Source organism: Mesorhizobium sp. M0500 (assembly GCF_040321165.1).
Classification (GTDB): domain Bacteria; phylum Pseudomonadota; class Alphaproteobacteria; order Rhizobiales; family Rhizobiaceae; genus Mesorhizobium.
In genome coordinates, this window is record NZ_JAMYRB010000002.1 from 1 (window position 1) to 111,256 (window position 111,256).

Annotated in this window: 108 protein-coding genes, 1 tRNA gene, 2 pseudogenes and 1 riboswitch (1 of these 112 cut by a window edge); of the genes and pseudogenes, 60 read left to right on the forward strand and 51 right to left on the reverse strand. The window is 62.2% G+C overall.

What is annotated here, in order from left to right; genetic code table 11:
* Positions 1–234 precede the first annotated feature (234 nt).
* Positions 235–1,125 (forward strand): DMT family transporter, encoded by an 891-nt coding sequence (locus NKI70_RS03715; protein ID WP_352570546.1) that lies wholly within the window; start codon positions 235–237, stop codon positions 1,123–1,125.
* Here NKI70_RS03715 and NKI70_RS03720 read toward each other — a convergent pair.
* Positions 1,092–1,946, reverse strand: coding sequence for a YihY/virulence factor BrkB family protein (locus NKI70_RS03720; RefSeq protein ID WP_031212039.1), 855 nt, complete (start codon positions 1,944–1,946; stop codon positions 1,092–1,094). The two genes, NKI70_RS03715 and NKI70_RS03720, sit on opposite strands and share 34 nt — an antisense overlap.
* Positions 1,947–2,003: 57 nt before the next feature.
* Here NKI70_RS03720 and NKI70_RS03725 point away from each other — a divergent pair, with 57 nt between their 5' ends.
* The 7 genes from NKI70_RS03725 (at position 2,004) to NKI70_RS03755 (ending at position 7,562) form a co-directional block, all read left to right on the forward strand.
* Complete coding sequence (locus NKI70_RS03725) at positions 2,004–2,870, forward strand: SDR family oxidoreductase (protein WP_352570547.1); 867 nt, start codon at positions 2,004–2,006, stop codon at positions 2,868–2,870.
* Positions 2,871–2,894: 24 nt separating this feature from the next.
* Entirely contained in the window at positions 2,895–3,086 is a 192-nt protein-coding gene (locus NKI70_RS03730; protein WP_023677950.1) for a twin transmembrane helix small protein, read from the forward strand.
* Between the two features lie 29 nt (positions 3,087–3,115).
* Positions 3,116–3,697 (forward strand): cob(I)yrinic acid a,c-diamide adenosyltransferase, encoded by a 582-nt coding sequence (locus tag NKI70_RS03735; protein ID WP_023677949.1) that lies wholly within the window; start codon positions 3,116–3,118, stop codon positions 3,695–3,697.
* 25 nt (positions 3,698–3,722) lie between these two features.
* Entirely contained in the window at positions 3,723–4,526 is an 804-nt protein-coding gene (locus NKI70_RS03740; protein ID WP_352570548.1) for a rhomboid family intramembrane serine protease, read from the forward strand.
* Between the two features lie 208 nt (positions 4,527–4,734).
* Complete coding sequence (locus tag NKI70_RS03745) at positions 4,735–5,484, forward strand: electron transfer flavoprotein subunit beta/FixA family protein (RefSeq protein WP_023677947.1); 750 nt, start codon at positions 4,735–4,737, stop codon at positions 5,482–5,484.
* Between the two features lie 155 nt (positions 5,485–5,639).
* Positions 5,640–6,569 (forward strand): electron transfer flavoprotein subunit alpha/FixB family protein, encoded by a 930-nt coding sequence (locus NKI70_RS03750; protein WP_023677946.1) that lies wholly within the window; start codon positions 5,640–5,642, stop codon positions 6,567–6,569.
* 114 nt (positions 6,570–6,683) lie between these two features.
* A complete protein-coding gene (locus NKI70_RS03755) occupies positions 6,684–7,562 on the forward strand; it encodes a 3-hydroxybutyryl-CoA dehydrogenase (RefSeq protein WP_352570549.1) in 879 nt (292 codons plus the stop codon).
* 8 nt (positions 7,563–7,570) lie between these two features.
* Here NKI70_RS03755 and NKI70_RS03760 read toward each other — a convergent pair whose 3' ends face one another.
* Both NKI70_RS03760 and NKI70_RS03765 read right to left on the reverse strand, forming a co-directional pair.
* A complete protein-coding gene (locus NKI70_RS03760; protein WP_352696763.1) occupies positions 7,571–8,209 on the reverse strand; it encodes an NrsF family protein in 639 nt (212 codons plus the stop codon).
* Position 8,210: 1 nt separating this feature from the next.
* Positions 8,211–8,753, reverse strand: coding sequence for a sigma-70 family RNA polymerase sigma factor (locus NKI70_RS03765; protein ID WP_352489432.1), 543 nt, complete (start codon positions 8,751–8,753; stop codon positions 8,211–8,213).
* 202 nt (positions 8,754–8,955) lie between these two features.
* On the opposite strand from NKI70_RS03765, the gene NKI70_RS03770 reads away from it, so the two are divergent.
* The 3 genes from NKI70_RS03770 (at position 8,956) to NKI70_RS03780 (ending at position 12,795) form a co-directional block, all read left to right on the forward strand.
* The gene (locus tag NKI70_RS03770; protein WP_352697061.1) at positions 8,956–9,963 is read left to right on the forward strand and encodes an iron ABC transporter substrate-binding protein; all 1,008 of its coding nucleotides are present in this window, start codon (positions 8,956–8,958) and stop codon (positions 9,961–9,963) included.
* A 169-nt stretch (positions 9,964–10,132) separates the two neighbouring features.
* The gene (locus tag NKI70_RS03775) at positions 10,133–11,716 is read left to right on the forward strand and encodes an ABC transporter permease (RefSeq protein WP_352577202.1); all 1,584 of its coding nucleotides are present in this window, start codon (positions 10,133–10,135) and stop codon (positions 11,714–11,716) included.
* A complete protein-coding gene (locus tag NKI70_RS03780) occupies positions 11,713–12,795 on the forward strand; it encodes an ABC transporter ATP-binding protein (RefSeq protein ID WP_352696764.1) in 1,083 nt (360 codons plus the stop codon). The genes NKI70_RS03775 and NKI70_RS03780 overlap by 4 nt, the downstream gene beginning before the upstream one ends.
* Before the next feature lie 22 nt (positions 12,796–12,817).
* Here the strand turns inward: NKI70_RS03780 and ugpC are convergent, their stop codons facing one another.
* The 4 genes from ugpC to ugpB form a co-directional block, all read right to left on the reverse strand.
* Positions 12,818–13,885, reverse strand: a complete 1,068-nt coding sequence (gene ugpC, locus NKI70_RS03785) for a sn-glycerol-3-phosphate ABC transporter ATP-binding protein UgpC (protein ID WP_352452447.1) — start codon at positions 13,883–13,885, stop codon at positions 12,818–12,820.
* A gap of 7 nt (positions 13,886–13,892) precedes the next feature.
* Positions 13,893–14,741, reverse strand: coding sequence for a sn-glycerol-3-phosphate ABC transporter permease UgpE (gene ugpE / locus NKI70_RS03790; protein ID WP_023677937.1), 849 nt, complete (start codon positions 14,739–14,741; stop codon positions 13,893–13,895).
* A gap of 8 nt (positions 14,742–14,749) precedes the next feature.
* Positions 14,750–15,634 carry a sn-glycerol-3-phosphate ABC transporter permease UgpA gene (ugpA, locus tag NKI70_RS03795; protein WP_023677936.1) on the reverse strand — a complete coding sequence of 295 codons (885 nt, stop codon included), beginning with the start codon at positions 15,632–15,634 and terminating at the stop codon, positions 14,750–14,752.
* Between the two features lie 81 nt (positions 15,635–15,715).
* Positions 15,716–17,026 (reverse strand): sn-glycerol-3-phosphate ABC transporter substrate-binding protein UgpB, encoded by a 1,311-nt coding sequence (gene ugpB / locus NKI70_RS03800; RefSeq protein ID WP_352471403.1) that lies wholly within the window; start codon positions 17,024–17,026, stop codon positions 15,716–15,718.
* Positions 17,027–17,321: 295 nt separating this feature from the next.
* On the opposite strand from ugpB, the gene NKI70_RS03805 reads away from it, so the two are divergent.
* Positions 17,322–19,754, forward strand: a complete 2,433-nt coding sequence (locus tag NKI70_RS03805) for a bifunctional diguanylate cyclase/phosphodiesterase (protein ID WP_023677934.1) — start codon at positions 17,322–17,324, stop codon at positions 19,752–19,754.
* Between the two features lie 2 nt (positions 19,755–19,756).
* On the opposite strand, the gene tlpA is transcribed toward NKI70_RS03805, so the two are convergent.
* Positions 19,757–20,440, reverse strand: a complete 684-nt coding sequence (gene tlpA / locus NKI70_RS03810; RefSeq protein WP_023677933.1) for a thiol:disulfide interchange protein TlpA — start codon at positions 20,438–20,440, stop codon at positions 19,757–19,759.
* A gap of 35 nt (positions 20,441–20,475) precedes the next feature.
* On the opposite strand from tlpA, the gene argH reads away from it, so the two are divergent.
* The 3 genes from argH to lysA all read left to right on the forward strand — a co-directional run bounded on the left by argH (position 20,476) and on the right by lysA (position 23,438).
* Entirely contained in the window at positions 20,476–21,876 is a 1,401-nt protein-coding gene (gene argH, locus NKI70_RS03815; RefSeq protein WP_352724320.1) for an argininosuccinate lyase, read from the forward strand.
* Positions 21,877–21,947: 71 nt separating this feature from the next.
* Complete coding sequence (locus NKI70_RS03820) at positions 21,948–22,154, forward strand: hypothetical protein (RefSeq protein WP_023677931.1); 207 nt, start codon at positions 21,948–21,950, stop codon at positions 22,152–22,154.
* Between the two features lie 15 nt (positions 22,155–22,169).
* The gene (gene lysA / locus NKI70_RS03825) at positions 22,170–23,438 is read left to right on the forward strand and encodes a diaminopimelate decarboxylase (RefSeq protein WP_352724322.1); all 1,269 of its coding nucleotides are present in this window, start codon (positions 22,170–22,172) and stop codon (positions 23,436–23,438) included.
* 10 nt (positions 23,439–23,448) lie between these two features.
* On the opposite strand, the gene NKI70_RS03830 is transcribed toward lysA, so the two are convergent.
* Entirely contained in the window at positions 23,449–23,751 is a 303-nt protein-coding gene (locus tag NKI70_RS03830; RefSeq protein WP_352570559.1) for an ArsR/SmtB family transcription factor, read from the reverse strand.
* A 63-nt stretch (positions 23,752–23,814) separates the two neighbouring features.
* On the opposite strand from NKI70_RS03830, the gene NKI70_RS03835 reads away from it, so the two are divergent.
* Positions 23,815–24,756 (forward strand): threonine/serine dehydratase, encoded by a 942-nt coding sequence (locus NKI70_RS03835; protein WP_352570560.1) that lies wholly within the window; start codon positions 23,815–23,817, stop codon positions 24,754–24,756.
* A gap of 212 nt (positions 24,757–24,968) precedes the next feature.
* Positions 24,969–27,584, forward strand: a complete 2,616-nt coding sequence (locus tag NKI70_RS03840; protein ID WP_352724323.1) for a TIGR02302 family protein — start codon at positions 24,969–24,971, stop codon at positions 27,582–27,584.
* Positions 27,585–27,657: 73 nt separating this feature from the next.
* On the opposite strand, the gene NKI70_RS03845 is transcribed toward NKI70_RS03840, so the two are convergent.
* Positions 27,658–28,515 carry a LysR substrate-binding domain-containing protein gene (locus NKI70_RS03845; RefSeq protein WP_352621639.1) on the reverse strand — a complete coding sequence of 286 codons (858 nt, stop codon included), beginning with the start codon at positions 28,513–28,515 and terminating at the stop codon, positions 27,658–27,660.
* 224 nt (positions 28,516–28,739) lie between these two features.
* Here NKI70_RS03845 and NKI70_RS03850 point away from each other — a divergent pair, with 224 nt between their 5' ends.
* The gene (locus NKI70_RS03850; RefSeq protein WP_352456692.1) at positions 28,740–29,690 is read left to right on the forward strand and encodes a DMT family transporter; all 951 of its coding nucleotides are present in this window, start codon (positions 28,740–28,742) and stop codon (positions 29,688–29,690) included.
* A gap of 18 nt (positions 29,691–29,708) precedes the next feature.
* Here the strand turns inward: NKI70_RS03850 and NKI70_RS03855 are convergent, their stop codons facing one another.
* The 3 genes from NKI70_RS03855 to NKI70_RS03865 all read right to left on the reverse strand — a co-directional run bounded on the left by NKI70_RS03855 (position 29,709) and on the right by NKI70_RS03865 (position 31,279).
* Positions 29,709–30,080 carry a response regulator gene (locus tag NKI70_RS03855; RefSeq protein WP_352724324.1) on the reverse strand — a complete coding sequence of 124 codons (372 nt, stop codon included), beginning with the start codon at positions 30,078–30,080 and terminating at the stop codon, positions 29,709–29,711.
* Positions 30,081–30,259: 179 nt separating this feature from the next.
* On the reverse strand, positions 30,260–30,802 hold the full coding sequence (hpt, locus tag NKI70_RS03860; RefSeq protein ID WP_254816654.1) for a hypoxanthine phosphoribosyltransferase: 543 nt from the start codon (positions 30,800–30,802) through the stop codon (positions 30,260–30,262).
* Positions 30,803–30,988: 186 nt separating this feature from the next.
* Complete coding sequence (locus tag NKI70_RS03865) at positions 30,989–31,279, reverse strand: hypothetical protein (protein WP_352646671.1); 291 nt, start codon at positions 31,277–31,279, stop codon at positions 30,989–30,991.
* 236 nt (positions 31,280–31,515) lie between these two features.
* Here NKI70_RS03865 and ftsE point away from each other — a divergent pair, with 236 nt between their 5' ends.
* The 3 genes from ftsE (at position 31,516) to NKI70_RS03880 (ending at position 34,004) form a co-directional block, all read left to right on the forward strand.
* Positions 31,516–32,175 (forward strand): cell division ATP-binding protein FtsE, encoded by a 660-nt coding sequence (gene ftsE, locus NKI70_RS03870; protein ID WP_023677923.1) that lies wholly within the window; start codon positions 31,516–31,518, stop codon positions 32,173–32,175.
* Positions 32,168–33,151 (forward strand): cell division protein FtsX, encoded by a 984-nt coding sequence (locus NKI70_RS03875; protein ID WP_352646673.1) that lies wholly within the window; start codon positions 32,168–32,170, stop codon positions 33,149–33,151. The genes ftsE and NKI70_RS03875 overlap by 8 nt, the downstream gene beginning before the upstream one ends.
* Positions 33,152–33,413: 262 nt before the next feature.
* Complete coding sequence (locus NKI70_RS03880) at positions 33,414–34,004, forward strand: YdcF family protein (protein WP_502898919.1); 591 nt, start codon at positions 33,414–33,416, stop codon at positions 34,002–34,004.
* A gap of 15 nt (positions 34,005–34,019) precedes the next feature.
* Here the strand turns inward: NKI70_RS03880 and NKI70_RS03885 are convergent, their stop codons facing one another.
* A complete protein-coding gene (locus NKI70_RS03885; RefSeq protein WP_352570568.1) occupies positions 34,020–34,640 on the reverse strand; it encodes a pyridoxamine 5'-phosphate oxidase family protein in 621 nt (206 codons plus the stop codon).
* A gap of 131 nt (positions 34,641–34,771) precedes the next feature.
* Between NKI70_RS03885 and NKI70_RS03890 the strand changes: the two are divergent.
* Positions 34,772–35,681: pseudogene (locus NKI70_RS03890) on the forward strand (LysR family transcriptional regulator).
* 108 nt (positions 35,682–35,789) lie between these two features.
* Complete coding sequence (locus NKI70_RS03895) at positions 35,790–36,590, forward strand: lysophospholipid acyltransferase family protein (RefSeq protein ID WP_352456697.1); 801 nt, start codon at positions 35,790–35,792, stop codon at positions 36,588–36,590.
* Between the two features lie 27 nt (positions 36,591–36,617).
* On the opposite strand, the pseudogene NKI70_RS03900 reads toward NKI70_RS03895, so the two are convergent.
* Together NKI70_RS03900 and NKI70_RS03905 are read right to left on the reverse strand one after the other, a co-directional pair.
* Positions 36,618–37,237: pseudogene (locus tag NKI70_RS03900) on the reverse strand (LysE family transporter).
* Positions 37,238–37,300: 63 nt separating this feature from the next.
* The gene (locus NKI70_RS03905; RefSeq protein ID WP_352634041.1) at positions 37,301–38,248 is read right to left on the reverse strand and encodes an aldo/keto reductase; all 948 of its coding nucleotides are present in this window, start codon (positions 38,246–38,248) and stop codon (positions 37,301–37,303) included.
* A 344-nt stretch (positions 38,249–38,592) separates the two neighbouring features.
* Between NKI70_RS03905 and NKI70_RS03910 the strand changes: the two genes are divergently transcribed.
* Complete coding sequence (locus NKI70_RS03910) at positions 38,593–39,573, forward strand: quinone oxidoreductase family protein (protein WP_352696782.1); 981 nt, start codon at positions 38,593–38,595, stop codon at positions 39,571–39,573.
* Positions 39,574–39,592: 19 nt separating this feature from the next.
* Here the strand turns inward: NKI70_RS03910 and NKI70_RS03915 are convergent, their stop codons facing one another.
* Positions 39,593–40,126 (reverse strand): gamma-glutamylcyclotransferase, encoded by a 534-nt coding sequence (locus NKI70_RS03915; protein WP_023677914.1) that lies wholly within the window; start codon positions 40,124–40,126, stop codon positions 39,593–39,595.
* A gap of 113 nt (positions 40,127–40,239) precedes the next feature.
* Here NKI70_RS03915 and NKI70_RS03920 point away from each other — a divergent pair, with 113 nt between their 5' ends.
* Entirely contained in the window at positions 40,240–41,241 is a 1,002-nt protein-coding gene (locus NKI70_RS03920; RefSeq protein WP_023677913.1) for a DUF2125 domain-containing protein, read from the forward strand.
* A 134-nt stretch (positions 41,242–41,375) separates the two neighbouring features.
* Here the strand turns inward: NKI70_RS03920 and NKI70_RS03925 are convergent, their stop codons facing one another.
* Together NKI70_RS03925 and hisC are read right to left on the reverse strand one after the other, a co-directional pair.
* Positions 41,376–42,311, reverse strand: coding sequence for a prephenate/arogenate dehydrogenase family protein (locus tag NKI70_RS03925; protein ID WP_352696784.1), 936 nt, complete (start codon positions 42,309–42,311; stop codon positions 41,376–41,378).
* Positions 42,312–42,317: 6 nt separating this feature from the next.
* Positions 42,318–43,427 (reverse strand): histidinol-phosphate transaminase, encoded by a 1,110-nt coding sequence (gene hisC, locus NKI70_RS03930; protein ID WP_352696786.1) that lies wholly within the window; start codon positions 43,425–43,427, stop codon positions 42,318–42,320.
* Between the two features lie 138 nt (positions 43,428–43,565).
* A riboswitch (SAM riboswitch) is annotated at positions 43,566–43,643 on the forward strand.
* Between the two features lie 92 nt (positions 43,644–43,735).
* Between hisC and metX the strand changes: the two genes are divergently transcribed.
* Positions 43,736–44,905: a homoserine O-acetyltransferase MetX gene (gene metX / locus NKI70_RS03935; RefSeq protein WP_023677910.1), complete on the forward strand. Its 1,170-nt coding sequence runs from the start codon at positions 43,736–43,738 to the stop codon at positions 44,903–44,905.
* 115 nt (positions 44,906–45,020) lie between these two features.
* The gene (metW, locus tag NKI70_RS03940; protein ID WP_023677909.1) at positions 45,021–45,635 is read left to right on the forward strand and encodes a methionine biosynthesis protein MetW; all 615 of its coding nucleotides are present in this window, start codon (positions 45,021–45,023) and stop codon (positions 45,633–45,635) included.
* Positions 45,636–45,660: 25 nt separating this feature from the next.
* On the opposite strand, the gene NKI70_RS03945 is transcribed toward metW, so the two are convergent.
* Positions 45,661–45,981 (reverse strand): DUF1330 domain-containing protein, encoded by a 321-nt coding sequence (locus NKI70_RS03945; RefSeq protein WP_023677908.1) that lies wholly within the window; start codon positions 45,979–45,981, stop codon positions 45,661–45,663.
* A gap of 234 nt (positions 45,982–46,215) precedes the next feature.
* Here NKI70_RS03945 and NKI70_RS03950 point away from each other — a divergent pair, with 234 nt between their 5' ends.
* Together NKI70_RS03950 and NKI70_RS03955 are read left to right on the forward strand one after the other, a co-directional pair.
* Entirely contained in the window at positions 46,216–46,962 is a 747-nt protein-coding gene (locus tag NKI70_RS03950) for an SDR family NAD(P)-dependent oxidoreductase (protein WP_023677907.1), read from the forward strand.
* A 42-nt stretch (positions 46,963–47,004) separates the two neighbouring features.
* Entirely contained in the window at positions 47,005–48,030 is a 1,026-nt protein-coding gene (locus NKI70_RS03955) for an RNA polymerase subunit sigma-70 (protein WP_023677906.1), read from the forward strand.
* An 18-nt stretch (positions 48,031–48,048) separates the two neighbouring features.
* On the opposite strand, the gene NKI70_RS03960 is transcribed toward NKI70_RS03955, so the two are convergent.
* The 3 genes from NKI70_RS03960 to NKI70_RS03970 form a co-directional block, all read right to left on the reverse strand.
* Entirely contained in the window at positions 48,049–48,855 is an 807-nt protein-coding gene (locus tag NKI70_RS03960) for a DUF1194 domain-containing protein (RefSeq protein ID WP_023677905.1), read from the reverse strand.
* Between the two features lie 76 nt (positions 48,856–48,931).
* Entirely contained in the window at positions 48,932–50,764 is a 1,833-nt protein-coding gene (locus tag NKI70_RS03965; protein ID WP_352593900.1) for an ABC transporter ATP-binding protein/permease, read from the reverse strand.
* A gap of 128 nt (positions 50,765–50,892) precedes the next feature.
* Positions 50,893–51,663, reverse strand: a complete 771-nt coding sequence (locus NKI70_RS03970; RefSeq protein WP_352724325.1) for a class I SAM-dependent methyltransferase — start codon at positions 51,661–51,663, stop codon at positions 50,893–50,895.
* A gap of 98 nt (positions 51,664–51,761) precedes the next feature.
* Here NKI70_RS03970 and gloB point away from each other — a divergent pair, with 98 nt between their 5' ends.
* The gene (gene gloB, locus NKI70_RS03975; RefSeq protein WP_352570579.1) at positions 51,762–52,529 is read left to right on the forward strand and encodes a hydroxyacylglutathione hydrolase; all 768 of its coding nucleotides are present in this window, start codon (positions 51,762–51,764) and stop codon (positions 52,527–52,529) included.
* A 20-nt stretch (positions 52,530–52,549) separates the two neighbouring features.
* A complete protein-coding gene (locus NKI70_RS03980) occupies positions 52,550–52,978 on the forward strand; it encodes a cupin domain-containing protein (RefSeq protein ID WP_352696788.1) in 429 nt (142 codons plus the stop codon).
* Between the two features lie 4 nt (positions 52,979–52,982).
* Here NKI70_RS03980 and NKI70_RS03985 read toward each other — a convergent pair whose 3' ends face one another.
* Genes NKI70_RS03985 through NKI70_RS03995 form a run of 3 tightly spaced genes read right to left on the reverse strand, consistent with a single transcriptional unit; the run spans position 52,983 to position 55,371 of the window.
* Positions 52,983–53,654, reverse strand: coding sequence for a lysoplasmalogenase family protein (locus NKI70_RS03985; RefSeq protein ID WP_352696790.1), 672 nt, complete (start codon positions 53,652–53,654; stop codon positions 52,983–52,985).
* A complete protein-coding gene (yddG, locus tag NKI70_RS03990; RefSeq protein ID WP_352577248.1) occupies positions 53,651–54,538 on the reverse strand; it encodes an aromatic amino acid exporter YddG in 888 nt (295 codons plus the stop codon). Before yddG ends, NKI70_RS03985 begins: the two co-directional genes overlap by 4 nt.
* Positions 54,539–54,579: 41 nt before the next feature.
* The gene (locus NKI70_RS03995) at positions 54,580–55,371 is read right to left on the reverse strand and encodes a DUF3108 domain-containing protein (RefSeq protein ID WP_023677897.1); all 792 of its coding nucleotides are present in this window, start codon (positions 55,369–55,371) and stop codon (positions 54,580–54,582) included.
* 612 nt (positions 55,372–55,983) lie between these two features.
* Between NKI70_RS03995 and rpmB the strand changes: the two genes are divergently transcribed.
* The 3 genes from rpmB (at position 55,984) to NKI70_RS04010 (ending at position 57,779) form a co-directional block, all read left to right on the forward strand.
* A complete protein-coding gene (gene rpmB / locus NKI70_RS04000; RefSeq protein WP_006328411.1) occupies positions 55,984–56,280 on the forward strand; it encodes a 50S ribosomal protein L28 in 297 nt (98 codons plus the stop codon).
* Positions 56,281–56,361: 81 nt separating this feature from the next.
* On the forward strand, positions 56,362–57,042 hold the full coding sequence (locus NKI70_RS04005) for a queuosine precursor transporter (protein ID WP_352574911.1): 681 nt from the start codon (positions 56,362–56,364) through the stop codon (positions 57,040–57,042).
* A gap of 62 nt (positions 57,043–57,104) precedes the next feature.
* Complete coding sequence (locus NKI70_RS04010) at positions 57,105–57,779, forward strand: polyamine aminopropyltransferase (RefSeq protein ID WP_352574909.1); 675 nt, start codon at positions 57,105–57,107, stop codon at positions 57,777–57,779.
* A 56-nt stretch (positions 57,780–57,835) separates the two neighbouring features.
* On the opposite strand, the gene NKI70_RS04015 is transcribed toward NKI70_RS04010, so the two are convergent.
* The 6 genes from NKI70_RS04015 to NKI70_RS04040 form a co-directional block, all read right to left on the reverse strand.
* Positions 57,836–58,321: an SRPBCC family protein gene (locus NKI70_RS04015; RefSeq protein WP_352570584.1), complete on the reverse strand. Its 486-nt coding sequence runs from the start codon at positions 58,319–58,321 to the stop codon at positions 57,836–57,838.
* Entirely contained in the window at positions 58,318–58,686 is a 369-nt protein-coding gene (locus NKI70_RS04020) for an ArsR/SmtB family transcription factor (protein WP_352570585.1), read from the reverse strand. The genes NKI70_RS04015 and NKI70_RS04020 overlap by 4 nt, the downstream gene beginning before the upstream one ends.
* A 188-nt stretch (positions 58,687–58,874) precedes the next feature.
* Positions 58,875–59,900 (reverse strand): esterase-like activity of phytase family protein, encoded by a 1,026-nt coding sequence (locus tag NKI70_RS04025; RefSeq protein ID WP_352570587.1) that lies wholly within the window; start codon positions 59,898–59,900, stop codon positions 58,875–58,877.
* A complete protein-coding gene (cobT, locus tag NKI70_RS04030) occupies positions 59,897–61,795 on the reverse strand; it encodes a cobaltochelatase subunit CobT (protein ID WP_023677891.1) in 1,899 nt (632 codons plus the stop codon). Before cobT ends, NKI70_RS04025 begins: the two co-directional genes overlap by 4 nt.
* Positions 61,796–61,806: 11 nt before the next feature.
* On the reverse strand, positions 61,807–62,793 hold the full coding sequence (cobS, locus tag NKI70_RS04035; protein WP_352451201.1) for a cobaltochelatase subunit CobS: 987 nt from the start codon (positions 62,791–62,793) through the stop codon (positions 61,807–61,809).
* A 123-nt stretch (positions 62,794–62,916) separates the two neighbouring features.
* Positions 62,917–63,546 (reverse strand): J domain-containing protein, encoded by a 630-nt coding sequence (locus NKI70_RS04040; protein ID WP_036238769.1) that lies wholly within the window; start codon positions 63,544–63,546, stop codon positions 62,917–62,919.
* Between the two features lie 133 nt (positions 63,547–63,679).
* Here NKI70_RS04040 and NKI70_RS04045 point away from each other — a divergent pair, with 133 nt between their 5' ends.
* Positions 63,680–63,982 (forward strand): BolA family protein, encoded by a 303-nt coding sequence (locus NKI70_RS04045; protein WP_023677889.1) that lies wholly within the window; start codon positions 63,680–63,682, stop codon positions 63,980–63,982.
* Between the two features lie 3 nt (positions 63,983–63,985).
* Here NKI70_RS04045 and NKI70_RS04050 read toward each other — a convergent pair whose 3' ends face one another.
* The 4 genes from NKI70_RS04050 to NKI70_RS04065 are packed head-to-tail and all read right to left on the reverse strand — an operon-like array spanning position 63,986 to position 67,467.
* Positions 63,986–64,792, reverse strand: a complete 807-nt coding sequence (locus NKI70_RS04050) for an alpha/beta hydrolase (protein ID WP_023677888.1) — start codon at positions 64,790–64,792, stop codon at positions 63,986–63,988.
* A gap of 40 nt (positions 64,793–64,832) precedes the next feature.
* A complete protein-coding gene (locus tag NKI70_RS04055) occupies positions 64,833–65,729 on the reverse strand; it encodes an HlyC/CorC family transporter (protein WP_023677887.1) in 897 nt (298 codons plus the stop codon).
* On the reverse strand, positions 65,726–66,868 hold the full coding sequence (gene aroB, locus NKI70_RS04060; RefSeq protein ID WP_023677886.1) for a 3-dehydroquinate synthase: 1,143 nt from the start codon (positions 66,866–66,868) through the stop codon (positions 65,726–65,728). Before aroB ends, NKI70_RS04055 begins: the two co-directional genes overlap by 4 nt.
* Positions 66,865–67,467: a shikimate kinase gene (locus NKI70_RS04065; protein ID WP_352457618.1), complete on the reverse strand. Its 603-nt coding sequence runs from the start codon at positions 67,465–67,467 to the stop codon at positions 66,865–66,867. Before NKI70_RS04065 ends, aroB begins: the two co-directional genes overlap by 4 nt.
* Positions 67,468–67,625: 158 nt before the next feature.
* On the opposite strand from NKI70_RS04065, the gene NKI70_RS04070 reads away from it, so the two are divergent.
* From NKI70_RS04070 to NKI70_RS04090, 5 genes are all read left to right on the forward strand, one after another.
* Positions 67,626–67,775 (forward strand): hypothetical protein, encoded by a 150-nt coding sequence (locus NKI70_RS04070; protein ID WP_023677884.1) that lies wholly within the window; start codon positions 67,626–67,628, stop codon positions 67,773–67,775.
* Complete coding sequence (locus NKI70_RS04075) at positions 67,772–68,689, forward strand: site-specific tyrosine recombinase XerD (RefSeq protein ID WP_023677883.1); 918 nt, start codon at positions 67,772–67,774, stop codon at positions 68,687–68,689. Before NKI70_RS04070 ends, NKI70_RS04075 begins: the two co-directional genes overlap by 4 nt.
* Before the next feature lie 99 nt (positions 68,690–68,788).
* The gene (locus NKI70_RS04080; protein ID WP_023677882.1) at positions 68,789–69,739 is read left to right on the forward strand and encodes an acetyl-CoA carboxylase carboxyltransferase subunit alpha; all 951 of its coding nucleotides are present in this window, start codon (positions 68,789–68,791) and stop codon (positions 69,737–69,739) included.
* Between the two features lie 212 nt (positions 69,740–69,951).
* The gene (locus NKI70_RS04085; RefSeq protein ID WP_352574939.1) at positions 69,952–71,277 is read left to right on the forward strand and encodes a L,D-transpeptidase family protein; all 1,326 of its coding nucleotides are present in this window, start codon (positions 69,952–69,954) and stop codon (positions 71,275–71,277) included.
* A gap of 5 nt (positions 71,278–71,282) precedes the next feature.
* Positions 71,283–71,570, forward strand: coding sequence for a sulfurtransferase TusA family protein (locus NKI70_RS04090; protein WP_352574904.1), 288 nt, complete (start codon positions 71,283–71,285; stop codon positions 71,568–71,570).
* Between the two features lie 182 nt (positions 71,571–71,752).
* Here the strand turns inward: NKI70_RS04090 and NKI70_RS04095 are convergent, their stop codons facing one another.
* Both NKI70_RS04095 and NKI70_RS04100 read right to left on the reverse strand, forming a co-directional pair.
* Entirely contained in the window at positions 71,753–72,880 is a 1,128-nt protein-coding gene (locus NKI70_RS04095) for a CobW family GTP-binding protein (RefSeq protein WP_352589741.1), read from the reverse strand.
* A 4-nt stretch (positions 72,881–72,884) separates the two neighbouring features.
* Positions 72,885–74,063, reverse strand: a complete 1,179-nt coding sequence (locus NKI70_RS04100; protein WP_352457638.1) for a D-alanyl-D-alanine carboxypeptidase family protein — start codon at positions 74,061–74,063, stop codon at positions 72,885–72,887.
* A gap of 270 nt (positions 74,064–74,333) precedes the next feature.
* Between NKI70_RS04100 and NKI70_RS04105 the strand changes: the two genes are divergently transcribed.
* Positions 74,334–75,497, forward strand: coding sequence for a M20 aminoacylase family protein (locus NKI70_RS04105; protein ID WP_352451192.1), 1,164 nt, complete (start codon positions 74,334–74,336; stop codon positions 75,495–75,497).
* 72 nt (positions 75,498–75,569) lie between these two features.
* Here NKI70_RS04105 and NKI70_RS04110 read toward each other — a convergent pair whose 3' ends face one another.
* From NKI70_RS04110 to NKI70_RS04125, 4 genes are all read right to left on the reverse strand, one after another.
* On the reverse strand, positions 75,570–75,713 hold the full coding sequence (locus NKI70_RS04110) for a glycine zipper domain-containing protein (protein ID WP_198023575.1): 144 nt from the start codon (positions 75,711–75,713) through the stop codon (positions 75,570–75,572).
* A 41-nt stretch (positions 75,714–75,754) separates the two neighbouring features.
* Positions 75,755–76,045, reverse strand: coding sequence for a hypothetical protein (locus tag NKI70_RS04115; protein ID WP_352451191.1), 291 nt, complete (start codon positions 76,043–76,045; stop codon positions 75,755–75,757).
* 135 nt (positions 76,046–76,180) lie between these two features.
* A complete protein-coding gene (locus NKI70_RS04120) occupies positions 76,181–76,711 on the reverse strand; it encodes a hypothetical protein (RefSeq protein WP_352570595.1) in 531 nt (176 codons plus the stop codon).
* A 121-nt stretch (positions 76,712–76,832) separates the two neighbouring features.
* On the reverse strand, positions 76,833–77,159 hold the full coding sequence (locus NKI70_RS04125; protein ID WP_023677873.1) for a DUF1330 domain-containing protein: 327 nt from the start codon (positions 77,157–77,159) through the stop codon (positions 76,833–76,835).
* A gap of 174 nt (positions 77,160–77,333) precedes the next feature.
* Between NKI70_RS04125 and NKI70_RS04130 the strand changes: the two genes are divergently transcribed.
* From NKI70_RS04130 to NKI70_RS04140, 3 genes are all read left to right on the forward strand, one after another.
* Positions 77,334–78,026, forward strand: coding sequence for a winged helix-turn-helix transcriptional regulator (locus NKI70_RS04130; RefSeq protein ID WP_352696794.1), 693 nt, complete (start codon positions 77,334–77,336; stop codon positions 78,024–78,026).
* 47 nt (positions 78,027–78,073) lie between these two features.
* Positions 78,074–78,150: transfer RNA gene (locus tag NKI70_RS04135), tRNA-Arg, on the forward strand.
* Positions 78,151–79,218: 1,068 nt separating this feature from the next.
* Positions 79,219–80,610 (forward strand): UDP-N-acetylmuramoyl-tripeptide--D-alanyl-D-alanine ligase, encoded by a 1,392-nt coding sequence (locus tag NKI70_RS04140; RefSeq protein ID WP_352724326.1) that lies wholly within the window; start codon positions 79,219–79,221, stop codon positions 80,608–80,610.
* A 338-nt stretch (positions 80,611–80,948) separates the two neighbouring features.
* Here NKI70_RS04140 and NKI70_RS04145 read toward each other — a convergent pair whose 3' ends face one another.
* From NKI70_RS04145 to NKI70_RS04165, 5 genes are all read right to left on the reverse strand, one after another.
* Complete coding sequence (locus tag NKI70_RS04145; RefSeq protein ID WP_352574895.1) at positions 80,949–82,154, reverse strand: TadE/TadG family type IV pilus assembly protein; 1,206 nt, start codon at positions 82,152–82,154, stop codon at positions 80,949–80,951.
* 175 nt (positions 82,155–82,329) lie between these two features.
* A complete protein-coding gene (locus tag NKI70_RS04150) occupies positions 82,330–82,755 on the reverse strand; it encodes a hypothetical protein (protein WP_352451186.1) in 426 nt (141 codons plus the stop codon).
* 720 nt (positions 82,756–83,475) lie between these two features.
* Entirely contained in the window at positions 83,476–85,782 is a 2,307-nt protein-coding gene (locus NKI70_RS04155) for a CapA family protein (protein ID WP_352574892.1), read from the reverse strand.
* A 311-nt stretch (positions 85,783–86,093) separates the two neighbouring features.
* Positions 86,094–86,558 carry a hypothetical protein gene (locus tag NKI70_RS04160; RefSeq protein WP_352457629.1) on the reverse strand — a complete coding sequence of 155 codons (465 nt, stop codon included), beginning with the start codon at positions 86,556–86,558 and terminating at the stop codon, positions 86,094–86,096.
* Positions 86,559–86,604: 46 nt separating this feature from the next.
* Positions 86,605–88,755, reverse strand: a complete 2,151-nt coding sequence (locus tag NKI70_RS04165; protein WP_352724327.1) for an ATP-grasp domain-containing protein — start codon at positions 88,753–88,755, stop codon at positions 86,605–86,607.
* Positions 88,756–89,421: 666 nt separating this feature from the next.
* Between NKI70_RS04165 and NKI70_RS04170 the strand changes: the two genes are divergently transcribed.
* The 3 genes from NKI70_RS04170 (at position 89,422) to NKI70_RS04180 (ending at position 94,010) form a co-directional block, all read left to right on the forward strand.
* Positions 89,422–90,984 carry a hypothetical protein gene (locus tag NKI70_RS04170; protein WP_352589759.1) on the forward strand — a complete coding sequence of 521 codons (1,563 nt, stop codon included), beginning with the start codon at positions 89,422–89,424 and terminating at the stop codon, positions 90,982–90,984.
* 186 nt (positions 90,985–91,170) lie between these two features.
* The gene (locus NKI70_RS04175; RefSeq protein ID WP_352724328.1) at positions 91,171–92,688 is read left to right on the forward strand and encodes an ATP-binding cassette domain-containing protein; all 1,518 of its coding nucleotides are present in this window, start codon (positions 91,171–91,173) and stop codon (positions 92,686–92,688) included.
* Positions 92,685–94,010 carry an HlyD family type I secretion periplasmic adaptor subunit gene (locus tag NKI70_RS04180; RefSeq protein ID WP_352724329.1) on the forward strand — a complete coding sequence of 442 codons (1,326 nt, stop codon included), beginning with the start codon at positions 92,685–92,687 and terminating at the stop codon, positions 94,008–94,010. Before NKI70_RS04175 ends, NKI70_RS04180 begins: the two co-directional genes overlap by 4 nt.
* A 67-nt stretch (positions 94,011–94,077) precedes the next feature.
* Here the strand turns inward: NKI70_RS04180 and NKI70_RS04185 are convergent, their stop codons facing one another.
* Positions 94,078–94,218 (reverse strand): hypothetical protein, encoded by a 141-nt coding sequence (locus NKI70_RS04185; RefSeq protein ID WP_352457634.1) that lies wholly within the window; start codon positions 94,216–94,218, stop codon positions 94,078–94,080.
* Positions 94,219–94,401: 183 nt separating this feature from the next.
* Here NKI70_RS04185 and NKI70_RS04190 point away from each other — a divergent pair, with 183 nt between their 5' ends.
* The 7 genes from NKI70_RS04190 to NKI70_RS04215 all read left to right on the forward strand — a co-directional run bounded on the left by NKI70_RS04190 (position 94,402) and on the right by NKI70_RS04215 (position 103,502).
* Positions 94,402–95,499, forward strand: a complete 1,098-nt coding sequence (locus NKI70_RS04190) for a cupin-like domain-containing protein (RefSeq protein WP_352724330.1) — start codon at positions 94,402–94,404, stop codon at positions 95,497–95,499.
* Positions 95,500–95,615: 116 nt separating this feature from the next.
* Positions 95,616–95,888, forward strand: a complete 273-nt coding sequence (locus NKI70_RS33945; RefSeq protein ID WP_502898915.1) for a beta-barrel domain-containing protein — start codon at positions 95,616–95,618, stop codon at positions 95,886–95,888.
* A gap of 962 nt (positions 95,889–96,850) precedes the next feature.
* On the forward strand, positions 96,851–98,134 hold the full coding sequence (gene dctP, locus NKI70_RS04195; RefSeq protein ID WP_352724409.1) for a TRAP transporter substrate-binding protein DctP: 1,284 nt from the start codon (positions 96,851–96,853) through the stop codon (positions 98,132–98,134).
* Between the two features lie 58 nt (positions 98,135–98,192).
* Positions 98,193–99,293 (forward strand): TRAP transporter small permease subunit, encoded by a 1,101-nt coding sequence (locus tag NKI70_RS04200; protein ID WP_352458293.1) that lies wholly within the window; start codon positions 98,193–98,195, stop codon positions 99,291–99,293.
* 3 nt (positions 99,294–99,296) lie between these two features.
* Positions 99,297–100,667, forward strand: a complete 1,371-nt coding sequence (locus NKI70_RS04205) for a TRAP transporter large permease (RefSeq protein ID WP_352574876.1) — start codon at positions 99,297–99,299, stop codon at positions 100,665–100,667.
* Positions 100,668–101,029: 362 nt separating this feature from the next.
* Positions 101,030–102,025: a hypothetical protein gene (locus NKI70_RS04210; protein ID WP_352724410.1), complete on the forward strand. Its 996-nt coding sequence runs from the start codon at positions 101,030–101,032 to the stop codon at positions 102,023–102,025.
* A gap of 1 nt (position 102,026) precedes the next feature.
* Complete coding sequence (locus tag NKI70_RS04215) at positions 102,027–103,502, forward strand: FAD-dependent oxidoreductase (protein ID WP_352724331.1); 1,476 nt, start codon at positions 102,027–102,029, stop codon at positions 103,500–103,502.
* A gap of 24 nt (positions 103,503–103,526) precedes the next feature.
* On the opposite strand, the gene NKI70_RS04220 is transcribed toward NKI70_RS04215, so the two are convergent.
* Positions 103,527–103,997, reverse strand: coding sequence for a YbhB/YbcL family Raf kinase inhibitor-like protein (locus NKI70_RS04220; protein ID WP_023677865.1), 471 nt, complete (start codon positions 103,995–103,997; stop codon positions 103,527–103,529).
* Between the two features lie 49 nt (positions 103,998–104,046).
* Positions 104,047–104,484: a DUF2267 domain-containing protein gene (locus NKI70_RS04225; protein ID WP_352574866.1), complete on the reverse strand. Its 438-nt coding sequence runs from the start codon at positions 104,482–104,484 to the stop codon at positions 104,047–104,049.
* Between the two features lie 264 nt (positions 104,485–104,748).
* On the opposite strand from NKI70_RS04225, the gene NKI70_RS04230 reads away from it, so the two are divergent.
* Positions 104,749–105,228, forward strand: a complete 480-nt coding sequence (locus tag NKI70_RS04230) for an Hsp20/alpha crystallin family protein (protein WP_352574864.1) — start codon at positions 104,749–104,751, stop codon at positions 105,226–105,228.
* A gap of 88 nt (positions 105,229–105,316) precedes the next feature.
* Here the strand turns inward: NKI70_RS04230 and NKI70_RS04235 are convergent, their stop codons facing one another.
* On the reverse strand, positions 105,317–105,727 hold the full coding sequence (locus NKI70_RS04235; RefSeq protein ID WP_352724333.1) for a CBS domain-containing protein: 411 nt from the start codon (positions 105,725–105,727) through the stop codon (positions 105,317–105,319).
* Positions 105,728–106,042: 315 nt separating this feature from the next.
* On the opposite strand from NKI70_RS04235, the gene NKI70_RS04240 reads away from it, so the two are divergent.
* The 5 genes from NKI70_RS04240 to NKI70_RS04260 form a co-directional block, all read left to right on the forward strand.
* Positions 106,043–106,777: a phosphoribosyltransferase gene (locus NKI70_RS04240; RefSeq protein ID WP_023677861.1), complete on the forward strand. Its 735-nt coding sequence runs from the start codon at positions 106,043–106,045 to the stop codon at positions 106,775–106,777.
* 11 nt (positions 106,778–106,788) lie between these two features.
* A complete protein-coding gene (locus tag NKI70_RS04245; protein WP_352574858.1) occupies positions 106,789–107,466 on the forward strand; it encodes a dienelactone hydrolase family protein in 678 nt (225 codons plus the stop codon).
* Positions 107,467–107,588: 122 nt separating this feature from the next.
* The gene (locus tag NKI70_RS04250; RefSeq protein WP_023678569.1) at positions 107,589–108,089 is read left to right on the forward strand and encodes a DUF6496 domain-containing protein; all 501 of its coding nucleotides are present in this window, start codon (positions 107,589–107,591) and stop codon (positions 108,087–108,089) included.
* A gap of 373 nt (positions 108,090–108,462) precedes the next feature.
* Entirely contained in the window at positions 108,463–109,350 is an 888-nt protein-coding gene (locus NKI70_RS04255) for an arginase family protein (RefSeq protein ID WP_352724335.1), read from the forward strand.
* Positions 109,351–109,540: 190 nt separating this feature from the next.
* Positions 109,541–111,256, forward strand: partial view of an NAD-dependent epimerase/dehydratase family protein gene (locus NKI70_RS04260; RefSeq protein ID WP_352574856.1) — the 5' portion only. The gene runs 816 nt beyond the window's last position; the window shows 1,716 of its 2,532 coding nt (coding positions 1–1,716); it begins with the start codon at positions 109,541–109,543; the stop codon falls past the right edge of the window.

Here is a 111,256-nt window from a genome sequence, read left to right on the forward strand (position 1 = left end):
CATCACGCGTCCCCAAAACATCGCTTCAGCAGGCCAAAGACCACTGAAAACTCCGGGAAAACAGCCGTTTATGGACGCGCACTAGACTAGACCGGTGAGCTCGCGGCCATCAACGGCGCTCCTTCAATTCAAATGACTCTATGGATCAACCGTTTGGTTTTGCTTGCCGGCCCGAACGGCATTAAGCAGTCGCCGCAGTCGATCCCTCACCCGAATTCATCGCGGCCTCCGGAAATGCACAGCCTCAAGCGGTTCATCCCCGCCTCTTTCGTCGTCCTGTGGGCGACCGGCTTCATCGGCGCGCGCTATGCCATGCCGTGGGCGGAGCCCTTTACGTTCCTGGCCGCGCGCTTTGTCCTGGCCGCAATCCTGCTTGTCGCTTTGATGGCCGCACTTGGTTCGAGCCGCGCCACCCGCGATGAGGCGCTGCACGCGACCGGTGCCGGCATCCTGATGCATGGCATCTATCTCGGCGGCGTGTTCTGGGCAATCCACCGGGGCATGCCCGCCGGACTTTCAGCCCTGATCGTCGGCCTGCAGCCGCTGATCACGGCAGTGCTCGCCGGCCGGCTTCTCGGCGAGGCCATCCTGCCGCGCCACTGGGCCGGTCTCGGCCTCGGGTTGATCGGCGTGGTGATCGTGCTCTGGCCGAAGCTCGGCGCGCTCGGCGGCGGCGTGACGGCCGAGACACTGGGCGCCTCGCTGGTCTCGGTACTCGGCATGAGCGCCGGCACCATCTGGCAGAAGCGCTTTGCTTCCGGCGGCGATCTGGTGGCTGCCACGTTCTGGCAATATGTCGGCGGCGCATCGGTGATGGCTCTGGCCTCGCTCGCCTTCGAGACCCGAACGGTCCTCGTCAACGGCGAACTGATCTTCGCCATGGCCTGGCTCGTGCTGGTGCTGTCGATCGGCGCCATCTTCCTGTTGATGGTGATGATCCGCGACGGCGAAATGTCGAAGGTCGCCTCGCTGTTTTACCTCGTCCCGGCTGTCACCGCGGTCATCGCCTGGGCATTGTTCGGTGAGCACTTGAGCCCGCTCCAGATCGCCGGCATGGCGATCGCGACGCTCGGCGTCGGGCTGGCGACGGCTCAGCCGCCGACGCGGGCACGCGCCTCTAAATAGCGGCTGATCGCGGCGTTGAGCTCGCCACCGAGGATGAAGATCGCTGAGACGATATAGAGGAACACGACGGCGATCATGATCGAGGCGAGGCCGGCATAGGTCGTCACATAGGACGAGAAATGATCGAGATAGGCGGCGAAGATGGTCGACCCGATGAGCCAGCCGACCAGCGTGAAGATGATGCCAGGCACGATCGAAACGAGGCGGCGCTTGCCGGCCGGCAACCAGAAATGCACGGCGAACAGGCCGCCGATGATGACTACAGAGGCGATGACGTAACGCCACAGCGTGATCGTGCCCATATAGGGTTTTATCCATTCGAAATGCGACTCGGCCAGCCGTGCCAGCAATGGCGCGAAGACCAGCAGCACGCTGATGGCCAAAAACCCGGCCGTCGCGATCAGCACGAAGATGATGCTCTGCACCCGCCGATAGATGATGCCGCGCGTTTCCGAGACACGATAGGCCCGGTTGAGCGAGGTGCGCAGCGCCTCGATGCCGTTCGAGGCGAAATATCCGGCAAGCACGATACCGTAGGTCAACAGGTCACTGCGCCGGACGGTAAGCACGTTGAGCACCTCGCGCGCGATCGGTTTGGCGATCTGCTCGGGCCATGTGTCGAACACAAGGTGCACGGCGGTGTCGGCGAAAGCCTGCGCGCCGAAAAAACTCGCCAGCGTCGTGGCGAAGATCAGGAAAGGAAAAAGCGCCATCAGCGCGGTGATCGCCAGATGGCTGGCCATTGCCCAGCCGTCGTCGGTGTTGAAATGGCCGAGCGCGTCGTAGAGGACGCGTTTGAGGGCTACGATCTTCCGCAACAAGAACCGCGTTCCCTTCGATTGTCCCGACGCCGCGAATATGGGAAGGGTTTGCGGTAAATGACAACCCTAGGTCAAACCACCATTCCTCCCGGTGAAGAGTTGCGCACCATCATTGTCACAGGTGCCTCTTCCGGTATAGGCGCCTATTGCGCCCATGCTCTTAAGAAGGAAGGCTGGCGGGTGTTCGCGACGGCCCGAAAGCCTGAAGATATCGCTGCGCTCGAGGCCGACGGCATCGAGGCCTTTTATCTGGACTACACCGAGCCCGGATCGATCGAGGCGCTGGTGGCGTCGGTGCTGGAACGGACCGGCGGCCGGCTCGATGCGCTCTTCAACAATGGCGCCTACGGACAGCCCGGCGCCGTCGAGGACCTGCCGGTCGAGGCTTTACGGCAGCAGTTCGAGGCCAATGTCTTTGGCTGGCATGACCTCACTCGCCGTGTCGTACCGGTGATGCGCCGCCAAGGCCATGGTCGTCTCGTTCATTGCTCGTCGATCCTCGGCCTGGCGCCGGTGCCTTTTCGCGGCGCCTACTCGGCATCGAAGCACGCTATCGAAGGGCTGATGCTGTCCCTCTACCAAGAACTCCTCGGCAGCGGAATCCATGTTTCGCTGATCGAGCCCGGGCCGGTGAAATCGAAGATCGCCAGCAACAGCCTTGCGTGGTTCCTGGCGAATATCGATCACGAGAAGTCCGTTCATCGCCTCGCCTATGCGGCGCAACTCAAACGGCTGCGGGCCGGCGGCAGCACATCGCGGCTGAAGCCCGGGCCGGAGGTGGTTTATGCCGCCTTGCACCATGCGCTTCTGTCGCGGCGCCCACGCCCGCATTATGTGGTAACAGTGCCGGCCAGGATCGGCGCGATCCTTAAACGCATCCTGCCGTCATCGGTACTCTACCGTCTGCTCGCCAAACGCGCCTGAACGCAATCCAACCTGGAACACACCATGGCAACCGTCTTCAACATCCTCGCCGTTCTCGTCATGGTCGCCGTGGTGATCGTGCTGATCCGCGGCCTCATCAACATGATGCGCGGCGGCTCCAGCATGACCTCCAACAAGCTGATGCAGACGCGCGTGCTGTTGCAGTTCGTGGCCTTGGTGCTGATCATGCTGGCGGTGTATTTCACTCGTAAGTGACGCAGCAGCCACCAGCCGGGAGGTAACCCGTGGTCAAGCTCAACAAGATCTACACCCGCACTGGCGACGATGGCACCACAGGCCTCGGCTCTGGCGAGCGGCGGCTGAAATCCGACCTTCGCATCGACGCCTACGGCACGGTCGACGAGGCCAATGCCTGCATCGGCATGGCCCGCATTCATACCGCGGCAGTAAATCCGGCGATCGATGCGATGCTCGGCCGCATCCAGAACGACCTTTTCGACCTCGGCGCCGATCTGGCAGTTCCCGATAATGGCAAGCCGCTCGACTACGAGCCGTTGCGCATCATCGCCTCGCAGACCGACCGCATCGAACAGGATATCGATCTCCTCAACAAGGACCTTGAGCCGCTCAAATCCTTCGTGCTCAACGGCGGTACGCCGGCAGCGGCTGCCCTTCACCTCGCCCGCACGGTGGCCCGCCGCGCCGAGCGCATCATGGTGGCGCTGTCGCAAGACCCGGACGAGCACGTCAACCGCGAGGCGATAAGATACATCAACCGTGTCTCGGACTTTCTGTTCGTCGCCGCACGCGCGGTCAATGACAACGGAAATGCCGACGTGCTATGGGTTCCCGGCAAGAACCGCTGAATCCGCCGGAAGCGGGAGAGGCCCGATGTTCATCCCGCTTTACGACACCAACCGGCTGCGGCACATCAAGCTGCAATATGTGACGATCAGCCTGATCGCGCTCAACGTGCTGATCTACTTTGTCACCACACTGGGCGGCGAGGATTTCGCCAACGCCGCGGTGCTGGGCCTCGGTTTCATCCCGTCGGTTGTGCATGACAGCGTCGAGCTCGCTCCGCAATTTGTCGTCATTCCGGAGAGCCTGAGCTATCTGACCTATTCCTTCCTGCACGCGGATATCTTCCACCTCGGCGGCAACATGCTGTTCCTGTGGGTGTTCGGCGACAATGTCGAGGATGCACTCGGCCATGTCCGCTACCTCGTCTTCTACCTGCTTTGCGCCATCGCCGGCGCTTTCTTCCAGGGTCTGGTTGCCTGGGATTCGCCGGTGCCGCTGATTGGCGCGTCGGGCGCCATCGCCGGTGTGGTCGCCGCCTATCTGATCCTTTATCCGCGGGTGAAGGTATGGGTGCTGGTCTTCGCGCGCATCCCGTTGCGCATCCCGGCCTTCATCCCGCTGATCCTGTGGATCCTGTTCCAGATCTTCATGTTCGCCCAGGGGGGCGAGGATCAGGTTTCCTGGGCCTGCCATATCGGCGGCATCATCGCTGGAGCCGTGCTGGTGCTTGTCTTGCGCAGCCGCGGCGTACCGCTACTCGCCGGCGCAGACGAGGAGCCGGCCGTGGTCGCCGGTCCGGTGCCCGTAGCCGTGGAGCCGGCGCCAAGCGACCCACAACCTGCGCAGCCGGCGCCGCGCTGGGGCCGGGGGACCGTTTCCGGTCCGGACTGAACCGATTTGAGTGCTTCGCCGAGGATCCGAGTGCGCCCCGGATATTGACGCGCGGGGTCGCCGCAACTACGGAAGCGCCACCCTACTGGCGTGGCGAAGACCAGAATTCCGTCCGGAATGTCGGCTTTCGACAACTCTGAAGAGGTGCACGCTGCTATAGCGCGCCCGACGAGCGTGAAGAGACTATCGTGAAAGAGGTGACAGGCAAATGAAGATCCTTGTGCCCGTGAAGCGGGTTGTGGATGCGAACGTCAAGGTCCGGGTTAAGGCGGACGGTTCGGCGGTGGAACTCGCCAACGTCAAGATGGCGATGAACCCGTTCGACGAGATCGCGGTCGAAGAGGCGATCCGGCTGAAGGAAGCTGGCAAGGCCGAAGAGATCATCGTCGTGTCGATCGGGCCGCAGCAGGCACAGGAGACCTTGCGCACGGCGCTCGCCATGGGCGCCGACCGCGCCATCCTGGTCAAGACCGACGAGCAGACTGAGCCGCTGGGCGTCGCCAAGGTGCTGAAGGGCGTCGTCGAGGCAGAACAGCCCGGCCTTGTCATTCTCGGCAAGCAGGCGATCGACGACGATTCCAACCAGACCGGCCAGATGCTGGCCGCACTTCTCGGCTGGGCGCAGGGCACCTTCGCCTCCAAGATCGTGCTCGACGGTGACAAGGCCACGGTGACGCGCGAGGTCGATGGCGGCCTGCAGACGCTGGAACTGAAGATGCCGGCGATCGTCACGGCCGATTTGCGGCTGAACCAGCCACGCTACGCGTCTCTGCCCAACATCATGAAGGCCAAGAAGAAGCCGCTCGACGAGAAGAGCCCTGCCGATTACGGCGCCGACGTCAAGCCGCGGCTTAAAGTGATCAAGACCGAGGAGCCGGGCGGCCGCAAGGCGGGCGTCAAGGTCAAGAGCGTCGCCGAACTGGTAGACAAGCTGAAGAACGAAGCCGGCGTGCTCTAAGGAAATCCGATGAGGCCGGCCTGCAAACGGCCGGTTTCTCCGCTTCCGGTGCTCACGTACTGAAGTACGCTCCGCTCCGGTTCTCGAAACCAACCGTTTTCGACTCGGCCTGACCGGATTTCAGGAGCCTCGAAGACGAAAGTCAGGAAAACATCATGGCTATTCTTCTGATTGCCGAACACGACAACGCTGCGCTTTCCGACCAGACCGCCAAGGCGCTTTCGGCGGCGCTGCAGATCGGTTCGGACGTGCATGTGCTGGTTGCCGGCAAAGGTGCCAAGCCGGCAGCGGATGCCGCCGCCAAGCTCAAGGGCGTCACCAAGGTGCTGCTCGCCGACGCCGACGAACTGACCGAGCGTCTCGCCGAACCGCTGGCGGCACTCGTCGTTTCGCTTGCTGAGCCATACGAGACGATCATCGCGCCGGCGACCTCGTCGGGCAAGAACGTCGCGCCCCGCGTGGCAGCGCTGCTCGATGTCGCCCAGATATCTGAAATCATCGAAGTCGTGTCGCCCGACACCTTCAAGCGGCCGATCTATGCCGGCAACGCCATCCAGACGGTGCAGTCCAGTGACGCCAAGAAGGTCATCACGGTGCGTACCGCTTCCTTCCAGGCAGCACCCGAGGGCGGTTCCGCGCCGGTCGAGACGGTCCAGGCGGCGGCCAATCCCGGCCTGTCGAGCTTTGTCGAGAACAAGCTCTCCGAGACCGACCGTCCGGAGCTGACCTCGGCCAAGATCATCATCTCGGGCGGCCGTGCGCTGGGCTCCTCCGAGAAGTTCCAGGAGGTCATCCTGCCGGTCGCCGACAAGCTCGGTGCGGCGGTTGGCGCATCTCGCGCCGCCGTCGATGCCGGCTATGCGCCGAACGACTGGCAGGTCGGCCAGACCGGCAAGGTGGTAGCGCCCGACCTTTATATTGCCGTCGGCATCTCCGGTGCCATCCAGCACCTTGCCGGCATGAAGGATTCGAAGGTGATCGTTGCCATCAACAAGGACGAGGAAGCGCCGATCTTCCAGGTCGCCGACTACGGTCTCGTCGGCGATCTCTTCGTCATTCTGCCGGAACTGCAAAAGGCGCTTTGACGCCTTCTGCCAAAGCGTATTAAATTCTGAGGGGTGGGGTAGACGAAGTCGCCCCGCCCTTTTAGTTTGCACTGCACAAAAAACGGGCCGCAAAGGCCTCGACGGGATCGGGTAATGAGCAAGATCGAGACGATCGGCATCATCGGCGCGGGCCAGATGGGTGGCGGCATCGCCCATGTGTCGGCGCTGGCGGGCTATAAGGTGCTGGTTTACGATATTTCGCCCGACCGCATCGAAAAGGGCATCGCTACGATCAGCGGCAACATGGCCCGTCAGGTCGGCTCCGGCAAACTCGAGGAAAAGCTGCGCAATGAGGCGATGGCGCGCATTTCGGCGGCACCGGTCATGGCCGACCTTGCGGGCGCCGATCTGGTGATCGAAGCAGCGACCGAGGACGAGACGGTCAAGCGCAAGATCTATGCCCAGCTCTGCCCGCAGCTCAACCCCGAGGCCATCCTGGCGACGAACACATCATCGATCTCGATCACACGGCTGGCTTCGCAGACCGACCGGCCGGAACGCTTCATCGGCATACATTTCATGAATCCGGTTCCGGTGATGAAACTGGTCGAACTGGTGCGCGGCATCGCCACCGAGGACCAGACCTTCGAGGCGGCAAAAACCTACGTGAAGCAGCTCGACAAGACGATCACCGTCTCGGAGGATTTCCCGGCCTTCATCGTCAACCGCATCCTGCTGCCGATGATCAACGAGGCGATCTACACGCTCTATGAAGGTGTCGGCTCGGTCGACGCCATCGATACCGCCATGAAGCTCGGCGCCAACCATCCGATGGGGCCGCTGCAGCTTGCCGATTTCATCGGGCTCGATACCTGCCTGTCGATCATGCAGGTGCTGCATGACGGGCTGTCGGATTCGAAATACCGCCCCTGCCCGCTGCTGGTCAAATATGTCGAGGCCGGCTGGCTCGGCCGCAAGACCGGGCGCGGCTTCTACGACTATCGCGGCGAGCATCCCGTTCCGACACGCTGATCGCCTCGCTACCAGCGCACATAAAGTCGTCCGCCGAGCGCCCCGAGCACGGCAAGGATGGCGACCGCGATCGTATACCAGGTGCCGACGAAAAGCGGCGAATCGTCGAAGCAATGCGCCGCATAGAAGGTCGCCGCCAGCCCGCCGGCAAGCAGGCCCGCGGCCGCACCGGCAAGCACCGGCCTTGTCGGCGCGCCATGGCGCAGCACCGCGAGAAAGACGGCAAGCGGGCCGATCCCGATCAACGGAATGAAGGTCATGCAGATGACCATGTTCGTGCCGACCAGGCGCGTGCCCCAGTCGGACGCAGGCACGGCGAAGAGTTCGAGAATCACAGCCACAATCACCAGCAGCGGCGCGGCGACCATCCAGCTCACCGCCCGGCCGGTCGATGCACCGGGCGTCGACAGCCCACGCACCAGGACAAAGGCGCTGGCGGCAAGAGCAATCGTGAAGACGAATTTGGACAGGAACCGCATCGTGTGCATGGCGATCGCAATGTCGGGGCGCGGGCCAATCGTCAGCCAGAAAACCGCGGCCGCGATCACGATGGCCACGCCGGAGGCAAGCCACCAGGCGGTGCCTAGCGGCAGCGCCTTGCTGCGGGCATCGGCGTCGAGCGCCCTGATGAAATCTTCGGTCCTCATGTTATTCCCGCCCCGCCCTGAACCGTTTGGCAATGGCGGCAAGCCCGCGGTGCAGTGACACCCGCACAGCCGTCTCGCTGATGCCGAATTTGGCCGCGGTCTCACCGATTGACCGGCCTTCGACCGATACGGCCGAGACGACGGAACGCTGTGCCGGCGACAGGCTGTCGAGCGCCCGGTTGACGTCGCGCTCGCTCACCGTCTCCGATTCCGGCTCGGCAAAGGTCTCGGCGATTTCGTCGATCTCGATCTCGATCCGCCGACCGCGCCGCCGGAACGCATCGATCAGCTTGAAGCGGGCTATTGCATAGACCCAAGGCAGCACCGGCGCATCATGGCGCCAGGTGTGTCGTTTCACATGAATGGCCAGCAAGGTTTCCTGCACGACATCCTCGGGATCCACCCCGCCCTGCACGATCTTGCGCCGGGCAAAGCCACGAACGAGCGCGGCGATCCGGTGCAGAAAGTCGGCATAGGCCCTTTCGTCTCCGGCGATCGCGGCCCGCAGCAGCCGTGAAAGCTCGGCTTCGTCCTTGCCGCTCACAAGAGTTCACTCCCCAATATTCGCGTCTCGGCGCTGATTTGTTACGGGGCCGGCGAAATAATGTCCAAGGCAAATTAGCTGAGCATCACGAAAGTTTGCTCCTTTTGAGCGATTGAGTGGGCCAGCAATGTTGACTGCACCAGTCAGGTATTGGTAGGTGCAGCGTGCCAAGCCAAAGACCATCGAAATCGAGGACGACGCCATGAAATATGCTCTTTCCGCCCTTGCCGGTGCGACAGCACTTGCAATCAGCCTGATCGCCGGCCCGGCAATAGCAGAGGACGAGGGCATCGTCGTCTACAACGCCCAGCACGAAAACCTGACCAAGGCCTGGGCGGAGGGATTCACCAAAGAAACCGGCATCAAGGTTACCGTCCGCAATGGCGGCGACAGCGATTTCTCCAATCAGATCGTTGCAGAAGGCACCGCTTCGCCCGCCGATGTATTCCTGACGGAGAATTCGCCGGCCATGGCATTAGTCGAGGCGGCCGGCCTGTTCGCACCGGTCGACACCGAGACGCTGGCCCAGGTTCCGCAGGAGTACCAGCCGGCGAGCGGCAAATGGGTCGGCGTCGCCGCGCGCAGCACCGTCTTTGCCTACAACAAGACCAAGCTGAGCGCCGACCAGCTGCCCAAATCGCTGCTCGATCTCGCCGATCCGAGCTGGAAGGGCCGCTGGGCCGCTTCGCCCTCCGGCGCCGATTTCCAGGCGATCGTCAGCGCGCTTCTGCAGCTCAAGGGTGAGGCGGCGACGGCCGAATGGCTGAAGGCGATGAAGGAGAATTTTACCGCCTATAAGGGCAACAGCACGGTGATGAAGGCGGTCAATGCCGGCGAGGTCGAAGGCGGCGTGATCTATCACTATTACTACTACGGCGATCAGGCCAAGACCGGCGAGAACAGCAAGAACGTCGAGTTGCACTATTTCAAGCATCAGGATCCCGGTGCTTTCCTCTCGATTTCCGGCGGCGGCGTGCTGGCCTCGAGCAAGCACCCGAAGGAAGCGCAGGCTTTCCTGAAATGGGTCACCGGCAATGGCGGCCAGGACGTGCTGAAAACAGGCGATTCGTTCGAATACGCAGTCGGCAAGGGCGCCGAGTCCAATCCGAAGCTGGTGCCGCTGGCCGATCTGCAGGCGCCGAAAGTCGACCCGACGACGCTGAACTCGAAAAAGGTGACCGACCTGATGACGGCGGCCGGCTTGCTTTAGCCGGCGTTCGTCCTAAAAGGGCAACCGACTGCGCTCCTGTGGGAATTCGCTTTCCACAGGAGCGCTCTGTTTTCAAGATGGCATTTGCCTATGACCACAAGCTACCCGCGAGATTATCCGCCGCCGATCGTTTCCGCCTCCGGGCGGAGCTGGCGCAACGTCTGATCTGATGCAATCCGCGATCGATCTCGCACGCCCAGGCTTGCCGGCCGACGCCACGGCCGTGCGGGCACGTCGTTGGTCGGTCTCATGGATTGCGTTGGCTGCCGTCTTTGTCTCGCTTTTCGCGCTGCTGCCGCTTGCCTTCATCGTCTGGGTGGCGGTGCAGACCGGCTGGGAAACGGTGGCGGCGCTGGTGTTCAGGCCGCGCGTCGGCGAACTTCTGGTCAACACCAGCCTGCTGGTGGTGTTGGCGGTGCCGATCTCGATCGTGCTGTCGGTCATGCTGGCCTGGCTGACCGAGCGCAGCGATCTGCCGGGTGCCCGCCTATGGGCCTGGCTGTCGGTGGCGCCGCTCGCCATTCCGGCCTTCGTCCACAGTTACGCCTGGGTCACCATGGTGCCCAGACTGCACGGCCTGTGGGCCGGCGTGCTTGTGTCGGTCATCGCCTATTTCCCCTTCCTTTATCTGCCGGTGGCGGCGGCATTGCGCCGGCTCGATCCCGCTCTCGAGGATGCAGCGGCAGCCCTTGGTCTCGGCCCGTGGCGTGTGTTCAGGCGTGTCGTGCTGCCGCAGCTCCGGCTCGCCATTTGCGGCGGCTCCCTGCTGGTCGGCCTGCATCTCCTGGCCGAATACGGGCTCTATGTCTTCATCCGCTTCGACACCTTCACCACCGCGATCGTCGACCAGTTCCAGTCGACCTTCAACGGTCCCGCCGCCAACATGCTGGCCGGCGTGCTGGTGACCTGCTGCCTTGTGCTGCTCGGGCTGGAGGTGCTGGTGCGCGGCGAGGAGCGCTATGCCCGCGTCGGTTCGGGTGCTGCGCGCCAGCAGCAGCGCACGGGCCTTGGGCGCGCCACCATTCCTTGCCTGCTGCTGCCTGCCATTACCACGCTGCTGGCGCTCGGCGTGCCGTTCGCCACTATCGGCCGCTGGCTCATGGCCGGCGGCGCCGATGTCTGGCGGCTCGACGAGATCGGCCTGGCGCTTGGCCAAACGCTGTTCCTAGCAATTGCCGGCGCGCTGCTCGCCACCGTCGCGGCAATGCCGATGGCGTGGATTTCGATCCGCGCGCCGGGGCGGCTGCAACGCGTCCTGGAGGGCTGCAACTATATCGTCGGCGCGTTGCCCGGCGTTGTCATCGCCCTGGCGCTGGTCACCATCGCCGTGCGTATCGCCATGCCGCTCTACCAGACCCTGTTCACCATCCTGGTCGCCTATGCGCTGATGTTCCTGCCGCGCGCCCTGATTAGCCTCAGGGCGTCGATCGCACAGGCGCCGGTCGAGCTCGAACGCGCCGCCTCCAGCCTCGGCCGGTCGCCGCTCAAGGCGCTGTGGTCGACGACCATCCGCCTGTCGGCGCCGGGCGCCGCAGCCGGCATGGCGTTGGTCGCGCTGGGTATCATGAACGAATTGACCGCAACCCAGATGCTGGCGCCCAACGGCACCCGCACGCTGGCCATGGCGTTCTGGTCCTATAGCGGCGAGATCGACTATGCGTCGGCGGCGCCTTATGCCCTGATCATGGTGGCGATGTCGCTGCCTTTGACCTGGTTGCTCTACGTCCAGTCGAAGCGGATGGCCGGGCGATGAGCTTTCTCGAGCTGAGCGGCATCCACAAGCACTACGGGCCGGTCGCAGCACTTGCCGGCGTCGACCTCAGCGTGGCCAGCGGCAGCCGTACGGCTGTCGTCGGGCCGTCCGGTTGCGGCAAGACCAGCTTGCTGCGGCTGATCGCCGGCTTCGAGGCGCCGGACCAGGGCCGCATCGTGCTTGATGGCGAGGTGCTGGCCGATGGCGACACGGCCGTGCCGGCGCATCGCCGCGGCATCGGGCTGGTGGCGCAGGACGGCGCTCTATTCCCGCATCTGAGCATCGCCGCCAATATCGGCTTCGGCATGGGGCGTCACGAGGAAAAGCGCAGTGAGCGCATCGCCGAGCTCGCCTATGTCGTCGGGCTGGACAAAGGTATCCTGAAGCGCCGTCCGCACGAACTCTCCGGTGGCCAGCAGCAGCGCGTCGCGCTCGCCCGCGCCATGGCCATGAAGCCGCGGCTGATGCTGCTCGACGAGCCGTTCTCGGCGCTCGACACCGGCCTGCGCGCCTCGATGCGCAAGGCCGTGGCCGAGCTCCTTGAAACCGCCGGCATCACCACCATCCTGGTCACCCACGACCAGGCCGAGGCGCTGTCATTCGCCAGCCAGGTCGCGGTGATGCGCGACGGCAAATTCTCGCAGGTCGGCACGCCGCGCGAGCTCTATTTCAAGCCGAAGGACAGGATGGTCGCCGAGTTCCTTGGCGACGCCATCGTCCTGCCGGCAAGGATCGCCGATGGCTTCGCAATCTCGCCGCTCGGCCGCATCGCTGTCGACAGCTCGGAGCGGCGCGACGTCGCTCGCATCATGCTGCGGCCGGAGCAGGTGTTGCTGAAACGCACATCGCGTGAAGGCATGTCCGGCACGCCGGACATGCTGTTCGGCGAGGTGACGGAATCGGAGTTCGCCGGCTCGATGTGCACCATCGCGGTGCGTCTGTTGAACAGCCCCGATCCGCCCGACGCCGCCGCCATCGGCAATACGCCGTTGATCCTGCGCAAGCCGGGCATGGACGCGCCGGCGATCGGCGAGATCGTCCGGCTGACCGTGTCGGGCAAGGCGCATGTGTTTGCCTGAACGGTTTTGCGCAAGGCCGACTTCAATCGACCCGTTTGCCCGCCTGATCGAACCAATGCAGCTTTTCGGACCTAGCCACGACGCGCAATTGGTCGCCTGGCTTGGCGCTAGCGCGGCCTGAGACGCGCACCACGATGCGGCTGCCGGCTGCCACGCAATGGAGAAAGCTTTCGGCACCGACCGGTTCGACCGCTTCCACTGTTGCCGGCAGCGCGAGCGCGCCGGCCGGCGCCTCTGCCGCGAAGGTGATGTCGGCGTCCTCCGGACGAAAGCCTAGTGTCACTGCCTTGCCCTGTCGAGGCGCCAAGCCAATCACAGTGCCGTCCGCCAATACCGAGCTTGGGGAGGCCCCTGTGAGCGCCAGCAGATTCATCGGCGGTGCGCCTATGAACGAAGCGACGAAGGTCGAGGCCGGTTTCTCGTACACATCAAGCGGCGCGCCGGTCTGCTCGACCAGGCCGGCGTTCATGACGACGAGGATGTCGGCCAGCGTCATCGCCTCAAGCTGGTCGTGCGTGACATAAACCGAGGTGACGCCAAGCGAGCGCTGCAGATTCTTGATCTCGATGCGCATCTGCCCGCGCAATTTCGCATCGAGGTTGGACAGCGGTTCGTCGAACAGGAAGACCTTCGGGTTGCGTACGATGGCGCGACCCATGGCGACGCGCTGGCGCTGACCGCCGGAAAGCTCGCGCGGGCGCCGGTCGAGCAGCGCCGAAAGCTCCAGCACCTTGGCAGTCGAGCGTACCCTGCTGTCGATCTCGTCATTCGGCGTGCCGCGGTTGCGCAGGCCATAGGCCATGTTGTCATAGACCTTCATATGTGGGTAGAGCGCGTAGTTCTGGAACACCATGGCGATGTCGCGCTCGGTCGGGCCAATGGCGTTGACCACCTTGCCGTCGATGGCGACAGTACCGGCAGAAATCGTCTCCAGCCCGGCGATCATCCTCAGCAGCGTAGACTTGCCGCAGCCGGAGGGGCCGACCAGCACGCAAAGCTCCTTGTCGGGAATGGCGATGGAAACGCCCTTCACGGCCTCGACACCGCTGGGATAGATTTTCCTGACATCCTTCAGATCCACGGTCGCCATCGGCTTCTCACTTTTCGGATTCGACCAGACCGCGCACGAACCAGCGTTGCATCAGCACGACCACCAGGATCGGCGGCACGATGGCCAGCATTGCCGTGACCATCACCAGGTGCCATTGGGTGTCGGCATCGGCGAAGGAAACCATCTTTCTCAGCGCGATGACGATGGTGTTCATGTCGTTGCTGTTGGTGACGAGCAGCGGCCAAAGATACTGCGTCCAGCCATAGATGAAGAGGATCACGAACAGCGCGGCGATGTTTGTCCGCGACAGCGGCACCAGAATATCGAAAAAGAAGCGCCATGGCCCGGCACCGTCGACACGCGCCGCCTCGACCAATTCGCCCGGTATGGTCATGAAGAACTGGCGAAACAGCAGCGTTGCGGTGGCCGAGGCGATCAGCGGGACGATCAGGCCGGCATAGGTGTCGATCATGCCGAGATCGACCATCACCTTGTAGGTCGGCAGGATGCGCACCTCGACTGGAAGCATCAAGGTGATGAAGATCAGCCAGAAGAAGGTCATGCGCAGCGGAAAGCGAAAGAACACAATCGCGTAGGCCGACAGGATCGAGATGAAGATCTTTCCCACCGCAACGCCGAGCGCCATGATCGTGGTGTTGAGGAGCAGCCTGCCGACGCTGACCCCGCCGATACGACCGATGCCGCCGAACAGCGCCTCGCTGTAATTGTTCCATAGCTGGTCGCCGGGCAAGAGCGGCAGGGGCGGCCTGAGGATCGTTTGCAGCGTGTGCGTCGAGGCAACGAAGGTGTAGTAGATCGGAAAAGCCACGATCAATATGCCGAGGATGAGCACGGCATGGGCGATGAAGGTGCGGAGCGGGGACTGGCCGATCATCGCTGCCCTCAGCCGTAATGGACTTTGCGTTCCACATAGCGGAACTGGATCGCTGTGAGCGCAATGACGATGGCCATCAGGATGACCGACTGCGCCGCCGAATCGCCCAGGATCAGATTGACGAAGCCGTCATTGTAGACCTTGTAGACCAGCGTCTCGGTCGTCTTGCCCGGCCCGCCGCCGGTGACGGCATGAACGATGCCGAACGTGTCGAACAGGGCATAGACGGTGTTGACGACCAGCAGGAAAAAGGTTGTCGGCGCAAGCAGCGGGAAGACGATGGTCCAGAAGCGCTTGGTTTCGCCGGCGCCGTCCATGGCCGCCGCTTCGATCAGCGTTTTCGGCACCGCCTGCAGGCCGGCGACGAAGAACAGGAAGTTGTAGCTGATCTGCTTCCAGGCAGCAGCCGACACCAGCAGGATCATGGCGTGGGTGCCGTTGAGCAGCGGGTCCCATACGATGCCGAGGCTTCTCAGCAAATAGGCCAACGAGCCGATCGAGGGATTGAACAGGAAAAGCCAAAGCATGCCGGCAATCGCCGGCGCCACGGCGTAAGGCCATATCAACAGTGTGCGGTAGAGGCCTTTGCCGCGCACGGCCTTCTCGGCCATGACCGCGAGCAGCAGGGCCACAACCATGGCAACGATCGCGGTCGCAAGAGAGAACACTACGGTGACCTTGATCGAGTTGAGGTAGGCCGGATCGGCCAGCACCTTCCGGAAATTGGCAAACCAGACGAACCTGCTCTTCAGCCCGAACGGGTCTTGCCTGAGCATCGACTGGTAAAGCGCCTGACCGGCCGGCCAGTAGAAGAAAACCAGGGTGATGGCGAGTTGTGGCGCCACCAGCAGGTAGGGCAGGATCTTGTTGGGAAAGACGACGCGTGGAGACAGGCTGATTTCCCTCGCTATCCAGGTATCGCCCACGCCGGCTCGCGTGGGCGATATTCCAACCGACTAACCGAGATAATCCCGTCAGTTCTCCAGCGCTTCCTTGATCGCCGCGTTGCCGCGCGCAACCGCATTGTCGAGTGCCTGCTGGGCGGTTTGCTGGCCGGCCAGCATCTTCTCCAGCTCCTCGTTCTGGATATCGCGCACCTGCGGCAGATTCGGCAGGCGCACGCCCTTCGAATTGTCGGTCGGCGACTTGCCGATCATCTGCAGGATGGGTGTCTCGCGGCCGGGGTTCTTGTCATAGAAGCCTGATTTCTTCGTCGCCTCATACGCGGCGAGCGTCACAGGCAGGTATCCCGACTTCTGGTGCAGATATTCCTGCACATCGGTCTTGGACAGATAGGCAAAGAAGGCGGCGACACCCTTGTATTCCTCGTCCGACTTGTTGCCGAACACCCACAGGCTGGCACCGCCCGGCGTCGTGTTCTGCGGGGCACCCTTGGCGTCACTGTCGTAAGGAAGCTGGCCGATGCCATAGTTCATGCCGGACTTGACGATATCGCCGAGGCCGCCCGACGATTCGGTGAAGATGCCGCATTCGCCGGCGAGGAATATCTGCTTGGCTTCGGAGGTGCGCCCGCCATATTTGAATGTGCCGTCCTTGGCCAGGTCAGCGAGCGCCTGGAAGTGGTTGACGAAAATCGGCGCATTGATCTTGAGTTCGACATCACCGCCGGCCAGGCCATTCTGCTGGGTGGCCCAAGGCACGTCATTCCACGCCGCGAAATTCTCCAGGTGGATCCAGGTCAGCCAGGTCGAGGTATAGCCGCAAGGGGCGGCGCCGCTCGTCTTGATCTTCTTGGCAGCTTCCCACACCTCGTTCCACGTCTTGGGCGGATTGTTCACGTCGAGGCCTGCCTTCTGGAAGATGTCCTTGTTGTAGTAGAGGATCGGCGAGGAAGAGTTGTAGGGGAACGATAGCATGGTGCCGTCCGGCTTCGAATAATAGCCGACGATGCCGGGCAGATACTGGCTCTTGTCGAAAGTCATCCCGGCGCCGGTCATCACATCGGCCACCGGCTTTATCGCACCCTCGGCCGCCATCATCACGCCGGTGCCGACGTCGAACACCTGGAGGATATCGGGCGCTTGCCCGGCACGAAAGGCAGCGATGCCGGCATTCAGCGTCTCCGGATAGGTGCCCTTGAACACCGGAACGAGCTCATAGTCGCTCTGGCTGGCGTTGAAATCCTTGGAGATCTTGGCGACGACCTCGGCGTTGGCGCCGGTCATGGCGTGCCACCAGCTGATCTGCGTGACGGCGAAGGCGGAGGTGGTGGAAAGCAGGGTCACGGTGGCGGCGATACCGGCCGCAAAGCCGAAGAACTTCATGTTTCATCTCCCGTTTGTCATTGGCGAAAGGGGCACTTCCGCAAAGCCAATATGTGGCGCTGATGACAATCGGACAACGGTTTTATTGCGGATCAATGAACATCATTCCTTCCTAAAGTGCACTCGCTACCGAACCGGGCGCAAGAAATCACATCACCGTCTTTTCGGCGCAGCGGCGTCGGTTTTCCCCCGAAAAGACCCGCCTCATGGCCCGCGGGTTAACCATTCGTTAAAATCTCCAAGAACTAATCAGTCACACCTCCCCTGTTAGTTTTGGCAGACCGAGTGAACCAGGATGCTGACGGTCTATAATTGTATTGTAAGTCAGCACGATCCGAGACTGGTTGCGCTTGCCGCACTCGTCTGTGGAATTTCTTGCTTCTCAGCGGTTAATCTCCTTAAGCATGTCGGCCGATCGACCGAGCGAAACCGGCTTGTCTGGCTGATGATCGCCGCAGCCTCGACCGGGTTCGGCATATGGGCGACGCATTTCATCGCCATGACCGCGTTTACGCCGGGAATACCGAACGCATACAATCCGGGATTATCCGCCTTTTCGCTTGCCGCCGCCGTTATCATGACCGCGCTTGGGATGTGGGTCGCCACCTTGCGCCGCGGCATCGACCATTTCCTCGCCGGTGGCGCCATTCTGGGCGGCGCCATCGCGACGATGCACTACATCGGCATGGCAGCTTTCGAGGTCGAAGGCCGGGTCGTATGGAACCTGCTCCTTGTCGCGATATCGCTTCTGGCCGGCGTGACCCTCGCGGCACTGGCGCTCCTTGTCGTCTTGCGCCGTCCGTCAGCGCTCGCGACTTTCGGCGGCGCCGCGCTTTTAACGCTGGCGATTTGCAGCTTGCATTTCATCGCGATGGCCGCGGTGTCGATCATTCCGGATTCCTCGATTGAAATATCCGAACATTCCATCGAGCCCATTTCCCAGGCCTTTGCCGCAGCGGTCGCCAGCCTGATAATCCTTGTGCTATCGGGTGCCGCGCTATGGATCGACCTGCGCTTTCGCCGCCAGAAGCTCGAGGCCGATCGCATGCACGATCTCGCCAATGCGGCGGTGGAAGGTCTGATCGTTTGCGATGGCACCCGCATTGTCAGCGCCAATGACAGTATGGCGAAGCTGACCGGAACAGCGACAGCCACCCTGAACACGATGCAATTCGGCGAGCTTTTCGACGGACAGAGCGCAGCCGATATGTCCGGCTTCGGCGAACAGGCGCAGGAAGCGAAGTTAAGGGGCAGCGACGGGGCGAGAATTCCTGTCGAGCTGATCGCCAGGAAAATCACCTACTGCGGCAGGCCTCATACGGTGCTTGCCGTTCGCGACATCCGTGAGCGCAAGAAGGCAGAACAAGAGATCCTCCGCCTCGCGCATTTCGATCCGCTTACCGGGCTTGCCAATCGGCGGAGCTTTTCTTCCCGGCTGGAAGCAGAATTCGCCTCGATGGATCGTGGCGGCAAGGATGGACATCTGGCGCTCCTGCTGCTTGACCTTGACCGGTTCAAGCAAGTCAACGACCTCTATGGCCACGGGGCCGGCGATGCTATGCTGCAGAAGCTGGCGCACTGCATTTCCGGCATCCCGCGCCACGGACAGATGCTCGCGCGTCTCGGCGGCGATGAATTTGCCATCATAGCTCCGAACCTCCCCGACCCCCTGGCCGCAGGCCGGATAGCCGAGGACTTGCTGGCGGCGATCCGGGAGGAAAACAGGGTTTCGGTCGGCTCCGGCCTCGTCTCGGCCAGCATCGGCATCGCCTTCTTTCCGCTGGATGCCGAAGACCAGGCCGGCCTGATCAGCCATGCCGACACGGCACTCCATCGCGCCAAAACCGAAGGCAGGGACACTTATCGGTTTTTCGAGATAGCCATGGGCACCGCGGCTCGCGACAAGCGCGTGATGGAGCATGAATTGCGCCAGGCGATCGCCCGCAAGGAGTTCCACCTCGTCTATCAGCCGCAGAAGGAGATCCGCGGCGGCAGGATGATCGGCTTCGAAGCCCTGGTCCGTTGGCAGCACCCTGAGCGGGGTGACATTTCTCCGGCCGTTTTCATCCCCGTGGCCGAGGACAGTGGCGCTATCGCGCAGATCGGCGACTGGGTGCTGACGACGGCTTGTAACGATGCTGTTCGCTGGACAAACCCGCTGATGGTCGCCGTCAACGTCTCCGCCGTGCAACTTCACAATCCGAACTTCAGCCGCAAGGTGCACGACGCATTGACGAGATCCGGCCTGGCCCCCGGCAGGCTCGAACTGGAGATCACCGAAACGGCCCTGGTGAAGGACATGCCGCGCGCGCTGGCAACCTTGAGGCAGGTCAAGGCGCTTGGCGTGCATGTGGCGATGGACGATTTTGGCACCGGCTATTCTTCGCTGTCCAACCTCAGCGCCTTTCCCTTCGACAAGATCAAGATCGACGGGTCGTTCATCAAATCGGTCGACAAGAACGCCCAGTTCGCGGCGATCGTTCGCGCCGTGCTGGGGCTTGGACGCGGTCTCGGCCTACCGGTTCTGGCAGAAGGCATCGAGACGCCGGGTGAATTGCAGTTCCTGGACGCCGAGGCTTGCGAGATCGGGCAAGGCTACTACCTCGGCAAACCGGCTCCGATCGAGACATTCGGGGAACTGACGGGCGTGGCCGCTCCGGCAATCCGCACCGCCAGCCGACGCGGCGCAAGCATTGCCGTGCTCAAGCCGCGCCTGCGCACGGTCTGAGCCTATCCCGGCTGAAGCGCCGCCTCGACCAGACGCTTGGCATCCGGCCCCGACCATTCGGCCGGGCCATTCATATGGGCGATCAGGCAGCCTTGCCCATCGATCAGCATGGTGACCGGCAGACCGAGCGCCAGGCCGCGCGTCTTGACGTCGTTGAACAGCGCCATCGTGGCATCGCGATAGTAGCCGAGCGACTTGACGCCGGTGTCCTCCAGGAACTTCTTCGGTTTGGCATCGTCGCCGGCATCGACGTTGACGGCAACAACCTGAAACGCATCGCTGCCCATCTCCTTCTGCAGCGCATCGAGCGCCGGCATTTCGGCGCGGCAAGGTGCGCACCATGTCGCCCACAGATTGAGCAGCACCGTCTTGCCGGCATGATCGGCGATCGTCGTCGGCTTGCCGTCGGGGCCGTTGAAGGCAAGGCTTTTCAGCGATTGCGGCGGATCCGCCGGCAAAAGCGCGGCAACCTGGCCGGTGGCAGCGGCGGCGATCTTCTTGGCACGGTCGGTCTTGGCGGCGCAGGCGACGTCGTCCTTGCCGCCGCCGGCGGCCACTTGCGCGGGCGCCTTGTTGCCAGAACTGCTTTCCCTGACATATACCGCGACCGCGCCGGCCAGCACGCCCGCAACCAAAGCGGCGAGGATGAGACGCAAAGCCGGGAAAAATCTATTGCCGTCTGCCATTTTTGAAAAACTGCTCCGGAGCACGGGTTATAGCGATGAACGACAAGAAGGCCAGCAACCAGATGTGGGGCGGACGTTTTGCCTCGGGTCCGGCCGCAATCATGGAAGCGATCAACGCGTCGATCTCGTTCGACCGCAAACTCTATGCGCAGGATATTCGCGGCTCGATCGCCCATAGCCAGATGCTGGCGCAAACGGGCATTATTTCGGCGGCCGATCAAGAAAAAATCGCTCACGGGCTGAACACGATCCTCGCAGAGATCGAGGCCGGCACATTCGAGTTCTCGACCAGGCTGGAAGACATCCACATGAATGTCGAGGCCCGTCTGGCCGATTTGATCGGCCCCGCCGCCGGCCGCCTGCATACCGCCCGCTCGCGCAACGACCAGGTGGCGGTCGACCTCAGGCTGTGGGTCAAGGACGAATGCTTTCGTGTCGCCGAGGCGCTGAAGGGCCTGATCACGGCGTTCCTGGATCGGGCCGAGGAGCATGCGGCAACGGTGATGCCGGGCTTCACCCACATGCAGGCGGCGCAGCCGGTGACCTTCGGCCACCACTGCATGGCTTATGTCGAGATGTTTGCACGCGACCTGTCGCGTGTCCGCGACGCCATCGAGCGGATGGATGAAAGCCCGCTCGGCGCCGCCGCCCTTGCCGGCACCAGCTTTTCCATCGACCGGCACCAGACGGCGAAGGCGCTTGGCTTCCGCGAGCCGACGCGCAATTCGCTCGACAGTGTTTCGGACCGCGATTTCGCGCTCGAGTTCCTGGGCTTGGCGGCGATCTGTGCGACGCATCTGTCGCGGCTGGCCGAAGAGATCATCATCTGGTCGACGCCGCAATTCGGCTTCGTCAGGCTATCGGATAGTTTCTCGACGGGTTCGTCGATCATGCCGCAGAAGAAGAACCCGGACGCTGCCGAACTGGTGCGCGGCAAGACCGGCCGCGTCACCGGCCATCTCGTCGGCCTGCTGACGGTAATGAAGGGCATGCCGCTGACCTATGGCAAGGACATGCAGGAAGACAAGGAATCCGTCTTCGACGCGGCCGAGACGCTCGACCTGATGCTGGCGGCAATGACCGGCATGGTGCGCGACATGACGGTGAACACTGCCGCGATGAAAAAGGCGGCTGGCGCCGGCTATTCGACTGCGACCGACCTCGCCGACTGGCTGGTGCGCACGCTCGGGCTGCCGTTCCGCGAGGCGCACCATATCACTGGCCGGGCGGTGGCGCTGGCCGAGGACAGGAAGATCGGGCTCGACAGGCTTTCGCTGGAGGATCTGCAGTCCATTCACCCCGGTATCAGCGCCGACGTGTTTTCGGTTCTTGCCGTGCAGAATTCTGTAAAGAGCCGCACGAGCTTCGGCGGCACCGCGCCGTCCGAGGTGCGCAAGCAGATCCGCTACTGGAAAAAGCGGCTCGCCAAGGCGTAAGACGCGGGGTGCAATGGCCGCAAAACTCGGCTAGAAGCGGCTGCGGGCAACAGTTTCGGACGGATGGCACGATGACCGGAAGCAGGATTTTGGTGACGCTGACGCTGCTGGCGGCAATGGCCACCGTTGCGGCCTGCGGCAGGAAGGCTGCGCTCGACACGCCGTACGCGGCAGCCGTGCAGGCCCGCAAGGACGCCGAGAAGGCCAAGCAACCTTTGCCGCCGGAGCCGGAAAAACCTGTCGAGGACAAGAAATTCATCCTCGACCCGCTGCTCTGATTTCGGACCAATCTCGTGAACCATTTCGACTACCGCGACGGCGCGCTGCATGCCGAGGACGTGGCGATATCAGACATCGCCGCCAGCGTCGGCACGCCGTTCTACTGTTATTCGACGGCGACGCTGACCAGGCATTTTCGCGTCTTCACCGAGGCCTTTGCCCGGCTCGATGCTCTCGTCTGCTATGCCATGAAGGCGAATTCCAACCAGGCCGTGCTGAGGGTGCTGGCAAGGCTCGGCGCCGGCGCCGACGTGGTCTCGGAGGGCGAATTGCGCCGCGCTTTGGCGGCCGGCATCCCGGCAAGCAAGATCCTGTTTTCGGGCGTCGGCAAGACCGCGCGCGAAATGGATTTCGCACTCTCGGCCGGCATTCTCTGCTTCAACGTCGAATCCGAACCGGAGCTGGAGCTGCTGTCGGCCCGCGCCACCGCGCTGGGCAAGGTCGCGCCGATCTCGCTGCGCATCAATCCGGATGTCGACGCCAGGACGCACAAGAAGATTTCGACTGGGAAGGCCGAGAACAAGTTCGGCATTCCGTGGCAGCATGCGCGGAAGGTCTATGCGCGCGCGGCTGAGCTGCCGGGCATCAAGGTCACGGGCATAGACACCCATATCGGCAGCCAGATCACCGAATTGCAGCCCTTCGACGACGCCTTTGCGCTGCTGGTGGAACTGGTCGACGCCTTGCGCTCCGACGGTCATGCCATCGAGCACATCGATGTCGGCGGCGGCCTTGGCATTCCCTACCGCGTCGACAACAACCCGCCGCCTTTGCCCGATGCCTATGCCCGGATCGTCAGGAAGCATGTTGCCAAACTTGGGCTGAAAGTGATGTTCGAGCCAGGCCGGCTGATCGTCGGCAATGCCGGCATCCTGGTCTCGCAGGTGATCTTCGTGAAGGAGGGCGACGCCAAGAACTTCCTCGTCGTAGACGCCGCGATGAACGACCTGATCCGGCCGACGCTTTACGACGCTTTCCACGACATCAGGCCGGTGGCGCAGCAGCCGGCCGCTGCACCACGCATGAAGGTCGACGTCGTCGGCCCGGTTTGCGAGACCGGCGACTATCTCGGGCTCGACCGTGACCTACCCCGGCTGAAATCCGGCGACCTGATCGCTGTCTCCACCGCCGGCGCCTATGGCGCCGTTCAGGCCGGCACCTACAATACCAGGCTGCTGGTACCGGAAGTGCTGGTCGACGGCGACCGCTTCCACGTTGTGCGCCCGCGCCAGACCTATGACGAGCTGATCGGACTGGACTCGGTGCCGGACTGGTTGGAGTAGAACTCTGCAGCTACAGCCGGTGCTGAATGAGCGCCCTGGTCTCGGCGATTCTGTCCTCATTCCGGCGATAGAATATCCACTGCTTGATGCGCTTGCTGCGCAAAAGCCCTGCCTGGGTGAGCACGCGCATATGCTCGCTGAGCGTTGCCTGGGTGATCCCCAGCTTTTCCGCGATCAGCAGCGCGCAGACGCCGTCCTCGACCAGATCGCCGTCCGCCTGCGGCGGAAAATGCGCGCGCGGGTCCTTCAGCCAATCGAGGATCTGGAGCCTGCGCTCGTTGGCGATTGCTTTGAAGACATCGACCTGTTGCATTTAGGCACTTTGCCAAGTTACTAAGTAATGTCAACTCTGAATGTCAACTCTGGGAGTGAAAGCATGCTGCACGGCCACACGATCACACGCGAGCGCATTGCGGCGATAGAACCCCGCATCCGGCCCTTCGTGCGCCACACGCCGGTGCTACGCGTCGACATGGCCGATTTCGGCCGCCCGCCTCTGCCTGTCGACCTGAAGCTTGAGTGCTTGCAGCATTCCGGCTCGTTCAAGGCGCGTGGTGCGTTCACCAATCTCCTCGAACGGCCGGTTCCTGCGGCCGGCGTCGTCGCCGCGTCGGGCGGCAATCACGGCGCCGCCGTCGCCTATGCCGCCATGCGACTCGGCCACAAGGCGACCATCTTTGTTCCCGAAGTGAGCCCGCAGGCCAAGCTGGACCGCATCCGCGGCTACGGCGCCGAGCTGATCGTCGGCGGCGCCCGTTATGCCGAGGCGCTGGCCGCCAGCGAGAGCTTCGCCGAAAAATCCGGCGCGCTGCAGATCCACGCCTTCAACCAGGAGGAGACGCTGGTCGGGCAAGGCACGCTCGGCCTCGAGATCGAGGCCGACCTGCCGAAGCTCGACACCCTGCTGGTCGCCGTCGGCGGCGGCGGGCTGATCGGCGGCATCGCTGCCTGGTTTTCCGGCCGCATCAGGATAATCGCGGTCGAGCCGGAGGGTGCGCCGACGCTTCATCGCGCCTTCGAGGCGGGCCGACCCGTCGACGCGCCGGCTGAGGGCATCGCCGCCGATTCGCTCGCGCCAAAGCGTGTCGGCGAAATGATGTTTCCTATCGCCGAGGCATTCGTCGAGCGCTCGATCCTGGTCGGCGACGACGACATTATCGCCGCCCAGGCGGCGCTGTGGGACCGCGTGCGAATCATCTCCGAGCCGGGCGGTGCGGCCGCCTTCGCGGCGCTCCTGTCCGGCCGCTACGCACCGGCTGCAGGCGAGCGCGTTGCCGTACTGGTCTGCGGCGCAAACTCCAATCCGGCGAAATTCTGACAATATCCGGGGCATTATTGTTCACGTTTTGGGGAACCGCCTCGCCTTCGCCGTGTTTGTTGGTATCCTTGGGGCGATGTGCATCCGCTTGGACGCACGAAGTACGCGCTAAGATTTTAGGTCTTCGCATCGTGCTTCCCGAAAATCGACTTTTCGGGCCCATGCGATAGACTCGTGAGGCCTGGGCTATCCCGCCCGGCCAGGAAGGGCCGATGACACAACGACCCATTTTCACCAGCGATCGCAGTCTGGCCAGGCGCCTTGCCTTGAGCCGGCTGGGGACGCAGGTCTCGATAATCGTCGAACGCGGCTGGCCATTGCTGCTGCCACTGATCATTGTCGCCAGCCTGTTCCTCAGCATTTCGTGGCTCGGCCTGTTCCCATTTTTGCCCGATCTGGCGCGGATCGGTCTTATCACGGCGTTCGGCGTCGCAGCGCTTGCCGCACTCTATCCACTGCGTTTCTTCCGCACGCCATCCAGTGCCGAGGTCGACCGCCGCATCGAGTCGGCCAACCGATTGCTGCACAGCCCGGTGCAGGTCCAGACCGATCGCCCGAGCGGCAAGGAAAGCATTTTTTCGCAAGCCCTGTGGCGCGAGCATCAGCGGCGCATGGCGGACCGGCTGGGCGAGCTTGGCGGCGACGTGCCGCGCACACGCGTGCCGGAACGCGACCCGTGGGCGCTGCGCGCCGTTGCCGCGCTTTTGTTGGTCACTGCCTTTGCCTTCTCCTTCGGGCCATCGGGCGGCAGGCTGAGCGACGGTTTTGTTGCCCGTGCCGCCCGCGACATCGTGCCGCCGCGCATTGATGCCTGGGTGACGCCGCCGGCCTATACCGGCAGGCCGCCGGTATTCCTGAACGCCCCGGTCCTGGCCAACAACGCCACTCAAGCGCCGCCGACCTTCACGGTTCCGGAGGGCAGCGATGTGTCGCTGCGCGTCACCGGCGGTTCGGGCGAGGAAACGCTGAGCTACGCCGACACCGGCGGCAACACCCGCGCCATCGATCCGACCGGGCCGCAAGCCGCCAGGACTGAGGCAAGTCCGGCAACGCCTTCCACCGTGCGCCAGTTCAGCGGCAAGTTAACGGCCGACGGCACGCTGACGCTGCAGTCCAGCGACGGCGAGCTCGGCCGCTGGGCCTTCGCCATAATTCCCGACAAGCCGCCGCAGATCCGCTTTGTCGGCGAGCCGAAGCGCGCCGTCAACGGCGCCTTCGAACTCAACTACCAGATCGACGACGACTATGGCGCGGCCTCCGCCAAGGCGGTTTTCGCATTGGCCGATCCGCAAGTGCCCAACGCGCATCCGCTCTATGGCCCGCCGGAAATGCCGCTGACGTTGCCGCGCCGCGGCAGCAAGGCCAATGCCGCTAAGACGACGAAGGATCTGACCGACCATGTCTGGGCAGGTGGCAACGTCAAGCTGTCGCTTGTCGCCACCGACGGTGCCGGACACACGGCGACCAGCGAAACCAAGACGCTGGTGATGCCGGAGCGGCCATTCTCCAACCCGTTGGCGCGGGCTGTGGTCGAGCAGCGCCGCATACTGGCGCTCGACGCCTATGCCAAGGACCGCGTGCTCGACCTGATGGATGCAATCACGCTCAGGCCGGAAGACACGTTCGACAACATGGCGCACTACCTCGCCATCATGAGCGCCCGCACCCGGCTGAAGATGGCCGACAGCGACGACCAGTTGCGCGACGAGGTCGCTTACCTCTGGGAGATCGCGCTCGGCATCGAGGAAGGCAATCTGTCGGCGGCCGAGAAGCGGCTGCGCCAGGCGCAGCAGGCGCTGCAGGATGCGATCAAGAACGGCGCCAGCGACCAAGAGATCGAGAAGGCGATGAAGGAACTGCGCGAGGCGATGAACCAGTTCCTGCAGGAATTCGCGGCGCGGGCGCAGCAGAATCCGAATGCGCCACAGATGCAGCAGAACGGTCAGGAATTGCGCCAGAGCGACATCGACCGCATGATGGACCAGATCGAGAACCTGGCGAAATCCGGCAATCGCGACCAGGCGCAGCAATTGCTGTCCGAGTTGCAGGACATGATGAACAATCTGCAGGCAGGCCGCCAGCAGCAAGGCGGCCAGCAAGACAGCGAGATGCGCCAGCAGATGGACAAGCTGGGCGAGATCATGCGGCGCCAGCAGGAGATGATGAACGACACTTTCCGTATGGACCAGGTGCAGCGCGGCCAGCAACAGCGCGGGCAGAACCGCGACGAGCAGCTCGGCGAGAACGGTGAGCCTGGCCCGATGGGCGAAGAGGGCAAACCCGGCCCGGGTGACGACCGCGATCCGCTCGGCCGGCCGAAGCCGATGACGCCGCAGGAATTTGCTGATGCGCTGAAGCAATTGCAGGAAGGCCAGGGCAAGCTGCAGGGCGAGCTCGATCAATTGAGGAAGAGCCTCGAAGGCATGGGCCTCGACCCCAATGAGGGGTTTGGCGAGGCCGGCAAATCCATGGGCAATGCCGAACAGGCGCTCGGCGAGGGCGAAGGCGACCAGGCCGTCGGTCACCAGGGCCGCGCATTGGAAGCCTTGCGCAGGGGCGCCAAGGACATGATGAAGCAACTGCAGGCGATGCAAGGCGACCAGGGCGGCAACGGGCAGGGCGGACGCCAGCAGAATGCCGACCGTGACCCGCTCGGGCGGCCCCGCACCAGCGAGGGTCCCGATGACGGAAGTTCGGTGAGAGTGCCCGACGAGATCGATGTGCAGCGTGCCCGCCAGATCCTCGAAGCGATCCGCAAGCGGCTCGGCAACGCACTCAGCCCCGATATCGAGCGCAGCTATCTGGAGCGGCTGCTGGAGCTGAAGTAAGGCTGCCCCCCAATATTCGGAAGATCGCCGTGCGGTCCGTGGAGGCCGCCACCGCCGGACTGAGCGGCACGTTTTAACGGTTGGCGAACGCCTCGCGGATCGCCTCTTCCATGCCGTCGATGGCCTCGCCGGAAGCGTTCGGATTGCGCCGCAGCACCACGTTCGAGGAATCGATGTCGCCGAACCCGTCGGCGGCCGTAAGCTCGCGGCAGCCGGCCGGGATGTTGCTGCGCGAGATCGGCGCAATCGCCAAGCCGGAGGTGACGGCGAGCCGCAGGCCGCCATTGGTATCGCTGGTGTAGGCGACACGATAGGCGAGACCGCGCTGTTCCAGCGCCTTTATGGCGAAATCCTTGCACCAACCGGCACGGTTGTAGAGCGCGATCGGCACCGGCCGCTCCTCATGCATGTGATGCAGCTCCGACGTCACCCATACGGTCGGGTCATGCATCAGCACCTCACCGCCTGACAGATCCTGCCATTCGAACACCACCGCCAGATCGAGCTCGCCGGCGGCGAGCGCCGCGATCTGCGCACCGGAATGCGCGTAGCGGACGGTGATGTCGACCTGAGGATGGCGCTTGGCAAAGGCGCCGAGTGCCCGCGACAGGATCGCGTGGCCATATTCCTCCGGGATACCGATGCGCACCGGCCCGCCAAGCGGCGCCGCGACCATCGATGCCGCCGTCTCGTCGAGCAGTGAAACGATGCGCCTGGCGTTGGCGATGAGTTCGCCGCCGCGCTGCGTCAACGCTACACCGCGCGACCCGCGCTCGAACAGGCTGTCGCCGATCATGCCTTCGAGCCTCTTCATCTGCATCGAGACCGCCGACTGGGTGCGGCCGGCCCGCTCCGCCGCTTTGGTGAAATTGCCGGTGTCGGCGACCGCCACGAAGGTGCGCAACAGGTCGCTGTCGAGATTGGGTCGCATGTGCCTACCATAAGAGAATCTGATTGCTGGCATCATTCCAATTCGTTTGCAACATGTCAAACGGCGGACGATAGTCGCCTTACCCATTGGATATGCGGCCGCGAAATCGGCTGCGGACCAATCAAAAGTCCTCACTCGTACCCGCTGCCCGAAACGGTGGCGGGTTCTTTTTACCCCGGATGCAGGCCTGCTTTCGGCCGCGCACGCGGGAGACAGGAGCGCCTATGCAGAATCGGCTTGTGCTCGGCATCCTCAGCCTCTGTCTCGGCGTGCTGGTCTTTTCGCTGCAGGACCCGCTGGTCAAGGCGGTGTCGAGCCACTATCCGGTCACCGAGGTGATGGCGATCCGCTCGATCGTCGCCCTGCCGATCCTGGTTTTCCTTGTCCACGCCGATGTCGGATTGCAGGCGATCCTGTCGAAGCGGTTCGGCATGCTGACGATGCGTGCCTTCATCCAGTTCACCTCCTATACGGCCTACTACCTGGCAATCGCCGCCCTGCCGCTGGCTGACGCGGTGGCGCTCTATTTCATGGCGCCGCTGTTCATCATGGCGTTGGCCGGCCCCTATCTCGGCGAACGCGTGTCCTGGCAGGCGCTCGCCACCGTCCTGGTCGGCATGCTCGGCGTGCTGGTGATGGTGCGCCCGGGCGCCGGCTTGTTCGACTGGGCAGCGCTGCTGTCGCTAGGTTCGGCTCTGCTCTACGGTTTCTCGCAGCTGATGGCACGCAAGATCGGCGACACCGAATCCTCGACTGTCATGGCTTTCTATCAGAACGGCGCCTATCTGGTCGGCGCCGCCTTGGCGGCGGCATTGTTTTGGCTGGCAGGCATTGACCACGCCGTGCATCCGAGTCTCGAATTCCTCGTCCGGCCATGGGTCTGGCCGGCGACGCCGGATCTCCTCAAGATGGGGGCATGCGGCTTCGTTGCCTCGGCCGGCATGATCCTGTTGTCGCAGGCCTACCGGCTGGCGCCCGCCAACAGCGTCGCCACCTTCGAATACACCGGTATCATCTGGTCGCCGCTATGGGGTTTTCTGTTCTTTGCCGAAGTGCCGCGACCAGCGACGGCGGCAGGCGCAGCCCTCATCATCGGCGCCGGCCTGTTTGCCCTCAATGCCAGCCGGCGCCGGAGCGGCGCGCCAGCCATTGCGGCGACCTGCGACCCCGCCTGAAGGCGGTCGGCCTTGGGCTTAGGCGAAGCAGGCGAGCGCCTGTTCGACGCGGGCGCGGATTTCAGCCAGCGTGAACGGCTTTTGCACGACGTCGAGAATAATGCCGTCCAATTCCTCGGCGCGCTCGCGCTGGTCGGCATAGCCGGTCATCAGCATGATCTTGATCGCCGGGAACAGCGCCGCTGCCGCCTTGGCCATCTCGATGCCGTCCATCTCCGGCATGCGGATGTCGGACAGCACAAGGTCGTAGCTCCCTTGCGCCGTCCGGATCAGAGAAAGGCCATGTGCGCCGTCGGCGGCAACAGTGACATTATGCCCGGCGCGTTCGAGCGCGCGAGCGGCGAGAGTGCGGACGGATTCATCGTCCTCGACGATCAGGAGCTTTGCCATGGGCAGGATATTTGGCGGGGAAAAGTTGATGTTTCCTGAAGGCGCTGAAGGTCGATGAGGCCTTTTCAGAATTCGCTCCGCCGAGTCAGATGGCGTGGTTTTCGAGAACCGGAGCGGAGCGGACGTTCGAGTCCGAGAGCACCGGCAGGTGGCCGCCGGAGTAGAATTATCAAAAGGCTTCAAGCGTCGCCCTTGACGATGCCGACGAAGGGCAATTCGCGAAACGCGTGGGCGACGTCCATGCCATAACCGACGACGAAATAATCGGGGCAGTCGAAGCCGACATAGTCGGCGTTGAGCGTGGTCTGGCGGCGCATGCGCTTGTCGAGCAGCACGGCGATGGCACAGCTCCTCGCGCCGCGCGACAGCATGAGGTCGCGGGTGAAACTCAGTGTCTTGCCGGATTCCAGAATGTCGTCGATCAAAAGCACATCGCGGCCGGCGACCTCGTTGTCGATGTCGCGCAGCACCCTCACCTCACCGCTGGTCGTGCCGGCGCCATAGCTGGAGATGAAGATGAACTCGACCTCCGGCGACAGGCCGACATCGTGCATGGCACGGATAAGATCGGCGGCGAAGATGAACGATCCCTTCAGCACCGAGATTACCAGAAGGTCGTGGTAGTCGTGCCCGGCGATCTCCTTGGCAAGTTCCAGGTTCCGCCGCGCGATGGCGGACGCCGAAAACAGGACTTCGATGTCCTTGCCGCGCACAACTGGCATTGGCTGCCCTTCCAGAAATGATCGCCTTGTAGGCGAAGCCGACCGAAAACGGTCTTCAACCTGTTTCTAGGCATGTCGAGCCGGCTGGCAAGGCCAAATCTTTCGCAGGACGCCCGCGAACGGTCGGGTGTCCGCAGCGCGTCGCTGATCGTTTATCTGGTGACCTGTTGATTTTCTGGCGCCGCTCTAACGAACCAGCGCATGGCCGCCCGAAATCCAGAAGGCGGCAAAGGCGGCACCGACGCCGACAATCCAGAAGATCGGCCCACCATGCACCCACAATGGGCGTTCGACGGCGGTTTCGGGCTTGCGCAACATGTCCATGCCTTCGATCGAAGGCATGGACATCATGCGCGCAGGCAGCGGCGCAAAGTCTGGACGTGTAAAATGGCGGGGCAGCACCTCATAATCGGCATCGATGACCTCGGCGGTCACGTCGCGCATGATGCGTTCCGGCTCGGCGGCCGGATCGGTCATGATTTCGCCGGAAACCGGGCGCGCGGTTCGATCCTCAGCCATCATGGCCCAACACTACCGCACCTGTTCGCTGTTCGTTTCTTTTGGGTAAACGGAAATGGTTAACGCTTCCCCACCGGAACCCCTGTGACTCGCTCGAAAAGCCCCCAAATTAACCGTCGGTTAACCATGCCGGCCGATGGTCTTTCCATAGAAAGGGCTGGCATCTTGCCGCCGAGAATTTCAGGTCGTCGAAAGTGATCCGCTTCGAAAATGTCGGCCTCCGCTATGGCATGGGTCCGGAGATCCTCCGCGACATCTCCTTGCACATTCCGGAGCGCTCCTTTCAGTTCCTGAGCGGACCTTCAGGCGCCGGCAAGACGACGTTGCTGCGGCTTTTGTTCATGTCGCTGAAGCCGACACGCGGCCTGATCACCATTTTCGGCAAGGACCGCTCGCGCATCTCGCGTACCGAATTGCCGCATCTGAGACGACGCATCGGCGTGGTGTTCCAGGATTTTCGCCTGCTCGACCATATGACCACCTACGAGAACGTGGCATTGCCGCTGCGCGTGCGCGGCCGCGAGGAGGCGACCTATCGCACCGACGTCACCGAGCTGCTGAAATGGGTCGGCCTCGGCGAGCGCATGCATGTGCTGCCGCCGGTGCTGTCTGGCGGCGAGAAGCAGCGCGCCGCCATCGCCCGGGCGTTGATCGAGCAGCCCGAGATCCTGCTCGCCGACGAGCCGACCGGCAATGTCGACCCGCCGCTGGCACGACGCTTGCTGCGGCTGTTCATCGAGCTCAACCGGCTGGGCACCGCCGTGGTGATCGCCACACACGACCTCGGCCTGATGGAACAGGTCGACGCACGGCGAATGATCCTGGCCGGCGGAAGGCTGGACATCTATGACTGAGCTCTCCGTCGAACATTTCGAGGGTCAGGACGCCGCGGCGGCAAAGCCCCGCGTCCAGCGCAAAATGGCGCCGATCGTGCCGGCGCAGAACATCGCCGGCCGGGCGCTGGTGCTGGTCATCGCCATCATGACGTTTCTGTCCTGCCTGACGTTTGGCGCCGTCACGCTGGTGCGTGACACCGCCTCCGTCTGGGAGAACCAGATCTCGCGCGAGGCGACCATCCAGATCAAGCCGGTCGACGGCCTCGACATGGAGGCCGCACTTGCGCTGGCCTCGCAGATCGCCGGCGAATTCCCTGGCGTGAAAAGCGCCCGGATCGTCGACCGCGAAGCGACGGCCCGGCTGCTCGAGCCTTGGCTGGGCTCGGGCCTGAACATCGATGAGCTGCCGGTGCCGCGCTTGATCATCATCACCATCGACGAGAATAGTCCGCCCGATTTCGCCGCACTGCGCGCGGCGATCACGCCGAAGCTGCCGAGTGCCTCGCTCGACGATCATCGCACCTGGGTCGACCGGCTGGTTGCCATGGCCCGCACCACGGTAACGATCGGTATTGCAGTGCTGGCGCTGATGCTGTCGGCGACGGTGCTGACCGTGGTATTCGCGACGCGCGGCGCCATGGCCGGCAATGGCCACATCATCGAGGTGCTGCATTTTGTCGGCGCCGAGGCGCGCTTCATCGCGCGCGAATTCCGCCGGCATTTTCTGGTCACCGGCATGAAGGGCGCCGCGGCAGGCGGCGCCGCGGCGATCCTGGTCTTCATCGTCTTCTCCTGGTGGTCGTCACGCAACATGGCAACGCCGCTGGCCGACCAGGCGACCGCCCTATTCGGCAATTTCGCCATCGGCTCGGCGGGTTATCTCGGGGTCGCTGTCATGGTGCTGGTGATCGGCGCGCTGACGGCGGCAACCTCCCATTTCACCGTGGTTACCTATCTCAGCGACATCGACATTCGCCAGCCGGACGCCGGCTAAAGGAAAGATCGATCACGGATGAAAACGCATCGTCACGAAAATTGCATTTTTTTCCTACCAAAGGCCGTATTTCGGGATTAACCATTTCATGATGGACGTTCGGGACTCGACCGATACCGCTGGATGCATGCCAGTGCTGGTTGCGCGCCCGCCTGTATTCGCCGAGCCTGATGAATTTGCCAAGCCGGGTCAGTTCGCCAAACATGGGCGGCTGCTGGCAGCCCGCTCCTTGCGCATCTCGGCTCTCCTTCTGCTCGCCTTTATGGCGCTGTTTGTCGCCGGCTTCGGCTGGTTCGCCAATACCGTCAGCCGCCTGACTACGCCCGCCAATCCGGCAAGGGCCGACGCTATCATCGTGCTGACCGGCGGCCAGTCGCGCCTCGACGCTGCGATGGGCCTGCTTTCGTTAGGCAAGGGCGAGCGGCTGCTGATCAGCGGCGTCCATCCCTCCGCCAGCCGCCGCCAGCTTCAGGCCGCGACCGGCGGCGACAAGAGGCTGTTTTCCTGCTGCGTCGACATCGACCGCGCCGCGCTCGACACGATCGGCAATGCCGAGGAAAGTGCCAAATGGGTCGAGGACCATGCCTACGGCACGGTCATTCTCGTCACCAACAATTATCACATGCCGCGCAGCCTGCTGGAAATGGGCCGGCTGCTGCACGGCGCCAGGCTCGAACCCTATCCGGTGGTCAACACCAACCTCGAGAATGGCGGCTGGCTGACCAAGCCAGAAGCGCTGCGCGTGCTGTTCACCGAATATAACAAATACCTGCTGGCGCTGGCGCGCGGCATCATGCCGGTGAAGCAATCGCCCAACGGCGTCACGCTGGCCGACGCCGCGGGCGGAAACTGAACGGCACCGGCACTTTTATTCCCTAGCTGCTGCACCCGAGCGCAAGCGTGCGATCTCCTGTTCGAGCCGTTCGATGCGCTTGTCGCGTTCGCCCAGCGCCGCCGCCACGTCGGCCGCTTCGAAACGCTGCGGGATGTGCTGCGAGCAATTTGAATCCCAAGCCGAAACCGTAAACAGGATGACCTGCTCGGGTCGCGCCTTATAGTCTTGCGGCATCAGCTTTGCCGTCAGCTCGGCATCGCCCTCGACGACTTGCGCTTTGCCCCAGATCTTGATGCGCTGCCGGTGCGCATAATCGATCAGGAATAGGAAAGCCTGTGGGTTGTCGCTGAGGTTGCCCTGGGTGATGAACTGCCTGTTGCCGGAAAAATCGGCAAAGCCGATCGTCCGTTCGTCGAGCACCTTGAGGAAACCGGCAGGCCCGCCGCGATGCTGGATGTAAGGCTGCCCGTCCGCATTGGCGGTCGACAGAAAGACGCTGGTCTGCGCCTCGATGAAGGCGGCGAGATCGGGCGTGATTGCCGCCTGCCAGCCGCCACGCTCCTCGACACGGGCATAGGCCTGGCGCGAGCCCTTGCGCGCCTGAATCGCCTTCACCGTCGGGGTGAAAGCAACATCGCTGGTGTGAGCGTTCATGGAAGCCTCCTCAAGCGCCGAGCTGCGCTGCATTGCTAGTCAGGAAATAGGTCCTTCCATCTTCGAGATGCAGATGCCATATCTGCAATCTATCCTTCCGTTTTTCGGGAGGGCAACTTTTCGGGAGAGCTATGGATCGCCTCCAGTCCATGTCGCTTTTCGTTGCCGCGGCAGAGACAGGCAGCCTCTCGGCTGCCGGGCGCCGCTTCGGCATTCCGCTGACGACGGTCAGCCGCAAGGTTTCGGACCTGGAAAAGCACCTGAAGACACGGCTGTTGAACCGCTCGGCGCGGCAGCTGTCGCTGACCGATGCAGGCCACGCCTATCTCGCCGCCTGTCGTCGCATTCTCGATGAGGTCGGCGAGGCCGAGCGAATAGCCGCCGGCGAATACAATGCCCCGACCGGCGAACTGATCATCACTGCGCCGATCGTCTTCGGCCGCCTGCATGTGCTGCCGGTCGTCACCAGCTTCCTCTCCGTCTATCCTGAGGTAGGTGTGCGGCTGACACTCGCCGACCGGATAACCCAGTTGGTCGAAGAGCACATCGACCTCGCCATCCGCATCGGCGAGCTTGCCGATTCGAGCCTGATCGCCACCCGCCTGGGTTCAATCCGCCGCGTCGTTTTGCGCGAGCCCGGCCTATCTCGCCGAGCACGGCACGCCGAAAACGCCGCAAGAGCTTGCGGCGCACAGTGCCATCACCTTTGAAGGGCTCACCGCTGCCAGTTGGACCTTCGCCACCGGCAAGGCCGAATTCGCCGTGCCGGTCCGCTCCAGGCTACGGGTCAACACCGCTGAGGCAGCAATCGATGCAGCGATTGCCGGCGTCGGCGTGACGAGGCTGCTTTCCTACCAGATCGCCGCCGCGGTTCGGTCGGGTACGCTGCGCCCGGTGCTGCAAGAGTTTGAGCCAGACCCATGGCCGGTGAGCCTCGTCCATGCCGGCCAGGGGCTACTGCCGGTGAAGCTGCGCGCATTCCTCGACTTCGCCGCCCCGCGCCTGAGACAGCGCCTGCTGCAGGCGGCGTGGCAAACGTGACGAAGACGGCCCATCGCAAAACCGGAACCGATCGCCCGCCTCGCAGCGTTTCCTTTTTGCCGGCGCTTGGTGTAACCAACGCACACCTCCTCACCGGGCACATGCTGTATGCTGTATTTCCGCTCGCTGGCGTTCAATCTCGCCTTCTACCTCAATTTGATCGTCCAGATGATCCTCTGGACCCCGTATTATTTCCTGTCGCCACGCCATCGCGCCTGGTTCGTGCCGAAATTCTGGTCGCGCACCAGCATGTGGCTCTACGACAAGATCGCCGGCACCAGAAGTGAGATCACCGGCCAGGAAAACCTGCCTGAAGGCTCCTTCATCCTGGCGCCGAAGCACCAGTCCTTCTGGGACACGATCGCTTTCCTGCCGTATCTCGACGATCCCGTTTACATATTGAAACGGGAGCTGACCTGGATCCCGTTCTTCGGCTGGTACATTTTGAAGATGCGGATGATTCCTGTCGACCGCGGCAGCCGCTCGAAGGCATTGAAGACGGTGATCGCCGCGACCAAACAGGAATTGGCGCGCAATCCGCGCCAGCTGATCATCTATCCCGAGGGCACCCGCCGGGCGCCGGGCGACGAACCGGTCTACAAATACGGCATCGTCGAACTCTACGCGCAACTTGGCATTCCGGTGGTGCCGGTCGCTCACGTCGCCGGCCTCTATTGGCCGCGCCGCAAGTTCCTGCGCTATCCCGGCACGATCAAGGCGCGCTTCCTGCCACCGATCCCGCCCGGCCTCGGCAAGGACGAATTTATGCAACGGCTGATCGGCGAGACGGAGGCCGCCTGCGACCAGCTTCTCGTCGAGGCGGCGCAGACGCCGAACCCGCCGCCGATGCCGCCGACGGCAATGAAACGGCTTGGTGAGCTGGATGCGAAACCTGAATTGAAAGGCTGAAACAACGGCCTCAGATGCCACAAAGACTTATGGCAGGGCAGCCAGCGCGGCCGTCGCAACCAGCGTCACGGCAAACACCAGATTGATGATCCGCGACGCCAAGGGTTTGCGCAACAAACGTGCAAAAGCCGCGCCGGCGAGAAGCCACAAGAGATGAATGGCAACAATCATCAACGCGAGGACCGCCAGCTTGGCTGAAATAGCAAGACCGCCGGTGCCGGAAGACGCGCCGGCAAACACGGCGGCAATCGCCACATAGGCTTTCGGATTGGCAACGGCCAGAAGGAACCCGCCCAGGAAAGTGGGAAGCGCCGCCCCACCAATGCGTGCCGCCAGTGGCGGCGCCGTCGCTATCTTGAACGCCAGATAGAGGCGACCGCCAACAGCGCTGCGAGCTTCGGCAGCGCGGTGAGAACGGCCATGATGCCCGTCGCCACCACCAAAAGCACGAGGACCGTCCCGACAACGATTCCCGAGGCATAACGGAGCGAATCGCGCAGGCCGAATGCGGCGCCGATCGCGGTGACGCTTATCGTCGCCGGCCCCGGGCTGCCCATAACGATGGCCGATGCCAGCACAAGCGCCAGCAATTGCTGCCATAGCTGCTGATCGAGAAGACCCTGTCCGGCCATGCGGCGTCCCTGCATCCTGCGACGATGCAGGGACGGTAGGGCAAGGCAGCGGCGCCGGTCTTGAACGATCGTGCGCGGCTATGCGCTGGCCTTGTCGAGCTCGGCGATATCGTCCGGGCTGAGCTGCAACGACGCGGCACGCACCAGGCTGTCGAGCTGGTCGAGCGTCGTCGCGCTGGCGATCGGAGCGGTAACGCCGGGCCGTGCCATGACCCAGGCAAGCGCCACTTCCGCTGGCTTGGCCGAATGTCTGGCTGAAACGGCATCGAGCGCTGAGAGAATGCGCATGCCGCGGGTGTTGAGATAGCCTTTCACACCGCCACCGCGCGGGCTTTTGCCGAGGTCGGCCTCGCTGCGGTACTTGCCGCTCAGAAACCCCTTGGCGAGGCTGAAATAGGTGATGACGCCGATGTCCTCGGCCGCGCACAGATCGCGCAGCGGACCATCGAAGGACGAGCGGTCGTAAAGGTTGTATTCCGGCTGCAGCACCTCGTAGCGCGGCAGGCCGCGCAGGCTTGCTACGTCGAGTGCGGCCCGCAACTGGGCGGCGTCGAGGTTGGAAGCGCCGGCATAACGGATTTTGCCCTTGTCGAGCAGTTTCTGGTAGGCGCCGAGCGTTTCCTCATAGGGAGTGGCCGGATCAGGCCAGTGCGACAGATAGAGATCGATTGTATCGACCTGCAGCCGCTTCAGCGTGGCGTCGATGGCCTTTTCGATGTAGGCGGCGGACAGATCCCTCTTGCCCTGCCCCATATCCGAACCGACCTTGGTGATAACGACAACCTTGTCGCGGTTGCCGCGGCTTTTCATCCATTTGCCGATAATGGTTTCGGATTCGCCGCCCTCGTGGCCGGGAATCCAGCGCGAATAGGAATCGGCCGTGTCGATGGCGTTGAGGCCAGCGTCGACAAAGCGGTCGAGCAAGTCGAACGAGGTTTTCTCATCGGCGGTCCAGCCGAACACATTGCCGCCCAGAACCAATGGCGCGATGGATAGGTCGGTGCGACCGAGACGACGTTTCTGCAAGGCTGATCTCCATGGTGATTCATGCTGGGGCGGGTGGGAGCCGCCGACCGAGCTAACCTATGTCGCACCGTGGCAACGTCAAACGCATAGCCTCTTTTCCAGCCCGCCGGCGCTTCACAAAACCGCGACCCGCCGCGCCGTGTCGGGCTTCAAGACGCTGTCCCGAATTTCCAAACCAATACCCACTGAGGAAACAATCTGGCAAGTTTAGCACATAGATTGTCAAATCTGCCAATTCAGACCTTTGCCGGCCGGCCATAGGTTCCGCGGCGCCGACGCAAATCTCGGCACGGCCTGGCCAAGCCCGGACTGTTTGCCCCGGATCGTTTGTTGTGGAGACCGGAATGAAAGCAATTGTATTTGACGCCATCGGCTCGCCGCGCGACGTGCTCTATGTGGACGACCTGCCGATGCCGCGGATCGGCGACGGCGAGGTGCTGGTCAGGATGGTCTCGGCCTCGATCAATCCGGGCGACTTCCTGTTTATCCAGAACCTCTATCCCGAACCGAAAAAGCCGCATTTTCCCCGGCAGATCGCCGGAAACCATGGCGCCGGCATCGTCGAAGCCGTTGGCGCGGACGTTTTGCTGGAACCGGGGACGCTTGTCGCATTCAGCTATTATGGCAGTTGGGCCGAGTACGCGGCCATTCCCGCCGAATGGCTGATCCCGTTGCCTGCCGGCTATCCGGTCGAACGCGCCGGGCAGATGGTGAACCCCATTACCGCGTGGGATCTGCTGGTGGATTCCCGTGTGCGGCCTGGCCAGTGGCTGGCTGTCACGGCCGGCTATTCGTCAATTTCGACAATGGTGATGCAGTTCGCCCAACGACGAGGTATCAACGTCATCGCGCTGGTGCGGCGCTCGCACCAAAGCTTCGACCTGAAGACGCTTGGCGCCGCCGCCATTCTTGACCTTTCGGACTTGAAGACAAGTATCCGGGAAGCGGTGATGGATATCACCGGTGGCGCCGGATTGAACGGGATTATCGACAATGTCGGCGGACCTGTCAGCGGCGAATTGATCCGCACCCTGGCGCTCGGCGGGCAGATGGTCATCAATGGCGGCATGAGTGCCGAGCGCTTCGAACTGCACAATTTCGATGTGTTGCTGAGCGGCGTCGAGATCAGGGCGAATATCTATCGCTATTTCTTTTCGCCGCCGGTCGAAGCCGACCGGCCTGTGCTACGCGAGATCATCGACATCTTCGGCCAGCCCGGCTTCCACGTTCCTGTCGGCGGTCTCCACCCGCTGACCGAGTTCAAGCTTGCCGTGGCAAACAGCCTGGATCGCGCCGATCTTGGCAAACAGATTTTCAGGATGTAGCCCGCTCACGACACCGAAGCTACGTCGCGACCCGTCTTGTCACGTCTTCCAGCCAGTGGTCGCTTATACCCAGTGCTTCGAGGTGCTCCAGCGTGCTGAGCACGTAATCCTCATTCCTCCCCGACTGGCCGACGGCGCCGCGGACGACGGCCGCCGCCTCGGCAGCGTCGAGCGCACCGGCATATTGCTCATGGCTGCGGTCCACGACATAGGCGACGGCGTCGACCGTCTCGCCCCCATCCGTTTTACCCTTGTCGAGGCGAACGCTGAGCACACGTTCGAGATAGACGTTGGTGACCAGCTCGCGTTCGCGCAGATAGGTAATGACCTCGTTGCGCAGCTCGCCTGGAACCCGGAACGCGAGCCCGATGCAGGAGCCGCCGCGGTCGAGGCCGAGCACCAGGCCCGGCCGTTCGCGCGTGCCGCGATGCACGAAAGAATAGACGCACAGCGAACGGCGGTAGCCATGCAGGCGGGCGCGCCGCGTCTCGACATGCGCGAATCCCGGTCGCCAGATCAGTGAGCCGTAGCCAAAAACCCAAAAATCGCCCATATCGCCAAGCCTGATTGTGACGAACCACCCACCGGTGGTGTTTCAGTCCGTCTACCTGTTGTTGCCGCAAGCGACAGCCCGCCCGTGCCACCCGCGTTAACGAAAGCCGCAGCATGACGTCAAGTGACGAGCGCCCGCCGCCCAGCCAACGTCGCCGCCTGTTGTGGCTTGCCGCTTTCATTCTCGTGCTGTTCGGCATCTACAGCGCGGGCTGGTTCTACCTGGCGGACCTGGTCGAGAGCGCGACCGACAAGGCGGTCGCCGATCTCGACGACAAAGGCATCAGGGCCGACTGCGCCAATCTCGCGATCAGCGGCTATCCCTTCAGCTTCACCCTTTCCTGCGATAGCCTGGCTTACGAGGACGACAGCCGCAACGTCGCGGCATCGACAGGCAAGATCAACGCCGCCACGCAGATCACCCGGCTTTTGTCGCCTGCCGCCGAGCTCAGGGGGCCGCTCAGGACCTCTGTTCCCGGCATGACCCCGCTCTGGATCGACTGGGATGATCTGCGGGCCGACATGAAGCTGTCCTGGCCGCTGCCGAGACGCCTCTCGCTGCAGGCAGAAGGCCTGTCCGGCCAGACCGATCCGGCAGACGACACCGATCCCGTCTCGCTGTTCAGCGCCGGAACCGCCACCGGACAATTGCGCCCAAACGGCCCGGACATCGACTATACCGGCAATTTCACCGATCTCGAAATCGACGCGGCGGCCATCGACGGGCGCGTCTTGCCGCCGCTCGACGGCAGCGGCGACGTGACGCTGAAGAACGGCGTGACGCTGATCAAGGCAAATCCGAAGAGCCTGCGCGGCCAGGCGGCCGAAATCCACGAGCTCGATCTGTCGTCCGGAACTGCGCGCATCACCGTTTCCGGACCGCTGTCGGTCGATGACGATGGTCTCATAAATGCCGACCTGACGATCAGGCTCAATGATCCGAAGGCCGTGGCGGCAATCCTCGCCACCGCCATCCCCGAGCAGAAGAAAGAGATCCAAACCGGCTTTGCCGGACTGGCGCTGCTCGGCAACCAGCCGTCGATGCCGCTGAAGATCGTCAGGGGCAAGGCCTCGCTCGGCTTCATCCCGCTCGGCAAGATCAAGCCGCTCGACTAGAGCAATTCCAGGAAAAGTGTGAAACGGTTTTCCGTCCGGAATTGCGCAAAAACAAAGAGATAGAGCGGTTCGGCGTTTCTGTGAAACGATGAACCGCTCTAAGCCGAGCCGGCCTGCGATCGGCCTGCCGCGGCTTATCCCTTCGGCGGGTGTTCGACTGCCTGGCGGCCGAAATCCGGTACGTCGATATCCTGGCCGGCCTCGATGATCGAGCGGCGGACGGCGCGGGTGCGGGTGAACAGGTCGAACAGTTTTTCGCCGTCGCCCCAGCGGATCGCCCGCTGCAGCGAGGACAGATCCTCGGAAAACCGCGCCAGCATTTCGAGAATGGCGTCCTTGTTGTGCAGGCAGACGTCGCGCCACATGGTCGGGTCCGACGCCGCGAGACGGGTGAAGTCGCGAAAGCCGGAAGCCGAGTATTTGATGACCTCGGACTTGGTCACCGACTCCAGATCGTCGGCGGTACCGACGATGTTGTAAGCGATGATATGCGGCAGGTGCGAAACGATGGCCAGCGTCATGTCGTGATGCTGCGGGTCCATCGTGTCGATGTTGGAGCCGCAGCGGCGCCAGAATTCCGAGAGCTTTTCCAGTGCCGCGGGATCGGTGCCGGGCAGCGGCGTGAAAATGCACCAGCGGTTCTCGAACAGTTCGGCAAAACCGGCGTCCGGTCCCGATTTTTCGGTGCCGGCCAAAGGATGGCCGGGGATGAAGTGCACGCCATCAGGCACGTGCGGCTGCATCTGCGCGATCACCGACGCCTTGGTCGAGCCAACATCGGTGAGGATGGCGCCCTTCTTCAGCGCCGGCGCGATCTCTGCGGCGACCGTGCCTGAAGAGCCGACCGGCACCGAAACGATAACCAGATCAGCATCGCGAACCGCCTCTTTCGCATCCGGCGTATAGGTGTCGCCAAGGCCGAGTTGGCTCGCGCGTGCCAGCGTCGCGTCGCTGCGCGTCGAAATCGCGACTTGGCCGGCGAGTCCCTCGCGGCGGATGACGCGGGCCAGCGACGAGCCGATCAGGCCGATGCCGACCAGCGCGATCTTTTCGAACATCGGTGAGGTCATGGTGTTCTAGCTTTTCAGGAATGTCGCGAGTGCTGCGACAACGCCGCGATTGGCCTCTTCGGTGCCGATGCTCATGCGCAGCGCGTTCGGAAAACCGTAGCCGGAAACGCGCCGCAATATGTAGCCGCGCGCACTGAGGTAGTCGTCGGCGGCCGCCGCCGAATGCTTTTTGTCCTCGGGAAAGTGGATGAGGATGAAATTGCCGACGCTCGGCGTCACCCGCAGCCCGAGCCCGCTTAGTTGCTCGCTCAGCCAGGCTAGCCAGGTCTCGTTGTGCGCGACGCTGCGTTGGATATGGGCGCGGTCGTGGATCGCCGCGATGCCGGCCTCGATCGCCGTCGCATTGACGTTGAAAGGCCCGCGCACGCGGTTGATCGCGTCGATGACGTGCATTGGCGCATACATCCAGCCGATCCGCGCCCCGCCCAGGCCCAATTTGGAGAAAGTGCGGGTCATGACCACGTTTTCCGCGCTGCCCACCAACTCGACGCCGGCTTCATAATCGTTTCGCCGGACATATTCGGCGTAAGCTGCATCCAGCACCAGAAGCACGTTTCGCGGCAGGCCGGCATGCAGGCGGCGCACCTCCTGGAACGGCACGTAGGTGCCGGTTGGATTGTTTGGATTGGCAAGGAAGATGATCCGGGTAGCCGGCGTCACCGCGGCGAGGATCGCATTGATGTCGGCGCGTTCATCGGTCTCCTTGACCGTTACCGGGACGGCACCGGCCGACTGTATGTAGATCTTGTAGACCATGAAGCCGTGTTCGGTGATGATGGCTTCGTCGCCGGGTGCGAGATAGGTCTGCGCCAGCAGGCCCAGAATCTCGTCGGAGCCGTTGGAGCAGACGATGTTCGCCGGGTTGAGCCCGTGCACCTCGGCGATCGCTTCCCTCAGGCGCCTGGCGCTGCCGTCGGGATAGACCGCGAGCTTGTCGGCGACCGCGCGCGCGGCCTCTATCGCCTTTGGCGAAGGACCGAGCGGGTTCTCGTTCGCCGACAATTTATGGACCTTGGCGACACCTTCAGGCGCCGCGCTCTTGCCGGGCACATAGGCTTCGATGTCCATGATGCCGGCGCGGGGCCTTGGACGTGTCTGATCCGGTGTCTGGCTCATTTCATGAAATCCGTCGAGAGTGCCTCCATCCGGAGGCCGCAGCGGAAATACAAGCCGTGGCCCGGAATGTCGAGGGGCGGCAATTCGGGATCAAGAACTTGCCGTTGACGAAGCCATGCGTCGGTCCTAGAAGAGCAGCAACAGTTCCGTGGTGATTTGGCCGGTCGGCTTGCAGCCACGTTAAACAACTTGCTAAAGGGCCGTTTGCATCTTGTAACCGGCTTTGCGAAGGCATGGCCGGTTTTTTGTTGCCCTGACTGGCTGTTGCCCGGACCGGTGGACAACTGAAGGCCGGGCAAGGAGATGTGATGGTCGCTTTGCGCGCTCGAAAAACCAACAACGAGGCCGACCAGCCGTCGAGCCCGGTGTTGCGTTTCGGCGCCGACAAGCCGCTCAAGCTCGACGCTGGCACGCTGCTGTCGCCGTTCCAGATCGCCTACCAGACCTATGGCACGCTCAACGACGCGCGTTCCAACGCCATCCTCGTCTGCCATGCGCTGACCGGCGACCAGCACGTCGCCAACACCAATCCGGTGACCGGCAAGCCGGGCTGGTGGGAGGTGCTGATCGGCCCCGGCAAGATCATCGACACCGACCGTTTCTTCGTCATCTCGTCAAACGTCATCGGCGGCTGCCTCGGCTCCACCGGCCCCGCCTCGACAAATCCCGCCACAGCCAAGCCTTACGGGCTCGACCTGCCGATCATCACTATCCGCGACATGGTGCGGGCGCAGTTGATGCTGGTCGAGCATTTCGGCATCGAACAGTTGTTCAGCGTGCTTGGCGGCTCGATGGGCGGCATGCAGGTGCTGCAATGGGCCTCCAGCTATCCCGAGCGCGTCTTCTCGGCGCTGCCGATCGCGACCGGCGCCCGCCATTCTTCGCAGAACATCGCCTTCCACGAGGTCGGCAGGCAGGCGGTGATGGCCGACCCCGATTGGCACGGCGGCAAATATTTCGAGCATGGCAAGCGGCCGGAAAAGGGGCTGGCGGTGGCGCGCATGGCCGCCCACATCACCTATCTGTCGGAAGCAGCGCTGCATCGCAAGTTCGGCCGCAACCTGCAGGACCGCGAAGCGCTGACCTTCGGTTTCGATGCCGACTTCCAGATCGAGAGCTATCTGCGCCATCAGGGCATGACCTTCGTCGATCGCTTCGATGCCAACTCCTATCTCTACATGACCCGGGCGATGGACTATTTCGATCTCGCCGCCGACCATGGCGGCCGGCTGGCCGATGCCTTCGCCAGCACCAAGACGCGCTTCTGCCTGGTTTCGTTCACCAGCGACTGGCTGTTCCCGACCGAAGAGAGCCGCTCGGTCGTGCACGCGCTGAACGCGGCCGGCGCCTCGGTATCGTTCGTCGAAATCGAGACCGACCGCGGCCACGACGCCTTTCTGCTCGACGAGCCCGAACTGTTCGCCGCCATCAAAGGCTTCATCGCCTCGGCCGCTCGGGCGAGAGGGCTCGGCGCATGACCCCGAAAAGTTGCCGGCTTTTCGGATCAGGACCATGCGCCAGGCATCAGCGCATGACCCCGAAAAGTTGCAGACTTTTCGGATCAGGATCATGCGCCAGGCAAGAGGCGAACGCATGAGCGTCAACCGCGCCCAGCGCGTCGACCTCGAAGTCGTCGCCGATCTCATCCCGCCGCAGTCGCGGGTGCTGGATGTCGGTTCCGGCGACGGCCTGCTGCTCGAATTGCTGCAGGCGACCAAGAAGGTCGATGGCCGCGGCCTGGAGCTGTCGCAGCGCGGCGTCAACGAATGCGTGGCGCGTGGCCTGTCGGTCATCCAGGGCGATGCCGACAAGGATCTCCAATTCTATCCCGACAAGGGCTTCGACTTCGTCGTCTTGTCGCAGACCTTGCAGGCGACACGCAATCCGAAGCTGGTGCTCGACGAACTGCTCCGGATCGGCAACCGCGCCATCGTCTCATTCCCGAATTTCGGCCACTGGCGGGTGCGCTTTTCGTTGCTCTTCAACGGCCGCATGCCGGTGACCAGGGACCTGCCCTATTCCTGGTATGACACCCCCAACATCCATTTCTGCACCATTCGCGATTTCGTCAATCTGTGCGACGAGCTTGGCGCGACGGTGGAAAAGGCGACCGCGCTCGACGCCAATGGCCAGCGGATCGGCTTCTCGATGCCGTGGTGGTTCTGGAATTTTTTCGGCCAGCAGGCGGTGTTTCTGCTGAAACGATAAGAGCCAATCGTCGCAGATCGTCCCCTTATTCGAGAACGTCGGTGGCCTTGTGCGGATGCGCAACGCCATCGACCAGGACCACGTCGGACTGAGAATTCTCGGTGCGCAGCGGCAAGATCTCCTGATAGGCGCGCGAGCGGTACCATGCGCGCGCCTGCTGCATGTCTGGAAATTCGATCATGACGAGGTGGCCCGGCCAGGTGTTTTCAACGACTTCCACCTCGCCTCCGTGCACCACGAAGCGGCCGCCAAACGGTTCCAGCGTTTCATCGATCTTGTGCAGGTACTCGACGATCTGCGGCCCCGGCGTGACCTGGCGCATATGGGCGACGGCGTAGGCGGTCATGGCGTATCTCCTTGTGGTCGAAGGCCGGACAACCGGCTTGATGGGAGCAGTTTGCCGAGACGTAATGCGCTGGTCGATTACCCCAGAGGTAATGACACTGAATACAAAAACGAAGCGCGGCTGCCGTCACCTGAAAGATATTTCCACCTGGCACCGATGATTTTGGCACACCTGCGCTGTCCTTATCGATGAGCGCGCCTGGATGGTCCGGCGGCCGGGAACGAGAGGTGATCCATGGGATCGTTGCAAAATCAGAATGTCGTCGTCGTCGGAGGCAGCCGTGGTGTCGGCCGCTCGATCGCGGAGGCCGCTCTCAAGGAGAAAGCGGCGGTGCTGGCCGTTGCCCGCGGAAAACAGGCCCTGGCGCAATTTGCCTGGGAGGTCTCGGGCGTGAAGACGCTCGCGGTCGATGCTACGGTGGACTCCGCCCCGGATAAGGTCTTCGCCGCGCTTGAGCCGGACGTGCTGGTGATCTGTGCAGGCGCGCTGGCGCCTTCTGCGCCGGTGCATGAACAGAACTGGAAGGCGTTCTCGGCAAATTGGGACACGGACGTCAAGGCGTCGTTCCTGTTTTGCCGGGCCGCTCTGCGGCGTCCGCTCAAGCCGGGGACCCGGATCGTTCTGATCTCCAGCGGCGCGGCCTTGACCGGCGGACCACCGAACGCCGGCGGCTATGCCGGCGCAAAACGCATGCAGATGTTCCTGGCCGGTCATAGCCAGAAGGAGGCCGACCGGCTTGGCCTCGGCCTGCGCTTCATGGCGCTCGCGCCGATGCGCATCATGCCGGAAACCGGCGTGGGCAAGGCCGGCGTCGACAGCATAGCGGCCTATATGGGCATCCAGCCGGCGGACTTCATCGCCGCCATGACCGACATGCAAACGCCGGCCGATGTCGGACGGGCGGTGGTCGCACTCGCCACCGGCCAGCCGCAAGGCAGTTCCTTCATGGTGAGCGGTAGCGGGCTTGCCCCGGCCGCCTGAGGGGCGCGTAATGCAACGCTCGCTCGTAACCGCACAAGCCACATGACAGACGCTCAACCACCTCTGGAACCAGCACGCCAGCCGATCCTCGATCGGCTGGCCTTCGAGAAGGTCACGGCCGCCCATCGCCGCGAGCTCAAGCTGCATTGTTATCGCATGATGGGTTCGCTGCACGAGGCCGACGACCTCGTCCAGGACACGTTGCTTCGCGCCTGGCGCGCAAGATCGGAGTTCGACGGGCGAGGTTCGGTTCGCGGTTGGCTCTACATGATCGCGACCAACGCTTGCCTCAACGCCATCAAGGCGAGGTCGAGGGCGCGTCGCATTCTCCGGGAACCCGGACGGCAGCCCTCGCACGGGGCGGCCATAGGCGGGCCCGTAGCCGACATCGCCTGGCTGGAGCCCTACCCCGACGCCGAGCTTCCAGACATTGCCGGCAGCGAGCCAGGTCCGGAAGCCCGTTACGAGAGCCGCGAGGCCGTCCAGCTCGCCTTCGTCGCGGCGATCCAGGATCTGCCGCCCAGGCAGCGCGCCGCGCTGCTGCTTGCCGACGTCCTCGGATGGTCGGCTGTCGAGACGGCGCGTTTGCTGGGCGGATCGACGGCTTCGATCAACAGCGCGTTGCAGCGGGCCCGCGTAACGCTGGCGGCGCGCTATCCTCAGGGACGGCCGGCCAGCCGATCACGGCCCAGCCGCGAAGAAGGCCTGCTGCTCGAACGCTACATGCAGGCCTGGCAGGCCGCCAATCTCGACAGCTTGATCGAGCTGCTGCGTGAGGACGCCATCTACACCATGCCGCCTTGGCGTGAATGGTATCAAGGCCGCGAAGCGATCCGCGGTTTCTTCGAGACCGTCTGGCCGAGGTTTGGCGGCTTTCGCACGCTGGCCACCCGGGCCAATGCCCAGCCGGCGGTCGGGGTTTATTCCCGCAGCCACGATGGCCCTGAATGGCGGGCCCATTCCCTGCATGTGTTCGACGCAGCCGAGGGCGGGATCGCTTCCTTGACGATCTTCATAGGGCCGCTCGGGCCATCTCTGTTCCCGGCCTTCGGCCTGCCACCAGCCTAGCTTACCCCTGGGCCAGCCTTATCGGTCAAGTTCCGGGAAATATGGGTCCGAGAAAAACCTTCGGTCGCGCTCGCCTTGCAGGCAGTCGATCGGTGCGTCGATGCGGATCGTCCTCGGATCCACCTTGGGATACTCGATGCCGCTGACCTCGAGGATCAGTTTGCGGCGAGTGGCGGTGGCGAATTCGGAAGCAGCATAGATCGGCAGCACGAACGAGCCCGGCCCGCCGGTAACGCATTCGGCATAATACCGGTCGAGATGGCTGAAGGTGGGTGACGGGCTGATCAGGATCGGCAGCCCGTTGATGACGATGCCCTTCGCCAGCGCCGCATCGCGTGCCGTTGTGACCGGCAAGCCGGTGTTGTTTGGGCCGTCCCCCGAGACGTCGATGACGCGGCGTTTGCCGGTGAAGGCCGTGCCGTTGAAAAGCTCGGCGCCGAAAGCCACAGCACCGGAAATCGAGGTGCCGCGAAAGCTCCTGAACGGGCGGGCCGCGATCTTGTCGGCGAAAGCGTTGGCGCTCTCCTTGCTGTCGACGACCTGCCAGGCAATGACCGCATCGTCGCGGATGGTGCCGGCCCATTCGAAATAGGCGATGGCGATGCGGCCGAAGGTGCCGGCACGCACGGCGTTGATGAAGTCGGGGTGGCGCAGCGCCGCGACATAGCCGGCGCGCTGCAGGGCAAACTCCCTTTCATCCATTGACTGCGAGATGTCGACGGCCAGCACCAGCTCGACATCGACGGCAATTGCATTGGCCGGTGCGGCCGCAGGTGCCGCCGGGGTGCAGGCAAGGCAGGCGAGCAGGGCGAGAGCGTCAAGCATGGCTGATCGGAACGTTCCCATCTGAAACGATCGCGACAGTTTTTCGCCGCGATCGCGGCGAAATAAAGCTTGCCTTCTATTTCTTTCGGCCAGCCGAAACGATAACCGGCGGCGGTTCGATGGCACCTGCCCTGATACGGGCCGGCTTGAGTGGCGGTTGGCCGGCATCCTTGACGATGGTCAACGCCCGCCGGAAGAAGCGGGCATTGTGCTGGCCGCGGCCGATATTGAGGATCGCGGCGTCGGGAAGGCGCTTCTCCAGCATCGACAGCACTTGCCTCAGCGTTGGGCCGTCGAACGCGTCCAGCGCCTCGTCGATGATCACCCATTTCGGCCGTCGCAAGGCCAGCCTGGCAAAGGCCAGCAGACGCTGCTCGTCGTCGCTGAGCTCACGCTCCCAGCGCGCCGAGCGATCGAGCGAGGACGACAGGCGTTGCAGCCCGACATCGGCCAGCACCTCCGAGATCTCGGCATCGCTCGCCTCCGCCGCGCCGTCTGAATGGTTGAGCACCTCGCGCAGCTTGCCGAGCGGAAAATAGGGGGTACGCGGAACAAAGATCGGCGCTTCTCCGGCCGGCATGCCGATCCGTCCGCTGCCCCATGGCCACAGACCGGCAATGGCCCGGAAGAACAGCGTCTTGCCGGCGCCCGGATCTCCGGTGATCATGACCCGGTCGCCGGCGCGGATTTCGACATGCGGCTCGGCAAGCTTGGTGCATCCCTCCGGCGAGGCGATCTCGAGTTTCTCGAATGTCAGGCTGCCGTCCGGGTTTTCGCCGAACGAAATGCGCCGTTCCGTATCGTGCAGCGCGTCGGTGTCGCCAAGCGCGATGCGGAAGTCGGCGACCCGCATCAGCGTAGCGCGCCAATCGGCGATGCCGCCGATATTGTTGATGAACCAGCGCAGCGACGAATGGACCTGGTTGAAAGCGCCGACTGCCATCATCAAGCCGCCAAAGCTGATATCGCCGGCGAAATAGACCGGTGAGGCGACCAGGATCGGCGCGACGACAGTGATCCAGCCATAGGTGTCGGTAACCCAGGAAAGATTGATCTGGGCGCTGTAGATGCGCCGCATGGCGCCCAGCACCGTGCCGAGATCGAATTCGAGCCGGCGCCTGGCATCGGCCTCGCCATGCGCCAGCGCGATGGCATCGACATTCTCGTTGACGCGAACCACCGAGGAGCGCAGCTCCGCTTCACGCGTATAGCGATCGTTGTTGAAGCGGATCAACGGCCGCCCAACCAGCCAGCTCAACCAGGAGGCGGTGCCAGCATAAAGGATCGCCGCCCAGACCATGTAGCCGGGTATGGCCAGCGAATGGCCGCCTATGTGGAAGACGAAGCCGGAAGACAGCGACCACAGGACGCCAACGAACGAGGCAAGCAGGATGCAGGACTGCAGCAGGCCGATGCCAAGACCGGTGGAAAGATCGGAGAGATGCCCGGCATCCTGCTGCAGGCGCTGGTCGGGATTGACGCCGATGGCGCCGGCATGGGTCAGCCGGAAGGCACGCGCCGGCCGCATCCATTCGTCGATCAGGTCGAGCGTCAGCGCCTCGCGCAGCTTCAGGCGGAGCATCTGGTCGAGCCAGGTCTGGCCGACATTGAGCACCACAAGCCCGCCGGCGATGCCGGCAAAGACCAGAAGCTGATGCAGGAAAGCCGGCATGTCGCGCCGCGCCAGCGCGTCGTAGAAAGGCTGGTTCCAGCGATTGAGCAGAACCTGCCCGATCGAGCTCGCCACGATGACGGCGACGATGCCGATCGCTGCCCAAAGCAATTGTTTTCGCACCGGCGAGGTGGTCAGCGCTATCTTGATTGTTGCCAGCTGCTCACGCAGGCTGCTGGCTTCGATCGACGTGGCAAGCTTCTGGGCGCTGGCCTCGACATCCGGACGATCATCCATCGGTTAAATCCTTGCATTCGGAGCAATGCCAAACCGGTCATAGGGATCGGCCGCACGGCCTTCAATCGGACAGCAAACCTGATATCGTCAGATTGGCGTGAAAAAGCACGTCTCGGATCACGAACGCGTCATTCTGGCGGTGCCGGGTGTTCGGCCCGCGACAGCCGGCCAAGCGTCGGCGCGCCATGCGGCGAGAGAACCGGCACGAAGACGCGGCGGGACGCGCGCTGGGCGACCGGCACGCCTTGATAGAGCCGCTTCTGCGCCTCGACGACGATGACGCCGGAGAAGATCGGCCAGAAGCGCCGGCCGGCGCGTTCCAGCACATTATGGAACTGCATCATGAAACGTCGCGGCGACGGCGGGAAGAACAGCGCATCGGACCACGCCGCCGGTGTGAAATTCGCTTCGCGCAGCAATTCGGTCAGCTGGCCGCGCGAGAACGGCCGGCCATTGCCGAAAGGCGTATGCTCGAAGCGTGCCCAGACGCCGCGCCGGTTGGGCACGACGATGACGACACGGCCGGCCGGCGACAGCACCCGCCAGATCTCGTTCAGCGTCTCGCGTGGGTTCTCGACATGTTCGAGCGAATGGACGAGCAGCATGCGGTCGATGCAGGAATCGACCAGCGGCAGTTCCTCATCGAAGACCAGGGCGGTCGCCGTCGGCCCCGTCGCCGGCCAGACCACTGCGCCCTGTGTCGCCGGCATGAAGGCAAAGACGCGCTCGGCATCGCTGCCGAAGCGCTCCAGCCACGGCAAGGTGTAGCCGAGGCCGACCAGCCGCTCGTTGGGCACGACGGCCCATATCGAGGACAGCGCCATGGTGATCGAGCGTTCGGCCAGGCGGCCGAGCGTGGTCGAATAAAACGAACGGAGATCGACAATGTCTGAATGCATGCGCGGAACGGTAGCTTCGAAGCAGTCCAAGTTCAACAAAGGCAGATGACATCGGCTGGCAGGCGCCCTATGTCTGCGGCAATAAAGGGAGAGATGCGATGCCGGTCGAGATCGAACAATTCATGTGCCGCAGCGACAATTTCGGCGTGCTGGTGCATGACCCGAAAAGCGGTCAGACGGCGCTCATCGATGCGCCCGAGGAGGCGCCGATCCTGGCAGCGATCAAGCGCACCGGCTGGACGCCAACGATGATCCTGACCACCCACCACCATCTCGACCATGTCGAGGCCAATCTGGCGCTGAAGGAGCGCTTCAAGCTGCGCATTGTCGGGCCGGAAGCCGAAAAGGCAAAGATTCCCGGCATCGACGAAACCGTCGAGCAAGGCTCGGTCGTCCACCTCGGCGATGAGCGGATCGAGGTCATCGCCACACCCGGCCATACCGCCGGCCATGTCACCTATCATCTGCCGGCGTCGAAAGTGGCTTTCGCCGCCGACACGCTGTTTGCGCTCGGCTGTGGGCGGCTGCTCGAATGCAAGCCGCCGGTGATGTACGAATCCCTGAAGAAGCTCGCGGCGCTGCCGGCCGAGACGGTCGTCTATTGCGGCCATGAGTATACGCTGGCCAATGCCCGTTTCGCGCTCACCGTCGACCCGACCAATTCGGCGCTGAAAGAGCGCGCCGCGAAAGTCGAGGCGCTGCGCGCCGACGGCAAACCGACGCTGCCGACGACCATCGGCGAGGAACTGTCGACCAATCCGTTCCTGCGCTGGCACGATCCGGCGATCCGCAGGCATCTCGGCCTCGAGAACGCCTCCGACGCCGAAGTGTTCGCCGAGATCCGCAAGCGCAAGGACAATTTCTGAGCGGCACCAGGAGCTAGGGCATGACCAGTTCCGCCGAAATCATCGCCCTGCTCGGCCTGAAGCCGCATCCGGAAGGCGGCTGGTATGCCGAGACCTTTCGCGACGGCGCGGCAGGCACGCGCGGCCATTCGACGGCGATCTATTTCCTCCTCGAGAAGGACCAATTGTCGGCCTGGCATCGGGTCAAGGACGCGGCCGAGGTCTGGCATTTCTATGACGGTGCGTCGCTGGCGCTGTCGATACATCGAGAAGGCGGTCCCGTCATCGAGGAGATCCTCGGTACGGCGCTTGCCGCGGGCGAGCGGCCGCAGATCGTCGTGCCGGCAGGCTGGTGGCAGTCGGCGCGCAGCCTCGGCGAATGGACGCTGGTCGGCTGCACCGTGGCGCCGGGCTTCGATTTCGCCGCCTTCGAACTGGCCGAACCAGGCTGGCTGCCGGGAACGCCCTAGGCACCTAGCCCAGCAGCAAACCCAGCGTGATCGCCAGTTGGCCGGCATAATACAGCGTCCAGACTGCGTGGCGCATCCAGGCGCGGTGCGGCGAGATGGCGGGCAGCAGGAACTTTTCCGCGGCGAGCAGCCCGTCGGACAGCATGAGCAGGACGACGCCGCCGACGACCCAGACGCTGTTCAGGGTGAGCGCCGCAATGCCCATGCCAAGCAGCGCCGCGGCATGGATGCCAATCGGCAAACGCAAGGCCGGGCCGATGCGGCGCCGGAGCGCGAAAACCATCGCCACCGCCAACACGGCCATCGCCAGGGCAATAATTCCTCGCCACGGTTCGGCCGAGAGCAGCCCGAGGCCGCTGCCGGCGCGCAGGAACAGCACGACGTAAAGTACGTGCGCGGCAAGAAAACTGGCCGTGCCGCCAAGAAATGCCTTCTCGCCGTCGCGCGACAGGAAGGCGTCGCCGACGGCACTGACGCCCAGCGCGGCGACGAGCAGCCATGGGCCGCCCTGCTGCGCGACCAGCACCGCCAGCATCGCCACCGCCAATGTCCTTGCCGCCGACCGCGAAAGGCGCGGCGGCATGCCGAGGCTGAACGCGTAAATCACCGCCGCCGCCAGCGAAAACAGCAGCGTCGCATTGGCATTGGCATCGATGCCGCCGGGAAACGGCATCATGCGTTTGCCTCGCTCGCGGCCCTCTTGCGCAGGAACAGCGATTTCGCCGCCAGTGCCGCGCCGCCGGTGATCAGCACGCAGGCGGCGAGGATGCGCCATGACGGCTCGGCGAAGCCGGCGGCGATCAGCACCAGGGTGGACAGCAGCGGCGCGGCATAGCTCGCCGCCCCCAGCACCTGGATGTTGCCGCGCTTGACGCCGATGTCCCAGGCATAGAACGCCGCCCCCACCGGCATCAGACCGAGGCCGAGCACGGCCAGCCACTGGCCGGCGCCGGCGGGCAGCACCGTCTCTTCCAGCAACAGATGGCAGACGAGCGAAAGGGCCGCGGTGGCGGCGCAGAACCAGGTGACGATGCTGGTCGGCACCGACGGGAAGCGCCGCGACAACAGCGAATAGGACGACCACAGCACCGCGCAGACGCCCGCCATGGCATAGCCGAAGGCATAACGCGCGTCGAAGGCAAGCCCGCCGCCCTTGGTGACGATCAGGACCGTGCCGGCAAGGCCGAGCAGCGCGCCGGCGACGTGGTTCCAGGCCAGCCGCTCGCCAGGCATCAGCGCCGACCCCAGCACGATCAGCAGCGGCCACAGATAGGCGATCAGGCTGGCCTCGACGGCCGGCGCATTGCGCAGCGCGGTGAAGTAGAAGAAGTGGTAGCCGAACAGGCCGGCAATGCCGATCACCCAGACCTGGCGCGGTATCTTCGCGGCGCCATCGGCTGCCGGCATGAACAGCCGGGCAACCAGCCCGACGCAAGTGCCGATCGTGAAGGTGATTGCCGAAAGCAGGAACGGCGGCACGGCGCCCGAAGCATCCGTAAGCAGCGCCAGCAGCGCCCACATGGCGACCGCGGAGAAGCCGATCAGTGTTGCGCGCGCCATATCCGTCGCCCCCGTGCCCCGTTGGCGGCGCACCATCACGCCTATTCGTTCGCTTCGAACCGCTCCGCGCTGATCGTCAACGGGCCGATTTGCGTGCTGACCGTGGCGCGGATCGGCGCATATACGCCGCTTTGGCCGACCGGTGCAAACGTCACCATGATGCGGCTGCGTTTCTTCAGGTAGTTCAGCGCCTTGCGGTTCTTGCGGTAGCCGGCCACCGGCTCGAAGCCCAGCCTGCAGGTGACCGTATCGCCCTCGTAGCCGGTCACCGAGATCGACCCTTTGGACTCGTAGGTCAGTTTGAGATCGGCACGCATTTCGCCGTCATAGAGCTTCACCGTGCGCCCGCAGACCTGGTCGAGGCTGTCGGCATGGATGACGGTCGCGGCCATCGGATCGAGGACCGATACGAGATGGCTGCCGACCAGCGGTATCCAATTCTCGGGATTGCGCTTCTTCGGCTCAGGCACGACCTTGGTCGAGGTGACGACGCCGTTGGCAAACTGGATGTCGATCATCGATGCCTTCTTGCCGGACGTGTAGTCGGCGTGGAACGCTTGCGGCTGCAACTGCTTGCCCGAAATCTTGCCCTTCGACGAGATCGTGCCTCGCGTATCGTCGAACAAAGTGGCGAGCCCGGCGGCGGAAACGCTGCCCTCGATCGAATAGGTGTCACCCTCGTAATGGCTGGAGAATTTCGCCTTGGCCACGGAGAGGCCGAGGAACGACACCGAATATTCGCCCGTGAAGGATTGCGGCTCAGCGGCCGAAACCGTCGTCGAAAGCGCGACGGCCATCAGCACGACCAGGGCATGGAGGAAAGAACGAGGCATGGCGGGTCCTTGATTGTCGACCGGACGGGCGGCTCCGGTCTGGCATGTCCCTGTGCGACCGCTTATAGGCTGAATTCCGGCCTTAATGTGAAAGGCGCCGTCGGCAGGCAACGTTGGGGCTGGTCGACGGCCAAAATAAAAAACCCGCCTCGGCGGGCGGGTCGTTGGAGCCAATTGGCACCATACCAAAATTAGTAGCATAGCTGCCGGCACAAAGCAAGAACAAAATGTGGCCACCTGGAAAATCGCGACAGGTTTGCGCAGCCCCTCATCGCCCTGCCGGGCACTTCTCCCCGTATAGGGACGGGGAGAAGGTCGCCTTGCAAAGGGTTTCGCCAATTTGCGGAGTTGCAGAAAGCGCCGAGCCTGCGGCCCAGCCCCTTCTCCCCGTCACTATACGGGGAGAAGGTGCCGGCAGGCGGATGAGGGGCAGCGCCGGCATCGGTCATCTTTTGATTGATTCCCTTGGAACTAACCAACCCCAAGCTTGACGCCTCGGCGAAATGCAACTATGGAACGCCAACTTTTTCCATAAGGCCGCCTGACCGAAACCGCGCGCCACCCGGCGCGGGTCGAATGTTTGGCCAGGACCGAGAACCGAAGGTTAGAACCATGTCCCGCACCTGCGAACTCACTGCCAAGGCAGTCATGTCCGGCAACAATGTGAGCCACGCCAACAACAAGACCAAGCGTCGCTTCCTGCCCAATCTCGTCAATGTGACGCTGATCTCGGAAGCGCTGAACCAGAATGTGCGCCTGCGCATTTCGGCCAACGCGCTGCGTTCGGTCGAGCATCGCGGCGGCCTCGATGCCTTCCTGGCCAAGGCCGATGCCAAGGAATTGTCGCAGCGCGCCCGCCTGTTGAAGAAGCAGATCGCCAAGAAGCTCGCCGAACAGCCGGCCGCCTGAGTTTTTCGGCGGCAGCCGCCTTCCAGGGCGTGATCCGGTTCCGGATCGCGTTCCGCTGGTTCCATTACCCAGGATAAAAAAATGACTTTCCTCTCGCGGTACCTGCCCTTCGTGGCGGCCATGGCGCTCGTCGTCGTGGCCTCGAACATCCTTGTGCAGTTCCCGATGCAGGGTTCAATCGGCGGGTTGTCGCTGGCTGACATCCTGACCTGGGGCGCCTTCACCTATCCGTTCTCCTTCCTGGTCACCGATCTCGCCAACCGCCGCTACGGCCCGGCGGTGGCGCGCAGGATCGTCTTTGTCGGCTTCATGACAGCGGTGGTCTGCTCGATCGTCATCCCACCGCTGCTGTTTCGCCACGGCCTGATCGAATTCGAGACCGCCGCCGACCGGCTGGTGCGCATTGCCGCGGCGTCGGGTGCCGCCTTCCTCACCGCTCAGTTGCTCGACGTCACCGTGTTCAACCGGCTGCGCCGGCAGAGCTGGTGGCGCGCGCCGATCGTCGGCACGCTGGTCGGCTCCGTTTTCGATACGGTGGTGTTTTTCACCGTCGCCTTCGCGGCGGCTTTCGCCTTCGCCGGGCCGAACGACGGCTTTGCGCTGGAAACCGCACCGCTGATGGGCGTGCTGCCGGTCGAGACGATGCGCTGGGTCTCCTGGGCGCTCGGCGATCTCAGCGTCAAGCTGGTCATAGCGGTGGTGGCGCTGATCCCCTACCGGCTGCTTGCCGCCCGCTGGAGCCAGCCGGCACTGGCGGCATAGAGCATGATCCCGAAAAGTGGGAACCGGTTTTCGGACAAGATCATGCTCAAAGACTATCGAGCATGATCCCCTGGCTTCAACTGGACTCGGCAAAAACGCCTGACGGCGGACAGGAACTCCGCCTGAAGCGGCGCGGCAGCGAATTCTCGATCATGCTTGGCGCGAACGAGCTTATGAATAGCCGGCTCAGCGGTTCCGAAGAGGCGCTGGCGAAACTGTCCTGTCAAAGGATTGCCGGCCGCCGGACCCCAAACATCCTGATCGGCGGCCTCGGCATGGGCTTTACCTTGCGCGCAGCGCTGGCCGAGCTCGGCGACGATGCGCAGGTCACCGTTGCCGAATTGGTGCCGGCGGTCGTGGCGTGGGCGCGCGGCCCGATGGCCGAAGTTTTCGACGGTTGCCTTGACGACCGGCGTGTCGGCATTCGCGAGGCCGATGTCGGGCAGCTCATTCGATCGCAAGCTTCGGCCTGGGACGCGATCCTGCTCGATGTCGACAACGGCCCCGAGGGCATCGTCTACAAGGCCAACGATGCGCTCTACGACGCAGCCGGCCTCAGCGCCGCACGCGCTGCGCTCAAACCCGGCGGTGTGCTGGCGGTCTGGTCGCAAGGCCCTGACGCAGCTTTCACCCGGCGGCTCAGGCAGGCCGGCTTCACGGTCGAGGAGGTCAAGGTGCGGGCTCACGGCAAGCGCGGCGCCCGTCACATCGTCTGGCTCGCGAGCAAAGGGCAATAGGCCACCTCGCAATCCGGGCGGGCCTTGTGGACGCCGCCCGGTACGCCCACGAACCTCTACTTCGCCTTCTGAAGCTCGGCGGCGAGCGCCTGCAGCAGCCCGCGTGTGCCCTCCTCGCGCCCTTGCGCTGAATCGACGCCATCGAAGAACGCACCCTGTTCGGTATAGGTCAGGCGGGTGCCCTCGCCGGAAGGTGCAAGCTCGACCGTGGTGAGCGACGCCGACAGCGGCTGCGCCCCGACCGCCATCCGGTATGAAAATACGATGCGCCGGTCAGGGACGATGTCCTGGAACTGCGCATCGAGCCTGATCTCCGGGCCGCCCTGGTAGCTGAACCGCGAAACCTCGCCGCCGCCGACACGGAAATCGAAGGTGAATTCGGCGATGGTGAAGCCGTCGCCTTCGACGCGCCAGCGCCGCACCGTCGCCTTGTCGGCAAAGGCGAAGAAGACGCGCTCGGGCGATTGCGGATAGGTCCGCTCGATCGTGAAGGTCGAATGGATGACGGAGTGCTCGTCGTTAACAGGGGCAATCTGGTTCATTTCTTTTCGTCCTTTTCCTGCTCGTGGATTGTTGCTTTCGATTGGTCAGTCTCCGCCAGGATCTGGCCGAGACGGTCGAGCTGGCGTTCGGCCGGCGTACGGCGCGCGGCGATCCAGTCGGCAAGCGGGGCTAGCCCGCCGGGCTCGATCCGGCAGGTGCGCACGCGCCCGATCTTTTCGCTGCGGATCAGCCCGCACGCTTCAAGCACCTGGAGGTGCTGGAGCACGGCGGCGAAGGTCATGCCGAACGGCTCCGCCAACTGGCTGACGGTGGCCGGCCCGCGGCTCAGCCTTTCCAGGATTGCCCGGCGCGTCGGCTCGGCAAGAGCCCGCAGGATGCTGTCGATCTCGGAATACTTAAGCATGGACTTGAGTATTTCGCCGATGACACAAATTGTCAAGTCACGGCTAAAGTATTTTTGCTGATGGTGAGAGCCGGCTGGAAAACCCGCGACGCGGGTCATTGCCAGGGGAAATTGCAAGGGAAATTGCCTGCGTTGCAAAACGGCGCGGAAACGCCAGCGATGCTGTCAGCCAGCAGGCCGGTCGCGCGTCAATCCTCGTGCAGCACAAATTCCAGGTAAAGATTGCGCTGCAGGATCGAGTGGTTGTCGTCGGACATCAGCGACACGATCAGCGCGCCATCGTCGCGGGTCCACACGTCGAGCGCTTCCATGTTGTCGATCTGGTAGCCCATGTCGGCTTCGAGCAGCACCGGCCCGTCGGCGACGGCGCCCTTCTCGACGCTTTCGCCATATATGCGCCGCAGCCGCATCTTGACGCCGCCGGCCATCGAAAAACTGCGCTCCAGAAGCAACAGGTCGCCGTCCGGCAGGAAGGCGCCGTCGGTGATGTCGAAATCGCCATTGCGCTTGATGGTGAAGACGCCCTTGCGCGGCCCTTCGATGATCGCGGCAAAGATGTTGCCGGTCTTGTCGAGGCTCTTTTCCGACACCACGACCAGCCCGCCCGCGTGCTGCCCGTAAGGATGGGCGCGGGTGACGGTCTCGAAGCCGCGATTGCGGCGGAGTTCCCAGGCCGGGATCAGGAAGTCCAATTGCCTGAACGGCGCCTTCATGTCGTCCGGATCGATCTTGAACTCGGCGATACGGTGATCGCGCTCGAAACCGACCGTGGCAATGCCGTCCTTGACCGCGAGGCCTTCGGCATCGACCGCCCATTTCTCGTCGATCGGCTGGCCGGCCGCATCGACCATCTGCTGCATGCGAAAATTCTGGATGCCGGAAGGCCGCTTGTCGGCATCGTGGACGAGGGTGCCGAAGAACCAGAAGCCGGTGTCGGCGACGCCGATGAAATCGCTGCCTGGCTTGAGGAAACGAAGCGCCGACAGCGCGCCGAAATCGCGCGTCGACGAGGTCATTTCGAGCCCGCCGACGAATTCGAGCGGCCCGAACTGTTTTTCGTCATTGCCGATGCGAAACTGGGTTATGGGCCGGGCCGAGATTTCGGCCGGCTCGACCGAGGCCGGCCCGGCAGCGACAGCCGGGGCCAAAGTGATGCCGAACAACGCGATGGCGGCCAAAAGCTTCTGCCAAAAGCCGCCGCGGGAAAAAATCATCCGGCGCGCCGCATGCCGCCGCGCCGCGTGTCGCGCACGGTTTCCTCGGCGAACAGCGAGGCCAGCTGCTCGGTCATGGCGCCGGCCAGTTCTTCGGCATCGACGATGGTGACGGCGCGGCGATAGTAGCGGGTGACGTCGTGGCCGATGCCGATGGCCAAAAGCTCGACCGGCGAGCGCGTCTCGATGAGCTCGATGATGGCGCGCAGATGCCGCTCGAGATAATTGCCCGGATTGACCGACAGCGTCGAATCGTCGACCGGCGCGCCGTCCGAGATCATCATCAGGATCTTGCGCTGCTCCGGCCGCGCGATCAGCCGGTTGTGCGCCCACAGCAGCGCCTCGCCATCGATGTTTTCCTTGAGCAGGCCCTCGCGCATCATCAGGCCGAGGTTGCGGCGCGCCCGCCGCCACGGATGGTCGGCGGATTTGTAGATGATGTGGCGCAGATCGTTGAGCCGGCCGGGGTTCGGCGGCTTGCCTTCCTTCAGCCATTTCTCGCGCGCCTGCCCGCCCTTCCAGGCGCGGGTGGTGAAGCCGAGGATTTCGACCGAGACGCCGCAGCGTTCCAGCGTGCGCGCCAGGATGTCGGCGCAGGTGGCGGCGACTGTGATCGGCCGGCCGCGCATCGAACCCGAATTGTCGAGCACCAGCGACACCACCGTGTCGCGGAATTTGGTATCGCGCTCCTGCTTGAAGGACAAAGGCTGCATCGGGTCGATGACGACGCGCACCAGCCGTGCCGGATCGAGATAGCCTTCTTCGAGGTCGAAATCCCAGGAGCGGTTCTGCTGCGCCATCAGGCGGCGCTGCAGCCGGTTGGCCAGCCGCCCGACGACGCCGGAAAGGTTGGCGAGCTGCTTGTCGAGGAAGGCGCGCAGCCGGTCGAGCTCCTCCTCCTCGCACAGTTCCTCCGCACCTACGGTCTCGTCGAAGGCCGTGGTGAAGACCCTGTAGTCGATCTCTTTCGGCAGATTGGTGAAGGGATTGTCGTTGCGGCGCGCCTCGCCGGGCGTCTCCGCATCGGCGTCGTCATCGTCGGAGAGATCCTCGGCGGTGGCGTCGGAGGCCTCTGTCTCGGCCGATTGCTCGTCGTCCGACGATGCCTCTGTATCCTCGGACTGCGACTGCTCGGAGCCCGAATCGTCTTCGCCGCCCTCCTCGCTCTGCTCCTCGCCTTGCGGCTGGTTTTCGTCGTTGTCCTCCGAGTCTTCCGTCTCCTGGTCATCGCCGAGCTCCTCGGCCATTTCCATGGAGGCGAGCATCTCGCGCACCACGCGGGCGAACGCCTGCTGGTCGTCGAGCTTTGCCGACAGCCCGTCGAGATCGGCACTGGCCTTTTCCTCGACCCAAGGGCGCCAGAGATCGACCAGCCGTTCGCCGCTCTTCGGCACAGTGCGGCCGGTCAGCTTTTCGCGCACCATCAGCGCCAGCGCCTCCTCGATCGGCGCGTCGGCCTTGTCCTTGACGTCGATGAGGTTGGCCCTGGCGTATTTGTCCTCCAGCATCGAGCCGATATTGTCGGCGACGCCCTGCATGGCGCGGCTGCCGATCGCCTCCACCCGGGCCTGCTCGACCGCGTCATAGATGGCGCGGGCCTGCTTGCCTTCCGGTGCCAGCCTGGTGTGGATGCGCGCATCGTGGCAGGCGCGCTTCAGCGCCATGGAATCGCCGAGCCCGCGGGTGATGGCGATGTCGGCCTTTGATGCCTTCTTCGGCAATTCGGGCAGCCGGGCGCGGCTGCCGGCCAGCGCCGGCCGGTCCTTGGCGAAGCCGACCTCGAGATCCTTGTCGCCGGCAATGGCGCGCATGCAGACGGTGACGGCGCGCTTGAAGCTGTCATTCTCAGCGCCGGTCTTGGATTTGTTTCGCGTGTTGTCGCCCGGACCCGCCATCGAGACTCTGCTTAGCCCAGCACCACATTGGCAGCCGATTCCGGCAGATCTTCGCCGAAGGCGCGCTGATAGAATTCGGCGACCAGCGAGCGTTCCAGCTCGTCGCATTTGTTGAGGAAGGTCAGCCGGAACGCCATGCCGATATTGCCGAAGATTTCGGCATTCTCGGCCCAGGTGATAACCGTGCGCGGGCTCATAACCGTCGACAAATCGCCGTTGATGAAGGCCGAGCGCGTCATGTCGGCGACGCGCACCATCTTGTTGACGATCTCCTTGCCCTTGCCATCGCGGTAGTGCTTGGCCTTGGCCAGCACGATGTTCACTTCATTGTCGTGCGGCAGGTAGTTCAGCGTGGTGACGATCGACCAGCGGTCCATCTGCGCCTGGTTGATCTGCTGGGTGCCGTGGTAGAGGCCGGTGGTGTCGCCCAGCCCAACCGTGTTGGCGGTCGAAAACAGCCGGAAGGCCGGGTGCGGGCGGATGACCCGGCTCTGGTCGAGCAGCGTCAGCCGGCCCGACGATTCCAGCACGCGCTGGATGACGAACATCACGTCCGGACGGCCGGCATCGTACTCGTCGAAGCACAGTGCGACATTGTGCTGGTAGGCCCAGGGCAGGATGCCGTCGCGGAATTCGGTGATCTGCAGCCCGTCCTTGACCACGATGGCGTCCTTGCCGACGAGGTCGATACGGCTGACATGGCTATCGAGATTGACACGCACGCAGGGCCAGTTGAGGCGGGCGGCGACCTGTTCGATATGCGTCGACTTGCCGGTGCCGTGGTAACCGGACACCATGACCCGGCGATTGTAGGCAAAGCCGGCGAGGATCGCCATGGTCGTGTTCTTGTCGAACAGGTAGTCCGGATCGATGTCGGGGACATGCTCGCTCGTCACCGCATAGGCCGGCACCACCATCTTGGAGTCGAAGCCGAATGTCTCCTTCACCGACACCGTGGTGTCGGGCAGGTTGGCGATGTCGCGATCGACCTTGTTCATCTCTATCAACGTCTCCACAAGCGAAACGCCGCGTTTCGCCGGCAATCGATTTTGTTCGGGGGCGGTCTTAGAGCCTTTTCCAACCTTATGAAAGTTGGAAAGCGACACGAACCGTATGGTCGCTCAGCACAAACCTGCCTGCTTGAGCACGCGATACGCCTGGAGCACATCGCGGAACCGGTCTTCCGAACCTCTGTCGCCGCCATTCGCATCCGGGTGGTGGCGTTTCACAAGTTCCTTATAGCGCGCCTTGATATCCTTGCCAGTTGCCTTTGTATCAAGGCCAAGCGTTTCCAGTGCCTTGGCCTCAAGCGGCTTGGCCTTGCGCTCGCGTGCTTCGCGCGGGTCTTTCGGGCCTTTGAACAGGTCGAACGGATCGCGCATGCGATTGTAGTAGCCGGCGCGACCGGAGCGCGCCTGGGCAAAGTCCGGCGAGGAGCGGGTCGAGGCGCCGTTGACGCCCATTTTCCAGGTCGGCCGATGGCCGGTCATGGCTTCCTTCTGGAAGCGGGCGATCTCGGTGTCGGGAACGCCCGAGAAATAATTGAAGCCTTTGTTGTACTCGCGCACATGGTCGAAGCAGAACTGGAAATACTCGCCTTCCTTCATCCGTCCGACCGGGGCACGGTGGGTACCGGCCTCCTTGCAGCCATCCCACTGGCAGATCGGCGAACGCGACTTCAGCTCCGCGTCCTTCTCCGGGCGGATGCGAATCTTCTCGAAATATTTTGGGTACGGCTTCATCTCACCCATTTATGGGCTGTTCGCTGATGCGAAACAAGAATTGACATTTTCGCGATGATCGCCCTAACCGCTGAATCGCGGCATAAAACCGGCGAATTGCGAATTTTGTGCGATGACATAGATGTGGTGAAGGGAAGCGGCGATGTCCATACAGGCAACGATGGAAGGTAAGCTGAAAAAGGCGTTTTCGCCGGAACGGCTGGACGTCATCAACGAAAGCCATCTCCATGCCGGGCATCATCATGTGGATTCCGGCCATCACGCCACCTTCGACGGCACTGGCGAGACGCATTTCCGCGTCCGCATCGTCGCCCCCGCCTTTGCCGGCATGAGCCGCGTCGAACGTCACCGCGCAGTCAACGATCTGCTGGCCGAGGAGTTGAAATCCGGCGTCCACGCCCTGGCAATCGAGCCGGTGGCGCCCGGTGAAAAGACCCGCTGGTAAATTTCAGCCGAGGCTCGCCCTCAGGAAGGCCATCACCGCTGCGGTCAATGCATCGCCTTCGGTGCCGAAGTCGCGATTGATCGACATGTGCGAATAGTCGCTGCCGTCGAACAGCGTGACCTTGGTTCCGGTGGCGCGCAGACGCTCGGCGAAGGCCTGCGCGTCCGCCGCGCGGGCTTTCGCGCGCGAATGGGCGATGAAGGTCGGCGGGTGCTTGCGGCCTTCCACATAGGTGACAGGCGACAGCGCGCGCCACTGCGCCGGATCGGGAAAGGCGCGGGCATAGACCCCTGCCATGCCGCCGCTTCTGGCCAGCGCCTCCAGATCGTAGGCCCTGGTGTCGTCGAGAACCAGCGCCGCGACGCCGGGCAGGCCGCCGCGCAGCCCGGTCAATGCGACGAGATGGCAGCCGGCCGAATGGCCCATGGCGACGATCCGGTCCGGATCGCCGCCATGCCTGGCGATGTTGGCGCGGACGTAACGATAGGCCAGTTCGACATCTGCCGCCTGGGTGGCGACGTCGGCTTCAGGCAGCATCCGGTAGTCGATCGAGACGAAGCCGAAGCCATTGTCGAGCAGGAAACCAGGCTTGGAATTGACATTGTTGCGGTTGCCGACCCGCCAGGCGCCGCCATGGACGAAGAAGACGACCGGCAGGCCGCTTGCGCCATCGCGGGAATAGATGTCGAGCTTGGCCGGCCCATAGTCGAAGGTTTCGGGCGACGGCGAACGCAGCCGCAATGCCGCCGCCTGTCCCGGCAGCAGCGCCGCCATCGACGCCAGAAGCAGGCTTCGCCGATCGATCGTCATCAACTCCTGACTGCCCACGGCTGCCACAAGGTGCGCACTGTCATTCTCCAAGCATCGCCGGCTTGATCCTCAGCCGCGCGATACGGTTCTTGTCGCGCTTCATGACGACGAAGCGCTTGCCGTGAAACGTAAAGGCCTGCTTTTCGTCCGGGATCGACTGCGCCTCGTGGATGACAAGGCCGGCGATGGTGGTGGCTTCCTCGTCCGGCAGGTTCCAGTCGAGCGCCCGGTTAAGGTCGCGGATCGGCACCGTGCCGTCGACGACGACGGAGCCGTCGGCCTCCTGCTTGACGCCCTGGATGTCGATGTCGTGCTCGTCGGCGATCTCGCCGACGATCTCCTCGATGATGTCTTCCAGCGTCACCAGCCCTTCGACCTCGCCATATTCGTCGACGACGATGGCGAAATGCGCCTTGCGGCGCAGGAAGGCATTGAGCTGCTCCTGAAGCGTCGTGGTGTCGGGCACGAACCACGGTTTCGACGCGATCTTCATCACGTCGATCCTGGAAAAATCGTTGCCGACCTCGTTCAGCGCGCGCAGCAGATCCTTCGCGTGCAGCACGCCGACAATGTTGTCGAGCGAACCCTTCCACAACGGCATGCGGGTGTGCGGGCTCTGCAGGATCTCGCGAACCACCGCTTCGGGCGGGTCGTCGGCGTTGACGGAGCGCATATTCGTGCGGTGGACCATGACGTCCGACACTTCGAGCTCCTCGAGGTCGAACAGGCCGCCGATGCGGGCGCGGTCCTCGCGCACCACCTGGCCGTCGCGGCGGAAATCGTCGACGGCGCCGCGCAGTTCCTCGCGCGCAGAGCGCTGCGGCTCGATGCGTTGCAGCTCGTAGCCGAAGGCGGCGAGCAGGCGCCGGCGCAAGACGAAGCCCAGCAGGCCGAGGCCGGCGAGCACGGCAGCCGCGATCCAGCCGGCCTGGCTCATCCCGGGCGGCTTTCCTGCCGACCCGGATGGTTCTCCCGGAGGAACGCCAGCACTTCCGAGGCCGGCACATCCCGGGCGATAAAGGCCTGGCCGATGCCGCGCGTCAGGATGAAGGTCAGCGCGCCGCGCGACACCTTCTTGTCCTGGGTGATGAAGGAGAACAGCGTCTCGGCATCGGGCAGTTCGCCGGGAATGTCGGCCATGCGCCAGGGCAGACCGACGGCGCGAAGATGCGCCTCGACACGCGCCGCGTCGTCGGGGCTCGCCAAATTGAGCCTTGACGAAAAGCGGTGCGCCAGCGCCATGCCGATGGCGACGCCCTCGCCATGCACGAGCCTTGCGCCGTCATAGCCGGTCGCCGCCTCCAGCGCATGACCTAAGGTGTGGCCGAGATTGAGCAACGCGCGGTCGCCGGTCTCGAACTCGTCGCGGGCAACGACGTCGGCCTTGGCACGACAGGCCTCGGCGATGGCCGCAGCCCGCTCCGGCCCGCCGGCAAACACTTGACGCCAGTTTTCTTCCAGCCAGGCGAAAAACTCGGGCCGGTCGATCAGCCCGTATTTGGCCAGTTCGGCATAGCCGGCGCGAAACTCGCGGATTGGCAGCGTGTCGAGCACTTCGGTGTCGGCCAGCACCAGCCTAGGCTGGTGGAATACCCCGACCAGGTTCTTGCCGCGCTTGCTGTTGATGCCGGTCTTGCCGCCGACGGAGGAATCGACCTGCGCCAGCAGCGAGGTCGGAACCTGCACGAAGTTCATGCCGCGCCGCGCGATGCCGGCGGCAAAGCCGGCGAGGTCGCCGACGACGCCGCCGCCGAGCGCGATGACGACGTCGCCGCGCTCCAGCTTGGCGGCCAGCACGCCGTCGACCACCTCTTCGAGATGCGCAAAGCTCTTGGTCTTTTCGCCTGGCGGCAACGTGATGACGGCATGTTGGATGCCACCGCTTGCCAGGCCGGCCGCAAGCGTCGCGAGATGCGCGGCCGCGACGTTTTCGTCGGTGACGACCGCCGCCCGCGTCCCCGGCAGACGGCGCGAAATCTCGGCGCCGGCGCGTGACAGCAGGCCGGGACCGATCAAAATATTGTAGGCACGCTCGCCAAGCCCGACTTCGACAGAGACCGTTGCATCAGCGCTCACGACCGCACCTCGTCAATATCGGCAACGCCGAGATGGCCGCGCAGCGCGTCCACCACTTCGGCGGCAATGATCTCCTTGCGGTCGTCGCGGGTCGGCACGACGACGTCGGCCGCGGCATAAACCGGGTAGCGTTCCGCCATCAGCCGTTCCAGCACGGCGCGTGGATCGGCGCTTTTCAGCAGCGGCCGGTTCTGTTTCTTGGAAACGCGCTCCATCAACAGGTCGATCTCGGCTTTCAGCCAAACCGACACGCCATGGCTGGCGATCGCCTCGCGCGTCTGCGCGTTCATGAAGGCGCCGCCGCCGGTCGACAGCACCTGCGGCCCGTGCTCCAGCACACGCAGGATGACGCGCTGCTCCAGTGCTCGGAACTCCGCCTCGCCATAGCGCTCGAACAGGTCCGGGACGCTCATGCGCGAAACAGTTTCGATCTCCTGGTCGCTGTCGATGAAGGGCAGTGCCAGCATCGCCGCCACCTTGCGGCCGATCGCCGTCTTGCCGGCGCCCATCAGCCCGACGAAGACGATGGAACGGCCGCCCAGCCGGCCGAGCAGCGCGGCATGGCTCTCGCCCGGAGGATTTGCTGGTAGCGCGTTCATGCTTCTAGGGCCTCTTTGGCGGCGTATCGACATCAAAAGCCTGTTTGCGTCAAGCGCGGCGCAACCGGGACTATGGGCTTCACCCTTGAATTGGCCGGATTGGCGTCTCATAAGGGCACAGGGTTGGAAATGCAGAATAAGACGACGGGCGAAAATTAATGCCAACACTGTTTCGCTTTGTCGTGACGCTCGCGATTCTGGCCGGCATTGTCTATGGCGCGATGTTCGCCCTGGTCATGTTCGTCGAGCCGAGGAAGGCGGAAATGAGCGTGCGTATCCCTCCGGAAAAGCTCAATCCCAAAAAATGAACAGCGCCGCCCGCATCGAAGCCTTCCTGGAGATGATGAGCGCCGAGCGCGGCGCGGCCGAAAACACGCTTTCCTCCTATCGCCGCGACCTCGAAGACGCTTCCGTCGGGATCGGCGGTGGGCTTGCCGCTGCCACCAGCGCCGACATCCGTACCTATCTCGACGACATCGCCGCGCGCGGCTTTGCCGCCACCTCGCAGGCGCGCAAATTGTCGGCGATCCGGCAGTTCTTCAAGTTCCTCTACGCCGAAGGCCTGCGGGGTGACGATCCGACCGGCACGCTGGACAGTCCGAGGAAAGGCCGGCCGCTGCCTAAGACGATGAGCGAGGCCGATACCGGCCGGCTGCTCGACCGCGCGGCGCAGGAGGCGGTGGACCCCTCCATGCATGACGGCGACAGGCTGGCGGCGCTGCGCCTGCACGCGCTGGTCGAGGTGCTCTACGCCACCGGCTTGCGCGTTTCGGAGCTGGTCGGCCTTCCCGTGACGGTGGCACAGCGCGACGACCGCTTCTTCATGGTGCGAGGCAAGGGCAACAAGGAGCGCATGGTGCCGCTGTCGGCCAAGGCGCGCACCGCGATGCGGACATGGCTTGCCGCACGGGGGGCGGTGCCGGCTCTTGCCGACAGCCCGTTCCTGTTTCCGGCTGCCTCCGACAGCGGCTATCTCTCGAGACAGGTCTTTGCCCGCGAGCTGAAAGAGCTTGGCGCTCGGGCCGGCATTGCCACGGCGAAGATATCGCCGCATGTGCTGCGCCATGCTTTCGCCAGCCATCTGCTGCAGAACGGCGCTGATCTCAGGGCCGTGCAGCAGTTGCTTGGCCATGCCGATATTTCAACGACGCAGATCTACACGCATGTGCTGGAGGAGCGGCTGGTGCGTCTGGTCAACGATCATCATCCGCTTGCCGACTAGGCGTCATGCCGCTATGTGAGAACGACGTTCCACCGCGCCCAGCCTGCATTTTCAGGCTTGCGTCAGTCATTGCCTTCCGACTTGCCGGTCCGCCCAAGAATGTACAATTACCTCGATTTCGAAAAGCCTGTGCAGGATCTCGAAGGCAAGATCCTTGAGCTGAAGAAGCTTGCCGAGAACGGCGAGGCGGTCGATGTCGGCGATGAGATCGCCCGTCTCGAGAAGCGCTCGCGCGATGCGCTGCGCGACGCCTACAAGGCGCTGACGCCGTGGCAGAAGGTGCAGGTGGCGCGCCATCCGGACAGGCCGCATTGCATCGACTACATCAAGGGCCTGCTTACCGATTTCACGCCGCTCGCCGGCGACCGCAATTTCGGCGAGGACCAGGCGATCGTCGGCGGCTTCGCCCGCTTCCGTGGCGAGCCGGTGGCGATCCTCGGCCAGGAAAAAGGTTCCGACACGGCAAGCCGGCTGAAGCATAATTTCGGCTCGGTCCGGCCGGAGGGCTACCGCAAGGCGGTGCGGCTGATGGAACTCGCCGACCGCTTCCAAATCCCGCTGCTGACGCTGGTCGACACTGCCGGCGCCTATCCCGGCGTCAACGCCGAAGAGCGCGGCCAGGCGGAAGCCATCGCCCGCTCGACCTCGGCCTGCCTTGGCCTGAAGGTGCCGTCGATCTCGGTGGTGATCGGCGAAGGCGGCTCCGGCGGCGCCATAGCGATCGCCACCGCCAACCGCGTCTACATGCTCGAACACGCCATCTATTCGGTGATCTCGCCGGAGGGCGCCGCCTCGATCCTGTGGCGCGACACCACGCGGTCCAAGGACGCGGCGACCAACATGAAGATCACGGCGCAGGACCTGCTGGAGCTGAAGATCATCGACGCCATCATTGCCGAGCCGCTCGGCGGTGCCCATCGCGCCCCCGAAACGGTGATCGCCGCAACCGGCGACCACATCGCCAGGACGATGAAGGAATTCTCCGGCGCCAACACCGATTTCCGCGAGCATCGCCGCGAGAAATACCTGGCGATGGGCCGCAATCTATAACATCCGGCAGGCACGCGGCCCGAAATGTGGCGGCGTGAACCAGTTTCGCCACAAAAATGCCGCCGCATTCGGCTCAGTGGGGTTGCCGTAAGGGGACGCGCCAGCATGATTGCGGTAAGGAATTTTCAAGGTTAACGGGCTTAGGGTCCGTCAGTGGTCAGTTTAGCAGCCGCGGCGTCCGCGGTGCAGAGATGAAGACGATAGCCATATCCATGTTTGCCAAGCTTGCCCGCACCGGAGTTCTGATCGCTGCGATCGGCGTCGCCGGTTGCAATGATGCTTCGATGAAGGATTTTGCGCCGCAAGCCAACAAGCCGCTGCCGGACAAGATCCTGGCCGAGATGAAGGCCAAGGGCATGGTCCGCACCTCCTCGGTGATGGCCCGCATCTTCAAGGAAGAAGGCAAGCTCGAAATCTGGAAGGCCAAGACCAACGGCCGCTACGACCTGGTCGCCAGCTACGACATCTGCAAATGGTCGGGCAAGCTCGGGCCGAAGTTCACCGAAGGCGACCGCCAGGCGCCGGAAGGCTTTTACACGGTCCGCCCGGCACAGATGAACCCGCGGTCGAATTACCACCTGTCCTTCAATATCGGCTACCCGAACGCCTATGACCGCGCCAATGGCCGCACGGGTTCCAACCTGATGGTCCATGGCGCCTGCTCGTCGTCGGGCTGCTATTCGATGACCGACGCGCAGATCGAGCAGATCTACGCCTTCGGCCGCGACGCCTTCCAGGGCGGCCAGACCGAATTCCAGATCCAGGCTTTTCCGTTCCGCATGACCGCCGCCAACATGGCGCGTTACCGCAACGACCCGAACTACGAATTCTGGAAGATGCTGAAGGTCGGCTACGACAATTTCGAAGTCACCAAGGTGCCGCCGAAAGTCGACGTCTGCGAGAAGCGCTACGTCTTCAACCAGGTTGCGGCCGACGGCTCGACCTTTAATCCGACCGGCGCTTGCCCTGCGACCACCCAGCCCGATTCGCTGAAGAGCGCCATCAACGCCTATCAAAGCACCTATGAGGCGGCCTTCAACGGCGCCATGAAGGCCAGCGTGCCGGCACCCAAGCCGACCATCGCCGGGATCAAGGAAGCCAGCATCGTTTCCGACTGGTCGAAACGGCGTGCGCGCGGCGAACGCGTTCCGATCGAGCCGCCCTCGCTCAACCCGGACGGCACCGTGGCCGAAACGGCGCGCATGGGCCGCATCGATTCGCCGGCGGGCCGCAAGATGGCGGCGCTCGATGCCGAAAAGGCCGCCAAGCAGAAGGCCGAGGAACAAAGGCTTGCCGCCATAGAAGCGGCCAAGGCCGCGAAAGAGGCAGCCAAGGCACAGGCCTTGGCCGAGAAGGAAGCTGCCAAAGCCCAGCCGCTCGCCGAAAAGGAAGCTGCCAAGACCGCCGCCGAGATGCCTGTCGCCACCGCCACCGTAGCGCCATCGGAAGCCGCCCCGGCAGTCGAAACGCAGGCTGCGGACGCCGAAAGCACGGCGACAAGGTTGAAGAAAAAGCTGCTCGGCATGTTTGGCGGCTGAACTTCATGCTTGAGCAAGAAGATGGGGGCCAAGAACACAGGCCCTCAACTAGCCCCGCCGCCGTCTACGACCTCAAAGGCTTGAACTGCCCGTTGCCGGTGCTCAAGGCAAAAAAGCGCCTGGCCGCAATGCAGCCGGGCAGCCGGCTGTGGCTCGAAACCACCGACCCGCTCGCCGTCATCGACATTCCCGCCTTCTGCGCCGAGAGCGGCCATCGGCTGATCGAAACGGCGGCGGCGTCAGGCGGCCACCGCTTCCTGGTCGAGCGCGGGATCGGCTGCGTCTCGACTTAGCTCGTTCGGGCGAAAGCGGCTGAGCGGGATAATCTCCCCCCTTGAGGGGGAGATGGCCGGCAGGCCAGAGGGGGTTGCCGCGCGTGAAGCGCCAACCTTTTCTTTCGTCCCACAGGGGGTCGCGCCAGCCGAGGCGACCCCCTCTGTCGCCTTCGGCGACATCTCCCCCTCAAGGGGGGAGATCACGATCCGGCAATAGCCAGCGGGTTGCTTTCCAGTGCTGCGCGATCCGGCGTGTCGATCGACGGCCGGTTGGTGAAGGCGGCGAACAGCCGCCGGACATAGTCTTCGGGCATGTCGAGCGTGATCAGCACCAGTCTGGTGCCGCGCTGGCTGTCCGGCCAGGCCGGCAGTTGCACCGGCGGATGCAGGATCTTCTGCACGCCATGGATAACCAGCGGCCGCGACGGGTCTTCTGCAAGCTCGATGACGCCTTTCATCCGCAAAAGGCGCTCGCCATGCGCCGAGCGCAATAGATCGAGGAACATCTCGATTGCCGAAAACGGCACCGGCCCGTCATGAACCAGCGAATACGAACGCACGCGGGAATCGTGCCTGTGGTCATGGTGATCATGGTCGGCATGGTCATGCCCGTCGTGATCATGCCCGCCGTGGTCATGCCCGCCGTGGTCATGGTCGTGGCCGGCTTCTTCGCCGAGCCAACGCTGCACATCGACGGATTTGGTGGCCGGATTGTAGAGGCCGCTATCGAACAGGGTCGCGGTGCTTGCCTCGCCGGCGTCGAGCACCACGGCGCCCGGGTTGAGCTGCCTGAGCCGCGCCCGCAACGCCTCGACATCGCCTGCATCCGTGGTCAGGTCGGCCTTGCTGAGCACGATGCGATCGGCGACGGCCACCTGCTTCACCGCCTCGACATGCGCATCGAGCGTCGCATTGCCGTTGACGGCATCGACCAGGGTGATGACGCCGTCGAGCCGGAAGGCCTGGACCAGGGCCGGGTGTGCCATGATCGACTGCAGTACGGGGGCGGGATCGGCGAGCCCGGTGGTTTCGACGATGACGCGGGCAAGCCGGTCGATGCGGCCGGTCTGCAGGCGGTCGACGAGGTCAGCCAGCGTGTCGACCAGCTCGCCGCGCACCGTGCAGCAGAGACAGCCGTCGGAGAGCTGGATGATGCCGTCGGAGGCCTGCTCGACCAGGAGATGGTCGATCGCCACCTCGCCGAACTCGTTGATGATGACGGCGGTGTCGGCGAGCGCCGGATCCCGGAGCAGCCGATTGAGCAGCGTCGTCTTGCCGGCACCGAGAAAGCCGGTGAGCACCGAAACGGGGATCGGGAAACCGGCCATGCGGCTAGTTCAGCGCCTTGGCCGGCTGCTGGACCTGCGCGGCGGTGGCGGATCCGGCCACAACTGGCTCGGCGCCGGCCGGCGGCGCCCGGTCCGGCCGCCATGTCGGCAGCGGCACGTCGGCATATTCCTGCCCGGAGGCGTCGAGCATCGCCTTCGGCTTCGGTCCCGTGGCGCCGCCGAGGCCGACGGCGATCAGCGTCGGTACATGGTCGAGCTTTTCCTGATAGGGCGATTTCGGCACGTCCTTGCCCTTGTCGCCGACGGCGGGTGCGGTTTCCGACTGCTCCTCGACCGGCTTCTTCTTGCAGATTTCGTCATTCATGTCGTTGGCCGACATGGTGTCGCCATAGGCGGGCAGCGCCGCTACCGTCAGCCAGCTCGGCGCCGGCGTTGCAAAGCCCTGGTCGAGCAATTTTGCCGCCGCCTCGGCGCGGGTAATGGCCGATTGCTCGCCGAGCACTACGGCGACCAGGGTGCGGCCGTTGCGGGTCGCCGAGCCGATCATGTTGAAGCCGGACGAGCAGACGAAACCCGTCTTCATGCCGTCGGCACCCGGATAGCGGCCGATCAGCAGGTTGTAGTTGGAGATCGCCTTCTTGCCGACGGCAAGGCCTTCGATCGAGAACCAGGGGGCATATTGCGGAAATTCCTTGCGAATCGCCATCACCAGCAAAGCGAGATCGCGCGCTGTCGTATACTGGTCCGGCGAATAGAGCCCGTTCGGATTGACGAAATGGGACCCGCTCATGCCGAGCCTCTGCGCTTCGGCGTTCATGCGTTCGGCGAAAGCCGCTTGCGAACCGCCGATATTCTCGCCGACCGCCATGGCGATATCGTTGGCCGATTTGACCAGCATCATCTTCAGCGCATTGTCCAACCGCATCACCGAGCCCGGGTTGAAGCCCATTTTGCTCGGCGGCTCGCCGGCAGAATGTTTCGTTACCTTGATCGGCGAATCGAGCTGGACCTCGCCCGCGGCAATCGCCCGAAACGCCACATAGGCGGTCATCAGCTTGGTCAGCGAAGCCGGGTACCAGCGCCTGAACGCCTCCTGGTGCTGCAGGATCTTGCCGCTGTTCAGGTCGAACAGGATTGTCGGATTGGCCAAGGCAGGCCCGGCCAGCGCCGCAAGCACCACCGTGCCCGCCACCAACAGTTTGAGGAAATGCCTGTAGCGCATCATGAAAACCGAAATAGCCTCTTGCCGCAGTCCCACCTGGCTCCGTAAGATTTCGTTACACGATCGCCAGGATAATGGTCCGGCCCTCTGTTCCCGGACCACAGTCGCGGTGCTATTTACTCTATGTGACGTCAACATGGCAAAGTGCTGCCGATCACAATGTGGAAGCAGCAGCACAATGCAAAGCAGCGTGCATGGTTGCAAGGCAGCAGGCACAATTGCAAAGCAGCAGGCCAAGACCGCCTGCTCCAACAGCGAAATGGAACCATCATGCCGATCCTGAACCGAGCCGCCGAAATGCAGGACGAGGTGGCCGGCTGGCGCCGCCATTTGCACCAGACGCCGGAGCTGAATTTCGACGTCTTCAAGACCGCCGCTTTCGTCACCGAGAAGCTGAAGGCTTTCGGCTGCGACGATATCGTGACGGGTTTGGGCAAGACCGGCGTCGTCGGCATCATCCGCGGCCGCCACGGCGAAGGCTCGACCATCGGCCTGCGCGCCGACATGGATGCCCTGCCGCTCAACGAGATCACCGGCAAATCCTATGCTTCGACCGTCCCCGGCAAGATGCACGCCTGCGGTCATGACGGCCACACCGCGATGCTGTTGGGTGCCGCCAAATACCTCGCCGAAACGCGCAATTTCGCCGGCTCCGTCGCGGTCATCTTCCAGCCGGCCGAAGAGGGCGGCGGCGGCGGCAACGAGATGGTCAAGGACGGTATGATGGAGCGCTTCGGTATCTCCAAGGTGTTCGGCATGCACAACATGCCGGGCCTGCCGGTCGGTCAGTTCGCCATCAGGCCGGGTCCAATCATGGCGGCGACCGCCGAATTCACCATCACCGTCAAGGGCCGGGGCGGCCACGCGGCGATGCCGCACGGCACCATCGACCCGATCGTCATCACCAGCCAGCTTGTCGGCGCATTGCAGACGATCGCCTCGCGCAGCACCGATCCGGTCGAGGCGGTGGTCGTCTCGGTGACGAAATTCCACGCCGGCGACGCCTATAACGTCATTCCCGAGACGGCCGAGATCGCCGGCACCGTACGCACGCTGAAGAAGGAGGTCGCCAAGAAGGCCGAAGAGCGCATCCGCGCGCTTTGCCAAGGCCTGGGCGCTGCCTTCGGCGCGACAATCGAGGTTGATTACAATGCCAATTACCCCGTCACCTTCAACCATCCGGAAGAGACGGTCTTTGCCAGCGACATCGCGGCCGACGTCGCCGGCGACAGCCATGTGCACCGCGCGATCCAGCCGGTGATGGGCGGCGAGGATTTCTCCTACATGCTTGAAGCGCGGCCGGGCGCCTTCATCTTCATCGGCAATGGCGATACCGCCGGCCTGCACAACCCAGCCTACGACTTCAACGACGAGGTCATCCCGCACGGCATGAGCTATTGGGTGAAGCTGGCGGAAACGGCGCTGGCGGCGTAGCCGTTCGGCATCGGCGGTGCGGCAACCGCGGCACCTCTGGGCGGCAAAACCGGGCAGGACATGCTCTGCTGGTCACTTCCGGCCGGACGACTTCCGGGCAAGGCCGAAGGCAATGCCCAGAGCAATACCTATACCGATGCCCGCAACAATGTTGTCCAACACGACGCCGATAGCCACGCCGATCACGACGCCGAGTGTGAGGTGTTTGGCATCCATTATGCCCGGTCATGTAGCGTGGAAGGGAAGAGCCGCAACCGCTACGGTCCGCTCTTCGGATCCTCGACCTCCAGCGCCTCCATGACCGGCGCCAGCTCATTGTCGTCGGCAGCCTGCGGCTCTTCGCCTGTCCTCGCCTTCGTCAGGGCTGCCTCGATCGCCTCCTGGATATTGCCGAGCTCGTCTTCGCGAACCTCGTGGCCATAGCCGGCAGCGTCGGCATCCTGTTCGAATTGCTGCGCCAGGACGGCGACGCTCACCTCGCTCTCGGCCGGCAGATTGCCGACATTCTCCTGCAGCCAGGTTTCAAAGAACTCTTTGGTCGCGCTCATGCGGTCTCTCCTTCGGGACACTAAAGCGCGCCGGCATCCCGAAAGTTCCGCTATCTGAGCCGTCTTTGCGCCCGTTGCCGGCTGCCCCGCAATTCAGCGCGGCCAGGCGGCGTTGGCGCCGCCTGGCTCGGCTGCTTACTGGCTGGCAGCAGTCGTCGGTTCACACGACACGTTCGGGTTCATATCGGCGAACGCGCCGGTCGGGTTGCCCTTCCAGGCCCAGACATGCAGCTCGTAGAACGGACCGAGGCCATAGCGATTGGGCGCACTGTTGAAGTTGAACAGATGTCCGTCGAGCGAGGCCGGGCCTTTCGAGGTGATGTATTCGACCGCGATCAGTTTTAGCGTGCCGTCGGCCATCGGCTCGTACATGACGGCTTCAGGCTTGGCGACATCGACCGCGTCGTCCTTGAGGTAGCCCGGATTGACGTAATGGATGCCCATTGCGCCGCCGGTGATGCCGCTGGCGCAAGGAATGGGCGCATAGCCCTCAGCGGTCGCCGCCGCCACATTCTCGAAGCGGCTGTTGGCCGCGCGTACCTTGTCGGCCAGCGGATTGGGACCGGACGCGGGCGCTGCCTGATGCGCCTGCGCCAGCGCAGTGCAGGCCGACAGCAGCGCCGCGGCAGCGAGAACTCTATTGCGAAAGTTGATTGTCATAGTCATTCCATTCTTCTTGAAAAGCACAGCCCGGCTGGCCGCCGGAGGTAAGGAGGTCCGGCAGGTGGGCGCTGTGGCTGTTGTTGCTGGGAGATCCCTATCCCGATGCGACGAATGCAGGGGAAGATCATCCCTTCGGCAGATACGGGATCGTCCCAGCCAGATCGGAGTTGTCGATCAGCTGGAAACGGCTGTCGCTGCCGCCCTGACGGGCCGAAACGAACGGTGCGTAGGCAGGATCGTCGGTGAAGGCGCGCGCCGCTGCCTCGGTCGGGAACGCCATCAAGGCAATCAGCGTCGTGTCGAGCGGCTTGCCTTCGAGTGTCTTCACATTGCCGCTGCGCGACAGATATCTGCCGCCGTGCTTGTGAACGAGGTCGTGGACCGACGCGGCATAGGCCGGCATCCACTTCGGGTCCCTCACCTTGATGTCTGCGATAACGTAAGCGGTCATGGGTCATGTCTCCTGGTCGTGCACAGGGGTATCCCGTGCAGCGGCAGAGGGGTCGCACGGCAAGGGTCGCGCCAGCCAGTCCGCGATCTGTACTGGTGTGGTACAGTTTCTGTACTCGCCGTGCCGCGGGGGAAGGCCTATGATCCCGGCTGAGTTTGAGGGGAAGGCAACATCATGACCCAGTCCGGATACAAGCAGTTCTGCCCGCTATCGATGGCCGCCGAGGTGCTGTGCACCCGCTGGACCATGGTTCTGCTTCGCGAATTGGTGGCGGGCTCGACCCGTTTCAACGATCTGCGCCGCGGCGTCCCCAAAATGTCGCCGACCCTTCTGTCGCAACGCCTCAAGGAGCTCGAGCTGGCCGGGATCGTCGAGCGCAAGGAGGTGCGCGGCGAGAAAGGCATCTTCGAATACCGGATGACCGAGGCAGGCAGGGATCTGCGTTCCGTTGTCGAGGCGATGGGCTTTTGGGGGCAGAAATGGGTCGAGTCGCGGCTGTCGCTGAAGAACCTCGATCCGTCGCTGCTGATGTGGGACATGCGGCGCAACCTCAACGCGTCACCGCTGCCCGACGGCCGCACGGTGATACAATTTCTGTATCAGGAGCTCCCCGCCTCCAAGCGGTCATGGTGGCTGATCGTCGAGAAGCACGGCGAGGTCGACCTCTGCTGGTACGATCCGGGCTTCGATGTCGATCTCTACGTCTCGACCGACCTGCACACCATGACCGAAATCTGGATGGGCCTGATCACCGTCGAGAAGGCCGGGGCGAAAGTCATCTTGACGGGAGACCAGAATATCGCCCGTAAAATGCAGACCTGGCTGGGCCTGAGCCCGTTCGCGGTCGAACCCAAGCGAGCTGCCTAGCTGCCTCTTGGCGAAACGTCCCGAAGCGGTTATGTGTCGGGCGCGATGGTCCCGTAGCTCAGTAGGATAGAGCGGCAGATTCCTAATCTGTAGGTCACAGGTTCGATTCCTGTCGGGATCACCATGTTTTTCAAGTACTTAGCGCGAAATCGCCGTACTTTTTTTGCAGGATTTTTGCGAAATAAGTACGGCGAATTTCGCAGACCTTCAGACTTTGGGCACCCATATTCCAAGGGCGAAGCGGCCCAAAACCGCTGCGAAGCGCGGCGCTACGATGCCTAAATCGAGGTAGGTAATCGTTGTTCCCAATCAACTTGCCCGTTTTTCGACGCACCGAGACGACGGACGACAGCCGCTACCGACCGTCAGCGTCGACGTCTCCTTGGCAGCGCCGAAAGGTCTCGCTACTTCGTCGTCCAATCGAGACCGCGGCGAGTAAGAATGCGAACATCATCATCATCGATCACGAGGTCGAACTCGACTCGTGTGTCCATCCGTCCCCTTAGGGCGGATTGTCCACCAAAGTCCGCATCATAGGGGGAATGGACGCCCCCGGTCTGGCGGCTAGAGGAACGGAACGCTATCATTTTATTGTATTAGTAATGACGCATGAAATGGCCTACAATTGACTTTACCCGGCAGCGCCACTGGCAGCCGGTAGGCCCGGCGGCCCCCTGGAACCCCCGATCGGCTGTCGGCCCGTCCCCATGAAAGTTACGTGCGGTGGCGACCAACGTGAGACGAGATCGAACCAACAACCCCGCAACCGGCATCAAGGGCAAGCGCCACGGGCCGCCGGCCAACGACGAAGCAGGATATTTCGAGTTCTGCCCCGTTTGTGGCCAGACGTTCGACAAGCGAAACCTTGGCGAGGTGCTGCATCACTGTCTCCCCGACCATGAGCCGTTGAACTCGATGAATAGGTGACTAGCGTTCGAACAGATGGTTTCGCTCATCCAAGATCGTGATCGGTCCCAACCAGACGATCTCAAAAGTGATTGCGGATGTGGTCGTTAAAGTAGCGGGCTTGGCGAAAGCCGCTTTGAACCCGGCAAAGGTCTCCGGTGGTACCCGGAACCATTGCACATTGAGCGGAATTGGCTGAAAGTGATCGAACCACAGGACGGGGGTGTCGGACGGCCACGCATCCAGGTGGCCGAGGCGCGGATCGATCGGCGGGACAGGGGGAGAAATGCACCCTTGGACGAAGGCTGAGCTTGCGGAGATCACCGGAGGCATATGGGAAGGCGAGCTGCCGGAAGCCTGGACGACCGACTGCATAGCCTTCTGCGACGCACTGATCGGCCCCGGCGCGCTCGTCATCCCGCGCGTTGGCACCTACCGTTACGGCGTACACCCCAGGAAGATCAGGCGCTTCAGGCGACAGGGGCTCGCGCTCCTCGCGGACCGAGAGTACCGGCCCAACTTCGAAGACTTGCCGTTGCTCCGGGTGGCTTCGGTCCGCGTCGCCATGAAGTATCTAGCCGAGCGAGCGCGGTCTGCTTACGGCGGACGCCTGATCGCGGTTGGCGGCAGCGTCGGCAAGACGAGCACCACGGCGATGATCAACGTCATTCTCACCGCAGCTGGTTATCCACCTTTTCCGGGCGAAAACTTCAATACCGTCTCCGGCGTGCTCGGCCTGATCGCCAACCTTCCCCCTGATGGCATCCACGCTATCGAGGTGTCGATTGGCTTTTTTCGGCGGCTCCTTGAGGTATCTGCGCTCAAGCCGCATGTCGCTCTTATCACGACGATCGGCGACGCCCATCTCGAAGAGTACGGCTCGCGTGAGGCCATCGCCAAGTTGAAAGCCCGCCTGTACGATGTCGCTGAGGGCGGCACTGCGATCATGCCTCGGGATTCCGAGCATTTCGAATATCTCCGAGCCCGCGCGCTGTCGTTCGGGGCGAAGGTCGTGTCCTTCGGTGGACATGCTAAGGCCGACTACCGGCTCGTGGACTATTCGCACGAAGATCAACTGGTGCGTGCGGTCCTGAAGGGCCGGGATTTCGCCTACAAGCTAGGTAATCCAGGGCGGCACATGGCAGTCAACAGCCTCAGCGCGCTGGCGGCTGTCGATTCGCTCGGCCTTGATCTGGGAGCTGCGACCAACGCGCTCGGGGAGGTGCAGGCCATCCACGGACGTGGCGAAGTCATACGCATCGCCCTCGCGTCCGGCGAGGTCCATGTCGTCGATGAGGCCTACAACGCGAATCCGACATCGGTGGCCGCCGTGCTGGCGGCACTCGCTGAGGGGAAGCGCGCAAGTGGGGGCCGAAAGCTTGCCCTTCTTGGCGACATGCGGGAACTCGGGCCACGATCGGCCGAATTTCACGCCGGTCTGGCGGAACCCGTTCTCGCGGCCGATCTGGATATGGTGATGACGGTTGGGACGCAGATGACATATCTCCGTCGTGCCCTGCCGGAGTACCTCCTCGGCCCACACTTCGCGACAGCAGACGATGTGTTGCCCGAGCTCGCCACTATCCTGCGCGCGAAGGACCGCCTTCTTGTGAAAGCTTCGAATGCCATGGGTCTGCATGAAGTTGTAACTCGCTTGCGCCGGCAATTTGGACGCTAGTCCGCCGCGATATACGTCGAATTTCGCTGTTTTTTTGGACCAAAGCAGAAAAATTGACCGGAGATCAGCTCCGCCCATGACTGGTTCCACAACCAAACAGTCTCAGGCACTTGGCGGAAAATTGTGCTTCGCCGCCTGATTCGATCTGTGCTGCCTCCGGGTGACTAGGATAGCGCCGGCTGGACGCCGCCAACCGAAGAGCTGCGCACAGTCATGCCCCGCTCGGTCATTTCGGCCATGCATATAACGGCAGCCGCCCGGAATGGTTGGTTGGTCCGAGCCCAATGCAGCAACAACAAAGATATAGCCCTGTGCCGAGCACTGACATCAGTATTGCTTCAGCGAAGGAGCACTATTCCTAAGTCTCCAAGGCCTTTCGGCGGAGTCGCACCATACCAGTCCAGGGCCACACTCGAGTTGCCACTATAGAAAAATTGCCACGCAACAATCCAACCTGAGTTGGCAGTCGACTTCAGGTCTGTTGTCCCTCTCATCCGAAAACGATGATGGGGCAGGTAGATAGCCCCTTCAATTAAGTAGTTTTTGTTTCCGGACAATGAGACCGTTGGCACAGAAGGCGTAACTGTGCGTGACCCGAAGATAGCGATGCCAGCGTAAATGCCGCTCGTGGGAGCCGAAATCCTTACGCCACCTTTGCCTGCTGACTGAATAATGCTTGACTCGGAGTCAACGAATATCGTGACTTCGTCGCCCGAGAGATTCACATGGCTGCCGATGCTCACTGTTGCGTTCTGAAAATAGTGAACTCCGGGAGAAAGAACGACATTTCCATCGAGGTCAATGTTTCCACAGAACACCCGGCCGGCCGGAATGGTAACATCGGTCAGCATCTGATCACTGTAGTCGCAGCCGTTCGGTGGAACGGGCTGCGGTAGATCGACAAGGGGGTCTGCAAGTTCGGGTTGGTTGGTTTTCGGGATGATGGTGTAACCGCCGCCTTGGTAATTGCCCACTATAGAGATTTTTCTGGCGACAATCTTTCCGGTTCCAACGTGCCTCAGTGCCCTTGGACTGGAGGAATTCACTTGGATACCGCAGTTTGGCACCGAAAGCCCCCCGGAACCCATTACCGTCAGCGCTCCATTTGAGGCAGGATCGAGGACATAGAAGCAATAATCCGGCGCGGCTTTTCGGGCCGTTGCCGCCGCGTGAAGGTTAATGCTCCGAATTCCAGCAAGACTCATGAAAGCGGTTGGCATTCCAGCTGAGATTTCAACCGCCGCCTCTCGCGTCCCAGCAGAAGGAGTGGTGATGCTCACCCCAACGACAGCGCCGGTCACGAAGGAGCCATTGGCCAGCGCCCAATTCTTCGCGGCCTGGACGGCTGCTTCGTTTCCTCCATCGCTCTCGACAGCAACAAGAGCCGCCGAATCGGCTATCTCCTGCAGCTTGGATCTCCAGGAAGCGGCGTTGGTAAAGTCAATGCTAAGGCCGAGGGCCAAGCCCAGTGGCACCACCATTAAGGCCATCGCGACGGCAAAGTTCCCCCGTTTTTCGGGCGGCAGATCTTTCAGTCTCCGCATCCAGAAGCCCTCTCTTAAGAGCACCTTAGACCGAAGATGGTTTAGAATTTACTAAATTAGAACAACAAAACGCAGCGGCAATTCACGCTCGGCAAAAAGGCGATGCAAGCTGTCTCGCTGCTCATTGAGCTGAGTGAAACGCGGCAGACCTTGAAGTCAGCGATGTGCTAATTCTTTACTTAAGGCCGAAGACTTGCTGAGCCTGGTCAGACTGCAACAAGTCGCGTGCCGAATGTCCGACACCCGGCAAAATCACGAGACGCCAATTGAAAGGCCACCCGTTAGCGGTCGCGACAGCTTGCGCCAGCTCAAAAGTGAACTGCCCCCGATCCAAACGCGTCTCTCCTTGGCGCATAGCAGCTGCGCTTTCGTTTAGATCGACATCGCCAGTGTCGTCTTCCCCAAGATAGATCGTTAGCGGCAAAGCCAGATAGGCCTTCAACTCCTGAGAGGCCTGATCCGGCGTATAGACGCAGCCCGAGGAGAGACATCCCAGCCCGTAGGCTGCCGCCTCTGCTAGCGAGGGCAATACGTAGGTCGACGGATTGGCTACGACCACTCTCTTGGCATCCGACAAGGCAAATGCTGCAACACGCGACATGAATTGACCTCCCGCCGAGTGCCCAAAAAGGTAATACTGGGCAGTCGGCAGCCCCTCTCGGGCCCTCGCCCAGTTTACCAAGCCCTTCACGTACCAAACAGTCCACCTGTCCCGAGGTTGAATTGTGCCCGAGTTGACAATGCCTCCCCGCTGATAGCTCCAGCCTGGGAACCTTTCCAGGTCGAAAAGCGGCGCCATAACGATCAGGCAATTTCGATCCGCAAGAGGCTGCGCGTAGTCTCGGTAGGATTCGGCCGTTCGGCTTAGTCCATGGAACACGAACAGGATCGATGGATTGGAACAGTTCTTCGGATGATAGGTGTATACTGTCAACTTTATGCCGTTAATAGTTGCTGAGGTCGTACCTTTGCCGACCTTCCAGGCAAGTACTTGGCCTGAATACGTCAGACTACAGCCTAAGACGACTGCCCCTAACAGACGGATTAGAAATCGCACCTGTCGCTCCCATGGACGATCCCGCAGGGATGACATATCCCATTAGCGGCAGCTAAACAAATCAAAACCGGCTGAGCAGTAAAGAGTTCGTTCCTCCACGTCTGGTCCTCGCAATGTTCGCAAGCGACGCCTCCGCGGCACCTCAGCGTCCTGCGTGACAGGGTATCGGCTCCTTGTTTTGTCGGCACGTATCGCTCGCGCCGCCATTGCGATCGAGGAACCCAGTGCAAATCCGCGTACGGCATACGCATGAGCTTCGGAGCCTCACGCCAGTGCAGGGATGGCCAATCTAAGGCATCTGTCTTGAACGGCTACGACAACATCGGCGAGTCCAGGCGACAACGCCAGCAACCGATCGATTGTCGCGCGACCGGCTGCTCCTCCCATTATCTTTGGTTGGTAGTCGAGGCGCGGATCTCTGTTTTGAGCGTAAACTGGATAAATATCTAAACGGATCTGCTTCGCACCAAAGTGGAAGCAAGGCAGAATGGACTCCCCTTTGCTGTTTCCGGACCCAAATGCAAAATTGCCGACACTGTATAATATCGGCCGACCATTATAAATCTCGATCGGCTGAAGGATGTGGGGATGATGGCCGATGACTGCGTCCGCACCCAGGTCGATAAATAGCCGTGCTTTCATGCGGTCTTGCTCGGTAGGTTGGCGCTGGTATGGCAAACCCCAATGTACCATCACGGCGATCCGATCGACCAGTGGACGAAGTTGGGCCAGATCACGCTCGACGAATTCGGGCACATCTTGTGCGGAGCCTGGAAGTTCGCCACGAGCCGCTGTTCGACGGTTCCAGTAATATCCGAGAAGTCCGATGCGGATATCTGCGCCATCAAAAATCGCCGGGTGGTAAGCAGAGCTCTGGTTCCTACCACCACCGTACGGTTGGATATACTGTCGCTCTAACGTGGCTAGCGTCTCAACCACGCCACCCCGACCGCAGTCTTGAATGTGGTTATTCGCGACAGTCATGGCAGCGAAGCCTGCACGACGTAAGACAGAGGCTGACTTGGGGTCCACTTTGTATGAGTAGTTCCGAGTGGTACCTGCTTTCTCAGAGATGGTGGAGAACGGCCCCTCAAGGTTTCCCGTTATCAAAGCGCAGCGTCTAAAGATCGGCCTGACCCAGGCGAAGGCATAGTCTGGGCCAAACCTGCGGATACGATGACGCATCCGCATCCCGGTCATCACATCTCCGACCGCCGCCAAATGGTACGGAGCGCTGGCGGACGAAGAGAGGAACTGTTCAAGTTGGTCCGGGTCGATGAGATCGATGTCATCCGGAATTATGACCTCTGAAAACTTCTCGCGAATTTTTACAACATGGCGCCGGACTTCTTCCGATTCACCGAGGCGGTAAAGGGGTGGCTGAACGGAGGGTGCCAACAATGTCTCAACCGCTGAAGAACTAAAGCCGATCCCACGCTTCTCAAAAACGCTTCGGATCAGTGTTTCGTAACGGCTGCTGAATCTCATTCGGTCTGCATGAAGCAAACACGAGGCAAAGCTCTTCGGAAGTGACCTGAGGGCGCGCGTTCGAATTCCGGAAGGAGCATACGGGCTATCAGAAAGTCGTCCCAGCGCCAAAAGGGCAGCTACAACTAACGAAATGCAAGTAAGTTCGTCTCCCGGAAAAGCCTTGTGTAGGTCCCACATTGTCGCCGCTATGACTTGCGCGACCAGCGCCTCCGGCGGTGGCATCTCGGCGTCGTCCATACGCGAATCATTGGCAAGAGTATCCGATGGTACGAACTCGGCATCATGACGGAGGTGCCAACACCATACGTAGGGAGTCGACAGCATCGCGGCCGCAAAGTATGCGCTCAAGGCGTACTCAAGGGGACCAGGCTTACTGAAACTGGCGCGCGGTGCATGCAGCCTGTCAGCTTGGATGTCAGCGGTATGGCGCACCACGTGAAACCCGAATGCCTGATATATGAAACTGGCATTGTGCGAGGGGTCGCACAGATAAGCACCGCCTGAAATTCGTGGAAGCCACCCTTCCGCTGTGACTGCACGCCCCGGGCCGAACAGCAATTCCCCACAGAGGGGGATCGAAAAATCATCGAGATTTTCGATTCTTGCTGGATATCGGTATTTGGTCCCTTTGACCGGCACCAACCTAAGCAGATCCCCGTTAACTCCCCCTTGTTTCGGCTGGTGCGCATTAACGATCGCTCTGACCTTCGGCAACGGGCCCTCGCCGAGTGAACGCAGCACTTCGTTCACTCGATGAGCTATCAAGGAGACGTGGTAGTAGACGTTGACCTGGCCGAAGCGTGCCGCGGCCTCACAACCTTCCTGTTCACCAAGAATTCCGCCGCCGAAAGGCTTGAAAACATAGTTACCTTGCTTGTCGGGCAGTGCTTCGCCCATCTCACCCGTGGGCCAGTGAACATCCGTGGCTGGATGACCGATTACGTCCACGTACCGCCCACGCAGCCCTTGCCTCCCCGTGTTTTGGCAAAGATAAGGCAGTTCGACCTCGGTTGAATGCACCCGGCCGCCAGTAAAATCTGAATCGCAACGCTCCCAGACGTAAACAGATCCAGTCGCCATCTTTTTCCCCAAAGCTACTGCTTCTTCTGCGAACGCTGAGACGCAAGAATTCACAAGTCTTGCGCTCCGCAATCCTGCGAACCTTTCGCCGACGGGTGCTGAAATTGATCGAAAGGACACGCCGTCGGTTGCCCTGAGGCCAACTCTCTACAGGGCGTGGAGATTGTCCTTCAACATGCTCTGAGGCCGCATTTTCGCTCCATGGTGGGAAGCTGGATCCGAGTCTGCAGCCCAGCTTCCGGCAGCGTTTTGGCCTCAATTCGCCTGCCCCTGATGGGGGCTACACAAATCAATCTCCTGACGAGGCACATCTATCCGATGCTTGCGACCGGCTTTTTCTTCTCTCCGCTTATTCGAACTGCCTTACTGAGGCCGCCTGCTGAACCGTTATTCTCACCCGATCCAGCGAGCTCTTGCCGAGCGCTCTCCAATGCCTTCGCCGCAGATCCCTCCTTAATCACCTTAAGTTCTTCCGCGACCATATTTGATTTTATGAGACGCCACTTGTCGAGGGAGGCGGCGCGCACGAAGCCGTAAGCCGATGGCATACGGACCATCAGCCAGCCTAGCTTCAACAATTCCTCCGTGAAGCCTCTCACGAACGCCGCCCCGCCGACACGCCGTCCGGTCAGGCGCCTGAATGTCTTGTACGACATTCTTGCACGGGTTCGCGGCTGTCCCGCTTTGTTTGTGGTGCGTTTCAAAGTCAAAGCAACGAGTGTCGCCGCATCACTTAGCGAAACACTCGGTGTTGCAATCGGCGAAACAGTGTTCATAACCTTACTCTCCTTAGCTTGAGCAGAATCGATAAACTCATCACTGCTATCGAACGTCGTTCGTCTCGGGCCGAACTGACGGAAACGGGGCCACTTCATCGAACCAGCCATCCTTTTTTGCCAAATACGACATTGCCATTGCGTGCATGGCAGCCTTTATTTGCGGTGGCCGCGACTGAGACATAGATGCGAGGGGTTCCGCGGCTAGCTCACCAGATCTCGACAAAAGCGCCATTTTGGCACCCGATCCGTCAGTGCTCCATCTCAAAGTTAGAACCAAACCACCACTCTGTAGGTGCCGACGTAGGTCGGTATCAGTATCCGGCTCGGAACTGACCAATATTAGTCGTGTGATCGGCAAGGTCGACAGCGCACGGCGGGGCCATTCATCTTCGCTGTTGACAATGAAATAGCCCTGGTTTCCGCACTGCAACACTCGCTGAGCGAGATCTTCGAGAACTGTACCATTGTCTGCATCCGTTCGAGTCATCGAGACCGCACGGCAAGCACCCAGACAAAGACCGCTCGCCCAAAGTCTGTCCGGAGAGGCTGCATAAACCAGGGCTTCCAGGAACGGGTCTCTGGCCAGCATTTGCGGGGTTGTCCGCCGCCCAAATTCCTGGGGTACAGTGTTGATGTAAGCGCCTCTTTTCGACAAGAGACCAACTCTTCGCCCTTCCGCCTGGAACCGATGATCGATTGCTGTCGCCACCGCACCAGTGTGTCGATCGCCGATGACGAGTACGGTGGCAATTTCCGAAGAGCCCGGCTCATTGTACATATTGGCCAGGATTATCTCACTCACATCTCTCGAGGTCCCCGCTCGCGGCCAAAGATGAAACTCGATCCCCGGCCGTGCATTTACCTCGATGACAGTACACCCGACCTCTTTGTATGATCTTGCAATATCGGGCATGATGAGATCTATCCCGGCAATGTTAAGGCCGATGACTCTCACGATGCGCTCGCACAGTTGCCTGTTATCTGGATGAACGGAGTTTGTAACATCGACCGGGACGCCTCCACGGGCGAGGTGGCCGGTAGGTCGGAGAACCAAAGGCTGCCCGGAAATTGGGACGGACTCCAGCGTAAGACGACGCAAGGCTAGGTGCCGTAGCAGCTCATCGTCAATCTCTACAGGAGAAAGACGTCTCCCGTCTCTGTCGGGTTCTCGGTTCAAATCATGAATCAGGTCAACTATCGTTTTTTCACCGTCGCCAACGACTTGGGGGGGGCAACACATGACCGCCGCCACGAGATGATAGTCAACGACTGTCGCTCGAAATTCCGGGCCGGCGATGAACTGCTCAACCAAGACGCCAAACCGCTCTGACTGAGTGACGTCGTGCGCTATATCGAATGCAGCCTCAACTGCACGGCGTCCCCGCAGTTTAACCGAGACTCCCCGCCCCTGATTTCCCTGAACCGGTTTGACCACGACGGTCTTACCCAGCTGTTTGGCGGCAGCGACGGCCTCAGGTTTGGTGCGAACGGTAATCTGACGGGGTACTGGGATCCCCGCTTGCGCCAAAAGTCTGTTGCCCAGCCTTTTGTCCAAGGCCACCTTCGCCGACGCAAACGATGTAGAACCCGATATCGTCGAGAACAGCTGCTTCTGGTGCTTGCCTTGGCCAAGGCGAAGGTGGTTACGGGCAATGAATTCGAACGGGATGTGATTTCTCTTAGCTGCAGCTACAAGCACAGCGGTCGAATTTGAAAGACGTCGTCTCTTCGCCCTTTCCAGGTTTAGCTCCCGAGTCTGAGCGTATTTCGCTGCCCCGTCCTCGCCTCGCGCCGCCTCACCAATCGCGTCAACGACAGCCGAAGCAGCCGCGCGCGACATCTGCGGGTCATCCGACTCCCAAACGATTGCAAGATGGCTTTCGGACGGATCGCCTATTAGCGACGCCGTCGGCGAAAACGAATAGAAATTCATCGCGCGGCGAAGCTCAAGATCAGCGGACAGGATTGCGTCGGCAATGTAGCGAGGGACCAAAGCGTTTTGTGCACAACCGGGAAACATTTCGGACAGCGCTGAGCGAGCCAGCGCAGTAAAATCGGAGATGCAAGAAACCGCTAGCCGCCCGATATTCAGGGTTAATTTGACCACCGTGTTCGTGCTATGCACGTTAAGTCCCGATAGCACCTTAAAACTGACAATCTCAAGTTGTCCAAACTCTTCAGATAGGCTGACCATAACCCCACTTTTGACCCCGGATGTTCACGCTCCGCCTGCTTTTCGACCGTCTCCCACAATACAGACTTCCTGACCACGCTTCCGCTGCAGCCACTTCAAATGCATCTCGAAACGGGCATCGCATCGATGGGCATGAGCGGCTTCGGCAAGACCCGATGTGAAGGGGCGAAGATGTGGCGCATTCCACCACATTTAAGCACGCTTTATCTCTGATCCCCCGCGTTCAGCCTAAACGCTACGGCCGCAGCATCCGGAAGTCGCGTTCTTATTCTCTTGAAAGACCAGTGGATTTCCCGCCGGCCTGATCCGGACAATGCAGCTGGATGGTATGTGGCCTCGCGGGGAGATGTCGTCATGCATTCGAATGGCAGAGATCCAGACATTATAGTGTTAATAGCCGTTAAAAGTCGTCAGCTTGGGTATGTATTTTAGGCATCTAATGCTATTTATCTAATCATATTTATCCAATCATATTGGTTATTGGATAATCGATTGCAAACGGAGAGGAGTATAGAAAAGGGCTTAATCTTATACATAGAACAGAAAAGACTTCTAAATGCCATCCAAATGTAAGTTGGGGGGTTCATGTCCGTTTCAAGAATTAAGCGCGGGCGCCTGAAGAGAGCTAAACGAGCATTCGCCACCCGCCGGGTCGCCGCATCTCACATGCGCACACTCGTTACCGGACCTATACAGCCCGTCGCTGGCGATCTTGTTTTGGCGCGCGTTGATGAACTCGGCAATCACAGCAGACTGGAGCTCATCTGCGGGCGAAAGGCGATCATGTTTCGCGGAGATGAGATAATCCTCTGTTATGGAAACAGGTACGCTCCTGACCAGTTCGAGGCGGTAATAGGCCCCGATCTGGGGCCGTGCGACTTGGTAGCGGGGGGCGGCATCGCGGCATGTGAGCTTTCCAGGCATGCTCGCATGCTGGCGCCAACCAAGATCACCCCTCTCGGCCTGATTGGCGACAAATTCGGTCGCCGGCTAAACGTGTGGGATTACAAGGTCAGCTCCGACGATTTGCCCCCTTCCCTGCCGATTGTTCTGTCGCTTGGGACGTCAATGAACGCCGGCAAGACATTGACGGCAACGTCATTGGTCCGAGGGTTCAAAAAGGCGGGACTGAAGGTCGCGGCACTGAAAATTACAGGAACTGGCTCGGGTGGCGACACTTGGATTGTGCGGGATGCCGGAGCCGACATCGTTCTTGATTTCACAGATGCCGGATTTGCAACGACGTATTTAGCCCCGGTAGAGTTGATTGAGAAGGGCGCGTTCCGCCTACTGAACCATGCCGCTGAAAATGGATGTGACGTCGCTGTTATTGAGATTGCCGATGGGCTGCAGCAGAAGGAAACTTCCGAGCTAATTCTGGCTGAATCTTTTCGGAGCATGGCTCTTGGCGCGATTTTCGCTTCCTATGACGCGATGGGAGCAAAGTATGGAGTTGATACCCTCCGCGCTGCTGGCCACAAGGTACTTGCAATTAGTGGCAGGATCGGCCGATCGCCGCTCGGTGTGAGGGAGGCTGAAGAAGCCACTGGCCTGCATGTCTATTCCCCATGGGAGCTCCAGGATGGGGCACTCAGCCCCGTTCTAAAGGCTCGCGCTTCTGAAAAACTGGCTAACGGACAGGGCAATAATCCATATCTACGGCGTATTGCTGATTCCCCAAATCCAATGACGGCACTCGACCAGGGTCGAGCCTACTCTTCCCAGCTGCGAATTGATTTTTTGGGGAAGCTTGCGCACGAACTGATTCAGGCAGAGTTGGGAGAAACACCTGGTCCGGGAAGGCCTGCCAGTGACAGCAGGGCGACATGGCCCAGTCCCTTTGGGAGCGTCTCGGTCACCTTACCCGAGTTGCTATCGCAAAGCTCGAACCCCGCGTTTATGTCGATCCAGGCGCCCGCTGAGTTGATAGAAGCGGCAGTTTTGGCAAAAACCCGTGGAGCCCTCAAGTCATCTCTGGGCAGCCTGGTCCAAGCCCTCGGGTGCCCTCCCCTGTCCGCCACCCAAATGTACAACCTCGTGAGCGGAGCTTGGTCGATGTTCGAGGCAGTTGATCACGATGAACGCCTTTGGGCAGCAAATCGGCTTCAGCCAAATGTTCTTGCGGGACCTGCTTTGAGCCCTCATGACGATTTGGATGGGATGATCATGAATTTCTCGGGAATTTTCAACGAGGACCCCGACCAGCATGCCCCGCTTGGACGGGCGTGAAAGACGGTGTCCTTGCTGAGAACACGAGGTAGGCGGCGGTACAGCGCCCCCCTCAGCGAAATGTGGCGAAGGTCGATACCCGGCCTTGCTGCGGTTGTGGGTTTTGGTGTCTGTATCAATGCGCTCCGATTTGCTGGGCCGCTTTATTTTATACAAATATTCGACCGGGTCATTTCCAGCCGGAGCGTGGAAACCCTCGTTATTCTGACCTTGGCCGCCTTGCTCGCTCTGGTAACCGGCGTCGTGCTGGAAGCCATTCGTCGTCGTATGCTTTCCCGCTGGAGCGTTTGGATCGAGCACCACTTGACCAGCCAGTCCGTGAAAGCCGGATTGACGGCAGGCATCCCCAATCCGCCGCTTCTGACCAGCATCGAGAAAGTCTCCAGCTTTGTTGAGCGAGGGCTAGCTGCTTGGCTGGACGTGGTCTGGGCTCCCGTTTTCCTGTTATGTGTATACTTGATCCATCCTGTTCTCGGCCTGATCGCGTTGGCAGGCATGGCTTTGTTGACAGGTATGAGCCTGCTCAAAGAAAAGATCACACAAGAGCCCCGCCAAGCTGAACGTGAAGCTGCCAAGCAGGCGAAAGAGGTATTGATCTCAGCGGAAAGGCACAAAGACGTAGTCGGCGCCTTCGCAATGGCCGACGCGATCGCCGGTCGCTGGGGTAGGAACAGAGTAGATGGCTTTTTGCAGCGGGAGCGGCTTAATGCCAGAGGATCGAGCCTTGATGCAGCGATCCGGGCGCTGAACCGTTGCGTTTACATAGTTCTATTGGCATCGGGCATCTGGCTGTTCCTGAACGATTCGGCGTCCCTCGGAGGCGTATTTGCAGCCCGGCTCATTGCCAGATTTGCTTACAGAATGGTGGAAAAGGCAGTTCGGGAGCTCAGAAGCCTCAGGGAAGCGCGGGAGGGATACTCTCAGATCAAGGCGGAGCTTGCCAAACCGTTGGACGTAGAGCCGTCCCTGCTTCCTGGAACGCCGCAAGGCTCGTTAGTTCTCGATCAAGTTACATTCAGGCATGCTGGATCGCGAGCAGACGTATTTAGGAAACTGTCGCTTTCTCTGGCTCCTGGGGAATTGCTGCTGGTCATAGGACGTGCAGCCACCGGCAAGACGACGCTTTCTCGTCTTCTCATTGGTTTGCTCAAGCCCCGCACCGGTCAGATCCGCTTGGGAGACATGGACATAACCAGGCTTCCGGATAATGTTAGAGTTGGAGGCATCGGCTATTTACCTCAGCACGTTGAACTTTTTGACGGAACCGTCGCGGAAAATATTGCACGTTTTCAACAAAGTTCTATCGATGACGTGGTTTCCGCAGCAAAAATAGCCGGAATACACGAAGTTATCGTTCGTCTGGGCCAGGGTTATGACACTTTGCTTAACGACTCGGTCGGCCTGTCCGGGAGTGAACGGAAGCGAGTAGCCCTTGCCCGCGCGCTCTTTCGCGCGCCGAGACTTATTGTCTTGGACGAGCCATTCGCCAATTTGGACGCTGCCTCGAAGAAGACCCTCGAGTCGGCGGTTAGGCTTATGAAGGATGCGGGAAGCTCGGTAATTGTCACCATATCCGGACAGACCAACCGTCTTGCCGGATTAGTTGATAGGTCGCTGATCCTAGGAAGTCGATCGCCCGAGCTCACCGGAGGTTCCGTTCGTCCCGTTGCTTTCGGGAAAACTGAATTGCGGAGCGTTAAGTGATAGCTTCGCTCGCCCTTGGCACCAAACACCCCGGTACCCAGCGAGCCGAAGATCCGCCGCCGTTTGGTAGGCGTTTAGTGATCTCTGGTTTCGCGATTGTCGCTGCCTTCTCGACCCTGACCGGCATGTGGCTTGTCGCGGCACCTATCCAGGGTGCGGTCTTGGCCACCGGGGTGGTGAATGTCGCGTCAAACGTAAAGACAGTTCAGCACCTCGAAGGCGGCATCATATCAGAGATATTGGCTCAAGAAGGAGATCGCGTGTCGCCAGGCCAGGTGTTGATACGATTGCAAAACACCGCTTCGGCGGCTGCTGCAAATGAAATCAAGGCGCAGTGGTACGAGGCGAAGGCTACGGAAGCGCGCTTGGTCGCGGAAAGAGATGGAAAGGACTCGATCGAAATTCCGCCTGAATTGAAAGCGTCCGGCAAATTGGCAGCGGATGCTGCTTCCGGGCAGGAGAGTGTCTTTCGGACACGTCAAAACCTCTTCAGAGAGCAGCTCTCCCTGCTGCAGCAAGCAACCGGAAGCATGGCGAAGGAGATAGAGGGTTTTGAAGGGCAAGTGGTAGCGGCTACCCGGAAGCTCGAGCTGATCGAGGAGCAATTAGGTGATGTGCGCAGCCTGTACGAAAGGAAGTTGGTAGTCAGGACACGCCTTGTAGATTTGGAAAGAGAAAAGGCGGACGTGGGAGGTGCCCTAAGCGGGTATGTAGCGTCGATCGGCGCGACCCAGCAAAAGATGGAGGAGACGAAATTCAAGATTGCCGAACTTAGCGCCTCGACGACGGCCGATATCGTCGAGACACTAGGAGAAACCCGCGCCAAAATATACGAATACGAGCAGCGAATGGCCGCTGCTGATGACGTGGCGACGCGCACCGAGATACGTGCTCCTATCGGAGGCACCATAGTGGGACTTAAGGTCCACACGAACGGAGGGGTCGTAACGGCGGGAGAGCCGCTGATGGACATCGTCCCTCAGGAGGATAGCTTCGTTGTTGTGGCAAACGTTGACCCCCTCGACGTCGATCAGGTGAAAGTGGGGCTGCACGCGACGGTGTGGCTTAGCGCTGTGAACAGACGTTACCAGCAACCGATGAGCGGTGACGTTCGCACTCTTTCAGCTGACCGGCTAATTGACCCTCGGACCGGTCAGGCTTTTTATTCAGTCCGAATTGTTCTGAGGCCGGAGTCTTTGAAGCCTGGAGCATTGCAAGCTGGAATGGGCACACAGGTCATGATCGAAACTGGAGCGAGGTCAGCATGGGAGTATCTCAGCGCGCCGGTCTATGCCGCTATGGGACGTGCTCTTCGTGAATAAAGAGAACGAGCAATAGACAAAGACTTTTACGCTCCCGTTCAAGTATAATTGGGGCGAGTATCGAGTATTATGTCTTCTTCCAGATTCGCGGCCACCAGTCGACGCGTCGCCGCCGCTCGGCCCTGTCGACGCCGCGCATGCGCAGGCCGAACTCGACATTCTCGCGCACGGTGAGGAATGGAAACAGCGCCAAGCTCTGCCAGGCCATCGGCGTATCCCGCCGCCAGGTGACGGCTTTCGTCGATCAGCACGGCCATTGAACACCAAGTGCCTGGATCGCTGCCATTCGAATGCACGACGACATCGCTCCCGACAGCCACATATCATCCAACTGAAACGCAATTTGTATTTCATTTCTTTGATTAAGGTCATCTCAATAAGGGTGGAAACCATGGCCAGCAACGCCAAACTCGCTGAATCAGCTCGCGAAACGCCAAAGCTTAACATGAAACCGATCGAGGAGATTGACAGCAAGCAAATCTCCACGGCAATCCGACAAAATCGGCCGTTTGTTGTTCGAGGCTGGGTTGCAGCCTCCGACGGTTGGGGATTGGATGACCCCAAATGGGCGCGGCATACCGGGCAGGTTACGGTGGTTCCAGGGGACGAGACCACGGTTTCCACTGCATCCTATGTCTTACGCAAGAGCGGGATGACACACGAGATGACCTTCCGTGAGTTGTTCGAGCGGATCCTAGGCCAGGGGGAATGGCAACCACTGATCGATGCAAACGAGCGCTACTACATGTTTGGTGGGAAAGTCCCGAGCAGTCTTCTCGAGGCATTGCCTTGGCCAAGCGACCTGGAGTTCGTTGGCTCGTCTCCTTATGTTGCTTCCGAAGGGGTTACCGCCAAGGCGCATTATGATCATTGGTACGCATTCCTGGTGCAGCTACACGGGACAAAAGCCGTAAAAATGTTCCCCCCTTGGGATTATAGTTTCATCTATCCGCAGCATGAAAAGACGGCCGACAAGCCCAGGCGGGCGCTTGTGGATTTGAATAATCCCGATTTTGACCAGTTCCCGTTGTTGAATCAACTGCATGGAGAGATTGCCGTACTGAATGCAGGTGACGTTTTGTATATGCCGGTCGATTGGTGGCATGAGGTTGAAACCGAGGGATTCTCTGTCAGCATCAACCGGCGTTTGAGACGGAGTGCGCTGGACTGGGCCGGCGCTCTGCTTGTATTCGGCTATCAGGTCCTGCAAGGCGCATACCGTTACGGCATCGAACCGATCCCCGCCGACGAAATTAAGACTCTGGCCCAGCATGCCTATGTTGAGTGGAAGAGCGACACCGGCAAAACCGAATACGATCAATGGTGCGCATTCCTGGCGCAGTTGGGGCGGGACCAAGCAAAGGCGTTGCGGATCCCCGAAGATCTCGGAGTCCTCATGGCGCGGTGGTTTCAGACCGAGCAAGACCTAACGAAGGCAGAGTTTGAGGCGCTCTCGCATCCCGCGGTTGGACTACCTGTTCGGCAGTGACCTGCATCCCGGATTTCTGACCATTCTGAGCTGGAATTTTCCACTGAGTTGAAGTTTTCGGAGGTGCAGATCGCCTTCATCCTGCGACAAGCTGAGGAGGGGACGGCGGTTACGCGATGGTTTGGCTGAGCGCTGTGAGCAGACGTTACCAGCAAGCGATGAGCGGCGACATGCGCACTCTTTCAGCTGACCAACTGATTGATCCTCGGACCGGTCAAACTTTCTATTCAGTTCGAATTGTTCTGAGACCGGAGTCTTTGAAAGCAGCGCCTGTAGCATTGCAAGCTGGGATGGGCACGCAGGTCATGATCGAACCTGGAGCGAGGTCTGCATGGGAGTATCTCAGCGCTCCTGTCTACGCCGCTATGGGTCGCGCCCTTCGTGAATAACGAGAACGAGCAATAAAAAAAGAATTTCGAGCTCAAGTTAAAGTATAATTTTGGCGAATATAATGTCTTATTCCAGAATTCGCGGGACCAAAAGAGAGCTAAACGTGAATTCTCTACCCGCCGGGTCGCGGCATTTCACATGCGCACACTTGTCACCGGACCCATACAGCCCGTCTCTGGCGATCTTGTTTTGGCGCGCGGAAACACCGCTTACGATTTTCCTTGCTATAGTGCTTCATATGGCGCGCCGGCAAGTGGACTCTGCTCACCGGCAGCAACGCAGCTTGAATTGGCAGCTCGACGAGTGTGGGGAAAGGCGGTAGCGCTCTACCGACTCGACCCCCCGAACACGTTTGATGCCGCTAATCCTTGCCGCTCATCAGCTCAGAAAGTAGGCGCCTGCTGGGAAGGACGGGCCAGGCGCGAAGCCTCGTTTGATTCCCTCGCGACCGCCCAGCTTCGAGCATCCGACGTGAGATTGCTTCCTGTTGCTGTCGCAGGTGATCGCTCAGCAGCTTGTTGCGCGTGATGTAGCCTGCGTTACCCCCCGGGATCGAGTGGTTCATCAGAAGATGGACGTCCAACTCCGCAACGCCTGCAGCCTGGGCGATTGTCCGGAAAGTCTGCCGCAGGTCATTCCCCCATTTCGACAGATCGCTGCGTTTCTCTTGTGCTCGATGACGTGACCGCGTTCGCTCTCTGATGGGAATAGCCAGTCACGCGATTGCTCGGGGTAGAGAGTCCTACCGATGCGCATCACTCGAACCAGGCAGCGGACGCAGACCAGGACCATGGAGTGCAGTCACCTGGCCAATGTTTCGGCTTAAGAAGCAGGGACGGAAGCCGCACCGAGCTTCGTATAAGCCGAAGGAACGCCGCGTTGACTAGCCGATAACCCACTAAAACCGTGGATTTATTGAAACGCACGAGCATATTACGGGTCGGGCGCGCAGTGGTTGAAAATGCTTGCGTCGCGCTATGTTATTTGCATGCTGCGCCGTTTCTTTCTCTGTCGTTCGTGGCGCTGGCATGCTCTGATCCCTCAAAAAGGGTGTGTCATTGGTTTTCAGTTTTTGAGACGGCGGTGGGCCTATCGTTTGTCCGCTTGCCGAACAGGGAGGAAGACAATGGACGGAGAATCGCATTCCAAATCAAGGCGAAGCTTTCTGAAGTCGAGCGGACTTGTCGCCGGGCTGACGGCGACGGCGGTTACCGCTCCCTGGGTTCGAAGGGCAGGAGCCGCTGACACAATCATCTGGAAAATTCAAACCTCGTGGCCGGCTGGCGTCGGACTTGAAACTTTCCAGAGCTGGTGTGGGGCCATCAAGGAAAAGACCGGAGGCCAACTCGAATTTCAGCCGTTCAAGGCAAAGGACATCGTTGGTGACTTCGAACTCCTCGACGGGGTGAAGAACGGCGTTCTGGAAGCGATGAACTCGTTTTCACTTTACTGGGCCGGTAAGCTTCCCGCTGCGGCGTTCCTCTCCTCTTACACGATGGGGCTACGCTATCCGCACGAATGGGACATCTTTTTCTATTCGAAAGGTGGTCTGCAGGCCGCGCGCGACCTTTATGCGAAACAAGGTCTTTACTACGTCAACCGCATTCATCACGGCCCGAACATCATCCACTCAAAGACACCGATCCGCTCGATCGAGGATTTCAGAGACCTGAAGCTGCGCGTACCTGGCGGCATGATCGCCGAGACATTCGCAAAAGCCGGCGCCAAGACGACGCTGCTGCCGGGCGGCGAGGTGTTCTCCGCGCTGGAGAAAGGCACGATCGATGCAGCCGATTACACTGGGCCGGCGGTAAACTGGGCGCTCGGGTTCCAGCAGGTGACCAAGTACATTTCCATGGGCCCAGCCGGTCTGATGTCCGTATACCAGCCCGTCGACCTGATGGACTTTGCCGTCAACATGAATGTCTGGAACCAACTCCCGGACAACCTCAAGAAGTTCGTGGAAGACGAAATCCAAGTCTATTCCAATGTCCATTTCGGGGCCATCCAGAAGGCCGACATGGAGGCCTGGCAGAAATTCCTGGATGCCGGCATTGAAATCAATCGGCTTGGACCGGAGGACCTCCAGAAGTTCCAGGAAATCGCGGTGCCAATCTGGTTCGAGTGGGCCAACAAGGATAAGGACGCGGCGCGCATCTTCAAACTGCAGCTTGAGGTGATGGAGAACCCGACCGTCGGTTACGTGACCCCGGACATGTATCAGGGATTGTCGATCAACCTCTGAGGCTCTCCGCGCCCGTCCTGTCCGGGCGGGCGCACTCTCCTGCAAGAGGCAGTCGCCGATGCCCTCACTCACATTTGTGCTGCCGCACTGGCTATACTGGTCAAGCCTCGTGCTTTTCCCGCTCGTTGCGGTCTTCCTTGTCCATCGCGAGCGGGCACAGCGCGATGCCGGCCGTCCAAATCTCTTTCTTGCTTACCTGTTCCTGGTCACTGCAGGCTTCCTCGGCATGCACCGGTTTTATCTGAAGAGCAGGTGGGGATTCATTTTTATCCCGCTGTTCATTGCAGTGCTTTGGACGAGCGCCCAGGTACGCGACGGACGTGAGGCAGTGTCGCTCGCGCGATCCCAGAGCGAACACGCCGAAAGGCTGTTGCCGCGTGCCAAGGCAGATGTAGCAGCCAGCAAAGAAGGCGCTGCCGATCGCCTGGCGAAAGCTGAGGCAGACGCCACGGTGGCGCGCGATAATCTGAGCGCCGCCGCCCATGGGCTCGAGCGCGCCAACAGCATTGGCCGAATTGCCGGACTCCTGCTTGGTCTCGCTCTCGCAGGCGACGCCCTTCTAATACCCGGTCTTGTGCGGCGCACCCGCACCCGTGAGATCGCGCGCGCCGCGGCCGACCATCCGCTCGTAGTCGATGTGCCAGCCACGCCCGTCAAGCAACCGCTCGCGTTGTTCCAGCCGGTCGACTGGCTGGTACGCGTGACGGGCGAGTTCGTCGCGTATTGGTCGGTTCTCGCAGTGGTGGCGTACTACTACGAAGTGGTGGCCCGTTTTGTTTTCAACTCACCGACCAACTGGGTACATGAAAGCATGTTTCTTATGTTCGGCATCCAGTACATGCTGGCAGGCGCCTATGCCTACCGTGACGAAACGCATGTCAGGGTAGACATCGTCTACAGCCATCTCTCCGAACGCGGTCGTGCTGTCTGCGACATCATCACCTCGGCCTTCTTCTTCTTGTTCACCGGCACCATGCTGGTCACAGGATGGCGATTTGCGAGCGATGCCACGGCGGTTGGCGAACGCTCATTCACCGAATGGGGCATCCAATACTGGCCGGTAAAGCTCGCGATCCCCATCGGGGCAGCGCTCCTGTTGCTTCAGGGCCTATCCCGGCTGATGCGAGACATCGCCACTGCATTTGGAAGGATCGGCTGAGCGATGGGCCTCGAGCTTCCGATCCTGTGGCTCAGCATATTGATGTTCGGGGGTCTGGGCGTACTTTTGCTGCTCGGATTGCCGATGGCCTTTTGCACCGGCAGCCTTGCCGTGCTTTTCCTCTTTCTGTTCGGCAATTCGGCCATGCTGAACATGCTGCCGTCTCGGGTCTTCCCGTTCATGACGGATTATCAGCTCTCGGCGGTGCCGCTTTTCATCTTCATGGCCGCGATTCTCGAGAAGGCGGGCATCATCGAGGAGCTGTTCGATGTCGTCTACAAATGGCTGGGCGGACTCAAAGGCGGGCTCGCATCGGCCACGGTGATCTCCTGCACGCTGCTGGCCGCGATGGTCGGTGTCGTCGGGGCGACGGAAGTGACGATGGGCATGATCGCGCTCCCGGCCATGCTGCGCCGCAACTACGACGCCAAGCTCGCCTGCGGCTCGCTTCTTGCTGGCGGGACCCTTGGCATTCTCATACCCCCTTCCGTCATGGCGATCGTCTATGCCGTCGTGGCGCAGCAGTCGCTGGGCGAGCTTTTGATCGGGTCGGTATTTCCCGGGCTGCTGCTGTCCGGGATGTATGTCGCCTACGTGACGGCGCGCTGTTACATCGACCCCAAACTCGGCCCGGCGTTGCCGCCGAACGAGCGCATTGACTTCGCCCAAAAACTCAAGCTTTTGCGCCGGACGTTCATGCCGATACTGCTGATCCTGCTTGTGCTCGGGGTCATCTTCATGGGCATTGCCACGCCGGTCGAAGCCGCCGGCATCGGTACGTTCGGGGCTTTCATCGTCTGCGCCGCACATCGGCGCCTGACCTGGGACACGATCCGGGAGGCCTGTGTCGCGACGCTCAAGGCCACGGCGATGGTCATGTGGATATTCTTCGGCGCCACCATGTTCGTCGGTTTCTTCATCCTGAAAGGTGGGCAGAACTTCGTAGCCGAATCGATACTCGGAACAGGCTTGGCGCCTTACGGCGTTCTTGTTCTGATGATGATCATTCTGTTCGTCCTGGGCATGTTTCTGGACTGGGTGGGCATTCTCCTTCTCACCGTACCGATATTTCTGCCCATCCTAAAGCCACTCGAATTCGGCGGCACGTTTGGGCTAGCCGGTGTGGCTCCTGAAGACGTGCCACTGTGGTATGGTGTCATTTTCATGGTCAACATGCAGATGGCGTTCCTTAGCCCGCCTTTCGGCTATTCGCTGTTCTATCTGAAGAGCGTTGCGCCGCCGGAGATCTCGATGGCGACGATCTTTCGATCCGCAGTCCCCTTCTTGTGCCTGCAGGCGATCGGAGTGGGACTGTGCATCGTGTTCCCCTCAATCGTCGTCTGGCTCCCGAAGGTCATGTACGGAGGCAATTGACCACATTTGCGGCTTGCCGACACCGAGGATCAGTCGAATTTGATAGCTTTTCGCTTGGACGGCGTCACCTTTTTGCCTTCCTTTGCGCGTCGTCATGAGATCGCTTCTTGAAACAATCCTGGCTGCGAGTGCGGGTGTATCGCACTCGACCAGTCTTGGTTATCTCGCCTACGCCGCCCCGGGAATGCCGCGCCATCTGTCCTTGCCGAGATGGCCAAGGAACCCGCCGCCGATCAGATCGTTTCGCGATAGATCAACCGGACGAGGAGAGACATGCTCGAAATTCTGCATGCTCACAGTCGCGGGACACCGAACACGGGCCGGCTCTGCCAGTTCGGGGCTTGGCGCGATGCTGCGTGACGATGCTGCGTGACGTCGATTATGTCCTGCAAAAACTCGACTGGATGCGCGGCGAAGGCATCTGGCCCAACGGCTTGCGATATCTGTGGACCGATGCATTCGGGGTCGTGCTCTATGTCTCGCTTTATGCGGAAACTGGCGAAGAGCGCTGGCTGGGCGAAGCCGAGCGGCTGGTGGCCGATGTCGAGCGTGTGCTCGGCCGCCGGCGCGGACTGAGGATCGGCGAAGCGGCGGATCGCGACGGCCAGTATTTCCACTATCTGGCGATGTGGCTGTTCGCCCTGGCGCGTCTCGGCGATCTGAAGCCGGAATACCGCAAGCGCGGCATTACGCTGGCGCGGGACATTCACCCGGCGTTTGTGGTCCCCGGCCGCGGCGTGATCTGGAAGATGCAGGAGGATTTGAGCGGTCCTTACCCCGGCTACGGCCTCGGCAGCATGGATGCCTATGACGGCTACGTCTCTTACCGAATGCTCGACGACGAGCAACTGGCGCCCGAGATCGCGCAGATGCGTGACCTGATGGAGCGCGATTGGCGCAGCCTCGACATCGACCAGGACCTCGGCCTCGGCATGATGCTGTGGCTCGCCCATTTCTTTCCCGACGAGCCGTGGGCCGAGGCCCAGACGAGGCGTTCGCTGCGAACCCTGGAAACGATGTGGGTCGACCCGCCCGGTTATTTCAGCCGCGCGCCATGGCTGCGCGATACCAAGTTCGCCTTCACCAATTACGGCGTTTCGCTCGGCCTGCAGGCCGCCGGTATCTGGCCGGGGCGTGTCGATAGGCTGAACGCCTTCTTCGAGGACTGGCGCTCCGGCGACGAATACGACCGCGAGGCGATCACCTGGGTGATGGCCTGCACCTCGCACCTTCCCGGTGCTTTTCTGACCCGGGGTGGCGAGAGAACGATTGAAAGCGACGAACCTGGGGAACGTTCCTCAGCCGGCGCGGTTGTCGATGAAAGTGCATCGAAAAGCAAAAGCAAGGAACGCGGTTGAAATGGCCACTCTCTTGGGAAAACCGGGGAGCTGTTGGGTGGCGACGGCCACCTCCACGAACTATCCCCAGCTCGAAGGTTTGGTCCGTGCGGACGCCGTTATCGTGGGGGCTGGAATCGTCGGGCTGACGACGGCGCTTCGCCTTTGCGAGACGGGCCGGTCGGTGATCGTCTTGGAAGGCTTGCGGACAGGTGGCCAGGTGACCGGCCGCTCGACGGCCAAGATCACCACGCAGCATGCGCTGATCTATCGTCATCTCATTGACAGCGTAGGCCGGGACCTGGCGCGGACCTATGCCGATGCGAATTCCGCCGGCGCCCATCAAATCCGGGATTGGGTTAACAACTACGCTATCGCCTGCGATCTCGAGAGCAAGGACGCCTATAGCCACACCTGCGATGAAAGCCGGCGCGCGGAGGTCGCGGCCGAGGCGAAGGCAGCGCGCCAGGTCGGGCTGGAGGCCGAGGTCCTCGAACGCGTACCGCTGCCTTTCGAAACGGCCGCGGCATTACGGTTCCCCGACCAGGCGCAGTTCAATCCGGCGATGTATCTGGTTGGCCTGGCGGAAGCGGTGACGGCCCGTGGCGGTCGGATCTTCGAAAACAGCCGCGCCACCTCGATCGACGAGGCAAGCCGCTGGCGCGTCGTCACCGATGGTGGCGCCGTTGATGCCGGGCACGTCGTCGTCGCCACCAACATGACGGTGAAGAGCCCCGTCGGCATGGCGAACCGGACGCAACCGCGCTGCCACACCGCCATGGCCTTTCGGATCGATGATCCCCTCCCTGTCGACGGCATGTTCATCGGCATCGACGACCCGACGCATTCCATCCGGACGGGCCGTGATGCCGAAGGTCCACTGCTGGTCACGCTCGGCCCCAAGTTCAACACCGGCTGGGACGGCGACGTGGCGAGGCGGTTTGTCGAACTGGAAAAATGGGCAAGAAAGAACCTTCCGGTCGGCGATGTCGCCTGGCGCTGGTGCAACGAGGATTCTGATACGGCCGACAGGATCCCATATGCCGGCGAACCCGATCCCGCCAAGGCCGCCGGCTTCCACATTGCCACGGGTTTCAACGCCTGGGGCATCACCAACGGGACGGCCGTGGGCACGATGATCGCCGACCTGATCTGCAGCCGCCCGAGCCCTTGGCAAAAACTCTACGATCCGGCGCGGCCCTATCCCGAGGACTTCCACAAGAACGGCCGCAGTCAATCGATAGTCTCGAGCACCCACGACATTGCGCCTGGCATGGGTGGCGTGATCGTCAGGGGAGACGAAAAGATTGCGGCGTGGAGAGACACCGAAGGCGCACTCCAGGCGGTTTCGGCGATTTGCACCCACAAGGGCTGCACCGTAACCTGGAACAATGCGGACCACACCTGGGATTGTCCCTGCCACGGCTCGATCTTCGCCGCCGACGGTTCGGTCATCCACGGCCCTGCCCGAAAACCGCTTGCCCAGATTACATTGTGAAGGCGGCGACCGACACGGCCCGCGTCACGCCGGCCGTTCGTAGGTTCCGACCAACTCCGTCTCCTCCAATGCGTGTTTCTGGGCTTGCTTCCAGACCTGATGCACGCCCGCCTGTCCTGGTACGCTGAGGCTCGGCACATCGAGCGCGGCCAGCAGGAAGTGGTAATGGTGGACGCCGTGCCCTGCAGGCGGCTGCGGACCATCGTAATAGGCATTGCCGAAATCGTTGGTGCCTTGCCTGAGTGCCGACGGGCCGGGCTTGCCGTCTTCGGCCTCGGCGAGTCCGCCGGCATCCGGCGGGATGTTGAACACCGCCCAGTGCCCGAAAATCCCGCTTGGTGCATCGGGATCCCGCACGACAAGAACAAGGCTCTTGGTACCATCCGGGACACCGGACCACTTCAGCGGCGGCGAGACGTTCTGGCCGTCACGCGCATATTTTTCGGGAAGTCTTCCGCCTGCCCGGAACGCCGGGCTGATAAGGGTGAGTGGCATTGCTATTTCCCCAAGGAGGTTGCGACCGAGAAGCCCGCGCCTGCGCCGTTCACGCCGCTTGCTGAGCTTCGGCGACTCGTCTTATCTCGCCTGGCAGGGATTCCCAGACCTTGTGCATCTGTCCTTCTCCGACGTGATGGGCGAGCACCTTGGACACGACCCTGAATGCATCCTTGGAATCGACCGGACGGGTAAATTCCAGCTCCGCCTTGAGCTTGGCCAGAAACTCGTCGAGCGACCGCATCTTCTCGGGAGCTTTGGAAGGCTGATATTGGTCATAGAAGGCGCCGCGCACCAGGATCGGCAGCTGCGAGCCGAGGTGGGCTGCAAGATCCGGCTGCATACGGTCGCGCAGGGCGTGCAGCACCGCTCCGAGAACGTGCCAGGCGACCTGCCGATCCGGTCCAATCTCGTCCATGATCTCGTCGAGCCAGATGTTCGTGGTCTGCAGTGTCTTGTCGAATACGTCGAGTCCGGTGGCGTTCATCGAAATCCTCCTTCCGTTCAAATCCGACTAGGTGATGTGACCAAACAGCCGTACCTGCCCGTTGTTCCCCGATGCGCATGTCCTGATGCGCATTTATTGTCGGAGGTCCCGTCATGAGGGAATTCGGGCCGGCTTTTTGCCGCTGTTTTTCGACCACCTTTCTTGGCCGGCACTCGGAACATCCTCATGGGTGGACGAGTTTTGTTTACCGTCGCCGATCACATGGCGACGAGTGATGCAGACACAAAAAACAGGAGAAGAACCATGGCACATCACGATTTGGCGCCCCGGACGCCATCGCGCAGCCTCTACCCATCCGCGCGCGACCCGCTCACGTCATTCCACCGGCAGATTGACCGCCTGTTCGACGACTTCTTCGCGCCGATGGCCGAAGCGACTACGGCCGGCGATCTTTGGCCGAGCGTCGACGTACATGAAACAGACCAAGCCTATAAGGTCACCGCCGAATTGCCGGGGCTCGAGCAGAAGGACGTTGAGCTCAAGCTGCGCGACAACATCCTCTCCATTACGGGCGAGAAGCGTTCGGAGCACAAGGAAGGCGACGGCGGCCGCACTTACAGCGAACGCAGTTATGGCCGGTTTCAGCGGACCATCCCCCTGGAAGCGGAGATCGATGCCGACAAGGTGCAGGCCACTTTCAGGAACGGCGTTTTGGTTGTCGAGCTTCCGAAGAACCCCGCTGCAAAGGACAAGACACGCCGCATAGAAGTGAAAGCGCGATAGTTGCCAAACTGAAGGCTGCCTGAGCAGGCGGCGTTCAGCCCAGATGGAGAAGAACGGCGAGCACGGCGGCAACCGCCCAGGCGAGCGTCTAGCGCCGGGGATCGTCCGTCGCCTCGGAAACGCCTTCGAGAGCGATCTTGGCGGCTTCCTCATCGGTCCGCCCGAGGTCGGCCAGGGCAATGACGCCGACGAGGCGCTTGTCGTGATTGATCACCGGAAGACGACGCACCTGATGCTTGGCCATGATCTTCGCCGCATCGGTGATATCGGCGGCGTCGAAGCACCAATAGACATGCTCGGACATGACCTCGCGAACGGTCGTGTTGCCGGCTGAGCGCTCCTCGGCGACGCCGCGCATCACGATGTCGCGGTCCGTCACCATGCCGACCAGCCTGTCATTCTCGCCGACCGGAAGGGCGCCGAGATTGTCGGCCCGCATTTTCCGGGCGGCATCCCTGATTGTCGTGTCCGGGCCGACCAGTTCGGTCCGACGGCTCATGATCTCCTGAACTTGCATGGGATATTCCTTTCCCTGATTGCTGAGGCAACAAGCCGCCAAACGCGCCTGCTGCCACGCATCGCTAGATTGCCAGCTGGCCGGACGAGGCATGTACGGATCACTATCTTCGATCTTCCCGATCCGCGCTGAGCCGCGTGCCGGTGCCGGCACCTCGCGATCGAAACTATTCTTGGAACGTCCAGGCAGCGAGCGAGTTCCAAAATGGTACCGGTGCCGCAGCCATCCCACGGAATGTGGTCGCAGGCTGGTGAAAAAACATCCACCGGGAAAACAGATGCACGCGGATTGAAGGTCATGGCTATCATCTTTTCAGATCGCCGCGAGGCCGGGCGGCAACTCGCCGGGGAACTCGTTCGCTTTGCCGGCCGCGACGATGTGATCGTATTGGCGCTGCCCCGAGGCGGCGTGCCGGTCGGCTACGAGGTCGCGCAGGCACTCAAGGCACCGCTCGACGTCTTCGTCGTGCGCAAGCTCGGCGTCCCCGGTCACGAGGAATTGGCCATGGGGGCGATCGCGCCCTCAGGTGTACGTGTCCTGAACGACGAGATCGTCAACGGTCTCGCGATCCCGCCACATGTCATCGACGCGGTCGCTGCAAAGGAGGAAAAAGAGCTTCTGCGCCGCGAGCACCTCTATAGGGACGGGCGACCCCCACCGCAGTTGAATGGACGAACCATTATCCTCGTGGATGACGGGCTTGCGACCGGATCGACCATGCGGGCTGGGATCAAGGCGCTGCGAAAAAACCACGCCGCCCATATTGTCGCGGCCGTTCCCGTCGGTAGCCCCGACACTTGCGACGCGATGCGGGCGGACGCCGACGAGGTCGTTTGCGCGACGACACCAGAGCCGTTGCTGGGTGTCGGGCGCTGGTACGTGGATTTCTCGCAGACGAGCGATGAAGAGGTCCGCGCGCTCCTCGCCAGGTCCGTGCCCAAGCCTGCGGCTTCCCACAAGCCTGCCGCTTCCGAAGAGGAATTGGCTGGGCGCGCGAGCGCGGGTCCGGCGCCTGGCACCAGATCGACATAGCGGAGGTGGATATGGACCGAGATAGCGAGCACGTCGTGCATGTTCCCGCGGGGCTTGTCACGCTTGAGGGCAATCTTTCGTTGCCCTCGGATGCTCGCGGCCTTGTGCTCTTCGCCCACGGCAGCGGAAGCAGCCGCCACAGCCCGCGCAACCGCCACGTGGCCGAAAGGCTGAACGAGGCGAACCTCGCCACCTTCCTCATCGACCTGTTGACGGCCGAAGAGGAGCGGATCGACCAGGTCACGGCCGAGTTGCGCTTCAATATCGGACTGCTCGCCGACCGGCTGGTCGGCGTCACGGATTGGCTCGGCGCCTCGCCGGAAACGTCGGGGTTGCGTCTTGGCTATTTCGGCGCGAGCACGGGCGCCGGTGCCGCCCTGGTGGCGGCGGCCGAGCGGCCCGACCAGGCCGCGGCCGTAGTTTCGCGTGGTGGCCGGCCCGATCTTGCAGCGCACGCCCTGCCGCGCGTCCGGGCGCCGACCTTGCTCGTCGTCGGAGGCGCGGACACGCAAGTGATCGCACTCAACCGCTCGGCGCTGGCGGCGCTCCGCAGCGAGAAGGAGCTCGCCATCGTCCCTGGCGCGACACATCTGTTCGAGGAGCTTGGCGCCCTGGACGAAGTCGCGGGTCTGGCGAGCCGATGGTTCTTGCGCCATCTGGTTTCGGACAGATCGGCGTCAACGTCCTGACGGCTGGGGCTTGGATCACCAGTGCCGGGATCATTTGCGTCCTCAACGCGTTATGATCCTCATAAGACCGCGCGCAGCTGCAACCCGAATGGCTGTCGCAACCCGTATGTGGGAGAAAGACAATGCCAGACAAGAAAACCATCGAGAAGGCCCGAAAGGACAAGCGCGAGGGCAAATCGCCGAGCACACAGGCCGGCGAGTTCGTGCACGAGGAGATCGATAAAATCCGCCGCGGCGAGCACGGCGCGCGCTCGACCCAGCAGGCCATCGCCATCGGGCTTTCCGAGGCAAGACGCGCAGGCGTAGACCTGCCCCCGCCCAAAAAGGGCAAGGTGAAGGAGAGCACGCGCAAAAGCGCCGAATACGCCTATGAGGCCGGCCAGGGTGAACGCACGCCGAAACGCCGCCCGCGGGTCTCGAAAGCCGTCTCCAAGGTGCTCGAGCACGAGCCGAAGAGCACGGCGTCGCACGAGGCGCTGGCGCAGCAGGCCAAGCGTGCGGCCTCGCGCCGGACGGCTGAGGAGCGATCGGCCGCCGCCAAGAAGGCCGCCGAGACGAAAGGCGCCAGCGGAAGGAAGGCGGCGGCGCAGAAGGCCGCCAGAACGCGCGCACACCATGCATAGTTCAAAGACGGCAGTTCGCCTCCTGGAAATCCGATATGGCCCAAACGACCGGTATCGAGCTCTGCCCCGGCAGTGCGGGACAACGCCGCTGCCCAAGGCGAACCAGAGCCTGCATCTGCGGGACAACATCGACTTCGAAATCACCGCTGACGACACTGTGGCGCTGAACGAGCAATACTCGTCGCTCGCGATGCTGCCTGACGCGTGACACCGACCGGAGGTACTCGGCGGCAAGGGCAGCGGGAGACCGGTCAGGAAAGCGCAGCCTGTTTCTTGAGCATGATGCGTATCGCCCATAACGCGGAGAACTCTGATCATGGCCTCAGCTGCCAGCACAATGCCGCGAGCCACCACTCAGACGAGACATATCGCTTTGCTCGGCGCGCCCTCTAATCTTGGGCTGATGCCGCAGGAGGGTGAGCCGGAGCCCGGCGTGTGGAAGGCGCCGGAGGCACTTCAATCGCTTGGTCTCGCCGACCGTTTGGGCGCCGGTCCGTTGCGCTCGGTTCGGGCTCCGCTTTATCGGCCTGACGTGGATCCTGCTACGGGCGTGCGCAATGCCCAGGCCCTGCGCCAGTATTCCAAGACGCTTGCCGAAGCGGTCGACGAGGAGCTGAACTCGGGAGGGTTCCTGCTCATGCTCGGCGGCGATTGCAGTGTGTTGCTTGGCCCTGCGCTCGCGCTACGGCGTCGTGGCCGCTACGGCCTTATCTTCTTCGATGGGCACACCGATTTCAAATTGCCGGATACCTCGCCGTCAAAGGGAGCCGCGGGCATGGATTTGGCCTTCGTGACCGGCCATGGCCCGACGCTCCTGACCGATTTCGGCGAGCACACTCCTTTGGTCCGTGAGGCCGACGTAGTCGCGTTTGGCTATCGCGATGTGCAGGACCCCGCGACTTACACGTCCAAGGCCGTCTTCGACACCGATGTTCACCGGATGGATTTGGCTGAAGTGCGGCGGCGCGGCTTCGCCGATGCGGCACGCATAGCGCTTGACGCGGTCGCAGGGCAGGACGTCGAGGGTGTATTCGTTCACTTCGATGTCGACGTGCTGGACAGCGAGATCATGTCGGCTGTCGATTCGCCGGAGGCCGGCGGTGTCTTGCCCGACGAAGCTGTCGAAGCCCTTCGCACATGGTGCAACGATCCACGCGTGATTGGGATGGAGGTGACGATCTATGATCCCGACCGCGATCCGGATCGTCGCTGCGGCAAGCTGCTGATCGACATTCTGGTCGCTTCCCTTCGCGGCCGGTAGACCAATGGGAGTCCTGCACTTGTGCACGAACGCAATCCGCCGGCACGAATGGCCGTCGGTCTGACGGATCGCCGCGCGCACCCATTCTGTGGTGCTACCTCATCGGGAACCGTTCTCAACGAACATGGTTCCGAGTGTGCGACCGAAGCATTCGGCCTCTTCTACCCGGCTATCGCCAAGGAGATTCGCCATGACCGGCAAAACCCGTCCCACCGTCCTGATCACAGGCAGCAGCGGGTTTCTGGGCCAAGCCATCGCTCGCGGCTTGATGGAGCGCTACGACATCATCGGCCTTGATGTTGCCAGACGATCCTTGCTCGGCGTCGAGACGATCGAGATCGACCTTACCTCGGACGCGAGCGTGGCGAAGGCACTGGCCGAGGTGCGCGAGCGGAGCGGCGGCCGCGTTGCCTCGGTGATCCATCTTGCGGCCTATTACGACACGACCGGCGAGGATAATCCGAAATACGGCGCGGTGACCGTCGAGGGAACGCGCCGGCTGCTGAACGCGCTGAGAGGGCTCGAGACGGAGCAGTTCGTGTTTTCGAGCACGTTGTTGGTGCATGCGCCGAGCCCGGCAAAGGGCGCCAGGATCGACGAAGAGTCTCCGATCGATCCGGCCTGGGCCTATCCGAGATCGAAGGCTGAGACCGAGACGCTGATCCTGAAAGAGCACGGCAACGTCAAGGTTGCGATCCTGCGACTGGCGGGCGTCTATGACGAGGATTGTCACGCGGCCTTCATCGCCCAGCAGATCGCCCGCATTTTCGAGCGCATGCCGACCGCCTATCTTTTCACCGGCGACATCACCACCGGCCAGCCCTACCTGCATCTGGACGATCTCGTCGACGCCGTGGTGCGCACCGTCGACCGGCGCAGCGCGCTTCCCGACGAGACCGTACTGCTGATCGGCGAAGAAGAGACGCCGTCCTACGACGAGATGCAGAAGCAGATCGGGCAGCTCCTGCACGGCGAGACCTGGCGGACCCTGTCCCTGCCGAAAGAGGTGACGAAGCTCGGCGCCTGGATGCAGGAGAAGGTTTTCGACCAGGAGACCGACATCAAGCCATGGATGATCGAGAACGCCGACGATCACTACGAGATCGACATCTCCCGCGCCAGGCGCCTGCTTGGCTGGAAGCCGCGGCACAGCCTGACCGCTACATTGCCGGAAATGATCCGGCGGCTGAAGGCGGATCCTACCGACTGGTACAAGAAGAACAAGCTTGAACCGTCGGCGGTCGCCGCTTCCGCGCCCGAGCTCGACCAGGCCGCCGAACGGCTGCAGCGCCCGCTCGAGCGCTCGGACGACGAGGTCGAGGCCGAAACCGAACGCCACCGGGCCGCAACGCTCTGGGCGCCGCTGACCAACGTTGCGGTCGGGCTGTGGCTCGTGGCGTCGCCCTTCACGCTCGGCCTGTTCGATCCCGCTTCAGCACCGATTCCGCCGGCGCTCGGACATGAGATCGCCTCGCCGGAGACGCGCGACGGCAGGCTCGGCATCAGTGAGATTGTATCCGGCCTCGCCATCCTGTCGCTGGCGCTTGTCGGCATGCGCCGGCGCTGGCACGGGCTGCAATGGCTCACCGCCTCGATCGGGGTTTGGGTGATGTTCGCGCCGCTGCTGTTCTGGACCACCAGCGCCGGAGCCTACGCGACCGACACGTTGGCCGGCATGCTGATCGTCGCGTTCGCGGTGATGATCCCGCCGACGCCGGGTATCAGCCGGCGTGCCCTTGCCGCCGATGACGACCGCCCGCTCGGCTGGAGCTATTCGCCCTCCCTCTTCACCCAGCGCATTCCCATAATCGGCCTCGCCTTTGTCGGCCTGTTCGTCTCGCGTTATCTCGCAGCCTATCAGCTTGGCCATATCGATGGCCTTTGGGAACCGTTCTTCGGCCCGGGC

Bases quoted from the DNA above. Each gene is read 5' to 3' on its own strand.
- NKI70_RS03715 (WP_352570546.1), top strand. From the start codon at position 235: ATGCACAGCCTCAAGCGGTTCATCCCCGCCTCTTTCGTCGTCCTGTGG.
- NKI70_RS03725 (WP_352570547.1), top strand. From the start codon at position 2,004: ATGACAACCCTAGGTCAAACCACCATTCCTCCCGGTGAAGAGTTGCGC.
- NKI70_RS03730 (WP_023677950.1), top strand. From the start codon at position 2,895: ATGGCAACCGTCTTCAACATCCTCGCCGTTCTCGTCATGGTCGCCGTG.
- NKI70_RS03740 (WP_352570548.1), top strand. From the start codon at position 3,723: ATGTTCATCCCGCTTTACGACACCAACCGGCTGCGGCACATCAAGCTG.
- NKI70_RS03745 (WP_023677947.1), top strand. From the start codon at position 4,735: ATGAAGATCCTTGTGCCCGTGAAGCGGGTTGTGGATGCGAACGTCAAG.
- NKI70_RS03750 (WP_023677946.1), top strand. From the start codon at position 5,640: ATGGCTATTCTTCTGATTGCCGAACACGACAACGCTGCGCTTTCCGAC.
- NKI70_RS03755 (WP_352570549.1), top strand. From the start codon at position 6,684: ATGAGCAAGATCGAGACGATCGGCATCATCGGCGCGGGCCAGATGGGT.
- NKI70_RS03760 (WP_352696763.1), bottom strand. From the start codon at position 8,209: ATGAGGACCGAAGATTTCATCAGGGCGCTCGACGCCGATGCCCGCAGC.
- NKI70_RS03770 (WP_352697061.1), top strand. From the start codon at position 8,956: ATGAAATATGCTCTTTCCGCCCTTGCCGGTGCGACAGCACTTGCAATC.
- NKI70_RS03775 (WP_352577202.1), top strand. From the start codon at position 10,133: ATGCAATCCGCGATCGATCTCGCACGCCCAGGCTTGCCGGCCGACGCC.
- NKI70_RS03780 (WP_352696764.1), top strand. From the start codon at position 11,713: ATGAGCTTTCTCGAGCTGAGCGGCATCCACAAGCACTACGGGCCGGTC.
- ugpC (WP_352452447.1), bottom strand. From the start codon at position 13,885: ATGGCGACCGTGGATCTGAAGGATGTCAGGAAAATCTATCCCAGCGGT.
- ugpE (WP_023677937.1), bottom strand. From the start codon at position 14,741: ATGATCGGCCAGTCCCCGCTCCGCACCTTCATCGCCCATGCCGTGCTC.
- ugpB (WP_352471403.1), bottom strand. From the start codon at position 17,026: ATGAAGTTCTTCGGCTTTGCGGCCGGTATCGCCGCCACCGTGACCCTG.
- NKI70_RS03805 (WP_023677934.1), top strand. From the start codon at position 17,322: ATGCTGACGGTCTATAATTGTATTGTAAGTCAGCACGATCCGAGACTG.
- tlpA (WP_023677933.1), bottom strand. From the start codon at position 20,440: ATGGCAGACGGCAATAGATTTTTCCCGGCTTTGCGTCTCATCCTCGCC.
- argH (WP_352724320.1), top strand. From the start codon at position 20,476: ATGAACGACAAGAAGGCCAGCAACCAGATGTGGGGCGGACGTTTTGCC.
- NKI70_RS03820 (WP_023677931.1), top strand. From the start codon at position 21,948: ATGACCGGAAGCAGGATTTTGGTGACGCTGACGCTGCTGGCGGCAATG.
- NKI70_RS03830 (WP_352570559.1), bottom strand. From the start codon at position 23,751: ATGCAACAGGTCGATGTCTTCAAAGCAATCGCCAACGAGCGCAGGCTC.
- NKI70_RS03835 (WP_352570560.1), top strand. From the start codon at position 23,815: ATGCTGCACGGCCACACGATCACACGCGAGCGCATTGCGGCGATAGAA.
- NKI70_RS03840 (WP_352724323.1), top strand. From the start codon at position 24,969: ATGACACAACGACCCATTTTCACCAGCGATCGCAGTCTGGCCAGGCGC.
- NKI70_RS03845 (WP_352621639.1), bottom strand. From the start codon at position 28,515: ATGCGACCCAATCTCGACAGCGACCTGTTGCGCACCTTCGTGGCGGTC.
- NKI70_RS03850 (WP_352456692.1), top strand. From the start codon at position 28,740: ATGCAGAATCGGCTTGTGCTCGGCATCCTCAGCCTCTGTCTCGGCGTG.
- NKI70_RS03855 (WP_352724324.1), bottom strand. From the start codon at position 30,080: ATGGCAAAGCTCCTGATCGTCGAGGACGATGAATCCGTCCGCACTCTC.
- hpt (WP_254816654.1), bottom strand. From the start codon at position 30,802: ATGCCAGTTGTGCGCGGCAAGGACATCGAAGTCCTGTTTTCGGCGTCC.
- NKI70_RS03865 (WP_352646671.1), bottom strand. From the start codon at position 31,279: ATGACCGATCCGGCCGCCGAGCCGGAACGCATCATGCGCGACGTGACC.
- NKI70_RS03875 (WP_352646673.1), top strand. From the start codon at position 32,168: ATGACTGAGCTCTCCGTCGAACATTTCGAGGGTCAGGACGCCGCGGCG.
- NKI70_RS03880 (WP_502898919.1), top strand. From the start codon at position 33,414: ATGGCGCTGTTTGTCGCCGGCTTCGGCTGGTTCGCCAATACCGTCAGC.
- NKI70_RS03885 (WP_352570568.1), bottom strand. From the start codon at position 34,640: ATGAACGCTCACACCAGCGATGTTGCTTTCACCCCGACGGTGAAGGCG.
- NKI70_RS03895 (WP_352456697.1), top strand. From the start codon at position 35,790: ATGCTGTATTTCCGCTCGCTGGCGTTCAATCTCGCCTTCTACCTCAAT.
- NKI70_RS03910 (WP_352696782.1), top strand. From the start codon at position 38,593: ATGAAAGCAATTGTATTTGACGCCATCGGCTCGCCGCGCGACGTGCTC.
- NKI70_RS03915 (WP_023677914.1), bottom strand. From the start codon at position 40,126: ATGGGCGATTTTTGGGTTTTTGGCTACGGCTCACTGATCTGGCGACCG.
- NKI70_RS03920 (WP_023677913.1), top strand. From the start codon at position 40,240: ATGACGTCAAGTGACGAGCGCCCGCCGCCCAGCCAACGTCGCCGCCTG.
- NKI70_RS03925 (WP_352696784.1), bottom strand. From the start codon at position 42,311: ATGACCTCACCGATGTTCGAAAAGATCGCGCTGGTCGGCATCGGCCTG.
- hisC (WP_352696786.1), bottom strand. From the start codon at position 43,427: ATGAGCCAGACACCGGATCAGACACGTCCAAGGCCCCGCGCCGGCATC.
- metX (WP_023677910.1), top strand. From the start codon at position 43,736: ATGGTCGCTTTGCGCGCTCGAAAAACCAACAACGAGGCCGACCAGCCG.
- metW (WP_023677909.1), top strand. From the start codon at position 45,021: ATGAGCGTCAACCGCGCCCAGCGCGTCGACCTCGAAGTCGTCGCCGAT.
- NKI70_RS03945 (WP_023677908.1), bottom strand. From the start codon at position 45,981: ATGACCGCCTACGCCGTCGCCCATATGCGCCAGGTCACGCCGGGGCCG.
- NKI70_RS03950 (WP_023677907.1), top strand. From the start codon at position 46,216: ATGGGATCGTTGCAAAATCAGAATGTCGTCGTCGTCGGAGGCAGCCGT.
- NKI70_RS03955 (WP_023677906.1), top strand. From the start codon at position 47,005: ATGACAGACGCTCAACCACCTCTGGAACCAGCACGCCAGCCGATCCTC.
- NKI70_RS03960 (WP_023677905.1), bottom strand. From the start codon at position 48,855: ATGCTTGACGCTCTCGCCCTGCTCGCCTGCCTTGCCTGCACCCCGGCG.
- NKI70_RS03965 (WP_352593900.1), bottom strand. From the start codon at position 50,764: ATGGATGATCGTCCGGATGTCGAGGCCAGCGCCCAGAAGCTTGCCACG.
- NKI70_RS03970 (WP_352724325.1), bottom strand. From the start codon at position 51,663: ATGCATTCAGACATTGTCGATCTCCGTTCGTTTTATTCGACCACGCTC.
- gloB (WP_352570579.1), top strand. From the start codon at position 51,762: ATGCCGGTCGAGATCGAACAATTCATGTGCCGCAGCGACAATTTCGGC.
- NKI70_RS03980 (WP_352696788.1), top strand. From the start codon at position 52,550: ATGACCAGTTCCGCCGAAATCATCGCCCTGCTCGGCCTGAAGCCGCAT.
- NKI70_RS03985 (WP_352696790.1), bottom strand. From the start codon at position 53,654: ATGATGCCGTTTCCCGGCGGCATCGATGCCAATGCCAATGCGACGCTG.
- yddG (WP_352577248.1), bottom strand. From the start codon at position 54,538: ATGGCGCGCGCAACACTGATCGGCTTCTCCGCGGTCGCCATGTGGGCG.
- NKI70_RS03995 (WP_023677897.1), bottom strand. From the start codon at position 55,371: ATGCCTCGTTCTTTCCTCCATGCCCTGGTCGTGCTGATGGCCGTCGCG.
- rpmB (WP_006328411.1), top strand. From the start codon at position 55,984: ATGTCCCGCACCTGCGAACTCACTGCCAAGGCAGTCATGTCCGGCAAC.
- NKI70_RS04005 (WP_352574911.1), top strand. From the start codon at position 56,362: ATGACTTTCCTCTCGCGGTACCTGCCCTTCGTGGCGGCCATGGCGCTC.
- NKI70_RS04010 (WP_352574909.1), top strand. From the start codon at position 57,105: ATGATCCCCTGGCTTCAACTGGACTCGGCAAAAACGCCTGACGGCGGA.
- NKI70_RS04015 (WP_352570584.1), bottom strand. From the start codon at position 58,321: ATGAACCAGATTGCCCCTGTTAACGACGAGCACTCCGTCATCCATTCG.
- NKI70_RS04020 (WP_352570585.1), bottom strand. From the start codon at position 58,686: ATGCTTAAGTATTCCGAGATCGACAGCATCCTGCGGGCTCTTGCCGAG.
- NKI70_RS04025 (WP_352570587.1), bottom strand. From the start codon at position 59,900: ATGATTTTTTCCCGCGGCGGCTTTTGGCAGAAGCTTTTGGCCGCCATC.
- cobT (WP_023677891.1), bottom strand. From the start codon at position 61,795: ATGGCGGGTCCGGGCGACAACACGCGAAACAAATCCAAGACCGGCGCT.
- cobS (WP_352451201.1), bottom strand. From the start codon at position 62,793: ATGAACAAGGTCGATCGCGACATCGCCAACCTGCCCGACACCACGGTG.
- NKI70_RS04040 (WP_036238769.1), bottom strand. From the start codon at position 63,546: ATGGGTGAGATGAAGCCGTACCCAAAATATTTCGAGAAGATTCGCATC.
- NKI70_RS04045 (WP_023677889.1), top strand. From the start codon at position 63,680: ATGTCCATACAGGCAACGATGGAAGGTAAGCTGAAAAAGGCGTTTTCG.
- NKI70_RS04050 (WP_023677888.1), bottom strand. From the start codon at position 64,792: ATGACGATCGATCGGCGAAGCCTGCTTCTGGCGTCGATGGCGGCGCTG.
- NKI70_RS04055 (WP_023677887.1), bottom strand. From the start codon at position 65,729: ATGAGCCAGGCCGGCTGGATCGCGGCTGCCGTGCTCGCCGGCCTCGGC.
- NKI70_RS04065 (WP_352457618.1), bottom strand. From the start codon at position 67,467: ATGAACGCGCTACCAGCAAATCCTCCGGGCGAGAGCCATGCCGCGCTG.
- NKI70_RS04070 (WP_023677884.1), top strand. From the start codon at position 67,626: ATGCCAACACTGTTTCGCTTTGTCGTGACGCTCGCGATTCTGGCCGGC.
- NKI70_RS04075 (WP_023677883.1), top strand. From the start codon at position 67,772: ATGAACAGCGCCGCCCGCATCGAAGCCTTCCTGGAGATGATGAGCGCC.
- NKI70_RS04080 (WP_023677882.1), top strand. From the start codon at position 68,789: ATGTACAATTACCTCGATTTCGAAAAGCCTGTGCAGGATCTCGAAGGC.
- NKI70_RS04085 (WP_352574939.1), top strand. From the start codon at position 69,952: ATGTTTGCCAAGCTTGCCCGCACCGGAGTTCTGATCGCTGCGATCGGC.
- NKI70_RS04090 (WP_352574904.1), top strand. From the start codon at position 71,283: ATGCTTGAGCAAGAAGATGGGGGCCAAGAACACAGGCCCTCAACTAGC.
- NKI70_RS04095 (WP_352589741.1), bottom strand. From the start codon at position 72,880: ATGGCCGGTTTCCCGATCCCCGTTTCGGTGCTCACCGGCTTTCTCGGT.
- NKI70_RS04100 (WP_352457638.1), bottom strand. From the start codon at position 74,063: ATGCGCTACAGGCATTTCCTCAAACTGTTGGTGGCGGGCACGGTGGTG.
- NKI70_RS04105 (WP_352451192.1), top strand. From the start codon at position 74,334: ATGCCGATCCTGAACCGAGCCGCCGAAATGCAGGACGAGGTGGCCGGC.
- NKI70_RS04110 (WP_198023575.1), bottom strand. From the start codon at position 75,713: ATGGATGCCAAACACCTCACACTCGGCGTCGTGATCGGCGTGGCTATC.
- NKI70_RS04115 (WP_352451191.1), bottom strand. From the start codon at position 76,045: ATGAGCGCGACCAAAGAGTTCTTTGAAACCTGGCTGCAGGAGAATGTC.
- NKI70_RS04120 (WP_352570595.1), bottom strand. From the start codon at position 76,711: ATGACTATGACAATCAACTTTCGCAATAGAGTTCTCGCTGCCGCGGCG.
- NKI70_RS04125 (WP_023677873.1), bottom strand. From the start codon at position 77,159: ATGACCGCTTACGTTATCGCAGACATCAAGGTGAGGGACCCGAAGTGG.
- NKI70_RS04130 (WP_352696794.1), top strand. From the start codon at position 77,334: ATGACCCAGTCCGGATACAAGCAGTTCTGCCCGCTATCGATGGCCGCC.
- NKI70_RS04140 (WP_352724326.1), top strand. From the start codon at position 79,219: ATGCACCCTTGGACGAAGGCTGAGCTTGCGGAGATCACCGGAGGCATA.
- NKI70_RS04145 (WP_352574895.1), bottom strand. From the start codon at position 82,154: ATGCGGAGACTGAAAGATCTGCCGCCCGAAAAACGGGGGAACTTTGCC.
- NKI70_RS04150 (WP_352451186.1), bottom strand. From the start codon at position 82,755: ATGTCGCGTGTTGCAGCATTTGCCTTGTCGGATGCCAAGAGAGTGGTC.
- NKI70_RS04155 (WP_352574892.1), bottom strand. From the start codon at position 85,782: ATGGCGACTGGATCTGTTTACGTCTGGGAGCGTTGCGATTCAGATTTT.
- NKI70_RS04160 (WP_352457629.1), bottom strand. From the start codon at position 86,558: ATGAACACTGTTTCGCCGATTGCAACACCGAGTGTTTCGCTAAGTGAT.
- NKI70_RS04165 (WP_352724327.1), bottom strand. From the start codon at position 88,755: ATGGTCAGCCTATCTGAAGAGTTTGGACAACTTGAGATTGTCAGTTTT.
- NKI70_RS04170 (WP_352589759.1), top strand. From the start codon at position 89,422: ATGCGCACACTCGTTACCGGACCTATACAGCCCGTCGCTGGCGATCTT.
- NKI70_RS04185 (WP_352457634.1), bottom strand. From the start codon at position 94,218: ATGGCCTGGCAGAGCTTGGCGCTGTTTCCATTCCTCACCGTGCGCGAG.
- NKI70_RS04190 (WP_352724330.1), top strand. From the start codon at position 94,402: ATGGCCAGCAACGCCAAACTCGCTGAATCAGCTCGCGAAACGCCAAAG.
- NKI70_RS33945 (WP_502898915.1), top strand. From the start codon at position 95,616: ATGGTTTGGCTGAGCGCTGTGAGCAGACGTTACCAGCAAGCGATGAGC.
- dctP (WP_352724409.1), top strand. From the start codon at position 96,851: ATGCTTGCGTCGCGCTATGTTATTTGCATGCTGCGCCGTTTCTTTCTC.
- NKI70_RS04200 (WP_352458293.1), top strand. From the start codon at position 98,193: ATGCCCTCACTCACATTTGTGCTGCCGCACTGGCTATACTGGTCAAGC.
- NKI70_RS04205 (WP_352574876.1), top strand. From the start codon at position 99,297: ATGGGCCTCGAGCTTCCGATCCTGTGGCTCAGCATATTGATGTTCGGG.
- NKI70_RS04210 (WP_352724410.1), top strand. From the start codon at position 101,030: ATGCTGCGTGACGTCGATTATGTCCTGCAAAAACTCGACTGGATGCGC.
- NKI70_RS04215 (WP_352724331.1), top strand. From the start codon at position 102,027: ATGGCCACTCTCTTGGGAAAACCGGGGAGCTGTTGGGTGGCGACGGCC.
- NKI70_RS04220 (WP_023677865.1), bottom strand. From the start codon at position 103,997: ATGCCACTCACCCTTATCAGCCCGGCGTTCCGGGCAGGCGGAAGACTT.
- NKI70_RS04225 (WP_352574866.1), bottom strand. From the start codon at position 104,484: ATGAACGCCACCGGACTCGACGTATTCGACAAGACACTGCAGACCACG.
- NKI70_RS04230 (WP_352574864.1), top strand. From the start codon at position 104,749: ATGGCACATCACGATTTGGCGCCCCGGACGCCATCGCGCAGCCTCTAC.
- NKI70_RS04235 (WP_352724333.1), bottom strand. From the start codon at position 105,727: ATGAGCCGTCGGACCGAACTGGTCGGCCCGGACACGACAATCAGGGAT.
- NKI70_RS04240 (WP_023677861.1), top strand. From the start codon at position 106,043: ATGGCTATCATCTTTTCAGATCGCCGCGAGGCCGGGCGGCAACTCGCC.
- NKI70_RS04245 (WP_352574858.1), top strand. From the start codon at position 106,789: ATGGACCGAGATAGCGAGCACGTCGTGCATGTTCCCGCGGGGCTTGTC.
- NKI70_RS04250 (WP_023678569.1), top strand. From the start codon at position 107,589: ATGCCAGACAAGAAAACCATCGAGAAGGCCCGAAAGGACAAGCGCGAG.